The organism is Pseudarthrobacter sp. MDT1-40-2 (assembly GCF_059383595.1).
In genome coordinates this window covers 514,599-629,941 of sequence record NZ_JBWZCL010000001.1, presented here as the reverse complement: position 1 = coordinate 629,941, position 115,343 = coordinate 514,599, and the positions used below count along the sequence as shown (strand labels likewise).

The window sequence follows — 115,343 nt, the reverse complement described above, 5'->3', positions numbered from 1 at the left end:
GTAACCCTGGCCGGCACGCTCGATGTACAGGGCCTGGTCCAGGTCCGTCGAAGAAGCGGGATCGATCGTGATGAATTCAACGTGCGTCAGATCGAACTCCGGAAGCCTGTGGTTTTCCACGGACTCGAGGGCATCCTTGAGCGCATCGTCAGGGAACGGTCCCGGCAGCTCCAGCTCGGTCCGCAGCACGCTCAGAGCTTCGGCAAGGGCGTTGTTCCGGTCATGGACGCTGGGTCCCAGGCGAGGATGCGACACGAAATTTAGCGTAACCCGGTTTTGCCGTGGCGTCTCGCCGCCGCTCAGCCAGCTAACAGCTCCCGTCTTGGGTGCAGGCCCGCTTGGTGCGCTCCTAAGGCATGAGAAGGTCCGGCGTCATGGGGTTTGTTGTTTGCTTGCAAGAATCCGAAAAACGACATTGCCTGGTCCGCCGCGCCTAACTTCAGTGATGGTGAATCCCGCGCTCTGCAGGTACGGCACAGGATCACGGGTTATGTGATCTGCGCTGATGCGGATGCACAGTGGTTCGATCGCGCGCATAACGGCACGTGCCAAAACACTCGTTGACCGCCCGTGTTCAGCCAGGACGAACAACCCGCCCGGGCGGAGTACACGGTATGCCTCACGGCTGGCGGCAAGCGGATCAGGGATGGTGCAGAACGTGAAGGTGGAGATGACGGTGTCGGCAGTCTCTGACGGCAAGGCCAAGGCCTGCGCATCACCATGATGCAACTCGACGCGACTGAGCCTGCTTTCTTCCGCGCGCTTGCGGGCGATGGCGAGCATTTCTTCGGAAAGTTCAATTCCTGTCACGTGCTGTACATCGGGACCATACAGCGGCAGGTTCAGGCCGGAGCCCACGCCTATCTCAATTACCGCTCCGCGGGCCATCGAAACAGCCCAGGCCCGGGCCCCCGCAGCGACATGGCGCTCAAAGAAAAACATCCATCGGTCATAGTGACGGGCGTTCTTGTTGAACGCTCTCCTGATGTCTTCGTTGCTGGTCTGGAACACAACAACCTCCCGGAGATACTCCGCTTCTTCGCTGCCGGCACCCACTTTGGAGAAGCAGTTCCCACGACCAAAATCATGGCCGTGTGCCTCAAATTCTAGGGCAGCGCAGGCACGTGGTACCTATGGGCGGGTGGCACATCTTCCAGCACGCAGAAGCGAACTCCCTAGACTGACCACCATGCTCACCGGATATGTATCCCGAACCGCCGTGGTCTTGATGATTGCAGTCTCGTTGGCCGGATGCTCGGGTGCGTCCATGACTTCCCGCAGCACCTTCGCACGGGAGTTCCTTGGCAACTTTGTGAGGTCTTTCGCTGGTGACCGCCATAACGACATCAACGGTTTCGCACGGTCCGCCGTCGATCTGATGAGTAACGATGCCGAGACCGCCGCCACGCTGAGCCTGGTGGGCATCGAGGAGCGGGAGGCGGACCGCGTAGAGGATCCGTTCGGAGCCCTGACGTTTCGGGTCCAGATGCCGGGCACGTCCACCGCGAAACCGTTTGATGCCTGCTACGAAGTTGAGTTCGATCGATATGGCGCAAACGACAGGCGGGTCTGGGAGGGTGACGATTACTTCCGCGAACAACCATGTCCGGCAAATGTGGCTCCTGTCATTCCGCCAATCGACACCAGCATCCGCTTTGTAGTAGCTGCCAACGCGGAAGAGGCAGCGGTACGAGTGCTTTCCGAAATGACCCCAGCAGCAGTGCCCGATGGCGATGGTGACTACATCGCCTCACGGATACTGGCGTTGTTGGAAGCACCCACGGGTGAATACGAGGAGCTCGCCCCGCCTGCTGTGGTCGTGGTCAGTGACAGCATAGGCGTTGCCATGGGAGCCGCACCCGGCGATTGCGTTCTCGTTGCCCGCGTGGACGGTGTGGTCTCGCGGGTGCGGCCTGCGCCCATCCGGCTTGAGCCCGGCGAGCTGGGCTGCACGCCGGAGACCGCCCTGATGGATCCCACTGAACTGGGCCCGCCACACTGATATACCGGCAGGATCAAAAAACCCCGCATCAAAACCCCGGTATCAGGCGCTGACGCGCCGTCCGGTATCAGGCGACGACGCGCCGTCCGGCGTCAAGCGCTGACAGGAGGTCTGCTGCCGCTTGTGCGGGATCCGGTGCGTGGGTAATGGCCCGGACCACGACGATACGGCTGGCACCGGCTTCCACGACCTCCCGCACATTGCCGTGATCGATGCCGCCAATGGCGAACCACGGGACATCGGTGCCGCCCGTTCCAGCGGATGCGGCAGCATGCCGCACCAGATCGAGCCCGACGGCGGCGCGTCCCGGCTTGGTGGGGGTGGCCCAGACCGGTCCGACGCAGAAGTAGTCCAGGTTTCCGGCGCGGGCATCGGCGATGGCGGCGTCCACCTGCTCCGGGGTATGTGAGGACAGGCCAACGATGGGTGCTGCGCCAAGCAGGCTCCGCACCTTCGCCGTGGGGAGGTCTTTTTGGCCGACATGGAAAACAGGGGTTCCGGAGAGCAGCGCAATGTCGGCACGGTCATTTACCGCCCACAGCCGTTCATGACGTTCGGCAGCCCTCCTGAGCACCTCAAGGAGTTCGAGCTCCTGGGCGGCCTCAATGGTCTTGTCCCTCAACTGGATAATGTCCACGCCGCCCGCGAAAGCGGCGTTTACGAAGGTTTCGAAATCGCCCCGTTCGGTGCGGGCATCGGTGCAGAGGTAAAGGCGGGCAGAGCTGAGGTCCGGGCGGGCTGTCATGGATCCAGCCTAATTCCTCTAAGCTGGGGAGGTACTGCGGGAGCCAATATGACCGTCATGGAGACGGCAAGGCTGAGAGGGCATCAGAGCCGACCGCTTGACCTGATCCGGCTAGTACCGGCGTAGGGAAGGAATCCAAGGATGGACGCTGCAGCCGCCACGGCACAAAGCTTCCGTGCCGACGTCGCCGTGATCGGCGGAGGAGTGATCGGCCACGCCGTGGCCTGGGAGTTCCAGCGCACCGGCCGTTCCGTGGCCCTGATCGATGATGCTCCGGGCTCCGGTGCCAGCTGGGCGGCCGCCGGAATGCTGGCCGCGGTCAGCGAATACCACTACCAGGAAGAGGACCTCCTGGAGCTGATGGTGGAATCTTCCGCGATGTGGCCGTCCTTCGCGGAGGCCCTCGCCTTGAGCTCTGGAACCGCCACCGGATATTTGACGACGCCGACCCTCACGGTGGGTGCCGGCGCGGCGGACCGCACGGCGCTCCTTGACCTGCGCCGGGTCCAGCTGGAGCGCGGACTCGCCGTGGAGCCCTTGACCATCAGGGAAGCCCGCAACCGCGAGCCGCTGTTGAGCCCCGGTATTTCCTGCGCCCTCCATACCCCCGATGACCACCAGGTGGATCCGCGGCTGCTGATCAAGGCTCTCCGAGACGCGCTGGGCGGGAAACAGGACGGCAGTGCAGGCGTCGAAAACGCCGTCGGCGGCTTTGCCATCCAGGCGGCGGCCGAAGAACTGATGTACGACGGCGGGAAGGTCACCGGGGTGCGCCTGCGTGGCGGGGGAGAGGTGCTTGCCGCTGAGACGATCGTGGCGAACGGACTGCATGCCGGGCAGTTGGCCGGCCTCCCCGATGGACTGCACTTGCCCCTGCGGCCGGTCCATGGGGACATCCTGCGGCTGCGTGTTCCTGAGCGTCTGCTGCCCCTGCTGACCGCCACCATCCGCGGCCTGGTGCATGGCGTTCCCGTATACATCGTGCCGCGCACCGACGGGACGGTGGTGATCGGGGCCACCCAGCGCGAAGACGCGTTGTCCGGCCACGCGTTCAACAACGGTTCCAATGCGGTTTCGGCAGGGGGCGTATACCAGTTGCTCCGCGATGCCCAGCAGCTGGTCCCCGCCGTCGCCGAGCTCGAACTGCTGGAAAGCACTGCCCGCGCCAGGCCTGCCACCCCCGACAATGCGCCGTTCCTGGGCAGGGTGGCATCGGCCGCCGGGCACGTTGAGGGACTGGTGATTGCCACCGGATTCTTCCGCCACGGAGTTTTGCTCGCCCCGGTGGCGGCCCGCATCTGCCGCGAACTGGCTGACGGGGAGCCGGATCCGCGCTGGAGGCCCTTCCTTCCGGACCGCTTCCCAGCAGCCGCGGCGCCGCCAGGACCAGGCCGCCATCCACTGCAGGATCTTCCGTTCGAACAACAGGAAACCCGATGAACATCACCCTCAATGGCGAAAACCATCCGCTGGACCCCGGTACCTCACTCAGTGCGCTGGTCACCCAAGTGACGGGCCGTCCGCTGGCAGCCAACGGGCAGGCCACGGACGGACGCAAACTCGGCGTGGCGGTAGCCCGCAACGCAGCCGTTGTGCCACGCAGCCAGTGGGCAGCAACGGCGCTCGCGGACGGCGACGACGTGGAAATTGTTACAGCAGTACAAGGAGGCTAGGAATGTCTGAACAGATAACCCGACCAGCGACCGAACTGTCGACGGCGGCACGCACCCCCGCTGAGGTGGCCGCCGCACCGCTCCTGATTAACGGCGTCGAACTTGGCTCCCGGCTGATCATGGGGACCGGCGGCGCGCCGAGCCTGGATGGGCTGGGTGCGGCGCTCGTGGCCTCCGGGACTGGACTCACCACCGTTGCCATGCGCAGGTACTCACCGGCGGAGACGGGGTCCCTGTTCCAGCTGCTGGAGGACCAGGGCATCCGGGTCCTGCCCAATACCGCCGGCTGCTTCACTGCCAGGGATGCCGTCCTTACCGCGGAACTGGCCCGGGAAGCCCTGGAGACCGATTGGGTGAAGCTGGAGGTGATAGCGGACGAGCACACCTTGCTGCCGGACGCCGTCGAACTTGTAGAGGCCACGGAACAGCTGGTTAACCGCGGTTTCAAGGTCTTCGCCTACACCAATGATGATCCTGTACTGGCGCTGCGGCTGGAAAACCTGGGGGCGGTGGCAGTGATGCCGCTGGGCTCGCCGATCGGGACCGGGCTGGGCATCCTGAATCCCCACAACATCGAACTGATCGTCTCGCGGGCGTCGGTACCGGTGGTGCTCGACGCCGGCATCGGTACGGCGTCAGACGCGGCACTGGCGATGGAGCTGGGCTGTGACGCCGTACTGCTGGCAACAGCCGTAACCCGGGCTCAGGATCCGGTGCTGATGGCCGCAGCCTTCAGGCACGCAGTGCAGGCCGGCAGGCTGGCAAGGGTGGCAGGGCGGATTCCACGCCGGGAGCACGCACTGGCGTCTTCAGCTATGGAGGGCCGGGCGGAGTTCCTGTAGGTCGGGCTGCCCGCCGGGCGTGGCCGGCATTGCACTGCAGAGGGCTTTGTTCTGTAGCGAGTGCTTACTGGCGACGCAGGATCTCGGTGAGTCGATGGATGTCCCGGACGTGGCGGGTGCGTCCCAGGTAGACTGCTGCGCCTGCCGCTGCAGCGGAGCCCACCACCATGGGCATGACCCAGGGGAGCCAGGTCAGGCCGGGCCGGTAGGAGAATCCTGCCACCATGCAGATGATCCAGGTCAATGCGCCGACGGCTACGGCAACTCCGGCAGGTAGCGCCATCCCGTACTTCGTATGGCGCTTGTCGTTCGCCCACACAATGAAGCCGGCGGCCACCAGGACCAGGACCACAATCACCAGCGAAAGCATGAATTCTCCTTGGGTAATGCTGCGAGACCGGACCGCCCCGACTTAGTCGGAGCTTAGTCGGAGCGGTCCATCTACGGGACGGAAACCAGCCTGCAGAGGCTAGAACTGGCCGAAGCCCACGCGGCGCTGCTCTTCGGCACCAATTTCCACATAGCCCAGCACTGCTGCAGGAACAATGACCACCCGGCCCTTGTCGTCCGTGAGGCGCAACTCACTGCCTTGCCCGATGGCGTCCGCCACTAGCTTGGCTACGGCATCAGCGTCCTGCGTGGACTCCAGCACAATTTCCCGGCCGACGTTCTGAATGCCGATCTTTACTTCCACAGGAGGCCTCCCAGCCGATCAAAGTTACAGTGTTCCGTGTTTGGACAAATCCGTGATTTCGCGGATCTCATCACTTGCAGCGATTAGCTGCAGACTCCATTTGTAGTCTAGGTCTCCTTGGGGAATCGAGAGATTCCGCGCCAAGCTAAACGGTAAATCAAGTCGCTGGCCACTTCGAGGTCCAGGTCGCCGTCGGTTTCGAGCCAGTAGCGGGCGCTGACCTGGGCCATACCGGTCAGCCCGCGGCCCAGCAGTTGGGCTTCCAGCTCCGGCAGTTTGGTGTCCTCGGCAATAACCCCGGCCACAGCGTCGGCGAAGGTCTTGTTGAAGACTTCCAGCCGGAAACTTACGTCCGGATCGTTGATCAGGTCTGATTCGAAAACCAGCCGGTGCGCCTGATCGTCTGCCGCAATGAACTGGAAGTAGGCGCGCATCACTGCCTGGACGCGTTCCTTGTTGTCATGGGTGGAGGCAAGGGCGTTCAGCATCAGCTCCGTCAGCGACGCCAGATGGCTCTCCAGGAGGGCGAGGTACAACTCCCGTTTGGAAGGGAAGTGCTGGTAGAGGACCGGCTTGCTGACCTGGGCGGTCTCCGCAATTTCGTCCATGGCAGCAGCGTGGTAGCCGTTCGCAACGAAGACTTCGAGTGCTGCCGTCAGCAGCTGGGCACGGCGCTCATCGCGGGGAAGCCGTGCCGAGCGCTGGCCGGCTGGACGCCCCTGGCCGGTGACCGGCGTACCGGGAGCGGCGGCGGAGCCATTTTGGCTTCGTGCCCGTTCAACGGGTCCTGGAGTGCCCACTGTGCCCTGCTTTCACTTGCTGTTATGACCACTTTACTTCCCGGTAATATGACCTGCCGGTATCCGGGGGCATACATTGAAGTATGGCTTCAACAATCCCGTCAACTGCCACCACTGCACAGCTGAATCCGCTGGTTGAACCAGCCGCCGCGCTGACCACGGACGAGGTGGAGCGATACTCCCGCCACCTCATCATTCCGGAAATCGGAAGCATCGGTCAGCGGCGCTTGAAGAACGCCCGCGTGCTGGTCATCGGTGCCGGCGGGCTGGGCTCGCCGGCGCTGCTCTACCTGGCGGCGGCCGGAGTGGGAACGATCGGCATCGTTGACGACGACACCGTTGATCCCAGCAACCTCCAGCGTCAGGTGATCCACGGGGTAGAGGACGTGGGCCGGCCCAAGACGGAATCAGCCCGGGACGCCATAGCCTCACTGAACCCGCTGGTGACGGTGCGCCTGCACAACATGAGACTGGACGCCGGCAACGCGCTGGAGCTTTTCTCCGGATACGATCTCATCCTCGACGGTGCGGACAACTTCGCCACCCGCTACCTGGTCAATGATGCCGCAGCCATCCTCGGTAAGCCCTATATCTGGGGCTCAATCTTCCGCTTTGACGGCCAGGTCAGTGTGTTCTGGGAACAGCACGGCCCCACGTACCGGGACCTGTACCCGGAGGCTCCGCCCGCCGGATCGGTGCCGTCCTGCGGCGAAGGTGGCGTGTTTGGCATGCTCTGCGCTGCCGTGGGCTCCCTGATGGTGACTGAGGCGGTCAAGCTGATTACCGGCGTCGGCCGTTCCCTGCTTGGCCGGGTGGCCCTGTTCGATGCGCTGGGCGGCAGCTGGCGTGAAATCCGGGTGGAACGTGATCCTGAAGCGGAGCGCGTTACGGAACTGACTGACTACGAGGCGTTCTGCGGTATTGAACCAGCAACGCCAACGGACAGCAGCCACACGGTTACCGCTACGCAGCTGGCCACGATGCTGGCGGCGCGCAAGGCCGGGCTCAAGGATTTCGATCTGGTGGACGTCAGGGAGACGGGTGAACACGACATCGTGAGCATCGACGGATCGGTCCTGATCCCGCAGGGGCGGATACTGGCCGGGGAAGCCTGGGCCGAACTGCCGCAGGATCGCGACATCGTGTTCCACTGCAAGGCCGGGACGCGGTCAGCGAATGTCCTGGCGGCGGCCCGCAATGCCGGATATGAGCGGGTGAGCCACCTGGAGGGCGGCATCCTGGCGTGGGTCAGTGATGTGGAGCCGGACAAGCCGGTGTACTGAAAGAACGTGCGCATCCCGTCCCCGGACGGGAGGAAAGACCCCTATTGACCTCTATCGATTCCCATGAAAAGATAACGATCAGATTTTGATACCGGTATCAATCAGTATCAGAATCAACCCCCTGTCAACGAAAGGACTGCCCGTGCTTGGCTTCAAAGAAGAAGAATTCCTCACCCAGACCCGGAGTGCCCTCGCGCTGCAACCGCAGATCGAGCAGCTGGTCGATTCCCTTCAGGAGCGTGGGTTTGAGAACCTCTTCCTGATCGGTGCCGGAGGCACCTACGCGGCGATGTTGCCTTACGAGCACTTCATCCGCTCGCGCTCGACACTGCCCGTCCGAACCGTCATCGGCAAGGAACTGATGCTCACCGCCGATCCCGGGTTCGGCCCCGGCTCCGTTGCAGTTTTCGCCTCGGTGTCCGGGACCACGGAGGACATTATCGAGTCGATCGAATTCGCCAAGGCCCAGGGCGCCTACACCGTGGGCTTCACCGGGTTTGGCGACAGTCCGTTTGCCCGGGCACTGGACCTCGCAATGATTACCGAGCCCAAGACCTGGCCCTTCGATATTCCCCTTCTGCTCCTGTGCACGCGGCTGCTGGCAGCGCGCGGGGACTTTGAAGGCTACGGGGAACTGGTCACGGAACTGCAGGGCATTCCGGAACTCCTCGTGGAGGTGGCCCGTCAGGCCGAGCCCGCGGCGGAGGCCTTCGCCGAACGCAACAAGGATGCGGACTTCCACTTCCTGGTCGGAGCCGGAAACCTCTGGGGCCTGACTTACCTCTACTCCATGTGCATCCTCGAAGAGATGCAGTGGCTCAAAACGACGCGGGTGCACGGCGCGGAATTCTTCCACGGCTCGCTGGAGCTGATCGAAGAGAGCACAAGCCTCATGCTCCTCCTGGGCGAGGACGAGAGTCGACCCCTGATGGAGCGTGTGGTGAAGTTTGCCGATAACTACAACAAGAACACCACCCTCTTCGACACCAAGGATTATGAGCTGCCCGGCATCAGCGCCCGCTTCCGCTCCCTGCTGGGGCCGCTGGTCCTTGACACCGTGCTGGACAGGGTGAGCAAGCACCTGGAACGGGTGCGCAACCACTCACTGGACCTGCGCCGCTATTACCGGGTCGTTGAGTACTGAGCGGTACGGCGCGGCACGTCATCGCCGGCACCGGCGCCGGATATCCGGCGCCGCGGGGAAGACTGCCGGGGCCGACGTCAAGACAGGAACAGCATGAAAGTCATCGGGTTTGGTGACAATATTGTGGACCGCTTCCTCGACCGTCAGGTCATGTATCCGGGCGGAAACTGCGTCAATGTTGCAGTGCTGGCCCGCCGGAACGGCGCCCAGGCAGGCTATCTTGGGGTTTTCGGCTCCGATTCCCTGGGTGACTTTGTCCGCTCCGCCGTCGAAGCGGAGGGCGTGGAGGCCAGCCGTTGTGTTGTCCGGGACGGCCCCAACGGGGTCACCGAAATCAGAGTGGTCGACGGCGACCGGGAGTTCGTTGGGTGGAATGACGGTGGCGTCACCTTCAGCCAGCCGTTCGTCCTGGGGCCAGAAGACCTTGATTACCTGGGCACTGCGGACCTGGTGCATTCAAGCGTCTATTCCGCGTCTGAAACGCAGTTGCCGGCCCTGCGGACAGCGGGGACTCTGGTCAGCTTCGACTACTCCTCCGAGGCAGAAAGCCGATCGGAGCGATACCTGCGACAGACGGCCCCTTACGTAGACCTGGCTCTCTTTTCCTTTGGAAACCAGCCATCGTCACTGGCGGAGGGGCAACTCCGGCGCGCGGTAGCGGCGGGGGCTTCGCTGGCTGTAGGGACCAGAGGCGCGGCTGGTGCGCTCCTGTTCGACGGCAAGCGATTCTTTGCGCAAGCCGCGGTGCCGATCAACCCTCACCGGTTCACGGACACCATGGGCTGCGGGGACGCGTTCCTCACCGGTCTCGCTTTGGCACTGCTCGACGACGGCTGGACGCGCAGTTCACCGCCATCCCCGGCAGCCGTGGAAAAGGCACTGGCCGCCGCGGCGGGCCTTGCGGCGGAGCAGTGCTACGTCGAAGGGGCCTTCGGTTATGGGCTGCCCGTTGATGCACAAGCAGCCCCGTCCGCAGCAACTAGGATCTGATGCAGGGAGCCAGATGGGGTTCATCACGGGCGTGGGCCGGGACCACAGCGCCGGGTTTCATGAAAGAGGGGGACTGAATGCAGGAAGACCAGCATCACGCCGGTGCTCCGACTATCACCGAGGTCGCTGCTGCGGCCGGGGTGGGCAGGGCAACGGTCGCGCGCACTCTGGGGAACTACGGTTCGGTCAGTGACGCCACCCGCGCAAAGGTGATGCGTGCGGCCGAACGGTTGGGTTACACGCCCAATACCCTGGCACGGAGCATGACCACCGGAATCACCAAGACGCTGGGCATCGTGCTGGCAGACGTGGCCAACCCGTTCTTCTCCGGAGTGTTGAAAGGCATTTCGGAAACGGCCAAGCTGTCCGGCTACGACACCATCATCCTGAGCACGGACGAAAAGCTGGACCTCGAGCGGGACGCCATCAGGCTGCTGCTGTCCAAGCAGGTGGACGGGTTGGTGGTGGCATCTGCCGCTGGCAGGGGGGACGATGTCTCGCACCTGTCCGACGCAATGGAACGGGGCATACCGGTGGTCCTGATCGATCGGCTCGTCGATGGCCTGGACACCGATTCCGTGGTGATCGACAACCGTGAGGCGGCGCGCTCCGCCGTGACGTTGCTGATCAGGCAGGGCCATCGCAGGATTGCCTTCGCCTGGGGTCCTGTCACCCTCAGCCCCGCCACCGGACTCGAGGAGATGCACAGGATCCTCGATGGGGCGCTGTGGAGCGACGGCGAGCGCCTACGAGGTTACCTTGACGCGCTTGAAGAGGCGGACATCCCGTTCGACACATCGCTGGTGACCCATGTCCTGAAGAACGAGGCGCAGGCCGCCAGGGCCATCAGCGGCATGCTGGCCCTGGTGGATCCGCCCACTGCCATCTTTACTACCGAGGCCGAGGCCACGGTAGGTGCCCTGCATGCGATCCGCGGACACAACCTCAAGGTTCTGGAGGATGTATCCCTCATCGGCTTTGACGACAGCTCCTGGGCGGCCGTCATGGAGCCGCCGCTGAGCATGATCCAGCAGCCCATGCGGCAGTTGGGGGCTGTGGCCGCACAGCGACTGCTCGCCCGGATCAACGGCGCGGACCCGGCGCCGGTGAAGCAGGTGCTGCCGTCCGTGCTGGTGGCCCGGTCCTCGGTGGGTCCGGTGCCCGCCACCCGGCGCAGCTAATACAAATTCCGTGAGAACCCTTCCCCCGTACCAAAAATCATGGTTCACTGTGGTACCGGTATCACAAATTCCAATATTTCGGCTGCGAGTGCAGTGCCCACGCCAAAGACGGCGGGTCACGGAGCCACCCGCCAAGCCACGGCCATGCGGCCACCGACCGAAAGTAGAGCAATGCGCAAACGCACTCCCCTGATGGCGGCCCTGGCCGCCAGCACCCTGGCCCTGGCAGCCTGCGGGAACAGCGGAAGCCCTTCTGCTGCGCCGCTGGACCTTACCAAAGAGCCTGAGTATTCCGGCACGTTGAGCATCCTGACGAAGTTTGGCGGGGACCCCCTGGACAGGTACTTCCTGGACCTGGCAGAGGACTACAAAAAGCTTCATCCCGACCTCTCTGTCGAACTCATCCAGGAGACCGACCAGAGCATCAAGGACAAGACCAAGACTCTCATCGCCTCCCAGGCCCTGCCGGACATCTACTTCACGTGGGCCGGCAACTGGGCCAACAACTTCATTGACAATGGGTTGGCGGCAGATATCTCCTCCATCATTGCGCCGGGCACGCCATGGGGCGACACGTTCGGCGAGTCAGCCCTCAGAGCTTTTGAGCGGGACGGCAGGTACTTCGCGGTCCCGCTCTACAACAACGGAAAATTCATGGGATACAACCAGGCCGTTTTCCAAAAGCTGGGCCTCACGCCGCCGGCGACCTTCGAGCAGCTGCTCGACACCTGCTCCACGCTGAAGGGCGCCGGTTATGAAGCAATTTCGTTTGGCAACAAGGATGGCTGGCCCGGACTGCACTACCTCCAGCAACTGTTCGCCTATGAAGTACCCTCACATGTCCTGAAGGCAGACTTCGAGCCGGAGACCGCCAAGCTCGAGGACGCCGGCTACATCAAGGCCATGGGGCAGTTCTCCACCCTGGTCAACGAATGCACCGGCAGCAGCAAGGATTCCAACGGCGTGCTCTACACCACCGCGCAGCAGGCTTTCGCCGAGGGCAATGCGGGTATGTACTATCAGGAGGTTCTGGAGTTCGACAGCGTGGGGTCCCCGGACACCCGTGCCGGCCAGGACGGCGTGGGGATCTTCAAGCTCCCCGCCTCCTCGGATGCCAAGGGCGATACCCGCGCCATCGAAGGCTCCCCTGAGGGGTACATCATCAACGCCAAGTCCAAGAACGCGGCTCTGGCCGCGGATTTCATGAAGTTCGCCACCAGTGAGCAGAACGCGTCCAAGCTCTCGGGTACGCCCTTCGGACAGCCAAGCACCGTCAAGGGAGCTGTCTCGGAGGCAAACTCCACGCCCACCGTCATCGAAGGTATCAGGCAGGTCAACGAAGCCTCCGATGCCATCATCTGGCTGGACTCGGTGACCGTCCCGGACGTCGCTGATGCCTGGCTGGCAGGCGGCGAAGCCCTCGTCTCCGGGACGCAGACTCCCGAGCAGGTCCTTGCCGCCGTCCGTGCCGCGTCCCACGCGGCCAAATAGCGGTTGACGCCATGACAGTATCCAACACGGCCAGGAGACCGGTAGTGCCGGCGTCCCGGCCTGGAACAGTGGCGCCCCACCCGGAACGCCGGTTGGGCACGGCCAGCGCCAGGCGCTGGCACAACCTGGTGTGGGTGTTTCCTGCAGTTGCGCTGCTTTCCGTGTTTGCCTACCTGCCCCTCGCCCAGAATCTCGGGTTCAGCTTCCTCAAGTGGGACATCTACAGCGGGCAGCAGACCTTTGTGGGTGCCGACAACTTCGTCAGGATGTTCAACGACCCCATCTTCTGGAAGTCGTTGCTCAACAACTCCCTCTACGCGGGGATATCGATCTGTTTCCAGGTGTTCGGCGCGCTGGTCCTGGCGGCCATGATCGAGGGCCTGCGCAGCGAGCGCTGGCGCGGAATCCTCCGGGCAGTCTACTTTGTTCCGTCCGCCATCTCCCTCACTGTCGCCGGCCTTCTGTTCTATTTCATCTATGAGCCGCGCATGGGCATCCTGAACGCAGGGCTCGACGTCGTAGGCCTTGGGCAGTTCGCACAGGCGTGGCTTGGCCAGGAGAACACGGCCATTTTCGCGATCATTGCCATGAGCCAGTGGCAGGGGTTCGGCTATTGCACGCTGCTGTTCGCGGTGGCGTTGCAGCGGATCCCAGGCGAGCTGTACGAAGCCGCGGCGATCGACGGGGTAGGGCCCCTGCGGCGCTTCTTCTTCATCTCCTTGCCGCTGGTCCGGGAGATGAGCGGACTGATGATGATCGTCACGGTTTCCGGTGCCTTCCAGGTGTTCAACGAGGTGATGGTCATGACCAGCGGCGGCCCAAACAATTCCAGCCAGGTCCTGGGGACCTGGCTCTACCGGAGCGGCTTCGTCCGTAACGATTTCGGCTACGCCGCGGCCATTGCCACGGCGGTTTTCATCATCACACTGGTGCTTGCGGTGCTTCAGCTCCGTCTGTCCAACCGCAGGAGGGTCGAATGGTAACCCGCACGTCTGTGCTCATGGTCCTCGGCAAGGTGTTCGTCCAGGCCTTCCTGGTGGCGCTCGCCGTCGTCGTCATTTATCCCTTGATATGGATGTTCTTCAATGGCGTGAAGTCCAACCCGGAGCTGTTCGCCAATCCGTTCGCCATGCCGGAGGCCTGGCGCTGGGAGAACTACGCCACGGCCTGGAACCGCGGCGTGAGCGATTACCTCACCACGAGCGTGCTGGTCACGGTGGTGTCCACCGTTTCCACGGTCCTCATCAGCGCCTGGGCGGCCTACGGGTTGACGAGGGTGAACATTCCGTTCAGCCGCACCATCCTCATCATGATCCTGGCGGGCCTGATGCTGGCGCCGACAGTGGCCCTCATTCCGCTGGTGAAGATGTTCCAGGCGATAGGCCTGAACAACAGCTTCTGGGCCCTGGTAATCCTGTATACGGCCTTCCGCATCCCCTTCACCACCTTCCTGATCCGGGCGTACATGATGGACCTTCCCGCAGAGGTGGATGAAGCGGCTGCGGTGGACGGGGCCTCCAAGACGATGGCCTTCTGGCAGGTCATCCTGCCGATGTGCAAGCCGATCATCGTTTCCACTGTCTTGCTGAACATCCTCTTCACATGGAACGAGTACCTGTTTGCAATGGTGTTCACCAGCGGTGGCGCCCTGCAGACCCTGCCCGTGGGGCTGGCGAACCTGATGTCCAAACACGGAACGGACTATCCTGTTGTGTTCGCCGGGATGACGATCGCCGCCGTTCCGGTAATCGTGCTGTTCTTCGCAGGCCAGCGCTACTTCATCCGGGGCCTGGCCGACGGGATGGGGAAGTAGGGGCGGGTCAGGCGCTTTGTTCGCCCTGCCGGGTATGGTCCACGGGGCAGGCAGCAGCCGGTTCGGCGGCGGCCGGCTGCTCCACGGTGATCCCGTAGAGCGTCTCGAGGGCAGTGACGTATTCGTCCTGCTGGCCCTTGGCCGCGAGCTCCCGCGCACGGACGGTGGGCACATGGAGCAACTGCTTGACCATACGGCGCAGCGCAAACTCCACTTCCTCCGCCGCAGCAGTGCAACCGTGACGGGCCCGGACTTTTTCCATCTCAGTGTCCAGGACGTTCATGGTGTGCCGGCGGAGCGCCACGATCGCGGAATCGGCGGCCCGGGCGTCCCGTTCCTGCTCAAAGGTCTGTGCAGCCTCGGAAACGATGCTGCTGGCCCGGGACAGCGATTCGGCCTGTTCCTCGGGAGCCGCCAGCCGGACAGATTCAAGCGTGAGGAGTTCAACGCCGTCGAGCTCGCCAACAGCGGGATCAAAATCGTGCGTGAGCGCGAGGTCGATGGCGATCAGCGGCTGGGGGGAGTCGGCCCGCACCTGGGCCAGCTCGGCTGCCTCAACCCGGGTATCTGAACCGCTGCAGCCGATCATCACGTCGGCCTGGGCGACGGCGGGCCGCAGGGACGCGCTGTCAAGGGCGGTACCGCCGCGGCTGGCGACAAAGCCTGGGGCCCGGCCCGACGAGGAGAACACCGAGATATCCGTGCAGCCGCGTTCGCGCAGCAGTGCCATGGTTGCTCCTGCATAGGCACCGGTACCAAAAAGGACTACCTTCTTGTTAGTCCAGTCAGGGTTCTCGGAAAGGTCAGTGGCAAGGTCGAGCGCCACGGACACGATGGAGAGGCCGCGGGAGCCGAGGGCTGTCTGGGCGCCGACGTCCTTGGCGGTTTTGGATGCTGCCTGGAAAAGCCGGACGAGCCCCGGGCTTGCGGTGCCTTCATGCTGCGCGGTGATCAACGCGCGGCGGACCTGGCCCGCAATCTCGCGTTCGCCGACGACGGCGGAATCGAGGCCGGAGCTAACGGCAAAGAGGTGCTTGCTGACGTCACTGCCCACGCGGGTGTCAAAGGAACGCGAGACAAGGTGCTCGCCGAGACCGCTGACCTCGCTGACCTGGGCTACGAGTGCAGCCCGCGCGGCCTCGACGTCATCCGGGTGGGAAGCCTCGCCGTAAATTTCGTAGCGGTTGCAGGTAGCCAGCACAACGGCACCCGTCACTGCCGGCGATCCGGAGAGGGCGGATGTGGCGATACCAGAGGCACCGTTGCTCAGCTGAGCAACGGTCTCGAGATCGATGTCGGCGTGAGTCGCCACCAATGAAAAAAGAACCACAGCAGACCAATCATAGCTTTTTCGGTGGCGTGTAGAACAACTGGCGGGGCATGCCACAATCGAAGCATGACTTTCAGCCCAGCCGTGACCCCTGCCGGCACCCTCGCCGCCGCCCACCCGCTGATGGATGGCCGTACGGCAAACTCACCCTTGATCACTGCTTACCGTGGCGGACGTCCGTCCCGCCGGCCGGTGTGGTTCATGCGGCAGGCTGGCCGTTCACTGCCGGAGTACCTCAAGGTCCGGGAAGGCATTGGCATGCTTGATTCCTGCCTTCGTCCGGAGCTTGCGGCCGAGATCACGCTGCAGCCCGTGCGCCGCCACGACGTGGACGCCGGCATCTTCTTCTCCGACATCGTCATTCCGCTCAAGCTAGCGGGCGTCGGCGTGGACATCGTTCCCGGCGTCGGGCCAGTCCTGGACCACCCGGTCCGGACAGCGGCAGACGTAGCAGCCCTGCCGCAACTGACCTGGGAGGCGCTTGAGCCCATCCGCGAGGCCGTCCGGCTGACCGTTGCCGAGCTGGGCAGCACCCCGTTGATCGGTTTTGCCGGCGCACCGTTTACCCTCGCGGCCTACATGGTTGAGGGCAAGCCGTCCCGGGACCACCTGGGTCCCCGCACCATGATGCACGCCGATCCCGAAACCTGGCAGGCCCTGGCCACCTGGGCCGCTGACGCTTCAGGCCTGTTCCTCCGCGCTCAGCTGGAAGCCGGAGCCTCCGCCGCGCAGCTGTTTGATTCCTGGGCGGGCTCCCTTGGCCTTGCCGACTATTCGAAATACGTGGCGCCGTCCTCCGCCCGCGCGCTGGACCACGTCCGCGGCTTCGGCGCTCCACTGGTGCACTTCGGCACCGGTACGTCGGAGCTGCTGGTGGCCATGCACGACGTCGGCGTGGACGTTATGGGTGTGGATTACCGGTTGCCGCTTGACGAAGCCAACCGCCGCCTGGGCGGAAAGGTTCCGCTGCAGGGAAACATCGACCCCGCGCTGCTGCCCGCCCCATGGGAGGTGCTGGAGGCGCACGTCCGTGAGGTGATCGCGGCAGGTGCCGCTGCTCCGGGCCACGTCCTCAATCTTGGCCACGGCGTGCCGCCGGAAACGGATCCCACGGTACTGACCAGGGTCGTGGAGCTCATCCACTCCATTTCTCCGGATTCTCCGGAGTAAGCCATGCGGGCGCTGGTGATCGGTGGCGGAATCTCCGGACTGGTAGCGGCACGGGAGCTGGCACTGGCCGGCCATGAAACCACCGTCCTGGAAGCCACGCGTCGCTGGGGCGGCTGCGTTGGCAGCCACACGGTAGCCGGCCTGACGCTGGACAGTGGGGCGGAATCCTTCGCCACCCGGAGCAGTGCCGCAGCGGATCTTGCCGCCGAACTGGGCTTGGCCGGCAAGATCACTGCGCCGCTGCCCGGAGGTGCCTGGGTGTTGTTGCCAAGCGGGCCGCGGGAGTTGCCCCGGACCGGAGTATTGGGCATCCCTGCCAATCCCTGGGACCCTGAGGTCCGCCGGACCCTCGGGTTCATAGGTGCCTTGAGAGCCTCTGCGGACCGCTTTCTGCCCCGTTCTGTGGGAAACGGCGGCGACGTCACCAGTGTTGCAAACCTGGTCCGGCGTCGGATGGGGAAACGCGTGCTGCAACGCCTTGTGGATCCCGTGGTGGGCGGAGTGCACTCGGCCGATCCGGCGTTGCTGGACGTGGACATGGTGGCGCCCGGGCTACGCGCCGGGCTCCGTGAGCACGGATCGCTGGCAGCTTCCGTCGCCAACCTGCGCAGACCCAGCATTGGCAGCTTGAGCAACAGCGATATCGGCGGTGGTTCCAAGACCGCGAAAGCAGGTTCCGCCGTCGCCGGCCTGACAGGGGGAATGCATACCCTGGTGAGCGCGTTGGTCGCCGAACTGGAACACCTGGGCGTCGCCCTGCTGCCGGGCCGCAGGGTCACATCCGTCCGCCGCAACGGCGAAGGCCACTGGACTGCGGCGGCGTCGGACTCCCTCTATGAAGGGGATCAGCTGGTGATGGCACTGGACGGTCCCGCCGCCGTCGGACTTCTCGCGGAGGCCGTCCCGGCGCTCGCGGAATTGCGCCCTGCTGCCGGTCCGGATGTGCGGCTGGTGACACTCGTGGTGGAGAAGCCTGCGCTGGATTCGCGGCCGCGCGGCACCGGCATCCTGGTTGCCCCGGGGGCCGGTGGAGTGCAGGCCAAGGCGCTGACCCATGCCACCGGCAAGTGGCAGTGGCTCCAGGACCAGGCCGGGCCGGGGAAGCACGTGGTGCGGCTGTCCTATGGGCGCAGGGATGGTGTTCGGGAGAGCGGAAGCGCAGTTAACGGAAACGCAGTCAACGCAACTGCAGCGACCAGTCCGGTGGCCGAGGCCAGGCCCGGCACCCAGGCCGATCACGCACTCTATGAGACGGCACTGCTTGATGCTTCCACGCTTTTGGGCGTTCCGCTCGGCAAGGCAGATGTTCGGGGCTGGGACGTGGTGCGGTGGCAGGGGGCGCTGCCGTTCGCCGCAGTCGGGCACCGCCAGAGAGTAGCCCAGGTGCGGAGGATTTGTTCCGAAGTGGGTGGCTTGACGGTAGTGGGCGGTTGGGTCGCTGGCAATGGATTGGCGGCCGTGGTGGCTGATACCAGGCGCCAGGCCGGGCCCGTGAGCCCGGCGAGGTAGCTTCCCTGGCGCAGGATCCGGACGCCGAGTTGTGATATGTGCCACTTCTACGGCCTGTAGAACTATTTTGTTTCGACTTACCCCCGGCAAAAGGGGCAAACTTGTAACCATGAGCCACACTTCTGCCGAATCTGTCACTAAAACCGGGAATTCAGTCGAGCAGTTCTTCACCCTTTGGACCGTTTTCAAGCGCGACACTGACGTCCTGCGCAGCGGCGAAGCTGCAGAGGACTTCGAAGCCCTGCTGATGCGGTTGGCCGCGGCAGGAGTGGTGCACCGCGGCAGCTACGACGTTTCCGCCATGCGTGCCGACGCCGATGTCATGGTCTGGTTGCACGGTCCGCGCCCCGAAGCACTCCAGCAGGCCATCCGCGACATCCGCCGCAGCAAGCTGTTTTCCGGCACAAGTATCGTCTGGTCCGCTATGGGCGTGCACCGCGAAGCCGAATTCGCCAAGAACCACACGCCGGCCTTCTCCCGTGGCGTGGAGCCGGCGGAATGGCTCTGTGTCTACCCCTTCGTACGCTCCTATGAGTGGTACCTGCTGCCGGACGCCGAGCGCGGCAAGATGCTGCGCGACCACGGCCTGCTGGGCCGGGACTTCCCGCAGGTCATCTCCAACACGGTGTCTTCCTTCGCGCTGGGCGATTGGGAATGGATCCTTGGCCTGGAAGCACCTGAGCTGGTGGACCTGGTTGACCTGATGCGCCACCTGCGGTCAACTGAGGCACGGAACCATGTACGCGAGGAAATCCCGTTCTACACCGGGCGCCGGATCTCGGCTGCGGAAGTTGCGGAGGTGTTTGCATGAGTCCTTCACATCCGACGGAATCCGCCGACGGGGCCGCCCCTGCCGGACAGCTGTACCCCGTCAACACAGTCACTGAACGGGGCAGAATGGCTCCGAAGGCCTACGATGCCATTCTCCTTGCCTCCTTCGGAGGTCCCGAGGGCCAGGAAGACGTGATTCCCTTCCTGCGTAATGTGACCCGCGGACGCGGCATCCCGGACGAGCGGCTGGAAGAGGTCTCGCACCACTATCGGGCCAACGGCGGCATCAGCCCCATCAACCAACAGAACTGGAACCTGAAAGCAGCGCTCGAGGCCAGGCTCGCGGAGCGTGGCATCAGCCTGCCGGTGCTATGGGGAAACAGGAACTGGGCTCCGTACATCGGTGACACCCTGCAGGAAGCATACGACGCCGGCCATCGCCGGCTCCTGATGGTCACCACCAGCGCCTATTCGTCATACTCCAGCTGCCGACAGTACCGCGAGGACATTGGCATCGCACTGACGGAGACGGGCCTGGATGGCCGCCTGGAAGTGGACAAGGTCCGGCAGTATTTTGACCACCCCGGCTTCGTGGAGCCATTCATCGAGGGCACCAAGGCAGGGCTGGCCGAGGTTTTGGACAGGCTGGCTGCCCAGGGTGCCGGGGACGCCCCGGTGCAGGTCCTTTTTGCCACGCACTCCATTCCCACCCGTGACGCCGAGGCGTCCGGCCGGTCCGAGGACGAGCCGCGCCAGTTCGAGGAGAATTCCGCTTACGCTGCCCAGCACCTCGCTGCTGCCGCGGAAATCATGCGGCGGATTGAGGCTGAGTCCGGCCTTTCCGCCCCATGGTCCCTGGTGTACCAGTCGCGCTCCGGAGCCCCGCATGTGCCGTGGCTGGAGCCGGACATTAACGATGCCATCGAGGAACTGGCAGGCCAGGGGATCAAGGGCGTCGTCATTGTCCCGCTTGGCTTTGTCAGTGACCACATGGAAGTTGTCTGGGACCTCGACACCGAAGCCCTGGAAACCTGCAGCCGGCTGGGCCTGACGGCCACCCGCGTTCCTACCCCCGGTACGCACGAGAAGTTCGTCAATGGCCTGGTGGACCTCGTCTGCGAGCGGACCGCAGAACACACCATCACAAACCGCCCGGCAGTGACAGCCCTCGGCCCGTGGTACGACGTTTGCCGCCCGGGCTGCTGCGCCAACTTCCGCGGCGAAAAGCCAACCATTGCCGGTGCGGATACTACAGTCGGCACCGGTCACGACTCCTACCCCGTGGCGCCGGGGGCATCGGCCGGAACCGCCGGAACCACGGGCACCGCCGGAACTGCGGGAAAGCAGGATTCGCAATGACCGTCAGGATCGGCACCCGGGCCAGCAAGCTTGCCCTCACCCAGACGCAGCAGACGGCAGACCAACTGGCCGCCGTCGGAGGCTTTCCGGTGGAACTGGTCCATATCCGGACCGACGGCGACGTCCTGACCGGATCGCTCTCCCAAATGGGCGGGACCGGCGTGTTTGTGGCCGCACTCCGGGACGCGCTGCTTCGAGGCGACTGCGATGTAGCCGTGCACTCCCTGAAGGACCTGCCCACCGGTGCCGCTGCCGGCCTGAGCCTGGCCGCGACGCCGAAGCGCGTGGACGTCCGCGATGTCCTCTGCGCACGGAACGGCTTCAAGCTGGCTGACCTGCCGGAAGGCGCTTCTGTCGGTACGGGATCACCACGCCGGGCCGCGCAGCTGCGGGCTGCCAGGCCCGACCTTCAGGTCATCGATATCCGTGGCAACGTGGATACCCGGCTGGGCAGGGTGGCTGGCCTTGCCGGTAACGCGCCTGCCGACGTCGTGCCTGGCAAGACCGGCGACCTCGACGCTGTGGTCCTCGCAGCGGCCGGCCTGGAACGGATCGGCCGGCTCGATACCGTCAGCGAATACCTCGAGACCGACGTGATGCTCCCGGCCGCCGGCCAGGGAGCGCTGGCGATCGAATGCCGGGCCTCCGAATCCCCGCAGGCTTCAGGGGAGACGCCTGCCGTCCTGGCGCAGGCATTGGCCGCCCTGAACGACCCGGACACACGCCTGGCCGTGACGGCGGAACGGGCCCTGCTGGCCCGGCTTGAAGCAGGCTGCGCAGCTCCTGTGGGCGCCTACGCGTACCGCAAGGGCAGCATGCTGTACCTGGAGGCCGCAGTCTGTGCCGTCGACGGAACCGCCTCTGTACGGGACAAGCGGGCCACCGATGGCCTGACCGAGGTGGGCGCTACGTTACTGGGCATTGAACTGGCTGAGGTCCTCCTGGCGGCCGGTGCCGCCGACATCGCGGACCTGACGGCGTCTTCCTAAACCGCAGAACATGGAGCGCCAGGCGTCTGGAGGGGCTGGAATGGTGGCGGCAGCGCAGCCATCCCTGGCTGGCGTCCGCGTGCTGTTGACCAGGCGTCCGGATCGCTCAACGGCATTGTCGCGGGCTCTTCAAGGCGCCGGCGCGGACATCGCGTTCCTGCCGCTTATTGACTTTGAAGCGGCAGCAGATGCAGCGGCCTTGTCACAGGATGTCAGCGAGTTGGCCCGGGGCCGTTACGACTGGCTGGTCATCACCAGTGCTACCACTGTCGACGCCCTGGCCGGGGCTGCAGCCCGCTCCGGCACAACGCTGGCTGCGGCGGTCCCGGAACGGACCCGGGTTGCAGTTGTTGGAGCAAGCACAGCAGCCGCGCTGAAACGGGCCGGAATTATCGCCGCCCTGATGCCCGCGCAGCAATCGGCGGCAGGGCTGCTGGTGGAGTGGCCGGACGGGCCCGCCCCAGGTGGGAGTGGAGAAGTACTGCTGCCGCAGGCGGACATCGCGGCGGTAACCCTGCGCGACGGTTTGCAGGCCAAAGGCCTCGATGTCCACTGCGTAGTGGCCTACTGCACGGTTCCATACCCTGCCGATCCGGTGCGGGCCCTTTATCCGGCCGTTCTTCCCGCGGAGGGATTGCTGACGCCCGAGGCGGTACGCCACGAGCTGGCAGAGGGACGGATCGACGCCATGGTTGCTGCTTCCCCCAGCCAGGTACGCCGGCTGGCAGAGTTGCAAATGCCCTTGGACAGTTGCTCTTTAGTGGTGATTGGACCCGCCACTGATGCGGAAGCCCGGGAACGGGGATTGCGTGTTCGCACTGTGGCGGCAAACCCTCGCCCGCAAAGTGTGGCAGCCGCCGTCGAACGGGCAGTGCACGGTTCCCGCGGGGACAATGAGTTGAACTTTGACAGGTCAGGAACCCCGAATGAAGGATAAGGCATGAGTTTCTTGCAGCAGCGGCCCCGCCGGCTCCGTACCACCCCCGCCATGCGCAGGTTGACGGCGGAAACGCGGCTGGCGCCCGCGGAACTGATCCTGCCGGCCTTCATCCGGGAGGGGTTGACCGAGCCGCATCCCATCAGCTCTATGCCTGGCGTTGTCCAGCACACCACAGACACCCTGAAGCGGGCAGCCGCTGAGGCTGTTGAGCTCGGCCTGGGCGGACTGATGCTGTTCGGTATTCCCGAGGTCCGCGACGCAGAAGGTACCGCGTCGCTGGATCCGGAGGGGGTACTGAACAAGGCCATTCGTGAAGTCCGGGCCGAGGTTGGCGACGAAATGGTGATCATGAGCGACGTCTGCCTCGACGAATTCACGGACCACGGGCACTGCGGAGTGCTCGACGACGACGGTTATGTGGACAACGACCGCACCGTGGAAATTTACGCCCGCATGGCAGTGGCACAGGCCGACGCCGGTGCCCACATGCTTGGGCCCTCCGGAATGATGGACGGTCAAATCGCCGCCATCCGTGCCGCTCTGGATGCCGCCGGGCACGTCAACACGTCCGTCATCGCCTACGCCGCCAAATACGCCTCTGCGTTCTATGGACCGTTCCGTGAAGCCGTCGATTCCCAGCTGAAAGGCGACCGCCGCACCTACCAGATGGATGGCGGAAACCGGCGGGAAGCGATGCGCGAGGTGGAACTGGACCTGGCTGAAGGTGCTGACATCGTCATGGTTAAACCCGCCATGAGCTACCTGGATATCGTGGCCGACGTTGCGTCGATGAGCCCGGTACCCGTCGCTGCCTACCAGATCTCGGGTGAATACGCGATGATCGAGGCAGCCGCCGCCAACGGCTGGATCGACCGCCGCGCCGCCATTACCGAGTCCGTACTCGGGATCCGTCGGGCAGGGGCGGACATGGTCCTCACGTACTGGGCCGCCGAGCTCGCAACCTGGCTGGAGGAATCATGAACGCCGTCACCGTTCCACCCACTCCCACCTCCCCCGTAGGGCCTGACCAGATTCTGCTTGGCCTGAACACGTTCGGCGACGTCGGCCTCAGCGATGATGGCACCCCGCAACCGCATGCCCAGGTGCTGCGCCAGTTGCTGGAGCAGGCGCAACTGGCTGACGCCGTCGGGCTGCATGCCTTCGGGGTGGGGGAGCACCATCGCAAGGATTACGCTGTCTCGGCTCCGGAGGTGTTCCTCGCAGCGGCAGCGGCAAGCACCACACGCATCAAGCTGGGGTCTGCGGTCACTGTGCTCAGCTCCGACGACCCCATCCGGGTGTTCCAGCGCTTCTCCACCGTGGATGCGCTGTCCAACGGCCGTGCCGAGGTGATGCTGGGGCGCGGCTCCTTCGTGGAGTCTTTCCCGCTGTTCGGCCTGGACCTGGCGGACTACGAAACATTGTTTGAAGAGAAACTGGAACTTTTCGACAAGGTAAGAGCCCAAAGGCCCGTGCACTGGGAAGGTACCACCCGTTCAGCTATCAACGGCTTGATGGTCTACCCTCCGCTGGAGCACCACCTTCTGCCTACCTGGATCGGCGTGGGCGGAACCCCCGAATCGGTGCTGCGTTGCGCCCAATACGGTTATCCGATTATTTTCGCGATCATTGGTGGCCAGCCCCGCGGCTTTGCTCCGCTGGCAGAGCTGTACCGGGAAGCCATGACCAAGTACGGGCACCCCATGCAGCAGGTGGCCACGCATTCGCCTGGCCATGTTGCCGAAACGGATGAGCAGGCCCGCGAGGAGCTCTTCCCGCACTGGTTGGCGCTGCGGAACAGGATAGGGGCAGAGCGTGGCTGGGGTCCTGCAGGGCGTGGCGAGTTCGACGCGCTTTGCTCCATGGAAGGCGCACTGTACGTTGGCTCGCCGGACACCGTGGCCCGCAAGATCGCCCTTTTGAAGCGCAACCTCAACGTGGACCGCTTTGACCTCAAGTACAGCAACGGGCCGCTGCCGCATTCAGCCATGATGCGCTCCATCGAGCTGATGGGCACGACGGTGGCGCCCAAGGTGGCTGAGTTGCTGGCCGGGGAACTGGCCGCTAACTGAAAGAATAGGAACCATGACTTCCAGCAATCCTCACAACGAGGCACTCTTCGACCGCGCCCGCCAGCTGATGCCGGGAGGCGTAAACTCACCGGTCCGCGCCTTCGGCTCCGTAGGCGGCACACCGCGGTTTATGGTTTCTGCCAAAGGCCCATACCTGACAGATGCCGACGGTCACGAATACGTTGACCTGGTCTGCTCGTGGGGGCCGGCGCTGCTGGGGCACGCACACCCTGCCGTCCTTGATGCCGTGCATGCAGCGGTGGACCGAGGCCTGTCCTTCGGTGCGTCCACCCCGGATGAAGCTAACCTCGCGGCCATCGTGCAGGAACGGGTGAGCGTGGTCGAACGGCTCAGGATGGTGTCTACAGGCACCGAGGCGACCATGACCGCCGTCCGCCTGGCACGCGGCTTTACCGGCCGCAACCTCATCATCAAGTTCGCAGGCTGCTACCACGGCCACCTGGACGGGCTCCTGGCCGCCGCCGGCTCCGGGCTGGCCACGCTTGCGCTGCCTGGCTCCGCCGGTGTGACAGAAGCAACGGCCGCCGAAACCCTGGTGCTGCCTTATAACGACCTCGCCGCCGTGGAAGCCGCCTTCGCAGTCCACGGCCAAAACATTGCCGCCGTCATCACGGAGGCAGCACCGGCCAACATGGGTGTTGTGACCCCGGCACCCGGCTTCAACCAGGGCCTGTCCCGGATCACCCGCCAATACGGCGCCCTCCTGATCCTCGACGAGGTCCTGACCGGTTTCCGTACCGGTTACTCGGGCTACTGGGGGCTGACCGGCGGCGCCCTTGATACCTCTGATCCGTGGAGCCCGGACCTGCTGACCTTCGGCAAAGTTATTGGCGGCGGAATGCCGACGGCGGCACTTGGCGGCCGTGCCGACGTCATGGACTACCTGGCGCCGGTGGGTCCTGTTTACCAGGCGGGTACGCTCTCCGGTAACCCGGTGGCCATGGCTGCCGGAGTGGCAACCTTGACCAACGCGACGCGCGGGGTCTATGCCTACATCGACCAGCGCGCGCTGGAACTGTCTGCTGCGCTTTCGGCTGCCTTGGATGCCGCCGGAGTGGATTGCTCCATCCAGCATGCGGGCAACCTGTTCTCGGTGGCCTTTGGTACCTCCGCCAGCGGAGTACACAACTACGACGACGCGCAGAAGCAGGAGTCGTTCCGTTATGCACCGTTCTTCCACTCCATGCTCGAGTCCGGCGTGTACCTGCCGCCGTCGGTCTTCGAGGCCTGGTTCCTGTCCGCGGCGCACGACGACACCGCCATGAACCGGATCTTCGACGCGCTGCCCGCCGCCGCCCGGGCGGCCGCGGCAGCTAGCGCTTAGCCCGGCACCGTAATCGGCTGAACGGAAAAACCCCGGCCTCCGGAGTTGTCCACCTCGCGTACGGGGTGGACAACTCCGGAAGCCGGGGTTTCGCGTTGAGGCTAAAGGACGTCCGAGAGGAAGCTCTTCAACCGCTCTGTGCTGGGCGCAGTGAAGATCTGCTCCGGATGACCGGATTCCACCACCACGCCGCTGTCCATGAAGGTCACGGAATCCGAGACGTTCCGAGAGAAACCCATCTCGTGGGTGACAACAACCATGGTCATGCCACCCTTGGCGAGGTCCGCCATCAGGGCCAGGACGCCCTTGACCAACTCGGGGTCCAGGGCTGACGTGGCCTCGTCGAAGAACATCACCTCGGGCTTCATTGCGAGGGCCCGGGCGATGGCAACGCGCTGCTGCTGGCCACCGGAAAGGTTGGCCGGCCGCACGTCCGCCTTGTGCTTGAGGCCCACCAGCTCGAGCTGCTCCATGGCCTGGGCATGTGCTTCGTCCTTGCCCAGTTTCTTGAGCTTGCGGAGGGCCAGCGACACGTTCTCCACCACGGTCTTGTGGGGGAACAGGTTGAACTGCTGGAAGACCATGCCGATCCGCTGGCGCAGTTCGTCAGGGTTATCTTTCAGGACCGAACGGCCGTCGAGCAGGATGTCGCCTTCGTCCGGTTCAATCAGCCGGTTCATCACCCGCAGCAACGTGGACTTGCCGGAGCCGGAGGGGCCGATCACGGAGGCCGTGGTGCCCTTCTCGACGTGCAGGTCGATGCCCCGGAGCACGTGGTTGCTGCCGAAGGAAAGGTGGATGTTCCTGCCGGTCAGGGTGCCGGAAGTAAATTCCGTCATGTCAGGCCTTCTTTCCGATCGGTGCCGCCAGCTCATCGGGTTCCTTCTTCTCCGGCTTGCCGGTACGGAGCCGGTTGTCGATGAAGTTCACGAAGTGCGTCAGCGGGACGGTCATAATCAGATAGACCACGCCGGCGGCAACCAGCGGGGAGAGGTTTCCCGTGTTGGCCATGGCGTCATTGCCGATCCGGAAGATCTCCCGGTCCGAGGCCGCAAGCCCCAGCATGAACACCAGTGACGAGTCCTTGAGCAAGGAGATGAACTGGTTGACAAGCGCCGGCAGGACACGGCGAATGCCCTGCGGGACTACCACCAGGCGCATGGAACTGCCGTAGCTGAAACCCAGGGCCCGGCTGGCCTCCAACTGGCCCTTCTCCACGCTCTGGATGCCTGAGCGGAAGATCTCGCCGATGTAGGCGGCGGCAATCAGCGTCAGCGCCAGGATGCCCAGCGGATAGGGGTTGCGCGAGCCGGTGATCTCACGGGCAATGGGACTGAGCCCGATGCCGATGACCAGGATGACGAGGATGGCCGGTAACCCACGGAACAGGTCGGTGTAGATCCTCGCTGCCCAACGGGCCACGGCATTCCGGGAGAGCGCCATCAGCGCCAGCACCAGGCCCAGGATCGACCCAAGTACGCCCGAGGCCACCGCCAGGATCAGGGTGTTGGGCAGGCCGACCATAAGGAGGGCGGGAATGACTTTGGCCATTTCCTCCCAGTTGAAGAAGGTTTCAGCAAGCTGGTCCAGGAGTTCCATCAGTGGTTGGGTCCGGTTCAGCTCTGGGGAGCAGGAACAGCCTTGCTGCCCGGCTTCCAGTCAGCGGGAGTCTCGCGGTCCGGGTACCATTCCTTGGTCAACTTGGCCCAGGTGCCGTCTGCGATCACGGCATCAAGGCCGGAGTTGAGCGCGTCAATCAGCGGCTGGTTGCCCTTGGCCACGGCGTATGCGGTGAAGTTTTGCGTGTTGACCACGGACTCAGCGATGACGGTGCCGTCGCCGTCCTTGACCTGGCCGGAGGCCTGCTGTGACGGCGCCACCCAGGCGTCAACCTGGCCGTTGCGGACGTTGGCGTACACAGTGGCGTAGTCAGGGAACCGGACAGGCTCAAGCTTCAGAGTGTTGGTGACGTAGTCGTCCTGTACGGTTCCCTGGACGACGCCGATACGTACCGAATCATCCAGGTCTGCGAAGCCCTTGACATCGGCGTCGGTCTTGGCAACAACCGCCATAAAGCCAAAGTCGTAGCCGTTGGTGAATCCAACGTTTTCGCGGCGTGCGTCCGTGGTGGAGATCGAGGAGGATCCGACGTCGAACTGCTTGGTCTGTACCTGCGAAAGCAGTGCAGAGAAATCGGTGGCGATGAATTCGACCTCGAGGCCCAGTTTGCCCGCAATGGCACGCAGCAGCTCGTTGTCGTAGCCGGTGAACTTGCCGGACTCGTCGATGAAGATGTTCGGCGGGGCGTCGGACAGGGTGCCTACCTCAAGCTTGCCCTCGGTGTTCAAGCCCAGTTTTGAGACGTCGATCTGGTCCAGGGGAGTGACGTCAGCGGTGGTATAGCGGTCCAGCGTCTGCTGGTCGCTTCCGGCCAGCGCGTCAGTGGGCGAGCCGCCGTCGGTTGGGCTGGCGGTGCCGCAGGCTGCCAGAGAGACCGCAACTGCGATCGCCACAGGCACGCTGGTGAACCACTTCATAGCCGTTTTCTTCATCAAATCATCGCTTTCATGTCAGTCACAGGGTCACTGTTGGTTGGCGGAAGAGGTGCGCATTCTGCCGGCCGAAACCAGGGCGGCGGCCAGAGGGCAGGGCGGCATCGCCAAAACTTAATCATCTCACTTTGCAGTATCACACCGGTGAGTCGAAGAATTGATGCTCTAAAGCCGCTAGCACCGAATTTTCGACTAGGGCAGTGGTGTTTGTTCGGGCACGTGGTACTGCAGGGGGTAATGCGACCGAATTCACGCGTCCGACTGATGGGTGGGGGCCCTACGCTATTCGATGTGATGTCCATCGCATCCCCTGCCGCCCGCGTGCTGCACGCGAGGCAGTGCTTGATCAGCTGTACTAGAAAGCCCCGCGGCTGGCGTCTTCCGGCGGCAGCACGGGCCACGCTCCCTCGATCACGGCTGCCGGCTTGCTTTTGCGCAGGTAGTCCTGGAAATCAGCCGCCTGGGACTGGGCCCAGTCCACCTGCAGGCTGTGCAGCTTGGCAGCGGGCATCTGCAGAGTGGGGAACTTGCCGGCCATGGCGTCCAGCACCCGGAGCGTAGCCAGGGCGTCCGCCGCTGACGTATGGGCATTGTTCAGGCCTACGCCATATTCTTCGCAGAGTGCTGTCAAGGTGCGTTTGCCCTTGCGGAAGCGGTCCACTTGCTTGTTCATGATGAAAGGGTCCAGAACCGGAAAGCGGGTGAGCTGCGGAACGCCGTGCCGTGCCGATTCTGCCGCCAGTACAGTGAAGTCGTAACTGGCGTTGAAGGCAATAACGGGAGTTCCGGCGTCGAAAAGCGCCTGCAGGGTTCCCGCAACCTCCCGGGTGACCTCCGCCGCCGGGCGTCCGTCCCGCCGGGCCATTTCAGTGGTGACGCCATGGATATCGCTGGCTTCGGTGGGGATTTCCACGCCCGGATCCGCCAGCCATTCGTGTTCGTTCACCACGTCGCCGTCACCGTCAACCACCGTGATGGACGCTGTGACGATCCGCGCCGAGCGCGAGTTGCGGCCGGTGGTCTCGAGATCGAAGGCTGCTCGGGGGAGGTTGTTCCAGGTGTTCATGCGCCCACGCTACTGGCGGACACTGACAGTTTTTTGGATTTCGACGGCGGGTTGCCCGACTGTGAATAACCCGCGTTCGAAACACCTGAAGTGTCAGTCGTGGCGGGGCCCCGCGATTACTCTGGAGGGATGCGGATGGAGTTTGTGGAGGCGGTCCTGGAGTTGGTGGGAATGGTTCCTCCGGGTTCTGCCGTCAGCTACGGTGATATCGCAGAACTCCTCGGTTCCGGTGGTCCGCGGCAGGTAGGCGCGGTGATGAGCCATCATGGCAGCAGTGTGGGCTGGTGGCGGGTCCTCCGCGCCAGCGGGGCAGCGCCGCAAGGTCATGAGGCCGCGGCCCTGCAGTACTACATGAGCGAGGGCACACCGCTCCGGGGGAATCCCGAGCAGTTCCTGCGGACAGGCGACGCCGCCTGGCGAGTGGACCTGCGTGCTGCCCGCTGGCAGCCTTCTGAAGCGCAATTCGACAGGATCGAGGCGCTCGCCGGGCAACTCGGGCAGAGCATCCGGAAAATGTCAGAGGCCGATGATGGAATGACTGAGTGACCACAACAGCCACCACCAACCCGCTCGCAAGCGTTCGCACTGACTCCGCCCCTTCGGGCCTGCAGCTGCTGCCGCCTCGTGCAGTCGGCCTGCAGGTTCCGGTTCTCACCCCGGACCAGGCAGCGGCCGTCACGGTTCCGCACGGTTCCGGACCCGTGCTCGTGCCGGGTGGTCCGGGAACCGGAAAATCAACGGTGCTGGTTGAAGCAGCCGTGCGCCGGGTGGAACAGGACGGCATCGACCCGGACCGGGTGCTGATCCTCGCGCCGGACCGGAGATCCGCTGACAGCTTGCGGGACAGCTTTACCGGTCGGCTGAACCGGAGTCTAAGCACCACGCCGGCACGCACCTGGGCGTCCTATGCTTTTGATGTTATCCGGAGGGCCAAGGCGGAAGGGGTCATCCAGCTGCCGCGGGCGCCCCGCCTGTTATCCGGGCCGGAACAGGACCTGATTATCAAGGAACTGCTCGAAGGCCACGCCCGGCCCGGCCTGGAGTTGTTATGGCCGGAGGATCTTGGAGCGGCACTAGGCACCCGCGGCTTCCGGCAGGAGGTGAGGCAACTCTTCGACCGGGTGATTGAGTCAGGGCTCACAGCGGGGGACCTTGCCGCCCTGGGACGGCGCTGTGGGCGGCCCGACTGGGCAGCGGCTGCTGCCCTCTACGCCGAGTACAGGGACGTCCTGGACCTCCGCATGCCAGAGGCCTTTGACCCCGCCGGAATCATCACGGAGGCCAGGCGGATCTTTCAGGATGCCCCGGAGTTCCTTGCGGCTGAGCGCGAGCAGCTGCAGCTGATCATGGTTGACGACGTCCAGGAGGCCAATCCTGCGGTATTTGAACTACTCGCGGATATCGCTGCCGGTAAGGACTGCTTCGTCACCAGCTCCCCTGACACGGTGGTGCAGGGCTTCCGTGGCGCCCGGCCGGATCTCGTGGCTGAGCTTCCGTCGTTGCTGGCCGGCGCCACGTCCGTAGTGCAGCGGCCGCTGGTTTTTACGCACCGTCATCGGCCCGCGATCGCCAGGGCCTGGCTTGGAGTGGCCGCCCGGATCTCCCAGCGTGCCGGTAGCCGGCAGGCGCGCCGCCTGGAGTCTCCGGAGGGAGAGCCAGGAGGGAACATGGTCCAGGATCAGGACGGGAGAGTGGAAGGCCACCTCGTGGCCTCCCCGGTCCACGAACTGCGGTATGTTGCACAGCGGATCCTGGAAGAGCACATCCACCACCGGCGTGGACTGGGCGAGATCGCCGTTGTGGTCCGCACAGGCGGCCAGCTCGGCCAGCTCCAACGCTACCTTTCCGGCCAAGGCATCCCCGTCCGCGTTCCGGTAGCTGAATCGGCGGTACGCGACGAAGTTGCGGTGCGGCCCTTGCTGGAGGCCTATGGAATTGCCCTCAACCCTGAATCCCTGACGCCGGAAACCGCGGTGGCGCTCCTGACCTCGAGGATCGGCGGTGCAACCCCACTGGAGCTGCGCAGGCTGCGGCAGGCATTGAGGCGCGAGGAGTTACTTGGCGGCGGCGGCCGGTCCAGCGACACCCTCCTGGTGGAGGCATTGCTGGAACCGGGTGCCCTGCTCACGCTGGGACTTGATGCCAGGGCCGCACGGAGAACCGCCCGGATGATCCAGGCCGGACGGAAGGCCGTAGAACAGCCCGGCGCCAATGCGGAAACAGTCCTGTGGGCACTCTGGCATGCCACCGGCCTGGCCGCTTCGTGGACCGAGGCAGCCATGGCCGGGGGGACCAACGGCGCCCGGGCGGACCGCGATCTTGATGCCATGATGGCGCTGTTCCACACCGCCGAGCGCTACGTGGACCAGCTCCCGGGTTCGGGTCCCCAGCAGTTCCTGGACTACCTGCTGAACCAGGAACTGCCCATGGATACCCTTGCCGCCCGGGCACAGCTCGATGATGCCGTGGAGCTCCTGACACCGGCCAGCGCCGCGGGCAGGCAGTGGCCGGTCGTCATAGTGGCGGGCCTCCAGGAAGGTGTCTGGCCAAATACCCGCCTCCGTGGCGAACTGCTGGGCAGCACTCTCTATGCAGACGCCGTCGAACATGGTGTTGACTACGCCCTGCAGCGTGACCCGCTCAGCCGTGCACGCGACATCCGGTATGACGAACTGCGGAGTTTTTCCACGGCTATCTCCCGGGCACAGGAACTGCTGATCTGCACGGCGGTTTCCTCCGAAGATGAACAGCCGTCGTCCTTTCTTGACTACGTAGTGCCCCTGGAACCCGGGCAACACAGCCGCCCGCTGACCCACGTCCAACGCCCGCTTACCCTTCGCTCACTGGTAGCTGAGCTGCGCCAGTACGCCCAGGTGGGTGCAGCGGCTCCGGCCGAATCCGCTGAAGCCGTACGGGTCCTTGCACATCTGGCGTCGCAGCAGCCGCCGGTCCCCGGAGCGCACCCGGACAGCTGGTGGGGATTGCTGCCGCTGAGCTCTACGGAATCGGTGGTTGCTCGGGGCGGCACGGTCCATGTATCGCCATCCAAGGTCGAATCGGTGCAGAAATCGCCCTTGGGCTGGTTTGTCCAGGCAGCCGGCGGAGAGGCGGCAACGGACTTTGCGCGAAGCCTGGGCACGTTGGTACACGCCATTGCCCAGGACCTGCCGGACGCCACGGGAACCCGCTATGTGGAGGAACTGGTGCGGCGCTGGCCGTCACTGGGAATGAAGGATAACTGGGAAGGCAGGCTCGACTTCAAGCGCGCGGAAACCATGGTGCGCAAACTGGCCGAGTACGTCATAACCGCACGGAGCGAGGGACGCACCCTGCTCGGTGTGGAACAGGACTTTTCAGTGGAACTGCCTGATGTGCCGGTGAAGACAAGCTCTGCCACGAACCCGCCTGCAGACACTGCAGAAACGGATGGCGGATTCCGCCATGCGGTCCTCCGCGGTCAGGTGGACCGTCTGGAGATTGATGCCGAAGGACGCCTGGTGGTGGTGGACCTGAAGACCGGGAAGAGCCAGCCCGGCAAAGCGGAGCTGGCCCGGCATCCGCAGCTGGGCGCCTACCAGGCGGCCGTACTTGCCGGCGGATTCGAGTCTCCAACGACGGACCCCCGCTCCGGGGGCGCGGTACTGGCCCAACTCGGCACCACGGCCAAAGGGCTTTCAACCCAGCACCAGGAGCCCGTCCCGGCCGACGACAACTGGGCGCTGGACATGGTAAACGAGGCCGCCGTGGTGATGGCAGGCAATGAGTTCGAAGCCCGGCACGATCCTGCCAAGGGCAGTTATGGAGGCCATGGCTGCCGGCTTCCCGAAGTGTGTCCGCTGTGCGCCCGTGGACGGCAGGTGACGGAATGACGACGCCGGAAATTACGTCAGTGCCGGAAATGCCTAAAGCCCCGGAACATGGGGAAGCCCCGGAAGCTGGGGGCAATGAGTCTGTGGCCGAAGGTATCCAGGCCCTGCCGGCTCCCCGCTTCACGCCGGAGCAGCTGTCCGTCCTGCTGGGCGAAAAGAACATCCCTACTGCCGAGCAGTCGGAAATCATCTCGTCGCCCTTGGAGCCGCGCCTGGTGATTGCGGGGGCGGGTTCGGGCAAGACAGCCACCATGGCAGACCGCGTCGTCTGGCTTGTGGCCAACGGCTGGGTCCGGCCGGAAGAAGTTCTGGGCGTGACCTTCACCCGGAAGGCCGCCGGGGAATTGGCCAGCCGTATCCGCGCCAAGCTGGCCGCTCTGCAGCGGCTCGCGGCCGAGGACACCGGGAATGTGCTCTTTCCTGCGGGCCTTCTGGATCCCGATTGCTTGGAGCCGAAGGTTTCCACGTACCACTCCTATGCGAGCAGCATCGTTTCGGACCATGGTCTTCGCCTTGGCGTGGAACGTGACGTGGTGCTGCTTGGGGCCGCGCAGGCCTGGCAGCTGGCCAGCGAGGTGGTGGAAGCCTATGACGGTGAGTACGAGCACTTTACGTCGGCCAAATCCACCCTGATCAGTGCCGTGATTCAGCTGGCGGGCGAGTGTTCCGAGCACCTGCAGGAGCCGCAGCAGGTGGAGGACTGGATCCAGCAGCGGGTGGCTGAATTCGAGGGGCTTCCCTTCAGCCACAAAGCCAGCAAGAATCCCACCCAGGCAGCCCTGAACATCAGCCGGCGGCTGCGTACCCGTGCCAGCGTCGCAGACATGGTTGGCAGGTTCAATCAGGCTAAGTGCAACAGGGGCGCCCTGGACTTCGGCGACCTCGTGGCCTTGGCGGCCCGCGTGGCGCGCGAAGTGCCGCAGGCAGGTGACTTTGAAAGGAAGCGTTACAAGGTGGTGCTCCTGGACGAATTCCAGGACACGTCGCATGCCCAGCTGGTCCTTTTTTCGCGGTTGTTCGGGGGCGGCCACGCCGTGACCGCAGTCGGAGATCCCAACCAGTCCATTTATGGTTTCCGGGGCGCCTCCGCAGGCCAGCTCTTTCACTTTGTGCAGGAATTTCCCCTGCGGCAACCCGAAGGGGGTTTTGCGCCGGCGCCCACGTCCTACCTGACCACCGCCTGGCGGAACGGCCGCAACATCCTGGCAGCAGCAAACATCATCGCGGCTCCGCTCAGTGGCGGTTCCAACGCCGGGGGAACGGCCGGTCTACGCGGGGCAGCATCCGGCCCCACCGTGCCCCCGCTGCAGCCCAGCCCTGCCGCTGTCCAGGGCCAAGTGGTCCTGGGGCGGTTCGGTTCGGATGAAGATGAAGCCGCAGCGCTGGCGGAGGACGTCCTCAGGTACAAGGCCACCGACTTCGTTGCGTCCGCTGAGCCTGTCCCGCCCGCGATCGCCGTGCTCTGCAGACGCCGGGCACAAATGGAATGCGTCCGGAAGGCCTTTGAAGCGCGCGGAATCGCCTACGAGATCGTTGGATTAGGCGGTCTGCTGGATACACCGGAGATCGTGGACCTTGTCTCCACACTGCGGGTCCTGGCAGATCCCGGCCGTTCTGATTCCCTGATGCGGTTGCTGGCCGGGGCACGATGGCGCATCGGGCCCGCGGACCTCATGGCGTTCCGCGACTGGTCATCCTTCCTGGCGCATCGCCGCGAGCAGCAGAGGCGTGGCCCGGAGGGCAGCCATCTGGAGGATGACAATTTCGGCGGAGTTGCCCCCGTGGAAAGCGACATCTCGGACGGCTCCAGCCTTGTGGAGGCCCTGGACTGGCTTCCCCAGGAGGGCTGGGTGTCCAGCCAGGGGCGGTCGCTGACGGTCGCGGCCCGGGAACGCCTGGGAAGACTATCCGCGGAGCTTCGGCAGCTTCGTCGCCACCTCGGCGATGACCTGACCACCTTGCTCGGAGAAGTAGAACGCTCCATGTTGCTTGACATCGAGGTGGCTGCGAAGCCTGGCATCACGATTCACCAGGCACGACGCAACCTCGATGCCTTCCAGGACGCGGCGGCCGGATTCCTCCAGACCGCACAGCGTGTGGACATCCTGGCGTTCCTGTCCTGGCTGGAGGCGGCGGCTGCTGAGGAAAACGGCCTTGACGGAGCGCCGTCGGAAGTCAACCACGAGGCCGTGCAGCTGTTGACTGTCCACGCATCCAAGGGCCTGGAATGGGATGTGGTGTTTGTTCCCGGTCTCAACGCCGGGGCCTTCCCGAGTGATCGCGATTCACGCTGGAGCAGCGGCTCGGCGGCACTGCCGTGGCCCCTGCGGGGCGACCGCGCGGATCTTCCCCAGTGGGACATAGACCAGCCTGACCAAAAGGGCTGGCTCGACTCTGAAACCCGGTTCAGGGCCGACGTCCAGGCCCATGGCGAGGCCGAGGAACGCCGGCTTGCCTACGTTGCCTACACCAGGGCCAAGCATGTCCTGTGGGTTTCCAGTGCAGCGTGGGTAGGTTCCCGCTCCGGAAGGGCTGAGATGTCCAAGTTCCTGGCAGAGCTGGGGCCCCTCGCTGCCGGCAACGCGGCCACAGTGCACAGGTCTTCGGTTGATGAGGCTTCGTTGCCGGAGGAAAGCCCCCTGACCCGGGAGATCGAATCCGCCCAGTGGCCCTACGACCCGCTGGAAGGACCCGTCAACCCCCGGACGGGAGCCAGGCTCCGGCTGTTCCGGGGACGCCGTGAAGCCATGGAAGCGGCGGCGGACGCGGTCCGTCGCGGCGCGGCTGCTGGAGAATTCATTACCGAAGCCCCTTTCACCGGAGACCCTGCTGCCGGCGGGAACCCGTACAGAGGGCACCCGGACGGGCTCCGTGGCAATGCTGGCCGCTGGGCCGAGGAAGCTGCCCTGCTGTTGGAAAGGCGTTCGGCCGACGACCGCAGCCGTGCCGTCCACCTTCCGGCGCACATCTCGGCGTCCACACTGGTGGAACTGGGGGAGGACGCCGACGCCGTGCTGGCGCGGCTGAGGCGGCCGGTGCCCCGGGAGCCAGGAATGTCGGCGCGAAAGGGCACTTCATTCCATTCCTGGGTTGAGGAGCACTTCGGGTCAGCGGGAATGCTGGATCTCGGGGAGCTGCCCTGGGCCGACGGTGACGTCGATGCCGGGCTGGGTCTCGAAGAATTGCAGGCCGCGTTCCTGAGGTCCGAGTGGGCTGGCCGGATTCCCACACATGTAGAGGTCCCGCTGGAAACCCGGGTGGGTCCTGTCGTCGTCCGGGGCCGTGTGGACGCCGTGTTCCAGGATGCCTCGGGCCGCTGGGAGCTGGTGGACTGGAAGACCGGCCGCAGGCCGTCTCCCGCCCGGTTGAAACACAAGGCCGTCCAGCTGGCCGTTTACAGGCTTGCCTGGTCCAGGCTCCGCTCAGTGCCTCTGGAAGAGGTAAGCGCAGCATTCTTCTACGTTGCCGACGACGCCGTGGTCAGGCCTCATGACCTTGGGACGGCGGAAGAACTGGAGGCAATCCTGGCGGCTGCATTCAGCTGACCGCCGGGCCCCGGATAGGAAACTAGGGCGTTTTTCCCTGCCCGCCGGGGACGATGCTGATGGCGGCGGTTGATGTGTCTTCGTCGGCACGTTTCGCTGGTTCTGCGGCCTCGTCGTCCGGGATGGGCATGATCTGGACAGCCGGAACCCCGGTGAGTGGAATAGGTGTGACGAGCACCGGCGGAACCGGTGCTGCGGCCTGCCCCATGGAGAGGGCCCTCGCTGCAGACTCAGTGGCTGCGTCCCCAGTGGCTGCGTCGACCGTTCCATTGTCAGGTGAGGCACCGGAGGCCGCGGACCCAGCGGAGCTTTCCGGGGCCTCGGTGGAGGCGGAAGCCGCCGGCACGGCAGGGGCGCGCAGCCGTTCGACGCCGATCGGCTGGCCGCCGTGCCGGGTGATGTCTTCCGCGAGGGTCTTTAGCATGTCTTCGGCTTCAGCGATCATCGCGGTATCGGCCGCAGCGACGGCCTTGACCAGGTATTGGGCCAACGCGAATTCCGCGGACAGTGCCGCGCGGCGAAGTAGATGGGGATCAGGCACATCACGCCGGGTTTCCGTGTAGCTCCTCAACACCGTGTCAATGAAGTCCTGCTCGTTGGACGCTACCAGCCAGGCAAAGTCGTCGGCGGGGTCGCCGATGCGCAGATCCGTCCAGCCGGTGACAGCCGTGACGCGGTTGTTGTCGACGAGCAGGTTGTCCTCGTGAAGGTCGCCATGGACCACGGAGGGGTTGAAGCGCCACAGGGAAACATCCTCAAGTGCGTGCTCCCAGCGCAGCAGGAGCAGGCCGGGAATCTTGCCCGTGGTCGCGGCCTGGTCCAGTTCGTTGAGCCGGCGCTGGCGGAATTCGTTTGGGGTGTAGCTGGGAAGGTCTGCGCTGTTCACCAGCGGCTGAGGCAGGTCATGGATGGCTGCCAGGGTGGCTCCGATTTCCCGTGCCAGCGAGCCGTTTCCGGACGTGAGGTCTTCTACCGTCCGGGTAGTGCCGTTGAGGTGGGAGTAGACGAAAGTGCTCAGGGAACCGAGCCGGACCTTTCCGGCTACCGTCGGCATGAGGAACGGGAGCTCGGCGCGGATGGCGGGGGAGAAGGCCCGGAGCACCAGGAACTCGGTTTCCAGCCGTGCGCTGGCTTCGGGGTGCCGGGGCGAGCGGACCTTCCAGCGTTTTCCTTCGGAGTCCAGCAGCAGTGCCGAATCAAAGTCGGCGGCGTCGTCCGGCGCGGAACTTACCGCCGTCGGGGTCAGTCCGGGGACTGCCGCGGTGGCTACAGCCGCAAGTTCCATAGGTTTTCTTCTCACCATTCCACGGTAGGTTGACTGGCGGCCAAGTCACTGAGGTGCGACGGCGAGTCTCAAGATCCGCGCCAAATCTCTCCCTTCGAAAGCCGGTGGGCCGGCCGATGAGGAATGTGAATTGTCCATGGGAGTCAGTACGGTGGAAGCATGAGTCGATCAGAGCCTGCAGCACCCGGAACCGTGCCAGGGCAGCCGGTTTCGCAACTGTCAGCGCCGCAGCCGGTAAGCGCCAATCATCTGGTGAACACCGTGTTGCCTGTTCGCCCGGCCTTGATCGACCGTGCTTCGGCAGCCCGGATGAAGCCGGGCATGGTGGCCGGGACCGCTGCGAGGCCGGGAACCCTTGCCATGGTGCTGGCTGGGCGCGAGGCCCTGGTAGCGGAATCCGGCCTCGTGCTGATGGACGCGCCCGGCCTCCTGTCCCGCCTTGAGGAAGCCGGAACCCCGGTCCAAGAGCTGATTTACCTTGGCTCGGCGTTGGCTGGCAGCGATCTGCCGGTGGCCACGGAAATCGTCCTTGTGGTGTTATCCGAGCCTGTGTCGGCAGAGGTCAGCGGTGCACCGGAACGCGCTCAGTGGCTTGGTTTCCGTGCTGTTGCCGGCAGATTGAACGCCACGCACACAGCACTTTTTGTCGAGGCCAGCGCCATTGCCAACTGGCATGCCGGCCACACCCACTGCCCCCGCTGCGGTAAGCGCACCACCGTTGAAGCAGGGGGCTGGGTACGCCGTTGCCCCGGAGACGGCTCCGAGCATTACCCGCGAACCGATCCTGCGATCATCGTGACAGTGGTAGGGCCGGACGGACGGCTGTTGCTTGGCGGCGGCGGTCCCATGGACACTAAAATGCACTCTACGCTGGCGGGATTTGTAGAACCGGGCGAGTCCCTGGAGCAGGCGGTCATTCGGGAAATCCAAGAGGAAGTGGGCGTCCGGGTCACCGCCTGCCAATACCTTGGCTCGCAGCCTTGGCCATTTCCGGCATCATTGATGTTGGGCTTTACCGCAACCACGGCAGACACCGAAGCAAGGCCCGACGGCGTCGAGGTCACCCGGGCACGCTGGTTCACCCGCCCGGAACTCCAGGCTGCCGTCCTTGCGGGAGAGATTGTGATCCCTTCCAGGATTTCCATTGCCAGGGCCCTGATAGAGCACTGGTACGGCGGCCCGATCGCCGAACCGGAGCCGGTAGCCTGACCAGGTCCCCGTCGCAGCAGCGCACCATCCGACCGTCCACGCCCAACCGACAGAGCAGCAGAGTGACCACAGAGAGCATTGACAGCACCACCTCGCTTGAGGACCGCATCCTTGGGGGACTCGACGCTGAACAGCGGGAGGTGGCAACAACGCTGAGGGGCCCGCTCTGTGTCCTGGCCGGGGCGGGAACCGGCAAGACCCGGGCCATCACCCACCGCATCGCCTATGGTGTCCACTCCGGTGTCCTGGCTCCCCAGCGGTTGCTGGCCGTGACGTTCACAGCACGGGCGGCGGCTGAGATGAGGAGCCGGCTGCGGGACCTTGGCGTCGGCAACGTCCAGGCCCGCACCTTCCATGCGGCGGCCCTTCGGCAGCTCCAGTTCTTCTGGCCCCAGGCGGTGGGTGGCCAGCTGCCCAATCTGCTGGACCACAAGGCTCCTGTCATCGCCGAAGCCGCCCGCCGGCTCAGGCTTACCACTGACCGCGCTTCGATCCGCGACCTTGCGTCAGAGATCGAGTGGGCAAAAGTTTCCATGCTCACTCCCGCCAACTACCTCGAAAAAGCGCAGGACCGCGGGACGCCCGGCGGCTTTGACCTTACCGCAGTGGCCCGGGTGTTCCAGGCCTACGAGGACCTGAAAACTGACCGCAACATCATTGACTTCGAGGACGTTCTGCTGATCACCGTCGGCATCCTGCAGGAAGATGCCAAGGTGGCGGCCACAGTGCGGGAACAGTACCGCCACTTCGTAGTGGACGAGTACCAGGACGTCTCGCCACTCCAGCAGCGGCTGCTGGATCTCTGGCTTGGGGGTCGCGATGAGCTCTGCGTAGTGGGCGACGCCAGCCAGACCATCTACTCCTTCACGGGTGCTTCACCTCAGCACTTGCTGGGCTTCAAGGTCAAGTACCCTGATGCAGCCGTCGTCAAGCTCATCCGTGACTACCGTTCCACCCCGCAGGTGGTGAAACTGGCCAACAACCTGCTGGCCGGCCGTCGCAGCGGGGGTTCCGTTGCTGACGCAGCCTGGGCCACTCCGCTGCAGCTGGTGGCACAGCGTCCTGCCGGTCCGGAACCCAAGTTCATGGAATGCACGGACGATGAAGCGGAAGCCGCCGCTGTCGCCCAGCAAATCCAGGCACTGCTCGACGCCGGTACGCTCGCCAGCGAGACCGCCGTCCTGTTCCGCACCAACGGCCAGTCCGCCGCGTATGAACAGGCCCTGGCTTCCGCCGGAATCGGCTATCAGTTGCGCGGCGGTGAGCGGTTTTTTGCCCGCAAGGAAGTCCGGGACGCTATCCTGCAGCTTCGGGCCGCCACGCGTGCGGTGGCCGAGTCAGGTGCTCCTGAACCCTTGGGCCAGATCGTCCGGGACATTGTGGCCTCGCTCGGCTACACCGACGCCGCACCGCACAGCGGCGGCGCATCCCGGGAGCGGTGGGAGTCACTGGCTGCACTGGTAGCGCTGGCAGATGAACTCTCGCAGTCCCGCGGGCCGGGGTTTGGCCTTGCAGACTTCGTCAATGAATTGCAGGAACGCTCGCTGGCCCAGCATGCTCCCACGGTCCAGGGGGTCACCCTGGCGTCGCTGCACGCGGCCAAGGGCCTCGAATGGGACGCAGTCTTCCTGGTGGGGCTGAGCGAGGGTCTGATGCCGATTTCCTTTGCCGACACGCCGGAAAGCGTGGACGAGGAACGCAGGCTTCTTTATGTGGGAATCACCAGGGCACGCGAGTTCCTGTCCCTGTCCTGGTCTACGGCACGAACGCCAGGTGGCCGTGCCAACCGCAAACCCTCACGGTTCCTGGACGGGCTCCGGCCGGATTCCGTTGCGGGAAGCTCGGCCAGGTCGCTGCCACGGGTTCCGAGGCGGAACGCCGCCGCACCTGCCATGTGCCGGGTGTGCGGAAGCATGCTCGGCAGCGGGGCCGAACGTAAGGTTGGCCGCTGCAACCAATGCCCGCCCAGCTACGAGGAACAGACCTTTGAAGACCTCCGGCAGTGGCGCAAAGCCACGGCTCTGGCTTCAGACGTGCCAGCGTTCGTGGTCTTTACTGACGCCACGCTGACAGCCATTGCAGAGGCCAAGCCCACCACCGTTGAGCAGCTGGCCCAACTGCCGGGTGTCGGCCCGTCCAAGCTGGAGAAGTACGGCGAGGCTGTGCTGGAGATCCTGGCTGAAAGCACCAGCGAGTGAGCCCGCGCAAGGTAGCCGGGCCGGCAGGGGATACGCTGCGCAGGCTGCAGGACGGTGCTTCGGTAGTGGTGCGGCGCTCCGCGCGCCGGACCCGTACGGTTGCCGCTTTTTGGGAAGACGGGCAGGCAGTCGTGGCCATTCCCGCGCACTTCAACCTGGCCCAGGAAACCGAGTGGGTCTCCCGGATGGTGGACAAGCTCCACCGGCAGGGCCGGAGGGCACCAGCAGGCAAGGGATCACGCCGCGCTTCCAGTGACGCCGCCCTCGCCGAACATGCTGCCGAATTGTCGCGGAACTACCTGGGCGGCCGGGCGGTGCCATCGTCCGTGCGTTGGGTGCGGAACCAGAACTCGCGCTGGGGATCAGCCACACCCTCCGAGGGAACCATCCGGCTTTCCCACAAGCTCCAGCCTATGCCGCAGTGGGTGATCGACTACGTGTTGCTCCACGAGTTGGCACACCTGTTGGTGGCAGGCCACAACGCCGCGTTCTGGAGGCTCCTGGAGGCCTACCCCCACACGGAAAGGGCTAAGGCCTTCCTGGAAGGCGTGTCCTTCGCAACCGGCCGCGGTCTGGACCGCGATGCCGATGCTGGAGGGCCCCACGAGGGCGCCCCAGAGGACGGTCCGGAAGGCGACGCGGACTGCGCAGCCGGCTAGGGCTTGTTGCCGGCCTGGCCTTCATCGGTTGAGCCATCGTCGGAGTTGCCGTTCGAATCGCCGTCTTCGTTCCCGGACGTGGTGTCCCCGGCGGCATCAGACTGCGAATCGAAGCCCCCGCTGAGCAGCTTCTGCAACGCATCGTCAACTTCGGTCGCGCTGGCTTCCGCCAAGGCGCGCCGCGAGCTGAAGCCCTTCGGATCGTCCAGGTCCTGGGCGGTGGGAAGCAGGTCCGGGTGCTGCCAGATAGCGTCCCGGCCTTCTATCCCGCGTTCTTCCTTGAGTGTTGCCCATAGTGTTGCGGCCTCGCGCAGCCGGCGGGGCCGCAATTCCAGGCCAACCAGGGAGGCAAAGGCATGTTCTGCAGGGCCGCCGGTTGCCCGGCGGCGCCGCACGGTTTCGCGAAGGGCAGCGGAGGAGGGGAGCACGTTCTCAGTGGCCGCTGCCGTGAGTTCGTCCACCCAGCCTTCCACCAGGGCCAGCGCTGTTTCCAGCTTTTCGAGGGCCTGCTCCTGGGCAGGGGTGCGCTGCGGCATGAAAACACCCTGGGACAAGGCCTCCTGGATCCCCTCGGGGTTGCCGGGATCGAGGTCGCGCGCCAACTCTTCAATGCGGGACATATCGATGTGGATTCCCCGGGCGTACGCCTCGATGGCACCCAGCAGATGGCCGCGCAGCCACGGAACCTGGACGAACAACCGGGCGTGTGCCGCCTCGCGGACGGCGAGGAACAGCCGGATATCGTTTTCAGGCACGCTCAATCCCGATCCGAACTTGGCCACATTGGACGGAAGCAGTGCCATCTCCAGGTCAGCCAGCGGAACACCGATGTCCGTGGAGCTGACAACCTCGGCAGACAGCGCGCCGATGGCCTGGCCAAGCTGCATGCCGAAGATGGCTCCGCCCATGTTCTGGAGCATGGACGAGGCGCCGCCCATCATGGACTTCATCTCCTCGGGCATCTGCTGCGTCATGGCGGAGGACAGGGCGTTGGCGATGCTGTTGGCGACTGGTTCCGTCAGGCGCTTCCAGGTACCAAGGGTGGCCTCGACCCACTCGGCGCGCGACCATGCACGCCCGATGAGTCCGGTGGCCGGCAGTCCGGTCACCTGGTCCAGCCACAACTCGGCCAGTCTCAGGGCCTCGTCCACGTCGCGGGACTGCTGCGTGGTGACGGAAGGGTCGGAGCCCGTGGCGGCAACGCGGCGCGCGTTGTCGTGGGCAAGCTGCCAGTTCACGGGTCCCTCGGAGGGCGCGCTCATCATGGCCTGGACCTGGGAGAACATCTGGGCCAGGAGATTGGGATCGTCCGGCAGGCCTGCTGCACGGGCGATTTCCGCGGCGTCAATGTTTTCCATGCCTTTACCGCCCATCAGGTTCTGCAACATTTCTGCCAGCGGATCCTTCGGGTTGTCATCACCGTCAGATGGATTGAGGGGGTTGGAGGTCATGGTCCTGCCGATCCTAGAGGTGCCTGTTGATCACCTTCACGGTACCCCGGTGCCGGTGTCGCTGTCTGTGGAAAACGGGCACGTTCGCTTATGGCAAAGAATGCACCGCAAAGAATGCACACGATCGGCACGTAGGCTTGATCCGGAAGCAAACCGCTGCCGGGCAGCCCGCCCGGAGCGCTGCCGCCGTCGGCCGGTCCGGCGGCGAGGAGAGGCACTGGAATGACTATCACACGCGGACATCATGCCGCCGGGGACCCATCGGACGGGCCCCACGATGGCGGCGCCCTCAGGGGACGGCGGCGGGCCCTTCCTCCTGGTGCCAGCGGTTCCGGCAGAAGCACTGCAGGACAGGACGCGCGTTTCAGCGCCATGGTGCTGTCCGGTGTAGCAGCCTTGGTTCTCGCCATAGCCGTCGGGACGCTGCCGGTGCCCTACGTCGTTGAATCACCCGGGCCAACCTTCAATACCCTGGCCACCGACGGCGGCCGCCCCGTCATCAGCGTGAGCGGCAAGGAAGTCTATCCGGCCGAAGGCAGGCTGGATCTGACCACTGTCTATGTCGACGGCGGTCCGAACGGGCCGGTAACCATCCTCGGTGCATTCTCCGCGTGGCTGGATCCGCGCAAGGGCGTCTATCCCGAGGAGCTCATTTATCCCACTGAGGTAACCAGGGAAGAATCAGCAGAACAAAGTGCCGCGGCCATGGCGTCCTCGCAGGAAAATGCGGTAGCCGCCGCCCTCGACGAACTCCGTATCCCTTTTGAACAGGAACTCCAGGCCGCCGGGTTCTCCGACGGTTCACCGTCGGAAGGCAAACTCCAGGCCGATGACGTCTTCCTGAGCATCAACGGCAAACCCGTCACCGCGCTCTCTGACATCCAGGACGAACTCGCTGCGGGCGGAGGGCAGGACGTGGCTCTCGTCGTCGAACGGTCCGGCAGCCCGGTCCCGGTCACGGTAACGCCCATGAAGAACGACGCCGGCAATCACGTTCTGGGTGTAATGCTCAAGTACCGCTTCACTTTCCCCGTTGATGTCACCATTTCGCTGGAGCAGGTGGGCGGGCCGAGCGCTGGACTGATGTTCGCACTGGGCATCGTGGACACCCTGACTCCGGGCAGTCTCACCGGGGGCGAGCATATTGCGGGAACAGGCACCATCTCCCCGGACGGGCAGGTGGGCGCGATCGGCGGGATTGCGCAGAAGATGATTGGTGCCCGCTCAAACGGGGCGACGATGTTCCTTGCACCGGCAGGCAACTGCGATGAAGTCGTGGGGCAGGTACCGGACGGACTCCAGGTGGTCAGGGTGGAGACTCTGGAGGATGCGCGGCGGGCACTGGAATCGGCAGCGTCCGGTACTGGAACGGCAAACCTCCCCGCCTGCGCCAGCAACTAGACTGAATCCGGAACTATGCTGCGCCGCCGCTCGTACCAATGATGACGGCTATTGCCTTCCCTTTTGGACCGGCACCAGTAGTTGTTCCACCGCACTCTCAACTGTAAATAGACAACCAGCTATGAGGTATCGAGTTTGTCCCGTCCTGCTGCAACACCCCCGCCCGGAAGATCCTCTGCCAGACGCGGCGCGCTGACGCCCACGCTGATCGTTGTAGCCGCCATCGTGATCGGCTTCATTTTCTTCGCCAACGTCTGGACAGACGTTTTGTGGTACCGCCAGTTGGGGTTCGTGGAAGTCTTCCTGACCCAGAACCTGGCCCGGATTGGCATTTTCGTTGCCGGCTTCGCCCTGATGTTCACGGCAGTCTTCTTTGCCGTCCGGATCGCCTACCGTGCCCGTCCCATTTATGCCCCCGATTCAGAGGTGCGGGACAGCCTCAACCGCTACCAGGCGCAGCTGGAGCCGGTCCGTCGGGTGGTGATGATCGGTGTGCCCATCGTCTTCGGGCTGTTCGCCGGCAGTGCTGCGGCCAGTCAGTGGCAGCGGGTGCTGTTGTTCTTCAACCAGGAACCCTTCGGTAAGGCCGATCCTGAATTCAACATGGACATCAGCTTCTACCTCATGACGCTCCCGTTCCTTGGTTTCATCACGGGATTCCTGATCAGCGTGGTAGTCGTAGCGGGCATCGCCGGATTGCTCACGCATTACCTCTACGGAAGTATCCGCCTGATGGAGCGTGGCATTTTCACCAGCCGTGCTGCGCAGATCCACATCGCCGTCGCAGGCGCTGCCTTCCTCCTGCTGCTGGGCGCCAACTTCTGGCTGGACCGCTTCGCCACCGTGCAGGGCGATAACGGCAAGTGGGCCGGTGCGCTGTATACCGACGTCCACGCCGTGATCCCCACCAAATCGATCCTGGCCGTGGCGGCCATCCTGGTGGCGGTGCTGTTCATTGCCGCAGCTGTCATCGGCAAGTGGCGCCTCCCCATCATCGGCACAGCCATGCTGATCATCACGTCCATCCTGGCCGGCGGGGTCTACCCGTGGGTCATCCAGCAGTTCCAGGTGACACCGTCGGAGCAGACCCTGGAAGAGGAATACATCGGGCGGAACATTGAACTGACCCGCGCCGCGTACGGCCTGGACCAAATAGAAATGCAGCGTTATGACGCCACCACCCAGGCGGAATCGGGCGCCCTGGCTCAAGATGCACAGACTACCGCCAACATCCGGCTTCTGGACCCGAATCTGATTTCCGATGCGTTCAGCCAGTTGGAGCAGTACCGGCCGTACTACCAGTTCCCGGAGGCATTGAACGTTGACCGCTATGAGGTTGACGGTAAGGTGCAGGACACTGTTATCGCCGTGCGGGAACTCAATACAGACGGTCTGGGCACTACTTCATGGCTGAACGAGCATGCCGTATACACGCACGGTTACGGCGTAGTTGCCGCGAAGGGGAATAAGTTCACCGCGGACGGAAAGCCTGACTTCCTGCAGTCCGGGATCCCCACCAGTGGCGTCCTGGGCGATGAAGGCAGTTACCAACCGCGCGTCTACTTTGGCGAAAACACCGTGGACTACTCCGTGGTTGGTGCTCCGGAGGGAGCGCCCAAACGTGAGCAGGACCGGCCGTCAGGTGAAGAGGGCCAGCAGGACACCCAGTACACCTTCGAAGGTGACGGCGGGCCCGAGGTGGGCAGCTTCTTCAACAAGGTGCTCTACGCCATCAAGTTCCAGTCCACGGACCTCCTGTTATCGGATGCGGTTAACTCTGAATCCCAGATTCTTTACGACCGCACGCCGCGCGAACGCGTCCAAAAGGTTGCCCCCTACCTGACGGTGGACGGCAACGCCTACCCGGCAATCGTCGACGACCGCATCAAGTGGATTGTTGACGGTTACACCACCAGCCAGTACTTCCCGTACTCAGAGCAGGCCCAGCTGTCCGCTGCCACCGCCGACTCCCAGACAACTTCCGGCCGCAGTGCGGCGCTGCCGAACAGCACGGTGAACTACATCCGGAACTCTGTGAAGGCTACCGTTGATGCGTACGACGGCAGTGTGGAGCTCTTCGCCTGGGATGATCAGGATCCTATTCTCAAGGCCTGGCAGAAGGTTTTCCCCGCCAGCATCAAGCCTTACTCGGAGATGACTGCCGACGTCATGAGCCATGTCCGGTACCCGGAAGATCTGTTCAAGGTTCAGCGCGAGTTGCTCGGCAGGTACCACGTGACAGATCCGGTCAGCCTGTTCAAGGGCGACGACGTCTGGAGCGTTCCTGCCGACCCCACCGTGGAGAGCACTCCACAAAACCCGATCAAGCAGCCGCCGTTTTATATGTCGCTGCAGATGCCGGATCAGGAAGCTCCCGCCTTCCAGCTCACGTCCGGGTTCATCCCGCAGAACGCAGGGGAGGGGAATGCACGTAACATCCTGTACGGCTTCCTCGCTGCTGACTCCGACGCCGGTAACCAGGCTGGCGTCAAGGCCGAGGGTTATGGCAAGCTGCGGTTGCTGCAGATCCCGCCGGAAACGCAGGTGCCCGGCCCGGGCCAGGCGCAGAACAAGTTCAACTCGGACCCCACGGTTTCCCAGGCGTTGAACCTGTTGCGCCAAGGCGCTTCGGAGGTGCTGAACGGCAACCTGCTGACCCTGCCGGCTGGCGGCGGCTTCCTCTACGTGCAGCCCGTGTATCTCCAGTCCACTGGTGAAACGTCCTACCCCACGTTGCAGCGGGTGCTTGTTGCTTTCGGCGACAAGATCGGCTTCGCGCCCACCCTGGATGAGGCCCTGGACCAGCTGTTCGGAGGCGATTCAGGTGCAGCCGCCGGCGATTCGGACAACACTGGCCATACCCCCTCGGATCCGGCAGCACCCGGCGCGGCTACGGATGACGCCCGCGCTGATCTGAAGGCGGCGTTGGAAGAAGCGAATGCCGCCATCCAGGCCGGGCAGACGGCTCTGGGAGGCGGTGACTTCGCGGGCTACGGCGAGCAGCAGAAGCGGCTGTCAGAGGCTCTGCAGAGGGCACTGGAAGCCGAGGCCAGGCTGGAAGCGGCTGCAGCTGATCCTGCGGTTGCAGCCCCACCCACTGCTACGCCGACGCCCACGGAGAGCGCCGCTGCCGGCAGCTGACCCAAGGTAACCAGTCAAAGGCGCTACTGCGGCCCCGCGGTCCTTCAGGACCAGCGGGGCCGCAGTTGTTCTGCCCGAGGGTGCGGGCCTGGAGACACAGATCACGGCGCCTCGATTTGGCTCAATGTTTACCTGTTGGTAGAGTTATAAGTGCGACGCGGGGTGGAGCAGTTCGGTAGCTCGCTGGGCTCATAACCCAGAGGTCACAGGTTCAAATCCTGTCCCCGCAACTGAAAACGGAGGCCCGGAAGTTGGAAACAACTTCCGGGCCTCCCGCTTTTAAGCGTGTGTTCATGGTGATCCGCTGAGCTTCCGGTGCCGCCCGGTGACGGCATCAGCAAGTGGTCGGGTGTGTCCCGAAATTAGGGTAGTGTTGTTCGAGCGACGCGGGGTGGAGCAGTTCGGTAGCTCGCTGGGCTCATAACCCAGAGGTCGCAGGTTCAAATCCTGCCCCCGCAACAAGAATGAATGGTCCTGTCAGGCATTACGCCGGCGGGGCCATTCTTTTAGAGCTTCCCCTGGTTCCTAGTATTCTCGTTGGCAGAGACCCGCCGGATTGGTAGCTTCGGCGGGCCGTTCTCGAGAGGAATGCTTTAATGTCCACACCCGCGAAGAAGCCGGGCGCCCTGAGCAGCAGATCCACCCAGAGCCGCAGGTCCAGGTTGTATTGGGGCGTGCCGGGGGTGCTGGTGGCGCTGGTCCTGCTGGTGCTGCTGGCCAGGTGGCTGGTAACCCTGGACCCGGTAGCGGCGTTCCTGCAGGAGTATTCCGGCCACAGCAGCCTCCCTGAGGGCGCACCCGTAGGATTTCCGGCTTGGCTGGGGTGGCAGCACTTCCTGAACGGGTTCTTCCTGCTGCTGATTATCCGCTCGGGCTGGCAGGTCCGGACCACCACGCGGCCGAGTGGCCGCTGGACCCGGAACAATAAGGGTCTCCTGCGCACCAAAAGGCCGCCAACCACCATTACGCTCGAATTGTGGTTCCACCTGCTCTTGGATGTGTTGTGGATCATCAATGGCGTCGTATTTGCCATTTTGCTCTTTGCCACAGGTCAGTGGATGCGAATCGTTCCCACCAGTTGGGATGTGTTCCCCAATGCCCTTTCAGCGGCGCTGCAATACGCTTCGCTGAACTGGCCCACCGAGAATGGCTGGATCAACTACAACGCCCTGCAACTCCTGGCCTACTTCGCTACTGTGTTTATCGCGGCCCCGCTGGCGTTCATCACCGGCCTTCGGATGTCAGCAGCCTGGCCGGCCAAGGCCAAGGGCCTCAACCGCGCCTACCCGATTGAAGTGGCCAGGGCGGTGCATTTCCCGGTCATGATCTACTTCGTGGCGTTTATCGTTGTCCACGTCTTCCTGGTCCTTGCCACAGGTGCTTTGCGCAACCTCAACCACATGTACGCGGGTACCGACGGCGAGGGCTGGCTGGGTTTCTGGTTGTTCCTCGCCTCGGTAGCAGTCATGGCTGCCGCGTGGTTCCTGGCGAAGCCCATTTTCCTGCGGCCCATTGCTTCGCTGATGGGCAAGGTCAGCCGCTAGGCCCCGTTAGCCATTAATAGAAGAGGACCGGAATTCTCTACGAATTCCGGTCCTCTTGCTGTGAGGCGTCGTGCGGGTGTCTACAGCTTGTCGAAATCTGCTTCGTCAACGGTGCTGTCGCTGGTCTGGGCTGCCCCGGACGCGCCTGCTGCGCCAATGGCAGGTTTGGCGCCGCCGTTCTTCAGAGCGGCCAGGCGGGCCTCAATTTCGACCTGCTCGCCGAGGTCCTCCAGCTGGTTGAACTGGGCGTCAAGACTGGACGAGGCAAGCTCCTGCTGCCCCCGCACCTTGGCTTCTTCGCGGCGGATCTTCTCTTCGAAGCGGCCGACCTCGCTGGTGGGGTCCAGAATGTCGATGCTCTTGATGGCATCGTGGACCTGGGACTGCGCGGCGGCTGTCTTGGAACGCGCCACCAGCTCGTTGCGCTTGCTGGTGAGCTGGTTCAGCTTGCCCTTCATCTGGTCCAGGCCGGTCTTGAGCTTCTCCACCACCTCTTCCTGCGAAGCGATGCTGGGTTCTGCGCCTTTCGCTTCGTTCTCTGCGGCCATCTGACGCTGCAGGGCTACCTTTGCGAGATTGTCGAACTTCTGCGCGTCCGCTGCGTTACCGCTGGAACGGAGCTCATCTGCCTTACGTGAAGCGGCCAGCGCTTTGTTGCCCCAATCCTGTGCGTTCTTGACGTCCTCGCGGTAGTCGTCCTGCAGCATTCGAAGGTTGCCAATGGTCTGAGCGACGGCGGATTCAGCCTCGGCAATGTTGTTGGTGTAGTCGCGGACCATCTGGTCCAGCATTTTCTGGGGATCCTCGGCGTTGTCCAGCAGCGAATTAATGTTCGCTTTTGCCAGCTGTGAAATTCGGCCGAAGATGGACTGCTTAACCATAATGTTGCCTTTCGTCCCGCTCAGTGGTGGCCACTGAAATCAGTGATCAGTTGTTGTACCGCTTCTACACGTTGCGCAGCCCGGGCCACCCAACGCTGGTTCTGTTACGCCCGGGGCTAGAAATCACCGCCGCCGCCGGAGTCTCCGCCCCAGCCGCCGCCCGCATCGCCGCCCCAGTCGCCGCCGCCGCCGTCGCTGTGGCCGCCGCCCCAGCCGCCGCCACCGCCAAGTATGGAGTTAATGAGGATGCCACCAAGAATGGCTCCACCGAGCCCGCCGCCGCCACCGCCACCGAACATGCCGCCGCCGTAGCCCTGGTTGGCATAGCCCTGGTTGCCGTAGCCGAAATTGTCGACGTCCGCTTGGGCCAAATGGGCAGCCTGCACAGCAAGGGCATGCGCCTGCTGGGCGTAGGTGAGTGCCGTGACCGGATCGGTGCGGGAGATGGACAGCGCATAGTCGAGATTTCGCTGCGATTCTGCCAAGCGGGTCCTTGCCTCTGTACCTACGCCGCCGCGGCGTGCGGTGATGTAGTCCGAGGTGGCGCTGATCTGGGCCTGCGCTGCCATGATGGCCTGCTGCAGGGATGCCTGAGCGCGCCGTGCCTGCTCCTGGTTGTCACGGATGCCTGTCAGCGCCTGGTCCAGTGACTGATGGGCGGTTTCGACGCGCTGCAGGGTGGCGATCGGATCGATCTTGCCGCCGTCGATTTCGGATTTCACCTGGCCTAGAACGGCTTCTATTCCAGCCACGGGTCCTGCAAGCTCCGGATGAGCACCCGACTGGACCATGGCTCGTGCCTGTGCGAGGTCCCGGGACGTGTCCACTACGGCTGCTTCGAGTCCCCGGTGCGCCTCGTCCAGGCTGCCGGACACCTTGGTGATCGCGTCAAGCAGCACGTTGGTCTGGTGGAGTCCTTCCTCAGCTGCGCGGACGGCCACCGCAGCCAGCCCGGCCTCGCCGGCATCGAGCTTTTCCCGGCCTGAGCCAACTGCGGTCCGCACGAAATCGATGCGTTCCTTGGCCTGGCTGATGTTGTCCGATACCTGGACCAGGGCACTTTCGGCGTATTTGGTACGCAGGATTTCGAGCGATTGCTCAGCGCCGGAGATCTTGGACGCTGCCTTCTGCAGCCCATCCTCAACGCTGGCGAGTGCCCGGGGAGCATTCTTTTCGAGTTCGCGGAGGGAATCGAAGTCGGCCTTCTGCTCGTCGAGGGATGCCAGTGCGGCCTCTGAACGGCGGATAATTTCGCCCAGCCAGCTGCGCTGCTGTTCTTCGGTATCCGGAATGTGATCGTCCAGCTGTTGCTGCAGCTTGAAGGACTCGCTCATGTGCGCCTTGGCATCTTTCAACGCCTTGGTGAAGTTTCCGACGGCGGCATCGCCGTATTGCGCCTGCGCGAAGCCGAGCTCCTGCTCACTGGAGGTGATGGCGTTGTCTGCCTCGATCAGCAGGGAACCACTCTTCTTGCGAAGGTCCTCGATGCTGAGCCCGGCCAGCGGGTCAGCCTTCTGCCCCTGCGCGGCATGTCCGGTGCCGGCGTGCTGGCTCGCCTGGCCGGCCTTCTTCCGCCGGTTGCGCAGGTAAAGGTAGGTTCCTGCGCCGCCCGCGGCAACAACAGCGCCCACGCCTACAAGGACGCCGGCACTGGTGCCAGATTCATCCAAGGTGCCCTTGCCGCCTTCAGCGGCGTTGCCAACAGCGGTGGCGGCATCAATGGCGGCCTGCGGGTAGTTTCCCTGGCCGAGCTGCGGATTGATGACTTCCTGTTCGATGGTGCGGCGCTGCTCGGCAGTAATTTTGCTGTCGCCTGGAGCATTAAGGATGTACTGGCGGGCATCCGGGGCTGTGGCTACCGCCAGGAGCAGGGCATTTGATCCCAAGTCAGCAGCTTGGGCTACTTCGTCCGTCCATGCCTCGCGGTCCGCTGGATTTTCGAAGCGGTCGACAAAGACCACGTGCAACACCGTGGCATGCTCGGTGCCAAGCTTCTTGATAGCTTCTTCGACCTCATCAGCGCGGCCACCTAAAACGCCCGCGGAGTCCACGATCTTGGTTTCCTTATTGAGGGTGACTGGCTCCTCAGCCCAGGCCGCAGCGGCCGGAGCCATCAACAAACCGGCAAGGCCGAGGCCGGCGAGAATACCTTTGAACTTTGACCGCATGTGCAACCCTTCAGCACGCCAGACACCGATCCGGGACGAATCGGTCGTCGCAGAATCCAGCAGCGCCCCCACGCAGGTGTGTAGCCGCAGGTCGCTGTGGCATTCCATTTGATTCTATGGTGCACCGGATATCCCGTCCACAGCGCCGAATATGCCACTAGCGAAACCCATCTTTAGAAGCTTTAAAAGGGCCCCAAGGGCTTGAGAAGCTCTCAGGAAGCTTCCAGCAAATGCTCGCCCGGATCCCAGCAGGAGGGTCCATAGTTAAGGGCAGACGAGCACGAGAGGAATTCCAATGACTGAGAACCCGAGGCAAGACGAACGACCGGAAAATGACGGTCCGGTAAACGACGTCCCTGAACAGGCAGCACCGGCCCGCGACGGTCACAACCAGGCGGCAGCAGAACACCAGACAGCGCCGATTGACAGTTCCGCAGTACCCCACCCCACTTTCCCCATCGAGCGGCGCGATGAAACGACGGGCTCATGGTCCCAGCCCCAGCCCCAGTACCCGGCGCGGGAGCCTTGGGCAGCTCCGGAACACGCAGATCCCCGGGGCGCGACGCCTGGGCACTCAAGCCAGCAGTACTCAAACCAGCAGTACTCCCACCAGCAATATCCCGGGCAGCAGCATTCAGCTCCGGGAAGCAGCTTTGGCCCCGCGTACACCCAGCCCAAGCGCAAGGCAGGCTTCGGGGTCGGGACCCTGGTGGCCAGCATCCTGGCGGCTGGCCTGGTGGGTGGCGGCGTCGCGGCCGTGGGCCTCGGGAACGGCTTCGACAACAGCAGTGCACCCCTCAGCGGGGGCTCGCAGCAGGAAACCGTGATCGTCAACAACACGGACAGCGTCAACGAGATCACTGCGGCCGCCTTGAAGGCAACGCCGAGCGTGGTGACCATCAGCGCCAGCAGCGGAAACCAAGGAGGCACGGGCTCCGGCATCATCCTTGACGATCAAGGCCATATCCTGACCAACACCCACGTGGTCACGCTGGATGGCGCAACGGCGAACGCGAATCTTGAAATCCGCACCTCGGACGGCCGCGTTATCGCGGCCAGCCTGGTGGGAACAGACCCGTTGTCCGATCTGGCGGTGATTAAGGCCGAGGATCCTTCCGGCCTGACCCCTGCCACCCTGGGAGATTCAAGCGCCCTCAACGTCGGCGATACTGCCATTGCCATTGGTTCCCCGTTGGGCCTCACTGGCACCGTGACCGACGGCATCGTATCCACGCTGAACCGGACCATCAGTGTTGCTTCTGCCGCTGCCCCGGAAAACGGCGACGAGACCGAAGGTGAGGATGGCGAAGGCTTCCAGTTCGCCCCGCCCGGGGGAGGTACACCGAACGCGGCCAGCAGTTCGATCGCCATCAACGTCATCCAGACGGACGCGGCGATCAACCCCGGCAACTCAGGCGGCGCGCTCGTGAACAGCAAGGGTGAGGTCATCGGCGTCAATGTGGCGATCGCTTCGGCGGGCTCCGAGGCTTCCTCGAGCACGGGCAACATCGGGGTCGGCTTCAGCATCCCGATCAACCATGCCAAGCGCATTGCGCAGGAAATTGTGGACAATGGCGAGGCCAGTCACGGCCAGCTTGGCGTCAGCGTGAAGGGAAAGACCGCTTCCTCGACCCCCTCGGAGTTCTCGGTAGGCGCCGAAGTGGCCACTGTGGAGCGGGGATCAGCTGCGGACAAGGCCGGCATCAAAGTCGGCGACGTCATCACCCGGCTGAACGACCGGGCGGTCAGTGAGCCGAACCAGCTCACCGCGGCAGTCCGGGAACAGGCGGGCGGTGCGGAGGTCAAGGTGACGGTGTTGCGCAACGGCCAGGAACAGACCCTGGACGTCACTCTCGGAACTGCCGAAAACTGACCAATCAGGGGGGGCACAGGGCCGAACTGAAAGCACGGCCCGACGGCGGCGACTTCCTTCCAGAAGGGGGTCGCCGCCGTCGGGCGTTGCTTGGAGACCTGCCGGTGAGACATGGGCGTTAACGCGGGCGGGAACATGTCCGGGCTTTGTGGTTAGCTAGGAGCTACCCGTGACCCGGGCAGTCCATGGCTACGCCCCAACGGGGCTGGCTACCGCAAACATGGAAGGCTGCTGTAGAAACAGTGGGAGATACATTGAAGATCATCGTCCTGGTCAAGCATGTACCGGACGCCCAGTTCGACCGACACCTCACTGGCGAGGGCCACACGATGGACCGCGCGGAGAGCATTCTTTCCGAACTGGACGAGTACGCCCTGGAAACGGCCCTGCAGTTGATTGAGGCGCGGGGCGGCAGCAAGGCAGGCAACCAGGTCATCGCCCTCAGTATGGGGCCTTCCGGTGCAGTGAATGCCGTCAAGAAATCCTTGCAGATGGGTGCCACCGAGGGCGTCCACGTCATCGATGATGCGTTGGCGGGCTCCGATGCCGCAGCCACCTCGCTGGCACTGGCGGCAGCCATCCGGCACCTCGCAGCCAGCGGGCAGGTGGACCTGGTCATTACCGGGATGGCCTCCACCGATGGCGAGACTTCGCTGGTTCCGGCGCAGCTGGCAGAGCGGCTGGCGTTGCCCCAGGTCACTTTTGCCTCATCGGTTGATGTGCAGGGAAATACCCTGGTGGCGCGTCGTGACGGCGACTTCTCCACGGATTCCATCGAGGCCTCACTGCCTGCCGTGGTTTCCGTCACGGACCAGATCAATGAACCCAGGTACCCCAACTTCAAGGGGATCATTGCCGCCAAGCGCAAGACCATCACCACGCTGACGCTTGCGGACATCGGGTTGGATCCTGCCCAGGTGGGCCACTCCGGGTCCTGGACCACCGTGGAATCCGCCGCCTCACGGCCGCCCCGCACCGCGGGAACCATCATCACTGACGAGGGCGACGCCGGCATCAAGCTGGTGGACTACCTGGCCGCCCAGAAGCTGCTCTAAGGGGAACCCACAGACATGGCAAAGGTACTTGTATTCATTGACAACCCCGGCGACGCCCTGAAAAAGGGGAGCCTGGAGCTGCTGACCATCGCGCGCGGGCTGGGGGAAGCTGCTGTAGCTGTAAGTGGCGACCTGTCGCCCGGTGCCGCTTCAGAGCTGGGAAACTACGGCGCCTCGGCAATTTACCGGTCGGCAAATGCCACCTTGGATGACTATCTCATCGGCCCTAAGGCGGCTTTCGTGGCCACGGCTGCGGCTGCCGCCCAGGCTGACACGGTCATCCTGGAAAACTCCGCGGGAAGCAAAGAAATTGCCGCCCGCGTGGGCATCCGGCTCAGCGCGGGTGTTATTACCGATGTCGTTGCCGTCGACCCGGACCGGACGGCCCACAAAGCGGTGCTGGCAGGCTCCTACACCACAGCCTGCCGGGCCACTACATCTGTAGCCGTCCTGGCCATCAAGGCAAACAGTGTGACGCCGGAGCCGGCAGCCACGTCTGTGGAGCCCGTACAACTAACAGTCGAGACGCCAGCGGATGCGTTCGCTTCCTCGGCCCGGGTGACCTCCCGGACGCCGAAAACGGCCAGCGGCCGCCCCGACCTCGTTGATGCGCGGATCGTGGTTGCCGGCGGGCGCGGAGTCGACGGCGACTTCGGTCCCGTTGAGGAGCTTGCTGACGCGCTGGGTGCCGCCGTTGGGGCTTCCCGTGCTGCCACAGACGCAGGCTGGATCAGCCACGATGCCCAGGTTGGCCAAACCGGCAAGACCGTCTCGCCTGAGCTCTACATTTCGGCAGGTATTTCGGGTGCCATCCAGCAAAAGGCCGGCATGCAGACCGCAAGGGTGATCGTTGCTGTGAACAAGGATGCTGAATCCCCGGTGTTTGAGATTGCTGATTTCGGCATCATCGGCGACCTTCACAAGGTGCTTCCGCAGGCCGCCGAGGAAATCCGGAAACGACAGGGTTCCTAGTTGTCCCGAGGACTGAACGCTGCCCTTCCGGCAGAGAGTCCGTTCAACCCCGCAACAGAGCGGGTTGAGCGGGTGCTCTGTTTTGCCGCCCATCCTGATGACATCGACTTCGGTGCTGCCGGCACGGTCGCGGCCTGGACCGCTGCCGGGGTCAAGGTCAGCTACTGCATCATGACCGACGGCGACGCCGGCGGCTTCGACCCGGAAAACCGGGACGGTATCGCGGCCCTTCGGGCTGCGGAACAGCAGGAAGCGGCAGGCCTGGCCGGAGTTTCTGATATCTATTACCTGCACCAGCGCGACGGTTACCTTGAGCCTTCACATGAGGTGATCCGTGCAGTGGTCAAGCTGATCCGGGAACTGCGGCCCGACGTCGTGCTTTCCCTGCACCCGGAGCGGAACTGGAACCGCCTGCAGAAGAGCCACCCGGACCACCTGGCGGCGGGGGAGGCCGTAACCCGGGCCATCTACCCCGCGGTGGAGAATCCTTTTGCTTATCCTGAGCTTGCGGCTGCCGGCCTGGAAGCGTACAAAGTTCCGTGGCTCTGGCTGTTCGCCGGTCCTGAGGAACGCGAGAACCACTTTGTGGATGTGTCGGCTTTCATGGATACCAAGGTCAAGGCCGTCCATGTCCACGTCTCCCAGCATCCCGATGCGGAAGCAATGGAAGAAGTGGTCCGGGCCACGCTGCTGCGCAATGGCCGGCGGGCAGGGCTGCCAGAAGGGGCAGGCGCGGAGGCCTTCCACGTGGTGCAGGTCAACGGACCGGACACGATCGCCGGGTTCTGATACTTTGCCGGGAAGTTACATCCTCGCCCCGGCAAATCCGTGCTGGCGCCAGGCTTCATACACCGCAATCGACGCTGCGTTGGCGAGGTTCAGCGAGCGCAGCGCCGGAAGCATGGGCAGCCGGAGCGTTTTGGTGACGTGTGGATCCCGCTTGATGTCTTCCGGAAGGCCGGTCGATTCCTGTCCGAACATCAGGACGTCTCCGGGAAGGTAACTGATGTCGGTGTAGGGGGCTTCGCCGTCGGCCGTGAAAGCGTAGACGCGTTCGGGTTGCAGGTGCGCCCAGGCGTCCTCGATGTTCTTGTGGACGGTCACCACGGCGAGGTCGTGATAGTCCAGGCCGGCGCGACGCAGCTTGGCATCGGAGAAATCGAAACCGAGCGGCTCCACCAGGTGCAGCTCGGCACCCGTGATGGCAGCGAGGCGGATGGCATTTCCGGTGTTGCCGGGAATTTCGGGGGTGTGGAAGAGGATGCGGAACACCGTCCAATCCTAAACTGCCTAGTGCATGCCCCTCAGCAGCCGTGCCAGAACCGGCACGTTGACCGTGTTGGGCATCGGGCCGGAAGAAAGGAACTCCTTCAGCCCGCGGCCCAGCCCGGCCGCGTTGACAACCCTGATGGGGGACGCGGCTAAGGTGCTCCGCCGGTGTTGGTCGATGATGGGCTCGTGCGGGTTCCCGCCAGGGCTCAGCACCACAGTCCAGCCGGTCACGTTCAATTCCGGGAAGACTTCCTGCATTGCGCGGACCGTTTGGGTCAGCTGCGGCGGGGCCACCGAGCGTCCACCATGCCTGAGGGTCTGGCCGTCCCACGCGTAGGCGCCTTTGGGAAGCAGCATGGAGCCCACCAGTGCCAGGCGGTAGCCGGACAGCACGGCATGGTCGATGTGGCTGTTGTCGGCCGGGGATTGGAGGCCGTTAACCAGCCGGGCTGCGGGAATCGCGGACAGCACCTGCCGGTCAATGAGCTGGACGGTCTGCAACTCCCGCTGGATGCGTGCTTCGGCTCCGAAGATTCCGCGCTTACGCGGCATGCCGTGGACCTGCCGGCTGGCCTCGGCCAACGGAATCAGCGGCACCTCGGCCACGGCCGAACCCGGCTCAGGGTAGGGCGGCCAGTAGACGGGCGGATCGCCGGCCGTGTTGCGTGACGCTGTGGGCCGGTGAATGGTTGCCGAGGCGTGGCTGCCTGCGGCCGGAGCATCAAAATGGGCTTCCTGGGATTCCTGCTCGGCGGCAGGGCCGGTGCCGCGGGCATAGGAGCGGTCGTACGCACGCCTGCGCGCGGGGTCGATCAGGGTTTCGTAAGCCTGCGTTATCCGCCGGAATGCCGCGGCATCGCCGCCTTGGTCCGGGTGGGCCAGCCTGGCGGCCTTACGGTATGCCACCTTGACCTCCTTGTCCGTTGCGGTAACGGCAATACGGAGGACCTGGTAGTGCGAGATGGTGCTCTCAGTCAAGCAAGTATCCTTCGGTTCCGGTAGCCCTGCCCCGTCGCCCGGGAGGGCACGCCCATAGTAACGGGCCTGCTGGTTCAACGATTGCACGGATGCCCGGGGTTCCCGGTATGCACTGATCCGCTACGCCCGCGGCATAATCCGCAGCTGTGGTCTGAGGTTGGCTTTGCCGAATGCAGCCGCGGCCCCGTCTAGAATCTTTCAGGGACGGCAGACCGGACCCGCCATGACTTAGTGGGGTAGATGTGGACGAGACGAACAAGAGGCCAGGGCAGCGGAACCGGCTGCGGCGCCGCCGGGTGCTCAGGCCCTTCCTGTTTGGTGTTGTTGTCCTGGCCGCCTCCGGCTGCTCCGTTGACATTCCGGACCCCACCGCGCCTGCGCCCGTGGCTGCCACCCCCGGGCTTGCCACGCCGACCATCACTCCAGGACACGACGCCGCGGCAGTTGCGGCCGCAGACATGCCCTTTGCTGCCGGAGGGACGCTGGCCAGGGGAGTACCGGTAGGTATCTCTGATGGGCTGAAGGAGGCGCCGGGCTGGACACTGGTCAAGGAGAACGTGGCAGGGGAATCCCAGTATCAACGGGTCGATGGCTGCCTGGTGGCAGCTAAAGTACGCACCAACCAGTGGCCGCTCGTGTCCACGGATGACCACGCCTCAACCGTTGCGCTCTTCAAATACCTGGACGCCACCATCCTGCCGGAGTACCTCACCACCCGGACCTTGCGCTGGGGCGGCGACCTGGACAAGCCGGGACCCGCCGTCGAAGTTCTCCAGCTTGAGCGGCCTGCTGCCGGTGGGGCCAAACCCACGGCAGTACTGGCGCGGCTCTTCGGCACCGCTGGCTCCAGTATCTACATCTCGATTACCTGTAACGACGCCGCAGCTGTCGCCAGCGCCCGCACAGACGTCCAGGAACGCCTCCTGGTGGTTCCACCCTCGAACTGATGGGGCAGGTGCAGCTTCCCCACGGCCGATCCAGCGCCCGGGGTGCCAGCCCCCGACGCCAGGAACGCGGCTAGAATTGGGGGGTGCCTGTTTACCTTGACCACGCCGCCACCACGCCTCTGTCTGCTGAGGCGCTGGCCGCTCTGACGAGGGAGCTCACCCGCACCGGCAACCCCTCTTCCCTGCACGGGGCAGGCCGACGCGCCCGCCGTTCGGTGGAAGACGCCCGCGAAACCATTGCCGCGGCAGCCGGAGCCCATCCCTCGGAGGTGATCTTCACCTCCGGAGGCACCGAATCTGACAACCTCGCAGTGAAGGGGCTGTTCTGGTCGCGGTCTGCTGAAAACCCGTCCCGCCGGCGCATCCTCTGCTCCGCCGTCGAACATCATGCGGTGCTGGACACCGTGGAGTGGCTGGAACGTCATGAGCACGCGCAGGTCACCTGGCTGCCGGTGGACAGCGAAGGGGTGGTGGACCTGGACGTCCTTGAGTCTGAACTCGCTAACGACCCCCAAAGCATCGCCCTCGTTTCGGTGATGTGGGCCAACAACGAGGTGGGAACCATCCAGCCCATCAGCCACATCGTGGAACTGGCGCACGCGGCAGGAGTTCCGGTCCATTCCGACGCCGTGCAGGCCTTCGGCTCCGTGCCGGTTGACTTCAGGGCCTCCGGGCTGGACGCCATGTCCATATCCGGCCACAAGATCGGCGGCCCGGTGGGCGTTGGCGCGCTGCTGCTGGGGCGTGCCGTGAAGCTCACACCCGTCCAGCACGGCGGCGGGCAGGAACGGGACGTGCGGTCAGGGACCTTGGACACCGCGTCCATTGCCGCCTTTGCGGCCGCGGCCCAGGGCGCCACAGCTGCCCTTTCCGCGGAGTCTGCCCGGATCGCGGCCCTGCGGGATGAACTGATCGACGGCGTCCTGGCGGCAGTACCGGACGCTGTGTTGCGCGGAGCCCCGGGAGCCGGCCGGCTGCCCGGAAACGCCCATTTCACGTTTCCCGGCTGCGAAGGCGATTCGCTCCTGTTCCTGCTGGACCTGGTTGGTGTGGAGTCCTCCACCGGATCCGCCTGCACGGCGGGAGTGCCGCGGCCCTCCCATGTGTTGCTGGCCATGGGACTTGACGAGGAAACCGCCCGCGGAGCCCAGCGGTTCACGCTGGGCCACAGCTCGACAAAGGCTGACGTCCAGGCCCTGCTCGCCGCGCTGCCCAACGCCTACGCCCGGGCCCGGCAGGCCGGAATGGCGGGGCACGAATCGTCCATCCAGACGGCCGGCACCGTGGGGCGCAGCGGGCTCTGACGGTTTCTTTCCGGCTGCCCGGATGCCGGCTACGCCGTCCGGTAATCGCGGCTTGTGCGTTGAGGCCCTAGAATGTTAAGGCAGGTTGAGGCCTGCGATGACCTCCCAGCCTTCCCCACCAGAAAGCCAGCATGCGAGTTTTAGCAGCCATGAGCGGCGGAGTTGACTCCGCTGTAGCCGCAGCACGAGCCGTGGAGGCGGGTCACGACGTCGTCGGGGTCCATCTGGCGCTGTCCCGCATGCCCGGGACGTTGCGCACCGGCAGCCGCGGCTGCTGCACCATCGAAGATTCCCGCGATGCCTGGCGGGCCTGCGATGTGCTGGGTATCCCGTACTACGTATGGGACTTCTCGGAGCGCTTCAAGGAAGACGTGGTCCAGGACTTCATTGATGAGTACGCCGCCGGCCGGACCCCCAATCCCTGCATGCGCTGCAACGAGCGCATCAAATTCGCTGCCCTGCTGGAAAAGGCCATCGCCCTCGGTTTTGACGCCGTCTGCACCGGGCACTATGCCAAGGTCATCAAGGATGCTGACGGAAACCCGGAACTCCACCGCGCCGCAGACTGGGCCAAGGACCAAAGTTACGTGCTGGGTGTGCTGACCCACGAGCAGTTACAGCACTCCATGTTCCCGCTCGCGGACACCCCGTCCAAGGCAGAGGTACGTGCAGAAGCCGAGCGCCGGGGCCTTTCTGTCGCCAACAAGCCCGACAGCCACGACATCTGCTTCATTCCCGACGGCGACACCGCCGGCTGGCTCGCGGAAAAGATCGACATGACCACCGGTGACATCGTGGATGAGACCGGGGCCAAGGTGGGTGAGCACCCGGGAGCCAACGCCTTCACCGTGGGTCAGCGGCGTGGCCTGAAGCTGGGTACTCCAGCTGCCGATGGCAAGCCACGCTTTGTCCTGGAGATCCGCCCCAAAGAGAACAAGGTAGTGGTTGGCCCCGAGGCACTCCTCGCCATTGATGAGATCCGGGGCATCAAGGTGTCCTGGGCAGGGCTTCCCATTGCCGAGATCGGTACCGGTGCGGAATTCGACTGCTTCGCCCAGGTGCGTGCGCACGGCGATCCTGTTCCAGCCACCGCCTGGATGGAACGCCCTGGCGGTCATGACTCCGAAGCGTCGGCCAAACTGGTCGTCCGGTTGACCAATCCACTGCGCGGCGTGGCACCCGGGCAGACGGTTGTCCTTTACCAGGGCAGCCGGGTGCTGGGCCAGGCGACCATCGACACCGCACGGTCCTTGCAGCGCGCCGAGCTCGGCTGATGTGCCCCACCATCGGATACGGGAAATAACCCAAGGATCCGGTACTGAGAGCCGACTCGTGTAAATTTTGTGTCTCGAGTCACAGGAATCGCGCAAATTTACCGTTTCATCTGAAAACTTTCTGGTTGAATCAGGGAATCAGATCCGCTTGCCGCCCCCGGGTCCACAGATTCCCGGGCGGACGGCTGGCGTCTATTCATCGAACAGAAAGTTCAAGGATGACTAAGCTCAACAAATCCCTGCACAGTGCCATCGCGCTGGCAGGCGTTTCCGCGCTCGCGCTGACGGCCTGCACGGGCCCCACCGGCGGTGGCGGAGACGCCACCGACGCTGCCGGGGGTGCCATCACCTTCGGTACCACCGACAAGGTGGTCACCCTCGATCCCGCCGGTTCCTACGACGGCGGCTCCTTCATGGTGATGAACCAGATTTATCCTTTCCTGCTGAACTATGCCCCCGGAACGGCCGACGCCACCCCGGACATCGCCGAGTCAGCGTCCTTCACCAGCCCCACCGAGTACACGGTCAAGCTCAAACCGGACCTCAAGTTCGCCAATGGCAACACCCTTGATTCCTCCGATGTCGTGTTCTCCTTCGAGCGCGTTGTGGCTATCAACGATCCCAACGGCCCGGCATCGCTGTTGGCCAACATGGAAAAGGTGGAAGCCCAGGATCCCACCACGGTGGTATTCACCCTCAAAGCCGCAGATGACCAGGTTTTCCCCGGCGTCCTTGCCTCCAACCCGGGACCAATCGTCGATGAAGATGTCTTCCCGGCTGACAAGATCATGGACGATGACGCGATCATCGAAGCGAAGCCATTCGCCGGCCAGTACACAATCGACAGCTACCAGAAGAACGAACTGGTCAGCTTCAAGCCCAACGCCGAGTACAAGGGCCTGCTCGGTGCTGCAGTCAACAGCGGCGCCACGCTGAAGCACTACGCGGATCCGAACAACCTCAAGCTGGATGTCCAGCAGGGGAACATCGACGTCGCCGGCCGGATCCTTACTGCCACGGACGTCGCCGATCTCGAGAAGGATTCCAAGGTCAAGGTGCACAAGGGACCGGGTGGCGAGCTTCGCTACATGGTCTTCAACTTCGACACCATGCCGTTCGGTGCAAAGACGCCCGAGGCTGACCCCGCCAAGGCCTTGGCCGTGCGCCAGGCCGTGGCACACCTCGTGGACCGCGACGTCATAGCATCGCAGGTGTTCAAAGACACTTACACTCCCGTCTACTCCTACGTGCCGCAGGGCTTTGAAGGAGCAACCGAGCCGCTCAAGAGCCTGTACGGGGACGGCAACGGCAAGCCCAGCCTCGACAAGGCAAAGCAGGTGCTGGCAGATGCCGGCGTGACGTCGGCGGTGGACCTCAAGCTGCAGTACACGGACCGTTATGGAACTTCTGCGGCTGACGAGTACGCCCTGGTCAAGGAGCAGCTGGAAAAGTCGGGCCTCTTCACCGTCGACTTGAAGTCCACTGAATGGACCACCTACACCAAGGAACGCCGCGCAGACGCCTATCCCGTGTACCAGCTCGGCTGGTTCCCGGACTACTCGGATGCGGACAACTACCTCACCCCGTTCTTCATCCCGGGCAATTTCCTTGGCAATCACTATGAGAATCCGGAAGTCACCGAGGTCATCAACAAGCAACTGGTCACTACCGACAAGGCAGAGCGCGCCACGCTGATCGGCGAAGCCCAGGAGGCCATCGCAGAGGACCTTTCCACGCTGCCGCTGCTGCAGGGTGCCCAGGTCATGGTGGCAGGTACAGATGTGAAGGGTGTCGAAAAGACGCTTGACGCATCGTTCAAGACCCGTCTTGGCGTGATGTCCAAGTAAGGGTTCCAACCATCCTGTTCTGACCGCACGCGGGGCGGGACGCCCGTAGGCGTCCCGCCCTTCGTGTGGCCGAGTCGCCCGCCCCCTACAGGGAGAAGCGGGCGCCTGCCGTGACAATCCGAGGTAAGAATGACAACACTGATAGAGGCGCCGCCAAACGACGCGGACGGACTACTTCCAGCCTCCAAGAAATCATCAGGCGGGGGACTGGGGCAGTACATCCTGGTCCGGTTCCTGCTGATCTTCCCCACCATCTTCATCCTGGTCACCATGGTGTTTTTCCTGATGCGCATCACCGGAGACCCCATCACCGCAGCCATGGGCGGGCGGCTGCCCCAGGAGCAGCTCGAGCAGCGCATCCACGACGCCGGCTATGACAGGCCCGTGCTCATCCAGTACTTCGAGTACCTGGGCCAGCTCGCTACCGGTAATTTCGGCCGCACCATCACTGACAACCGTGCCGTCTCGGAAATGCTGACCACGTACGGCGCGGCAACCCTGGAACTGACCATCAACGCCCTGCTGGTAGCCCTGCTTGTGGGTATTCCGCTGGGCATGGTTGCGGCCCATCGGCGCGACAAGGCCCCTGACGCTGTGCTCCGGGTATTCGCCATCCTCTGCTACGCCACTCCGGTGTTCTTCGCCGGCATGCTGCTGAAACTGACGTTCTCAGTCTGGCTGGGCTGGCTGCCCGTGGCCGGCCGGGCCAGAACCTCCAGTGAACTGGCCCTGACCTCACTCGCATCCCCCACGGGAATTTACTGGCTGGATGCCCTGCGCAGCGGCAACATGGCGGCCTTCGGTGACGTTGTCTCGCACGCCATACTGCCGGCCGTTGCTCTGGGACTGCTGACTGCGGGAATCTTCCTGCGGCTGGTGCGCACCAACGTGATCGGCACGCTGGGCAAGGACTACATCGAAGCCGGCCGTTCACGCGGCGTGAGCGAGTTCCGGCTGGTGACGAAGCATGCGTACAAGCCGGCCCTGATCCCCATCATCACCGTGATGGGCCTTCAGATAGCAGTGATGCTGGGCGGTGCCGTCCTGACCGAAAAGACCTTTGAATGGAAGGGCCTGGGCTTCCAGCTGGCCAACTATTTGACGGCCCGGGATTTCGTGGCCGTCCAGGGAATCGTGGTGCTGCTCGCCATCATTGTGGCCCTGACCAACTTCATCGTGGACATCATCGCCGCGCTGATCGACCCCCGGGTGAGGTACTGATGACAACGACACCAAGCCTCGAACCGGTAGTGAATCCGCGGTCTCCCCTCTACCGCCGGTTACCCGTGGTCTCGCACTTCAATAAGAGCGTTGGCCTGCAGCGCGGCATGCTCGTGGCCGGCCTGATCATTACGGCAGGATTTCTCCTGACGGCCATCTTCGCACCACTGCTGGCACCCTTCGGCTTTGCCCAGCTCTCCGACGCCGACGGCAATTTCCCCACGCAGCAGTCACCGGGCGGCAAACACCTCCTCGGCACCACGGTAGGCGGCTACGACGTCCTGTCCCGGGTTGTGTGGGGTTCACAGACGGCCGTGTTCGTGATTGTTGTTGCCGTCACGATGTCGATCATCATCGGAGTGGTGCTGGGCCTCGTCAGCGGCTACCTTGGCGGTTGGCTGGACCGGATCCTGGTGGTTATTGCTGACGCCGTTTATGCTTTCCCCTCCTTGCTGGTGGCTATCGTGATGGCCATCGTGATAAGCGGCGGGCAGTCCAGCCTGATTGGCGGCATCTTCGCCGCCGGAACAGCTATCACCCTCGTGTTTATCCCGCAGTACTTCCGCGTGATCCGTGCGGAAACCATCAGGCTCAAAGCTGAACCCTTCGTGGAATCGGCCAAGGTGGTGGGGGCATCAAACATCCGCATCATGGCCAGGCACATTTACCGCAATGCCACCCGGACGCTGCCCCTGATTTTCACGCTTAACGCATCTGAGGCAATCCTCACCCTCGCGGGCCTGGGATTCCTGGGCTTCGGCATCGAACCCAGTTCCGCCGCCGAGTGGGGCTTCGACCTGAACAAGGCGCTCGCAGACACCACGTCCGGTATCTGGTGGACGGGCTTGTTTCCTGGTCTTGCCATCGTACTGACGGTGGTGGGGCTGACCCTGGTGGGCGAAAGCATCAATGACCTCAACGATCCACGGCTCCGTGGGCGCAAGCGGGCGGCAGCGGGTGGCGCACAGCCAACAACACAAGCCGCTCAGCCGACAACACAACCTGAAGGCGGACAGTCATGAGCGTCAATATCGACCAGCCTGTCCAGGACCCTGCGGGCAAGGTACTGAGCCTGAGCCACCTCAAGGTCACGTTCGCTACCGACGGCGGTGACGTCCACGCAGTCAAGGACGTCAGCCTGGACGTAGGGGCCGGTGAAGTCGTGGCCATTGTGGGGGAGTCCGGTTCCGGTAAGACCGTGACGGCCAAGACCATTCTGGGCCTGCTGCCCGAGACCGCAATCAGCAGCGGCGCCGTCCTCATCAACGGAAACAACGTGATCAGCGTCAGCGCAGCAAAGTTGCGGCAGATCCGCGGCCGCGACGTTGCCATGGTATTCCAGGAGCCCTCCACCGCACTGAATCCGGTATTCACAGTCGGCTGGCAGATCGCCGAGGGCATCCGTGCCCACGCAAGCGGCACGGGAAAGCGCGTCTCGGCCAAGGACGCCAAGGCCAGGGCGGTCGAGGCCTTGCGGAAGGTAGGCATTCCGGATCCGGAGCAACGGGTCAACTACTACCCGCACCAGTTCTCCGGCGGTCAGAAGCAGCGCGTCGTCATCGCCGCCGCCCTGGCCCTGAATCCGGGACTGATCGTGGCGGATGAGCCAACCACCGCATTGGATGTCACCGTCCAGGCGGAAATTCTGGAACTGCTGCGTGATCTCCGGGACCAATACGGCACCTCCATTGTGCTGATCACGCACAACATGGGAGTCGTGGCCGACCTCGCGGACCGGGTAGTGGTGATGTACCAGGGCGACGTCGTGGAGGAGGCTCCTTCGCGGGCGCTCTTCGCGGAGCCGCAGCAGGAGTACACCAAACGGTTGCTGGCGGCTGTGCCTCACCTGGGACGCAACTCCGCCTCCGAAGGGCTGACCGAACGTGCGCACCAGGGTTCAAAAGTGCTGGTGGAGGCCAGGGACCTCACCATCGAGTATCCGGGCCGCCTGGGAACTCCCGCGTTCAAGGCAGTGGACAGGGTCAGCTTCACATTGTCCGAGGGAGAAGTATTCGGGTTGGTGGGCGAATCCGGATCAGGAAAAACCACCATCGGCCGTGCCATTGCCGGGCTGAACAGGACCACCGGCGGAAGCCTCAAGGTGCTGGGCTACGAGATGCTGAACCTCAGGGAGCGTACATTCAAACCGCTCCGGAAGGATATCGGCTTCGTCTTCCAGGATCCGGCGGCGTCCTTCAACCCGCAGCTGACCATCGGCGATTGTGTAGCGGAACCAATGATCATCCATACCAACCCGAGCCCGGCGCAGGCGCGCAAACGCGTGGGTGAGCTGCTTGAGTCAGTCCAGTTGCCGGCGTCGTACGCTGACCGGTACCCGCATGAGTTGTCCGGCGGGCAGCGCCAGCGTGCGTCACTGGCGCGGGCACTGATCCTGAACCCGAAGCTGCTGATCGCGGATGAGCCGACATCTGCCCTGGACGTATCGGTGCAGGCCAAGGTGCTCGAGCTCTTCAGAGAGATACAGCAGGAGTTCGGCTTCGCCGCGTTGTTCATCAGCCACGATCTCGCGGTGGTGGACATCCTTTCGCAATGGGTGGGTGTGCTCTACAAGGGCCGGCTGGTGGAGCAGGGAATCGGCAACCAGGTCATGGGTGATCCGCAGCACGAGTACACGAAGCGGCTGATCGCATCGCTGCCGGTTCCGGACCCGGATGAGCAGGCCAGGCGGCGCGAACAGCACCGCGCGCTGCTGGGCATATAGGCCGTGGGGGGGGGGGGGGGGGGGGGTGTTTCCCCTCCCCCCCCCCCCTAGACTTGGAGCATGACGCAGCAGAATCCCAATGTTCCGGACACCGAACCCTACGACGCCACAGCCAGTTCCCTGGCCGGTAAAGTAGACGATTCGATAATGGCAGAGCTGCTCTCCATCCGCTCCAGCATCGACAACATTGATGCCACGCTGGTCTACCTCTTGGCAGAGCGCTTCAAAGCCACCCAAAAAGTGGGATTCCTCAAGGCCAAGCATCGGCTTCCTGCCGGCGATCCGGGGCGCGAAGCAGCACAGATCGCACGACTGCGGCGACTCGCCGAAGATGCCCACCTGGATCCGGCCTTCGCCGAGAAGTTCTTGAATTTCATCATCGGTGAGGTCATCCGCCACCATGACGCCATTGCGGAAAACCACGAGTCCAGCCTGCGATGACCTCGGCCCTTAACGGTAAAGCAGCAGACAGTCCGGTCGTAGAGCCCCGCCAGGTCACTGCCACAGCCCTGGGTCCATGGCCGGGGGAGGATCCGGTGGAGGCCATCAGGATTGTCCGCGGCGAACTGGGTAATCCCCACCTGCCGTTCCTGCCGGAACTGCCTGACCGTGGAGTCGGTTCGGATGCGCTGGGCCGCACGGCCTCGCTCCTGGTGGAGCTGGCCGTGGACGTGCAGCCGCACGGCTGGCGGATTGTTGACCGGCCCGGCCAGGACATGCGCCGCGCCCTCTCCGCACTATCCACCGACATCAACGTGCTGGCCGACGTCGCAGGCGCGGAAGATCTCCAGGCGCCGGAGTTCAAAATTCAGCTGATGGGGCCATTAAGCCTCGCGACGGGCCTGCACCTGCACAACGGGGAGCGCGCCCTCCTGGACTACGGCGCACGGCGGGACATCGCCTCGTCGCTGGCCGCCGGCGTCGAAAGTTACCTGCGCAAGGTAGCCGCGGCGGTACCTTCGGCCCGACTGGTGGTGCAGGTGGATGAACCGGACATCGCCGCCGTCCTCGCCGGCACCATTCCCACCGCGAGCGGCTACCAGACGCTGCGTTCTTTGGGCAGGCAGGAAGTCACCGAGTCGCTCCGGCTGGTGGTTAAGGCACTGCACGACGCCGGAGCCTCCGAAGTGGTCGTGGCAGTGCCCGAGGTGGAGGCACCGATCGACATCGTTTTGGCCGCGGGCGCGGACGGTGTGGCCGTCTCCCTCAGGGCGCTTACCATCCGGCAGTGGGAGCAGTTGGCCGGTGCCGTGGAATCGGGAAAGCGGCTGTGGGCCGGTGCCGCTGACGTCAGCGGCACCGGACTCCCCGCCCCGGCAGACATCCTGGACAACGTCTGGCGTCCCTGGCGGCAGGTTGGCCTGACGCCGGAGTCCGTTACCGCTGTCCGGCTTACCCCCTCTGCAGGTTTGGCAGAACTGTCGCCCCGGGCGGCAACGGCGGTACTGACCAGCCTGACCCAGGCTGCCGACGAACTCAACCAACTGGCCCTGGGCTGATCAGCTCCGGCCTTCCCAACGGTCAGGCCGGGCATAGCCCGGAAGGTATCGCGGGTCTGTGGCTGCGGCCGAGCGGCCGCGGTAAGGCCGTAGCGAGTAGTCAAAACTGCCGGCATAAACCAGCACCAGCCCCACCTGTGGCTGGATGACTTTCACCTGGATCCGGTGCCTGCCCGAGTCGCCCAGCGAAGGATCCCACCACTGCTCCGCGAAGGCCTTCGCATCCAGGGCAGCCGGCAACGGGATACGCAGCGGACCAAGGAAGAGCCGGGATGCCGCCGACACGCCGCGCAAGCGGCCTGCCGCCGATACACCCAGCGCAAGGTCGGTGACCAGCCTGCGGTTCCTGCCCAGGTAGTCCACCAGCCGCGGCGGGACCCCCGGGTTGCCGGGGTTTCCTTCCACAAGGCTGGTGGTGTCCTGGAAGAGCCGGGTGCGTTGTGGAAACCTGATCTCCCGCCGTGCCGTCAGACTGGAACGCCCGAAAGGATCAAGGTGGGCGTGGTTCTCGATCCGGAAGGCGATGTTCTCACCGTATTCGGGAAACAGCGCTTCCTCCCGGCCAGCCAGCCTGAGCATGGGCCGCAGCCATGCCTGCCGGCAGCCCACCACCTCGAACGTTCCTTCACCCACTCCGTACTGTCCCTGGCCGGGCGCCAGCCTGAAGTATTCCTGTACTTCAGGCTGGAGCCGCTGGAATTCGCTGCCCAGCACAGCAGGGTAAATGGCCGGGCGGCCCCCTGGTTCCACGCTCGCGCTCATTGCTGCACCCGTCATTGTCCTGACCTCACAATCGTCCCGCGGCCTTCAACCGGATGTACATATCAGAGAGCTGCGGCGGCAGTCCGTCCGGACCGGCGTCCACTACTTCAACTCCGGCATGCCGCAACTGGACGGCCACGGCGTCCCGCTCCAACAGGGCCCGTTCTGCAGCGGCAGCGCGGAAGACGTCAGCAGCGGTTGCCCGCTGGCTGCGAAGCTCCTCGAACAGCGGATCACGCACCGAGGCAACCACGACGGTGTGGTCGCGGGCGAGCCGTACCACCGTCGGAATCAGTCCTTCTTCCGGAACTCCGCCGTCAAGCGCGGTCAGCAACACCACCAGCGCCCGGTGAGCGGACAGTGCCCGGACCTGTCCGGGTACGGACGGCCAGTCGAGCTCGATCAGTTCCGGCTGCAGCGGCGCCATGGACTGCACCAGCGCGGCCAGGAGGTTACCCCTGCCGGCTGATCCTGCCTGGGCGCGTGTCCGGCGGTCAAAGGCGAAGAACTCCACCCGGTCTCCGCCGCGTTCCGCCAGCACCGCCAGCAGCAGCGCCGCTTCCAACCCGGTGTCCAACCGTGGCTCGTCGCCGATCCGCACGGCGGAGGTGCGTGAAGTGTCCAGCATGATGATCACCCGGCGGTCCCGCTCCGGCCGCCAGGTACGGACGACGACGGCGGACCGGCGGGCGGTGGCGCGCCAGTCTATGGAACGCACGTCATCACCGCGCACGTAGTCCCGCAGCGAATCGAATTCTGTCCCGGCGCCACGGATTTGCACGGCCGCCTTGCCATCCAGTTCGCGAAGCCGGCGCAGCTTGGACGGTAGGTGCCGGCGTGAGCGGAACGGCGGCAGTACCCGCAAGGTCCCGGGGCACGGGTAACTGCGCTGCCGGGCTGCCAGCTTCAGGGGACCGTAGGCGCGGATGGTGACATGGGGTGCGTGGAGGTCGCCGCGCCGGGTGGGCCTCAACCCGACGGTTATCCTGCGGGTGGCCTGCTTCGGTACGTCAAGGTCCTGCACCGGATTCAGGGCGCCGGCGGAGGGCTGCCAGGCATCCTTGATGGTGCCGTGTAAACGTCGCTTGCCATTGTTTTGGATGCGCAGCACGCTTTCCGCAGTACCGTCCAGCACAACGTTCCCGGGGTCCAGCCGTTCCAGGTGCACGGCTTTAAGCTGCGCAGCGAGCAGGAGATCTGCGGCCAGCAGGGCAACGAGGAGCAATACCAGCCACATCGCCGTCAGCCACGACGGAAACATCACCAGCACCACAGTTGCCAGCGCCGCCAACAGGACGGCACGCCCCGAGATCGCCACGGCTCAGCGCGGAACGGGTACGGCGGCCAGGATGCTGCCCAGGACATCGTCGATCTGGACACCGTCCATTTCGGCTTCCGCGCGCAGGGCTACCCGGTGCCTCAGGCAGGGCAGCGCCAGGGCCTTGACGTCGTCCGGTGTCACGAAAACCCGCCCGGACAGCCACGCCCACGCCCGGGAGGTGTTCAACAGCGCCGTAGCTCCGCGTGGCGAGACACCCAGCTGGAACGACGGCGCCGCCCGGGTGGCACGCGCGAGGTCCACGATGTAGCCCAGCACTTCCGGGGCAACCTCGACGGCGGCAACCGCCTCCCGTGCCCGCGTCAGCTCCGCGGGACCGGCCACTGGCCGGACACCTGCGGCGGCCAGATCGCGTGGATCGAAGCCCGACGCGTGCCGCCGGATAACCTCAATTTCATCATTGCGGCCAGGCAGCGGCATGGTCAGCTTGAGCAGGAAACGGTCCAGCTGGGCCTCCGGGAGCGGATAGGTGCCCTCGTACTCCACCGGGTTCTGGGTTGCAGCCACCATGAACGGGGCAGGCAGCGTCCGTGATTCACCGTCTACGGAAACCTGCAGCTCTTCCATCGCTTCCAGCAGGGAAGCCTGGGTTTTGGGCGGCGTGCGGTTGATTTCGTCAGCCAGCAGGATATTGGTGAACACCGGGCCTTCGCGGAAGCTGAACTCAGCGGTGTGGGAGTCATAGACCAGCGATCCCGTCACATCGCCCGGCATCAGGTCCGGAGTGAACTGAATTCGCTTGGTGTCCAGGTCCAGCGCCGCGGACAGGGTGCGGACCAGCAGGGTCTTGGCGACGCCCGGCACGCCCTCGAGCAGGACGTGGCCGCGACACAGGAGGGCGATCAGCATCCCCGTGACAGTGGCATCCTGGCCCACCACAGCCTTGGCAACCTCCTTGCGGACATCGTGGAACGCCTGCATGACGGGGTCATGTCCCTGGTTCGGCGCAGGGGTAGGGACGCCGTGCGCCCGGATCAGCTCTTCGGTCAATGTTCTGCCACCTCTTGCTCGAGTTTGTTCAATTCCTGTGCCCATTGAACCAGCCGCGCTTCGTCGGCCGGCATTTCGTCCAGTAACTCCAGAACAGCGGTTTCGGGCCGGTCCAGGAAGGCGGCCGTCCGTCGCGCCACATCATGTGCCGAAGCGTCGGGGCCCAACCTGAAGTGCCTGCCCAGGCGCACCAGTGCTCCAGCCCTCAGGTTGTCCCGGGCCAGGTCCACGGCACGGGCATCGTGATAAAGGCGGGCACGGCCGTAGGCGGTTTCGCCAGCTTTGACGGTCACCGGAAGCGGCTCGAAGACCAGCGGCCCCAACCGCCGACCGCGCCACACCATGGCCAGGGCGGCGACCAGGATCAACCAAGGGCCGAGGAAGCCGGTCCAGGCAGGGGCCAGCTCATTGAGGGACTGCGGTGAATCGGGGGAGTCGAAATCGCTGATTCCCGGCAGGTACCAGACCACGGTGTCTGTTGTGCCCAGGATCCGGATGGCCAGCGCGGCATTGCCTCCCTGGGCCAGTTCCCTGTTGCTCATCAGCTGTTCGCTGCCGAGGACGGTGACGCTTCCGGTACTGCTGTGGGCCACCACGCCTGGCGCGCCGCCTGTGTTGGTGCCGGTACCGCCGTTGCCGGCGGCATAGCAGGCGGCCCCGCCACTGTAGAAATAGGCGGAGGGCGCCAGGATCGGGCCGGCGGCCATCGCATCACGATCGTTGCAGCCGGGCTCCAGGACGCTGGTTCCGTCCGGAACCACTCCTGCCTGGTGCAGTCCGGAGTCCAGGCCCTGGAGGGTTGTAAACGCCGGCGTCACGGCAACTGTCCGGCCGGCCAGGTCGCTGAGCTGTTGCAACTGGTCCCGGTCCAGGTAGGAGCCATGGTCGTACAACAGCAAGGTGGCATCCGGATTGGCGCCAAGGGCGCCGACGGCGGAAGGAAAGTCGTCCACGGGACGCACGGTGACGCCGTGGTTCCCAAGGATCCGGGCCACCGCCTGGGCTCCGGCGGGCCCTGGATTGTCGGCGGACAGCGCCCGGCCATCCTTCGGGGCCGCCAGGGTGTTGGCCACCGTAATTCCCGCGGCCAGCAGCAGGACGACGATCGCCACTGCCAATGCACGGTGCTTTCGTGCCCAGGCCGTGAGGCGGGTGATACGTCGTGGTTGCCCATCCTGGCCGGGAACGGGTCCATCGGCAGTGTCAGCAGTAGTGTCTGCATGGCCGGTTGCAGGATCAGCGCCGGCCACAGCGGAGTGACTCATCGCGGCACCTGTATCTCCTGCAGCACGGAAAACTCTGTGTTGCCAGGGTTCCGGGGTTCCGTCTGCAGGGCTTCGTCCAATGCGGTCATTGCAGCGTAATCATCCCGGTCTGCGGCGGAATGCCCATAAAGTACGGCGTCGAAAATCCCCGCCGCCATGCCCAGCCGGAGTGCATGGGCCGGATAAACCTGGCCTAACCGGGTTGCCGCTTCATCGGCGGTGCGCCCTGCGTGGGCGGCAATTATTTCATCCTCTTCGGCAGCCCTCACCAGTGCCCGGTAGCGGTCAACGACGGCGGCACGCAGGTCTCCCGCCGCGGCTGCGGCGTGCGCACGCGCCCGGTACGCCTCGGCGGTGACTGACGTGCCGGCGTCGTACATTTCCTTCTGTACCTTCCGCCGGGCATTCAGCCTGGGCCTCACCAGGACGATCGCAACAACAATACTCACGACGACGGCACCTGCAATCAGCGGACCGGCCACTGAAGTGGGGGGTCCTGACGGTCCGTCGAGCTGGCCCAGCCAGTCCAGGACCCACTGCCAGCTGTCCTCCAGCCAGGCAGGAGCGGGCCTCTGGTAGCCGGGCCTGGCGAGCTCCTCAGCCGCCCAGCGGCGGCCTTCCTCGCCGTCCGGCAGTACCGGAGGTTCAGAAGCCATACCTGGCCGTCCCGGGTCCACCGTGTTCCGGGCCCGATCCGGGGCCCTCGCCCGAAGACGCCGGGCGGCCGGGAACGCCGTCCGGGTCCGCTCCGGTTTCCAGTTGGCGGTGAAGGACAATGTCAAGTCCTTCCCGGCGCATCCGCAAATCCAGGTAGAGCAGGGCCATCACCGCGGTCTGGTAGGCATAGGCCACGGCGCCCACCGCTGCCGTGACGAGTGCCAGCAGCACAGCGGTGACGATCGCGCCGATTGTCAGCTGTGAGGGGTCACTGTGCGGCATGGCCACACCGGCAACGAGTCCGGACAGCATCCCCACGGGGAGGGTGACAATCTGGGTAATCACGGAAACCATAATGGCCACCACCAAAGTGATGCCCAAGAGCCGCCACCAGTGAGCGGTGGTCAGCGCCCACGAACGCCGGATGCCTGCGAACGCGCCAATCTGTTCCACCACGATCGCCGCCGGCGCAACCATGACTTTGACGCCAACCCACGCAGCCAGGATAAAAGCCCCCAGCCACAGCGGCAGGAGCAGGAGGAAGCCCGGGCGGTCCATGGCCTCGATCACGAGGTAGCTCAGGAGCAGCATCAGGCCTATCCCGATCACCACCGCGGCCAGGTACACGGCGGCGAGCCGCACCAAAGCCCAGGCGTGCGAGCGGGACAGGTTCCACATCTGCCCGAAAGTGGTGCGTCTATTGAGGACGGACCGGGCCACCGGAACCACCATGGCACCCTGAAGGACCGCGCCGATGAAGATGCTCAGCAGCACCATCACTACGCTGCCGCCGGCAAGCCCCAGCACCAGGCCGGCCACGGCCGATTCGTCAACCCGGCCCAACTGGTCTTCGATCGAGAACGCGGACGTGGCGAACAGCGCGGTAAACACCGCGACCACAATCGCCATCAGGGCCTGCGCCAGGAATGCCGCGCCGAGCATTGCTTTCGGATTGCGCCTGATGGTCTGGAAAGAGCCGTCGATTACCTCGCCGAAGAGCAGAGGCCGCAGTGGCACGGTGCCGGGCTTGGGCGGAGCGACATAGAGATGCTGCCGGTAGCCGGGCGTCGGGCTGTAGCCGTAGGGCGAAGGACCCCAGTGTGGTTGACCGTTCGGCGGTTGGCCGTATTGTTGTTGGCCGTACTGTTGTTGGCCACCGGGAGGGCCCCATTGGGGTTGTCCATAAGGTGGCTGCTGCGGTCCCCACTGTGGTTGGCCTTGTGGACCCGGAGGGCCCTGTTGTCCTTGCGGGCCCTGCGGCCGCTGTTGGCCTGATTGGCCCTGGCCACTTCCGTCCTGCTCTGACACATTTCCTCCCCACAAGATATGCCTGCCGGCGGGCAGATGATGCCGCCGGGTCATGGGGCATCTGCCATGGCATTCCCGAGCTTGTCAAGGCAGTTGGTGCAGGCAGGGGGCCCGGCAGAGCCGCTCCCAGCCTATAGTCCCGGGAGCGGCGTTCCTAGCCCGGCGCCATGCCGCGCAAGGCGCTGATGGGACAAAGGCACCCCAATAAGGGAATATATAACTATGAAGGCACGCATCCTGGTAGTGGACGATGACGAGGCGCTGGCGGAAATGATCGGCATTGTCCTGCGCAATGACGGCTTTGAGCCGGTGTTTTGCGCTGACGGCGCCCAGGCGTTGGAAGTTTTCCGTGCCTCCAAGCCCGATCTCGTGCTCCTGGACCTGATGCTGCCGGGAGCCGACGGCATCGAAGTATGCCGCCAGATCCGGTCGGAGTCCGACGTTCCCATCGTCATGCTGACGGCCAAGTCAGATACCTCCGACGTCGTACGGGGCCTTGAATCCGGCGCTGATGACTATGTGCCGAAGCCGTTCAAACCCGCCGAATTGGTGGCGCGCGTTCGTGCCCGCCTGCGCCCGGGGGACCAGAAGGCGCCGGAGACGCTGCGGATCGCTGACGTCACCATCGATGTCGCGGGCCACCTTGTCACGCGGGGCAATGAACGTATCTCGCTGACGCCCCTTGAATTCGACCTGCTCGTGGCGCTCGCCCGCAAGCCGTGGCAGGTATTCACCAGGGAACTGTTGCTGGAGCAGGTATGGGGCTACCGCCATGCGGCTGATACCCGGCTGGTCAATGTCCATGTCCAGCGGTTGCGCTCCAAGATCGAGCGCGATCCCGAAGCTCCCGAAGTCGTTTTGACGGTCCGTGGTGTCGGCTATAAAGCAGGTTCCTGAGCCCTCCCGCTCCGAGGAAAGCGTTCCGGAAACGCCCCCGGCACTTTCCCGCATTGATCGCGCCCGGCTTTGGCGCCGGCGTGCACTGATCGTGGTTGCCCGCGTACTGCGGTTGCTGCGGATCGCCGTCGCCCGTATTTTCCCGGGACTGCGGTTCCTGGCCCGTACTTTGCGGCGCAGGTGGCGCAGGTCCCTGCAGTTCCGCACGGTGCTCACCACGTTGCTTCTTTCGGTTGCGTCGTTCGCAGTTGTCGGGGCGTACCTTTCCAACCAGATAGCCCACAACCTCTTCCAGGAACGGCTAACGCAGGCCGAATCGGAGACGCGCTACAACGTCAAGCAGGTGCAGGACACCTTCAGCGGTGCCCAGGTCAGCGACCAATCCAGTGTTATCACCCTGGTCTACGACACCCTGAGCGCCGTCGAGGGCAGGGGCTCGGTAATCCAGCGCCGTTACGTCTTCGAGGCGATGCCGAATCAAACCAGACCACGCAACCGCTGGGTTGAATCCCGGGCCTCCGATCAGCTCACCATCAGCGTTATTCCGCCGGAGCTCCGCGAGGCAGTACAGCAGTCCGGCCCGGACCAGTACTGGGCGCCCACGGAAATACCGGTGGGCACCGAGGACAGGCCAGCCATTGCTGTAGGCAACAAGGTCACCTTCAACGGCACTGTCTACGAGCTTTACCTGATCTACGACGTCAATACCGCCCAGGAGACCCTGGACGAGATCCAGAGAGTTTTGTGGACTGGCTTTGCGGTGCTGGTGTTGATCATCGGCGGAATCGCCTGGTACGTAACCCGGAACGTTGTGAGTCCGGTCAGCCACGCCGCCCTCGTTTCCGAGAAACTGGCTGCCGGCCAGCTGCAGGAACGCATGGTTGTCAGGGGGGAAGACGAGGTCGCCAGGCTTGGCGCGTCCTTCAACCACATGGCCGCCAGCCTGCAGGAGCAGATCACCCAGCTGGCAACGCTCTCCCAGATGCAGCAGCGGTTCGTCTCCGATGTGTCGCACGAGTTGCGGACGCCGCTGACCACCGTGCGGATGGCCGCCGAAGTCCTCTATGACGCCCGCGATGATTTTGACCCCATCAACAAGCGCTCTGCGGAACTTCTGTACTACCAGGTGGAGCGGTTCCAGTCGCTGCTCGCCGATCTTCTGGAAATCTCCCGGTTCGATGCCGGCGTCGCCACGCTCGACGCTGAGCCGGTGGACATCCTGCAAGTGATAGGCAACGTGGTTGACGACGCAGCCCCCGTTGCACAGGAATATGGTTCCCCCATCGTCGTGCACTCGACAGCCGATGAGATTATCGCTGAGGCAGACGACAGGCGGATCGAACGGATCCTGCGCAACCTGGTGCTCAACGCGGTGGAGCACGGCGAAGGGCGGCCCGTCACGATCTCGGTGGCGGCCAATGAAACTGCCGTTGCCATAACTGTTCGGGACAAGGGGATCGGGATGGAGCCTGCCGAGGCGGCGCGCGTTTTTGACCGGTTCTGGCGGGCTGATCCCGCCCGGGCGCGGACTACCGGAGGCAGCGGTCTGGGCCTTTCCATCGCCATGGAGGACACCAAGCTGCACAACGGCTGGCTTCAGGCCTGGGGAAAGAAGGGCGCGGGCGCCAATTTCAGGCTCACCATCCCGCTGAAACGCGGCGGTGCCATCGAGCGTTCGCCGCTGCAGTTGGACGCCGACGACGCCGCCCTGCCGCCCGGAGATAGCCTTGGATCTATGGTGGATGTCTACGTGAGCCGTGATGGCGAAGGGGCCACCAGCCTGCAACGACGTCTGCAACCACGCCCGGAGCATGACGTACAAGCCGCCGGGGAGCCCGCGGCGGCACGGGAATCGGAGCCGGCGACGGCACCCGGCAGTGTGAAGGACCAGTCATGAGCAAGGCTTATCCGCGGAGTAACCCTGCAGTGGCAGCGCCGTTGAGGGCGGCGCTCCTGGTGTTCCTGATGGTGCTGATGGTGGCTGGCTGCGCTCGAATCCCAACGTCCGGCCCTGTCGGCAAGAGCACGGACGAAAGCGTTGGTAACGCCAACGCACCGGCATTCTTTCCTGATGCGCCACAGCCTGGCGCCGCCCCGGAATCCATTATTGAGGGCTTCTATACAGCAGGCAGCGGCTTCGTGGACGACTACGCCGTGGCCCGCGAATACCTGACCCAGGCGAAATCAGTGAATTGGAAGCCCGATTCCCGGGCGCTCGTGTATCGAGGTGCCCAGGTGGTGCGCACCGATGTCGAGAACGTATTCAACTATGTGTTGGACGTCGCCTACTCTGTGGACTCCTACGGAATCACCACTTTTGCGCCCGAAGGCACCAAGGAGAACATTCCGGTAACCGTCACGGAGGTGGATGGCCAATGGCGGATAGCCGACGTGCCGGATGGGACGGCCATATCCGAGTCAACGTTCAAGAGCATCTACGGCGCTTTCCCCATCTATTTCTATGACCCCACGTACACGTACGCCGTACCGGATGTCCGCTGGTTCATCAGAAATAAGACAGTCAAGGCAATGACCAGCGCGTTGTTGGCGGGGCCGGCACCGTATCTGCAAGGCGCCGCCGTCAGCGCGTTTCCGGCAGGAATGAAATTGGCCAGGGAATCCGTGCCCGTTGTTTCCGGGGCTGCGCAAGTGGATCTCAGTGCCAGGGAACTCACGGAATCCTCTACGCAGGACCGGCTCCGGATGCAGACTCAACTGGCGCTGACCTTCCGTGACCAGCCTGATGTGGTCAGCGTGGAGTTGCGCGCAGACCAGGATCTGGTGCGGGTGGAAGACGACGGTTCGGTGCTGCCGCCCGTCGTGGACAAGCAGGTCCCTATGCGGCAGATCGCTGTGGCCGGTAATGAACTGGTGCGCCTGGAAAGCAACCAGGTAACCCCGGTACCGGAGATGAGGTCCGTCGCCGAGTTCAAGCCCGCTTTCCCGGCAGAGTCTCCGGTTTCCCAATCCGTGGCGTTTTTGAATGAAAGCCGGAGCACTCTCTACACGGTGGTGCCCGGCCAGCCCGCCCGTGCCGTTACCACCCGCAGCACGTTGAGCCGGCCTTCCTTTGACACCAGTGACTGGGTCTGGGCAGCCGGACCCAATGCAACTGGCGCTGCGGAGATTGTGGCCTACAAACCTACCGGGACAGCCGAAGGGACCGAGCTCCCTTCTGTCTCCCTGACTCCTGACTGGTTGTCCGGCCGAACGGTCAAGGAAGTCCGGATCTCCCGCGAAGGCGTTAGGGCACTGGTGATTTCGGAACAGAATGGACAGACAAAAGTGGAGGTTGCGGGCATCATCAGGGCAGCCGACGGAACTCCCCGGGAGCTGACCATACCCGTCACTTTGGATGCCGCATCAGCCGCAGACCAGGGGGTCTGGGTTGATGACACCACCGTTGCCGTCATGAAGCCGGCGCCGTCGGCCAACGTCACCCCGGAACTGCTTTCACTCACTCTCGCCGAACAACAGCCGCTGGCGCCGTGGCCGGGGCTGCTCTCGCTCAGCGCAGGCAATGGTACTGACCAGATTTACGTCCAGTCTGCGGAAGGCATCTTCCAGCGGCTTGGAAACGGCTGGTCGCTCCAGCTGAGCGGGCCCATGCACCCGTCCTTCCCGGGCTAGGCATTCCCGGCAGGCCCCCACCGTGGCAGCGGGTTTGTCCACATGGGAACCACCGGTGTTGTGGGGCTGCCGTTTGCGGCGGAGGATGCATAGGTGGACATTCACTCCTATCCGGGCTCCAAGGCTGATCCCGACCTTTCACCCCGGCCCGCAAGTCGCGCTCAACACCGGGGCGAGGTTCGGGAACTGTCGTTCAGGATCCTTGACGCTGCAGCATCAGCATGGATTGAGCTGGCCGCGCTGGCACTGCCGGTGGAATGCGTAGTGTGCGGGGCGGAGGATGAAGCCTTGTGCAGCCGGTGCAGGCAGCGGATCAGAAAGTTGACCTGGCTGCCCTTCCGGGCGGAGGGAAATGCTGCGGCGCTCGTGGGGTTCGACGGCGCCGTCCTCCTTCCGGTCTCGGCGGCCGGGGTGTACCGCGATGAACTGGCCCGGTCAATCCTGGCGTTTAAGAGGCTGGGGCAACGCCAGCTTTGCGGAGAGCTCGGCAGCGCGTTGGGCCGTGCGATAGTGGCAGCCATCCCGCCAGGGATACCGGTCTGCCTGGTCCCGGTGCCCAGTAGCCCGGCGGCCTATCGCAGGCGCGGATTCAGTCCTGTCCATCTCTTGCTGTCCGGACTCCGAGGCCGTCTGGGGCCCCTCATCACCGTCCAGGACTTGCTGCGCGTGCGGAGAAAAGGCAGGGCCTTCATATCAAGCGGACAGAAAGGGCTGGGCAGGGGAGATCGGGCCAGCCGGGTGAGGGACTCAATGAGCGCCAGGCCGCTCCGTCGTTCTGCCATAGCCGGGCGGCATATCGTGCTGGTGGATGACGTGCTCACCACAGGGGCAACCCTTGGCGAAGCCGCACGGGCTTTAAACGCGGCCGGCGGACTTGTCCATGGTGCCGTGGTGTTGGCTTCTGCCCGGCCGCCGAAGAGTGGAGCCGAGGACCTTCAACGCTTGAACAGCGCCTAAATATCCGGAAGAACGGAAGGGGATGACTTAGAAAAAAATAAACCACGAAAGCGTGAATAACCGGTGCACATGAACTAACGTCGAATGTGGGTACAGGAGAAGATGTACCTGTCGATGGCGGCTCGAAAGGGGCTTGACTGTCACCAGACCGGCCCCTGGAAGTGCCGTTGTCGTGTCACCGAAGGCATTTGGAGGGCACCATGGAGTTTCTGATCAGCGGACGCAATCTCGCGGTCTCGGATCGCTTCCGCGAGTATGCTGGCGAGAAGATTTCGAAGATTGAATCGCTTGGGGACAAGGTCCAGCGCGTGGACGCAAAGGTTTCCAAGGAAACCAACGGGCGCCAGGCGGGGGACCAGCTCACGGTGGAAGTCACCGTACTGGGCAGGGGACCCGTGATTCGCGCCGAAGCAAGTGCACCGGACAAGTTTGCTGCGTTCGACCTTGCATACAACAAGCTCCTGGAGCGCCTGCGCAGGGCGAAAGACAGGAAGAAAGTTCATCACGGCCGGCACACGCCAAAGGCGGTGCGTGAGGCCACCGCCACACTCGAACCGGCCAGCTCCAGTGAGCCCATCTACGTCGAGGCCAGCCACCGCAACGGCCAACTGCCTGAGGCCCCTGCAGAAAAGACCCCCTACGATGTCGACAACGATATCCCGGCTGGCGACTCACCCGTCCTGATCCGCAGGAAGGTCTTCCCGGCGGCGCTAATGACTCTCGATGACGCCGTAGACAATATGGAACTTGTTGGGCACGACTTCTACCTGTTCGTGGACAAGGACACCAACACGCCCTCGGTGGTTTACCGTCGGAGGGGCTGGACGTATGGCGTGATCGCCCTTGACCATGAGTGCGAACCGGGGGAAACTGCCGTGGAGGAAAAGGTCCTTGCCTACCGTTCTGATGACGAAGCGGCAAACGCCTAGCACTTGACCTGCTGAACACCAGGAAGGAGCCACGTGGGAGCATCGCTGAGCCTGTTGCAGGCGCGGCGGATCGCACTGGCAGCACAAGGACTGGATAAGGAACGGCCCACCGGCCCGGTTAGTCCCCGGGCGGTGGGCCGCACCTTTGCCCGGCTCCAACTTGTCCAGATCGATTCTGTCAACGTTCTCGCCCGCAGTCATTACCTGCCCTTCTTCTCCAGGCTTGGCAATTACGACCGTGGGATCCTGGAGAGGATGGCAGGAAGACACCCTCGACGGATGATGGAGTATTGGGCTCACGAGGCATGTTTCATTCGCCCCGAGCACTTTCATGACCTCTTGCTTTGGCAGCGTCGGAAATGGGTAGGTGCTGCCGGGATGGACCCGGAGGTCCGCTCCGGCATCGAAGCCCGGATCGTGGCCCTGCTGGCGTCCGGGCCACCATTGACTGCTGCGCAGTTGACGTCAGCAATCGGGCACCTGGAGGAACGCAAACGGGACAATTGGGGCTGGAACTGGAACGCGGTGAAGCGGGTTCTTGAGCATCTGTTCGAAGAGGGCACCGTTTCCGCAGCATCCCGGACCGCGCAGTTCGAACGCCGGTACACCCTGACCTCCCGCGTCCTTCCCGGCACGGCCGGGAGCGCGGCCGAAAGGATGGATGGGAAGGATACTGCTGCGGCAATGGCCAGGCTCATCGACGCGGCAGCCCAGGCCCATGGAATAGGGACCATCCGATGCTTTGCCGACTACTTCCGGACACCTGCCAAGGCAGCGGACACCGCTGTCCGGCACCTGGTCGAGCAAGGCAGGCTTGAACCGGTCACAGTGGCTGGCTGGAACCGGAAACTTTTCCGGCACGTTGGGTCCCGGTTACCGCGGAAGGCTACCGGACGGGCTCTGCTGAGCCCTTTTGACTCATTGGTTTTCGAGCGCCGGCGCCTGGAGGAACTCTTCGGATTCCATTACCGGATCGAGATCTACACTCCCCAGGAAAAAAGGCAGTTCGGGTACTATGTCCTGCCGTTCCTGCTCCGGGACGCCATTGTTGCCAGGGTGGACCTGAAGGCAGATCGCACAGGGAGCCGGTTGTTGGTCCGCGCAGCCTATGCCGAGCCTGACGCGCCGGCGGATACCGCCGTCGAGCTTGCTGCCGAACTCCAACTGCTCGCCGGGTGGCTGGCACTCGACGCCGTGGTAGTCGAACCGGCCGGCGACTTGTCGCCGGCCCTTGCTGTCGCACTTGATGCCGGTTCTGTCCGTATGCTCTCAGGGAACAGCGTCGGCGCCTCGCAGTCTCTCCCGTAGACTAAAAACGCCAGAATTCGGCAGCAGCAGACTGGGAGCACTTCACGTGGCATCACTTATCGAAAAACTTCTCCGCACAGGCGATAAGAAGACCTTGCGCCAACTGCGGAATTATGCTGATTCCATCAATGCCCTTGAAGATTCGTTCAAGACCTTCACTGATGCCGAACTCAAGGAAGAAACAGGCCGCCTGAGGGCCCGCCACCAGGATGGCGAGACACTTGACGACCTTCTGCCCGAAGCATTTGCCGCCGTTCGGGAGGCATCATCGCGGACCCTCGGCTTGCGTCACTTCGACGTGCAGCTGATGGGTGGTGCAGCGCTGCACCTGGGCAACATCGCCGAAATGAAGACCGGTGAAGGTAAAACCCTTGTTGCCACGGCACCCGCTTACCTGAATGCTCTGTCCGGCAAAGGCGTCCACGTCATTACCGTCAACGACTACCTGGCGGAATACCAGTCGGACCTCATGGGCCGGGTGTACCGGTTCCTCGGCCTGACCAGCGGTTGCATTCTGTCCAACCAGGATCCCGCCCACCGCCGTGAGCAGTACAACGCAGACATCACATACGGCACGAATAACGAGTTCGGTTTCGATTATCTGCGCGACAACATGGCATGGGATAAGACAGAACTCGTCCAGCGCGGCCACAACTTCGCGATCGTGGATGAGGTTGACTCCATCCTCATCGACGAGGCCCGCACGCCGCTGATCATTTCCGGCCCCGCCCAGGGTGACACAAACCGCTGGTACAGCGAGTTTGCCAAGGTAGTCACCCGTCTCAAGGCCGATGAAGACTACGAGGTGGATGAGAAAAAGCGCACTGTCGGCGTCCTCGAGGCAGGCATTGAAAAGGTTGAGGACTACCTCGGCATTCAGAACCTTTACGAATCCGCCAACACACCGTTGATCGGCTTCCTCAACAACGCCATCAAGGCCAAGGAACTCTTTAAGCGGGACAAGGACTACGTCATCCTCGACGGCGAGGTGCTGATCGTGGATGAGCATACCGGCCGCATTCTGGCCGGTCGCCGTTACAACGAAGGCATGCACCAGGCCATCGAGGCCAAAGAAGGTGTCCAGATCAAGGCCGAGAACCAGACACTGGCCACGGTGACGCTGCAGAACTACTTCCGCATGTACGGCAAGCTCTCCGGCATGACCGGCACGGCGGAGACCGAAGCCGCGGAATTCATGAGCACGTACAAGCTGGGTGTCGTTGCCATCCCCACCAACCGGGATATGCAGCGGATTGACCAGGCTGACCTCGTATTCAAGAACGAGGCCGTCAAGTTTGAGGCAGTAGTCAAGGACATCGCTGAGCGCCATGAGAAGGGCCAGCCGGTGCTGGTGGGTACCACCAGCGTCGAGAAGAGCGAGTACCTTTCCAGGCTGCTGGCCAAGGAAGGCATCCGGCATGAGGTCCTGAATGCCAAAAACCACGCGCGTGAGGCCGCCATCGTGGCCCAGGCAGGGCGCAAGGGCGCCGTCACCGTCGCCACCAATATGGCCGGCCGTGGTACTGACATCATGCTCGGCGGCAACGCGGAGTTCACAGCCATTGCGGAATTGGCCCGGCAGGGGCTGGACCCCGAAGAGAACTCGGAAGAGTACGAGGCCGCCTGGCCCGCTGCTCTTACGGCAGCCCAGCAAGCGGTCAAGGACGAGCACGAGGAAGTGCTGGATGTGGGCGGCCTGTACGTGTTGGGTACCGAGCGTCACGAGTCACGCCGCATCGACAACCAGCTCCGCGGCCGGTCCGGGCGCCAGGGCGACCCCGGGGAATCACGTTTCTACCTGTCCCTGACTGATGACTTGATGCGCCTGTTCAACTCCGGTGCAGCCGAACGCCTGATGAACAGCTCTGTGCCGGACGATGTTCCGCTGGAATCCAAGCTTGTATCCAAGGCCATCGCCTCGGCCCAGGGCCAGGTGGAAGGACGGAACGCTGAGCAGCGCAAAAATGTTCTGAAGTACGACGACGTCCTTAACCGCCAGCGTGAAGCCATCTACGGCGACCGCCGCCGCATCCTTGAGGGTGACGACCTTCACGAGAAGGTCCAGTTCTTCCTTGAGGACACCGTCAACGCACTGATCGACGCCGCAACGGCTGAAGGCAATGGCGACGACTGGGATTTCGAGCAGCTCTGGACCAACCTGAAGACTCTCTACCCGGTCAGCGTCACCCCTGAAGAAATTATCGACGAAGCCGGCGGCAAGTCGAAGCTGACGGTGCAGTTCCTCCGGGAAGAGCTACTCTCCGATGCCAAGCTCGTGTACCAGGCCCGCGAGGAAGCTATTGGTGCGGCCGCAATGCGGGAGCTGGAGCGGCGCGTAGTGCTGTCCGTTATTGGCCGCAAGTGGCAGGAACATCTCTATGAAATGGATTACCTGAAGGAAGGCATCGGCCTCCGGGCCATGGCCCAGCGCGATCCCCTGGTGGAGTACCAGCGCGAAGGCTACGTGATGTTCCAGAGCATGATGGAAGCCATCCGTGAGGAGAGCGTTGGATTCCTGTTCAACCTCGAGGTGGAAGTCACGCCGGCACAGGATGTTGTTGTAGCAGATGCAGCAGGAAGCCACACGGAGCACGTGGAGCCCCAGATCAAGGCCGCCGGCCTGGCTGCACCGGAACGTCCCGCACAGCTTCAGTACACGGCTCCTGCCGAGGGCGGCGGTACGGAGGTCCGGGTCGAAAGCAAGGGGACAGGCCGGTCGGGGAACCCGGCCAAAGCTGCTGCGCAGGATGCCGCCAAGCGTCCGGCCAAAAAGAAGCGCAGGTAGCGCCTAGCCGATCACAAGTTCGGTAACCCGCCACACCTGGCGGCTGCGCTCCAGCCTTACAGCGACTGCCCTGACCCGCAGTTCGTCTACTACGACCGCGCTGCCTTCGTAGATGCCGTCAGCCACACCGCAGATCCGTACCGATCTGACGGCAGAATTGCGGTGCAGGCGGGTGATTCCCGGCGAAGCAGTCCGTGCGGCTTCACGCTTGATCAGCGCCACGCGGTGCTGGAGGGCTGCCAAGCACTTATGGTCCAGCCGCCGGGCAAGTTGGTGGAGGGGGCGGGTACCTGCCAGGACCTCAATCGCTGCCTGGACTGTGCCATGCACAATGGCCCGGACCACGGAGGGGTCGTCGACGGCCCGAAGCTGTGAAGCACTGTGGCCTTGGGTTGGTACGGCTGATGCTGGCCGGAATGGTGTGACGGTGTTCATCGGATTCCCCTGGTGTGATGGAGTTGGGTGAGTAGTGCCGGGTATTGGCATGTAGTGACGGGTAGATACCGCGATCAGGCGGCGGATGGAACCTGCAGGATTTGTCCTGGAAGCAGGACATCGGGGTTATCCCCAATGGCTGCCCTGTTGGCCTCATACCAGCGCGGCCAGTCCAGTGCGATGTCGAGATCTGATGCCTGGGGTCCGAGGGCCCGGGCTGCGATGGTCCAGAGGGTATCCCCGGCCAGAACCGTCACGTGGGTCGACGGCGCCGGCGGAACTCCCGCCGGTTCAGCCCGAAGCGGCGGCACAGAGAAAAGCCGCGGATCGACGGGCGGGGCGGTGGGCTTCCACTGCGGCTGAACGGGAATTTCCGTCTCAGCCGAGTCCTGCGACGCTGCCCACTGCGGAGAGTTGAACGCGTCGACGTCTGCGCTTTGCCGGGTGGAGGGTGCCCATTCAGCCGAGACGCCGGCCGTTTCAGAGACCAGCGGTGCAGCGTTAGCCATGACAGGTCCAGCCACGAGCTGGAGCCCTAACGTGGCCAGAGCCAGTCGACGCATGAATGCCGGGCTTGCCTTCCCCATAGCGGCGGCTGCCCTGCTATGTCCTGCCTTGTGAAGTCCGGCGCAGGTCACCGCAAGCAGCATGGCTGCCAACCACCACGCGACGATAAGGCCTCCGATTCCCGCTGACACTCCGCCCAGCACGTCCTCCAGCTGTAGTGATTGCATTCGTGCAGAAGACTGGCGCCAGCGTTCCAGCATGGCCAAGCCGATGAATACCAAAAAGGCCCCCAGGGCGAGGATGACTACGGCCATCGCCGCATCGGCTGCCCGGCCCGGCGATGCTTCGGTGTGGTGCTTCATCTTGCTGTCCCCTCGGGCGTAGTTATTGGTGTTCCATCGGTACACATCTTTTGATGCTGTTTGATGCTGTTTGATGTATTTAAACACCATTCGGTACAGCTTGCGCTACTTTATAGCGGTTTGTCTAGAGGTGTGCTGAGTTTGACCCCCCTCGGGCCACCCCCTACGCTGGCGCAATGCGATGGGAAGCCCTTTTCGGCGATCTGGAAGCACAACTGTGGGCGGACGACAGGCTGAGCCTGGAGGCTGAGATCTCGGAGCGTGCGCGGGTGGACGGCGCCGCCGTCGAACTTTCTGACCGTTTGAGGGGCTCCAAGGGTCAGCACATCACGGTGGGCCTGGTAACCGGCGCAGTGATCGAGGGCACCCTGGTGCATACCGGGGCGGAGGCGCTGGTGATTACCGAGGGGCGTCATCAGGTTCTGGTGCCGTACGCGGCTGCCTGCCGGTATGGAGGTCTGGGCAGGCTGGCGCAGGCCGAGCGTTCCGCTGTCCAGAGGACCCTGGGCATGGCGGGCTCATTACGGGCACTGGCCCGCGACCGGGCCGAATTGACTGTCAGCCTTCTGAGGCATGACGGCCAAGCGGTGGTCCACGGGGTCATGGACCGGGTTGGGAAGGACTATTTTGACCTGGCGATTGTGCCCAGGGGCGAGGTTCGCCGCCGTGACAGCGTGTCCGGGTTGTGGACAATCCCGTTCGCCTCATTGGCCTCGATCAGTTCACTGCGCGACCTCGGCTAGCTACACGGACTTCGACTTTGATTCTTCAATCATCCGGCTTGCTTCCGCGTACCGTTCTTCGATGTACTGCTCGAGCATTTTTTCCTCGACACGCCACTGTCCACGGCCGCCGACCTGGATGGCCTTGAGCTCACCGCTGCGGACCAGGGCATAAGCAGCGGGCGAATTGATCTGCAGCTGTTCTGCAACGTCAGCAAGTGTGAGGAATCGGGGCATGTCACCATTTTGCCACCTAAGTCGCCCCCATGAAGCGGTTATCCACAGTTTGCGCCTCCCGCGGCATATGACTTTTCAGTTCAGGGGCGCATGCCGTAACAATGGGGGAGTCCGGAACGCGGTCCAACCGCTGAGGTAAACCAGGGGGAATCACGATGAGTCTTGCCACATCACCAGGCGCTGCACGGCTGAAGAAGCCGTCTTGGAAGGACCCCCGGTTGCTGGTGGGCTTCCTGCTGGTGTTGGCGTCAGTTGGCGGAGTGGTGGCTTTGGTAGGCAGTGCCGACCGCACCACGGAGGTATACGCAGCAAAGGATCCGATCGACGTCGGCGAGGCGCTGACGGAGGACAGCCTCAACAGAGTCAAGGTCCGGTTGGGTGATGTCGAGGGGTTCTACATCACGGTGGAGTCCGGGCTGCCGGAGAACCTCGTGGCGCTGCAGCGGGTGGGCAGGGACCAGTTGGTGCCCCGGGAAAGCCTTGGCCACGCCGATGCACTGGACCGGAAACCTGTCTCCCTCACCATTGAGGAAGCGCTCCCGGAGCAGGCTGTTGCCGGCACCCGGGTGGATGTGTGGGTGTCGCTTCCGGATGCGGGGAACGGCTTCAGTGAACCAGACCTCCTCCTGTCCGGCGCTGAAATTGCCCAGGTGACTCCCGGATCCACCGCCCTTGGTGCGGCCAGATCCACCGAGTTGATGGTGCTGGTTGCCGACGCGCAGATGCCAGCCTTGCTGGGTGCGCAGGCCAACGATGCCAAGATCGCCGTTGTCTGGAATCCGGGTGGTGGATCGTGAATATCCCTGTGGTCACCGTTGGCCAGTCCCGCGATGATTTGGTGGGCGGGCTGGAAAGGCTTCACGGTCCGGTGACGGTGGTCCGGCGCTGTGCTGAGTTGGCTGAACTCATGGCAGCCTGCCAGAGCGGCCTGGCCCGGGCGGCAGTGGTGGCCGAAGGCAGCGAGGAGCTGACTGCCTCCCTGGTGGATCGGCTTTGCGCTGTAGGCGTCGCCATCATTGCCCTGACGGACAATCCCGAGGAAGCGTCGAGGCTCCGTGGGCTGGGGGTGGCGTCAGCGCTGTCAGGGGTGGAGGCGTCAGTCTTGGCGGGAAAAATTTCCGACGCCGTGGCACGCCACACGCAGCCTGTCAGCAGCGGCTTCTACGGTTCCAGCGGATTTGCGGACCCGGGCGCAGCGGTTGTGGTAGCGCCGGGCCTGGTGGACCAGGACCCCGCTCCGGCCGGTGCCGGACGCATCATCGCTGTTTGGGGGCCCGCCGGTGCGCCCGGCCGGACCTTCGTGGCCGCCAACATGGCAGGTGAGCTGGCAGCAGATGGCCATAAGGTGCTGCTTGTTGACGCCGACAGCTATGGCGCCAGCATCGCAGCTGTCCTGGGACTGCTTGATGAATCAGCGGGATTTGCCCAGGCCTGCCGCCTGGCCGATCAAGGAATCCTGGATGCAGAGGCCATGGACAGGCTCGCCGTCGCCGTGGCCACCAAGTCGGGAACTTTCCGTGTCCTCACCGGCATCACCCGGGCGGACCGCTGGACCGAATTGCGGGCCGCAGCACTCAGTATCGTCCTTCAGCGGGCCCGCGAATTTGCCGACGTCGTTGTAGTGGACGCCGGGTTCTGCCTGGAAAGCGACGAAGAGCTGAGCTTTGACACGATGGCGCCGCGCAGGAATGGTGCCACGCTGCGGTGCCTTGAACTGGCCGACACGATTTATGCGGTGGGTTCCGCCGATCCGGTGGGAGTGCCCCGGCTTGTCCGGGGGCTGGCCGAGCTGGCACGGGCAGTTCCGGGCGCGGCTCCGCGGGTGGTCTTCAACAAGGTAAGGTCCAGCGCTGTGGGGCGCGACCCGGAGCGGCAATTGCGTGAAGCGTGGGAACGGTACGGGCCGTCGTCGGGGATTGAGGGATATCTCCCGTGGGATCAATCGGCTGCAGACGCCGCGCTGCTTGGAGGCTCGCTTCTCCTTGAGGTCAGCCCGGAAGCTCCACTCCGGCACGCGATTGCAAAACTTGTTTGTGCACCCAAACAGCAAACCAGGCGATCCTCTGTTCCCTTATCTACAGCAGGCAGGCGAGTAAAGGAATAGGCTCGGCTCAAGAGCTGCAAAGAGGCAGCACCAAAAGAGCTTTTGGAGGCGTTTGTCGATGTCGTCTGGATCCAATGTTGCGGATCACCCGGTCCTGGACAGTTCCGAGGGAGGCTTCCTGACGGACTACTACCAGCACCTGCCCGCCGAGGATGCCAGCGCCTATCCGCCCGGCCTCCTCGAGGAACGCGCTTACGTCCACCGTCGCCTCGCTGAGGTACGGAATGCAGGCCAGGCCATTGTTTCGATCGTCGACGAAGCCGAGCACAGCGTCGTCTATGTTGCCACCGACGACATGCCGTTCCTCGTTGACTCCGTGAACGCGGAGCTGGTCCGCCAGGGGCTGGCAATTCATCTGGTGATCCACCCGTTGTTTGTGGTCCGGCGCAACCGTGAGACCGGAAAGCTCGTGGGCACGGACCGGGTCCCCAAGCATATGGGGATCTCCAGCGGAGATACTGCCACGATGCCTAATCTCTCCCGCCTCATAGCAGTGGGGGACAACGTCTCGCACATGGAGTCCTGGATCGCTGTTGAGATCGGCCGGCCGCCTGTAGAGGGCCGGGACGAGCTCGTTGAAGGCCTGGAGAAGGTCCTCGCGGACGTTCGTGCCGCCGTTGAGGACTGGCCCTTGATGCGCGCCAAGGCCCGTGAAATCGCCGAGAGCCTTGGGAACGTCGCCCACCCTGAGCGCATCACGGAAATCCGCCAGGCAGAAGACCTGCTGCGCTGGCTTGACGACGGGAATTTCACGTTCCTCGGCTACCGTGAGTACGATCTCGTGACAGTCGACGGCGAGGATGTCCTTGAACTCCGCGAAGACAGCGGGTTGGGATTGTTGCGGTCCCGCCTGGACACCCCGCATGTACAGCACCTGACCGAAACGGGACGACGCAAAGCCCGAGAAAAACGGGCCCTGGTGATTACCAAGGCAAATTCCCGGTCCACCGTCCACCGCTCGGCGTATCTGGACTACATCGGCGTCAAGAGCTTCGATGCCGCGGGCAATGTCATCGGTGAACGTCGTTTTATTGGGCTCTTTGCCACCAGTGCCTACGCAGGGTCGGTCCGCGATATCCCCATTGTCCGGGAGAAGGTCAAAGCGATCCTGGATAGTTCCGGCTTCCCGCCGGATTCGCATTCCGGTAAGGATCTCCTGGGGATCATGGAGACATACCCTCGGGACGAACTGTTCCAGATGGACGTTCCGGAGCTGGCCGAAACAGCGGCAGGCATCCAGCGGTTGCAGGAGCGGCGCCGTACCCGCCTGTTCCTGCGGCCCGACATTTACGGCCGGTTCATCTCAGCCCTGGTTTACCTTCCGCGTGATCGTTACACCACCAATGTGCGCCTGCGCATCGAGGAGGAGCTCCGGGATACCTTCAACGCCGAGTCGATCGATTACGAGGCCCGTATGACGGAGTCGGCGCTTGCCCGTCTGTTCTTCCGGATCCGCCTGCCAAAAAACGCCGACGTAAAAGACGTCAATACCGAGGAACTGGAGAAGCGGCTTGTCCGGGCCGCGCGTTCGTGGAGTGAGGGTATAGCGGAAGTCCTCCGGGACCGGCGCGGCGATGACCACGGCAAGGAACTGGCGGCGCTGTGGGCAGAAGCCTTCCCTGCCGGCTACCGCGTCGACTACGAGGTTGAAGATGCCCTCGAGGACATCGAACGCTTCGAGCAGTACGGTGCCCGTGCTGAAGCCGAAGGCGGGCTGGTACCGGAGAAGCCCGGCGTGCACGTCTACCTGCCGGCCGGGGCGGGTGAGTCGCTGGAGGAGGATGCCCGGGTCAAGCTCTACATGCTTGAGCCGCGCAGCCTCAGCCGGATCCTGCCGTTTTTCCACCATCTGGGCCTGGAAGTTCTCGATGAACGCCCCTTCGAAATCGAAACAGCTGATCACCGTGACTTCTTCCTCTACGACCTCGGGCTGAAGTACCCGGCGGGTGTGGATCCAATGGAAACCGACCGGCTCCTGGCTGACTTCTTTGGTGCGGCAGTGACAGGGGAGCTGGAATCCGACAGTTTCGACAGGCTGGTGTTGCGGGAGGGGATGTCCTGGCGCGGAATTACCGTTCTGCGGGCCTATGCGAAGTACATGCGCCAGATGGGAAACACCAACTCCTTTGAGTTCATGGCGGACACTCTCCTGGCAAACCCGTTGGTCACTCAGGGGCTGAGTGACCTGTTTGCGGCCCGCTTCGCACCCGGGCTGGATGATTCGGAGCGGGCGCAGAGGCAGGAAGCAGTGCGGAGTGAGCTCATTGCAGCAATTGATGAGGTGGCCACCCTCGACGCTGACAGGGTGCTGCGCACCTTCCTCAATCTCATCGAATCGACGTTGCGCACCAACTTCTACCAGGACAAGGGCTACCTGAGCTTCAAGCTTGATCCGGCAAATATCGAGGGCCTGCCCTTCCCCCGTCCGATGTTCGAGATCTGGGTGTACTCGCCACGGGTGGAAGGCGTTCACCTTCGGTTCGGCAAAGTCGCGCGTGGCGGATTGCGCTGGTCCGACCGTCGTGAAGACTTCCGTACTGAGGTCCTCGGCCTGGTTAAGGCGCAGACTGTCAAGAATGCAGTGATCGTGCCTACAGGCGCCAAGGGCGGTTTCTTTGCCAAACGGCTGCCGGATCCCGGAGTGGACCGGGCCGCATGGATGGCCGAAGGCGTGGAGAGTTACAAGACATTCATCAGAGGCCTCCTGGACGTGACCGACAACCTCGTTACCGGGGCCGACGGCGAGAAGTTGGTGCCGCCGTCGTCGGTTGTCCGCCACGACGGTGACGACTCCTACCTGGTGGTCGCGGCGGATAAGGGAACCGCCACCTTCTCGGACATTGCCAACGGGCTAGCAGCGGAGTACGGCTTCTGGCTGGGCGATGCGTTCGCCTCCGGCGGCTCTGTCGGCTACGACCACAAGGCGATGGGTATCACGGCCCGGGGAGCCTGGGAATCAGTCAAGCGGCACTTCAGCGAGCTGGACGTGGATACCCAGTCGGAGCCGTTCACGGTAGTTGGCGTGGGCGACATGTCCGGCGACGTCTTCGGCAACGGCATGCTGCTCTCGGAACACATCAGGCTTATTGCCGCTTTCGATCACCGGCACATTTTCCTGGACCCGAATCCTGACGAGTCGGTTTCTTTCGCCGAACGGCGCAGGCTGTTCGAACTGCCGAGGTCTTCCTGGGAAGACTACGACAAGTCCCTGATCAGTGAGGGCGGCGGTGTTTACCCGCGGCAGGCCAAATCGATCCCCATCAGCCAGCCGGTCCGGGCCGCCCTGGGCCTCCCCGAAGGAACCGTGCGGCTGAGCCCGCCAGAGTTGCTGAGGGCTATCCTGCTGGCCCCGGCCGACCTGCTGTATAACGGCGGCATCGGCACTTACGTCAAGGCCAGCACGGAATCCAATGCTTCCGTGGGTGACAAAACCAACGACGGCATCCGCGTTGATGGCCGGGACCTGCGTGTCAAGGTTGTCGGTGAGGGCGGAAACCTCGGCATGACCCAGCACGGGCGTATCGAGGCCGCCCTGCAGGGAGTCATCCTGAACACCGACGCCATCGATAACTCGGCGGGTGTGGACTGCTCCGACCATGAGGTGAACATCAAGATTTTTGTGGACCGCATGGTTGCCGCCGGGAAGTTGTCCAGCGAGGAACGAGCCGGGTTCCTTGCATCCATGACGGATGACGTGGGACGCCTGGTGCTGCAGGACAACGTTGACCAGAACATCCTGCTGCTCAACGACCGCATGCGCGTGGCCGAATGGAGTCCCAGCTATGAGCGCCTGATGGATTGGCTGGAGACCAAAGCCGACCTGAAACGTGATCTGGAGGCATTGCCCACCACCGCCACCTTGCGTGCCCGCCTGGAACAGGGCCAAGGCCTGACCTCGCCGGAGCTGTCCGTGCTGGCTTCCTATGCCAAAATCGAACTGACGACCGCCCTGCGCGAAAGCAATCTGGCCGATGACCCGTGGTTCCGGAGCACCCTCCGGTCCTATTTCCCGCGCCAACTGCAGGAACGGTTCGACGCCGAACTGGACTCCCACCCTTTGCGGAGGGAAATCATCGCCACAGTCGTAGCCAATGACATGATCAACATGGGTGGAATCACGTTTGTTTTCCGGGCCATGGAGGAAACGTCAGCCAGCGAGGTGGCTGTTGCCAAGGCGTTTATCGCCTTGCGGGAAATTTTCGAACTCGATGCGATGACTGAGCAGCTGAACAGCCTGCCGGCGTCGTTCCCCACTGAGCACTGGAGCACCGTCCACCTGGACATCCGGCGCCTTCTGGACAGGGCAGTGCGCTGGCTCATTTCCGAGGGCGGCACGTCGGGGCCTGTCAGCGGCATCGTCGAAGAATTCAAGGCCGTCACCGATCCGCTGCGCTCCAGACTGCTGGACTACCTGCAAGGCGATGACCGCGACAGGGTGCTGTCCTGGTTGGAAACCGGAAGGAACTGGAACCTCCCGGAGGAACTCAACCAGCGCTGGGCTGAACTCTTCGAGAGCTTTGTCCTGCTGGACATCGCCAAGATCGCGCACAGTCGCAGCGAGCCGCTGGGTGAAATCACCTCGGTGTACTTCACTGTGTTCAACCGTTTCCATGCCGATGCCCTGCTCGAACGCATCAGTTCCCTGCCGCGCCGTGACCGGTGGGAGGCGCTTGCACGTGCGGCCCTCCGGGACGACCTCTACTCAACAGTCACGGATATGACGACGGCGGTGCTGGACTCAACGGAATCCGGAACCGAGGCAGCCTCCCGGCTGCAGGCCTGGGAACTCTTGAACGCCGAGCAGTTGGGGCGGGCGAAGATCATGTTTGACGAGGTCAATGCGCTCGAATCAGATGATATGGCGTCCCTGTCGGTAGCATTGAGGCTCTTGAGGTCAATCGTCCGGCGGTAGCAGCAGCAACCGCCGTTTATGGAGGTGCAGTGGCAATCTTTACGGACCCCATCAGGGAGCACGCCGATTTCGGTCCCGGGGACGCAGAATGGCTGCACCTCCTCGTGGGTGACTGGCAGATGGTGGCGGACCTTGCGTTCGCAGACCTGGCGCTGTGGTTTCCGCATCCGGAGCTGGGTTACATTGCCTTGGCCCATGTCCGCCCCTCCACCACGCACACCGCTTTCCACGGCGACTTTGTGGGGGAGGGGATCCGTTCGGACCTGAAGCCCCTGGTGGACAAGGCATGGGTAAGCCAGTCCATTGAGCGTTCCAGCGAGACCAACTGGAGCAGCGAAATGGCGCTCCGAGTTGAGGCGGTACCCATGGTTCGCAACGGCAGGACGCTTGCGGTGGTTACCACGCACATGGATCTGTCCAGCTCGCGGATGCCCTCGCGGCTTGAACTCACATACCGCCAGTGCGCGCATGACCTTTTGCGGATGGGCACGCTGGGTCTGTGGCCCGACTTCGCTTCGCCTACCGGTTCACGGCGCGGCGCGCCCCGCGTGGGTGACGGGTTGATCCGCCTCGATGCTGACGGGATTGTGCAGTATGCCAGCCCCAACGGGGTGTCCGCCTTCCGGCGGCTGGGTGACGGGGAGTCCCTGGAAGGACGTTCGCTGGCCGAGGTCACCGCCGGCCTGCTGAAAGACCGGCGAATGGTCGATGAGACCCTGCCCCTCGTGGTAACCGGAAGGATGCCGTGGCGCAGCGAGATTGAGTCAAAGGGCGTGAGCCTGTCCCTGCGCGCCATTCCCCTTCGCGACGAACAGCAGCGGTTCGGCGCGCTGGTGCTGTGCCGCGACGTTTCGGAACTGCGTCGCCGCGAACTGGAGCTGGTTACCAAGGACGCCACCATCCGCGAGATTCACCACCGGGTCAAGAACAACCTGCAGACGGTGGCTGCCCTGCTGCGTATGCAGTCCCGCCGGATGGTCAGTGACGAAGCAAAGCAGGGGCTGGAGCAGGCAATGCGTCGCGTGGCCACCATTGCCCTGGTGCACGAGACCCTGTCCCAGGGCCTGACCCAAAGTGTTGATTTCGATGAGTTGATCGGCCGCCAGTTCCGGCTCTCTGCCGAAGTCGCATCGCCATCCCAGCAAATCAAAACCGAACGTTCCGGGATGTTCGGCGAGCTTCCAAGTGACTTTGCCACGCCGCTGGCTTTGGTGATCAATGAACTGGTGACCAACGCCGTCGAACATGGATTGGAAGGGCGGGCCGGAACCGTATGGCTCCTCGCAGACCGGTTTGAGGACGAGGACGGTGACGAAATGCTTTCCGTCACGGTTGCCGATGATGGTGTCGGGCTGCCGGCAACTCCGCATACCGAAGGACTCGGACTGCAGATCGTCCGGACGCTGGTGACCAGTGAGTTGGGCGGTTCCATAGAATGGCGTCCTCGTGAAGGTGGCGGCACGGCTGTGGAAATCACGCTGAGCCTGGCACCCAGGTAGTACTGGCGGCTTTTAAAGTCGCAGCCAGACAACGGAAGGGCCCGCCGCGATCTGCATCGCGACGGGCCCTTTGCCGTTGGAAACTAAACTTTGTCTCTGTTAAGACGCGCGGCGGGCACGGGCGGCGCGGCGCTTAAGGGCCCGGCGCTCGTCTTCACTCATGCCGCCCCACACGCCCGCATCCTGACCGGACTCGAGAGCCCACTGCAGGCACGTGTCTACAACGGGGCAGCGGCGGCAGACGCTCTTGGCTTCTTCGATTTGCAGGAGTGCAGGCCCGGTGTTTCCTACAGGGAAGAAAAGTTCGGGATCCTTGTCGAGGCACGCTGCGCGGTTACGCCAATCCATCTGATCAGTTGCTCCATTTCTGGGAAGTGCTGTTTGTGAAATTATTCACTAACAGCAACAAAGGATAAGGGGCCCGGCGGGGCCCCTTGGGTCATCTGAATTAAGCGTTTCATGTTAACGCTGTGTAAACAAGGGGTAATCCTGCCAGAAAGCCAAATCCGTTATGAGCGATGCGTCACATGTGACGCGCGCTGCATCGCCGCAATCTGACTATGTCCGGTATGGTGCCAATGTGTCAAGACCCCCCAATAGGCCCGATTTACCCTCCGATTTCCCGCCGGAAACGCCCGGCCGCGACGACCGTGGAGTGCCCGGCTCTGTCGCAGGCGGCGCCACGGTAGCCCGCCCACCGGCCGCCATCGTCATTGCCTTGATCGTTGCGGCGGAAGCAGTTACCCTCCTTCTTGCCGCGGGCTGGTACGGCCTGCAACTGGTCAGCGGGGCGCCGGTGCTTTCCTTCTGGGGAGCTGTATTTACCCTGGGGTTGCTGCTGGCCTTCTCGGCATGGCTCTTCGCGGTGGGGCACTTCCTCTTCCACGGCTATCGATGGACGCGGGCCGCTGCACTGGTGGCCCAGCTGTTCGTCCTGACGATCGGGGTTCCAACTATCATGGCCGGGCTGGTCGTTGCCGGGCTGGCGATGGTGTTGCCTGCCGGGCTGGGAATCGTGCTCCTGTTTACCCCGCAGGTGATCGCCTTTGCGTCCCGTGTTGGTGGTACGCAACCCACCCTCTAGGGGCAACCCGCTCTTGCCGCAGTAGTGCCGCCCAATTCGCTGCCGGTGGTCCGGCTGCACTCCTGCTACGCGGCTGACCACGTAGACGAGCTGTTCCCGCCGGCCTCCGGCAGAAAAGGCAACTGGAGAGCCGAAGCCTGGCCATCAGCGATCAGGACCGCGCGGCCCGCCGGCGGAGCTGCTTCGACGTCGAACCTGGTGCCGAAAACGTCCCCGTCCGATAGTGCCCGTGGGGCGAGCAGCAGCCCGGCACCGCCGCTCCGGGCTGCCATTCCAACGGGGACGCGTTGCAAAAACGCCGGGCTGTATGCGGCGGTCACCACCACCGAAAGGCCCTTGGCATTCAGGTCCAGGAGGAGCTGGTTTGTCGAAGCGGGCAGCCGGTCGGCGTCGTCAGCGAGGCAGACTCCTGCCGGACTGATGCTGCCGCCGGTGACTGATGCGTGAACGGAGGCCCAGAACGTTGTGGGATCGTCATGCGGGTCAGGGGCGATCCAATCGAGCTCCGGATTGGTGAGAGGGAGGGCGCGCGCCACGCTGCTGCGGCCCGAACCCGGCCTGCCGAGCACCGCGAGTACGCTGCCTGGCGGGAAGCGCATACTGGCTGGCTCCAATTCGTCACCGCCAACACCGAGGATCAGCTTGCGTTGGTGCCTACCCGGGCCCGGCCGCACGCGCACGGCAGTGAGTGCGCTTGTCGGCAGGCTTGGGGCATTCCGTCCTGGAGTTTTCTCAGCCTTGGCTCCTTCGGCAGTGACGTTCAGCGTCACCAGCCGGGACAGGAATTCCGCGCCCAGGGATACCGGTAGCGGCTCAACCCGGAACGGCTGCGTACATGGCTGCGGGTCATCGGATGTGCCTGAGCCGGCTCCGGGCCCCGACGTGTAGAGCTGGCATACGCTGGGACCGCCCAGCGACACTGGTCCAAAGGCAACGGCGCGGCCAGGGATCCGGGCAGTGCGCGGCATCGCCGGCCACGCCAGACGGCTTTCCTCAGTGGAGCCGACAGGACAATAGATCCTGTTCTGTATGGCAGGGAAGAACCTCGAGGTGACCAGCTCGCGTTCGCCGGAGACGACAACTGTGATGTTGGCATTTGAGCCATCCCGCACGATGTCCTGCACCAGGTCCTCTGCCCACATGAGCGGACCGGAGCGAAGCGCAGAGACCCAGGCGCCCCAGCCAGCGATCACCAGGACCAGTTGCGTCCCACGTTCGCTGGCAGGGCGAGAGAGCCTGCTGGTCATCTCCTCGTGGATTCTCTCCATCACACGGACTCCCCGACGAAGTTCGTGGACACTGGCCTTGGCTCCAATACGTCCGCCGGCCGTGATGCGGTCAAAGGAGCCCTGGCCGTCCAGGAGGTAGAGATGGGACTCGGTCTGCTGCTGTAGCAACTGTTCAATGGCAAGGATCAACAGGGTGCTTTGTCCGCCCAGGGCCGGATTACCTACCAATGCGAGATGTCCCTGCGTTTGTGGCGACCATTGCAGGGGTGCCAGCCGCTGCTCATCGGGTTTGTCGAGGATCCCCAGGGCGATGGATAGGGTATCCGCATCGGAAACCGCATCTGCTTCCGACAGGTGTGGCGGGTTTGCATCCAGGCTTTCCTCCCGCCGCTGTCCTGAGAAGGCTAACTCCGCCGGCAGGCCCGTCGCGACCGGTCGACGGGGCAGTCTGCCGTTATGTTCGGACCAAAGGAGTGAAACGGCTTTGACCAGCGGAGCCGCAGCCATGGACGGCGTGATCCCGCTGCCAAAGGCCAGGGAATCCGCCAGCCCGCCCCGCTGCGCAATGGCCTCCTGCGCCAGCCGGACTGAAGCACCGGATTTCTCGTTGGTGTGTGCTTGTGCGATGGACGCAGCCTGGAATTGCTCGGGTGCTTCTGCCCCACGGGACAGAAAGGCCCGGCCAGGTGTTGAAAGATCAATGCCCGCCGCCAGCTTGCTGTTGATGACATCGAAGGATTCCATCTCTGACTGGACCCGGAGGGCAATGCTCGTGGTCACATTGGCGCGGATGTCTGCGGTGATGGCGCCCTGGGGCCGCTGCGTGGCCATGATGAGATGAAAGCCCAGGGAACGGCCGATGGTTGCAATCCTCATGAGCTCGCCCAGGGCCGCAGGGGCGTCCTCAACCAGCATTCGGAACTCGTCAATGACCACTATGAGCTGCGGAACAGGGTTGTCGACCGCCTGCGGTGACTGCCGGTAGCTCTCCAGGTCCGGTGCCGCTGCGGCCGCCAACAGTCGTTCCCGCCTGCGGATTTCTGACCTGAGCGATGCCAGGAACCTGTCGAGCTCGTCGGGAGACAGATCGGTGAGGAGCCCTACGCAGTGTGGCAGTCCGGTTAATGGAGCCAGGCCGGAACCGCCCTTGAAGTCCACGAAGAGGAAATTGACCCGGTCCGGGGGATAGCAAAGAGCCAAGGCTGCGGTCAGGCTGCGGAGGAGTTCGGACTTTCCGGATCCTGTGGTGCCGGCGACCAGCACGTGGGGCCCATCAGCCTCCAGGTCCAGGAAGCGGATGCCGTCCATCGCGATTCCCACGGGTACCCGCAGGCCAGGAGCGGACCTTCCGTTGGCCCAGCGCTCGCTGATGGCTGCTGGGGCAGTTGAAAGAACCTGGCCCAGAGAGCAGGATGCAGGGATGCCTGCGGCTTCACGGGAGGGTGTTAAAGCCGTCATTCGTGCGCGGGCTGCGCGGTCAAATACCGGCGCAGCAACGAGATCGGGAATTATGTGGCAACTCTGAACCGCGTCCGTGACCAACGAACCATGTTCACTGAGCTCGATATCGCTCGCTGCCCCTTCGGCACCGGCTGGCAAGAAGTGCAGCACCTGCCATCCGAGCGCCATAGCGTAGCCAACCAGCCCTGTCTGTGCTTGGGCGTCTTCAGTCATGAGCAGGACGCCGTGGCACATGCCGGCGGCCGTCCCGGCGTCGAGAAGGGTACGGGTCCGCTCCGCGTCAGAGGATAGCTGGACATTCCCCAGGAACCGGGCCGCCAGCGGGAGTTGCGCGGCATTTCCGTGGACGACAACGCTGGTACAGGAAGCCCTGGGCACATAAGCGAGTTGAAGAAGCAAGGAGCGGATGAGGCCGCCGCGGAGCGGGGCCGGGCCCCGTACTGTGGTTAAGGGCACGCCGGGGTCGAGGGTCATGGGAAGCAGCCCGGCAGACGGTGGGGCCTGGCTTCCGCCTGATGGCTCAAACCTTATGTTTGCAGCCTGTTCACCCTGCCCAATCCGCAACCATGTGCCGTTGCAGCCTGCGGGATGCCATGGCCGCTCCGGTTGCTCGGCGGCGTCCGCGAAAAGAAGTTCGACCACGGAAGGCGCCGCCAGGCGACGCCTGGTCTGGTCCTGCTGCACCACCTTGTTGAGCGACTCCCGGAAGTCCCTTCGTTGCCGGCGGCCGGAGAATGCCGGTACCAAAACCGCGATCCCGGACATTGCGGAAAATGCCAGGAACATCCACATGCCTGTCAGCACGGCCAGTCCAACGCCGATGGCAAGTGGCACAACAGCCGTGATGAGGAGAGTCGTCCGGTTGCTTTGCTGCTGGCTGGCCGCTAGCGGGAGTTCTTCAGCCACTGATGCCCCCGCTTCCCCCAGGTGCTGACGCGACATGGCAGGTATTCCAGAGGAAATTGTCATGAAGGAATCGCCGCAGCGGATTGTGGAGTGGGTTGAGATCACGGCCTCCTTCCTGCGGCGGCCGTCAACCACTGTTCCGTTCGCGCTGCCCAGGTCGAAGATGGCGACTGACGTGTCAGAGACCTCAAGCCGGGCGTGTTCGCGGGACATCTCCGGATCGGCGATGACAATGTCGGCCCCACTCCGGCCGATCCGATAGGTTCCGCGCTTGAGCGGAAAAACATTGCCGGCGGCGGCTCCGGTATGCACCACGAGGGAGAGGATCGGGTGGTCGGGTTCCTGACGTCGTCGTACTGCACTGTGCCGGCGGGTTGCCGCGGAGGAATCAACCAGGACAATGCCTTGGGCCAGGGCGTCCGCGACCGCGCCGATAGTCGCCAGAGGAACGCCGGCCACCGACAGGCCGGTTGTACCGAAGCGGCGGGAGACCGCTGCCTCGACATCTGACCCGGTGGCGTCCTCGGGAATGTCGAGGGAGAGCTCAACGGGGAGGCCGTCTCCGCCGGGGCGCGGGCCTCTGACAAGTGTGCAGTGAAACAGCATATTGATCCACTCTTAGGGGATTCTGGGTGAGGCCTACGCTAGCTCCGTTTGCCGCACAAGCTCTGGGCCGCCGTCGACTATGTGGATAACTTCCCGTATGTGTGCGCCGCCACTCGATCACGGAGCCCGAGGCTACTCGGGTACGCTAGAGCAGCAGACCTTGCGCAACATTGCGCTGCCCGCATTCGAATCAGGAGATTTTGTGACCGCTGACCTCGTCATCGTTGGGTCCGGCTTTTTTGGCCTGACAATTGCAGAACAGGCCGCCACGGAGCTGGGCTTGAAAGTGGTCGTCCTCGACCGTCGCCATCACATTGGTGGCAATGCCTACAGCGAAAAAGAAGAACAGACGGGAATTGAGGTCCATCGGTATGGTGCGCACCTCTTCCATACCTCCAATGAGCGCGTATGGGAGTACGTCAACCGCTTCACGACCTTCACGAATTATGTTCACAAGGTGTATGGCGTCCACAAAGGCGAGGTTTACTCCCTGCCCATCAACTTGGCCACCATCAACCAGTTCTTCCGGGCAAACATGACGCCGGGCCAGGCAAAAGACCTCATCCAGGAGCAGGCCGGCGAGCTTGCGGGGACCGACCCTCAGAACCTGAACGACAAAGGCATCCAGTTGATTGGCCGCCCCCTGTACGAGGCGTTCATCAAGCACTACACCGGCAAGCAGTGGCAGACAGACCCGAAGGACCTGCCCGCAGGAATCATTTCCCGCCTGCCCGTGCGTTACAACTATGACAACCGGTACTTCAACGACAAATACGAGGGCCTGCCGACCAACGGTTACACAGCGTGGATCGAGAAGATGGCGGAGCACCCGAACATCGAGGTCCGGCTCAACACGGACTTCTTCGACGAGTCCCATGAGTACAGCAAGAACAAGGTCGTCGGTAACATCCCTGTCATTTACACCGGACCCGTGGACCGCTACTTCGACTTTGCCGAGGGTGACCTTTCCTGGCGCACCATCGACTTCGAAGAAGAGGTCCTCGATGTAGGCGACTTCCAGGGAACGTCGGTGGTCAACTACAACGATGCCGACGTGGCCTACACCCGTATCATCGAACCGCGCCACTTCCACCCGGAACGTGAATATCAGACAGAGAAGACCGTCATCATGCGCGAGTTCTCACGCGCCGCAGAAAAGGGTGACGAGCCCTACTACCCGATCAACACCTCGGCGGACCGCGAGCGGCTCCTGAAGTACCGCGACCTGGCGGCTGCAGAGAAGGACGTTCTCTTCGGCGGGCGCCTGGGCACCTACAAGTACCTCGACATGCACATGGCCATTGGTTCGGCTCTGACCATGTTCGACAACAAAATCAAGCCGCACTTTAACGGCGGAGCGAAGCTTGAAAGCGGAGGCGTGGACGCGTGAGCGGAAGCGAAGCATCTGAACTTCAGAGGGTAATATTCCCTCCGCCCACAGAGCTGGATGCTATTGAGCTGTACGTTGACGCCGCCAGCGCGGTCGGGCTCCATCTGGTTGAGGACGACTCCCTCTACCGGTCCACCAAGCTCCCGGAAGACAAACTCCGGGTAATCGGGTCCAACCCCGTCGAAGCCCACCACGAGGATTTCCTCTCACGCACCTCCATGAAGATCCGCGCGGGACAGCACGTGTCCTTCGGCACGTACTTCAACGCTTTTCCTGCCAGCTACTGGCGCCGGTGGACCACTGTCCGGTCCGTTCGTCTGAGCGTCGCCACCGAGGGCCGCGGAAGTGTCCTGGTTTTTCGGTCCAACGCAAGGGGTGTTCCGCAGCGTCTGCAGTCCATCGCCGTCTCGGGTTCGGACCAGGTAGCACTGGAATTGCCCCTGGATACTTTCGGCGACGGCGGTTGGTACTGGTTTGAAATGGTGGCCGGTTCTTCTGAGCTGAAGTTGCTCGAAGCGTCGTGGAGCACCATGGACGCGCCGACTATGCCGGCCGGCGAAGTGGCAACCGTTCAGATCACCACCATGAACAAGCCCGGCTTTTGCATCGACAACGCCAGGATTCTCGGATCGAGCTCCCACGCGTTGAAGAGCGTCAAGGAAGTCCTGATCGTGGATCAGGGCACGGACAAGGTGGCAGCAGCCGAAGGATTCGACGACGTCGCCGGGCTTTTGGCGGGGAAGCTGCGGCTGGTGGAGCAGGCCAATCTCGGTGGGTCCGGCGGGTTCTCCAGGGGCATGGCAGAGTCCGTGAACAACGGCAGCGACTATGTCCTCCTTTTGGATGACGACGTCGTCGTCGAGCCTGACAGCATCGAGCGACTCATCACTTTCGGCCGGTTCTGCAGGAAGCCCACCATTGTTGGCGGGCACATGTTCGACCTTTACAGCCGGACGACGCTGCATACTTTCGGGGAAGTCGTCGATCCGTACCGGCTCAGCTGGGTCAGCCCCGACAACGACATCGAATACCGGCACGATTTCCGGCAACGGAACCTGCGGCAGACGCCGTGGATGCACCGTCGTGTGGACGTGGACTTCAACGGCTGGTGGATGTGCCTCATCCCCACCGCCGTCATCCGCGAGGTCGGGTTGTCCCTTCCGGTCTTCATCAAATGGGACGACGCCGAATATTGCCTCCGCGCCAAGGAAGCGGGATTCGCGACTGTTTCCCTTCCCGGCGCCGCTCTCTGGCACGTTTCCTGGATCGACAAGGACGACTCCCTGGGCTGGCAGTCGTACTTCCACGAACGCAACAGGCTGATCGCGGCTCTCATTCACAGCCCGTTCCCGCATGGCGGACGGATCCTGCGCGAATCGTTCCAGAACAACGTCAAGCACCTGGTGTCGATGCAGTACTTCGCCCAGGAAGCGCGCATCATGGCATTACGGGATGTCCTTGATGGGCCGGAGAAGCTGCACGCTGACCTAGGTACCAAGCTGGCTGAAGTCAACGAGTTGCGGTCCCGGCACCCTGAGGCCCAAATCCGGTCAGACATCGATGAGTTTCCGACACCGGGGCTCAGCCGGGGCGGCAGGGGAGCGGCGGCCGAAGGAATGCCCGCAAAGAAGGACCTGATTAAGTGGGCGGCCAAGACAGTGATCCGCCAGGTGGTAAACAAACCTGACCCGCGGGTTTTGGAGCGGCCACAGACGCATCTGGCCCACCGGGAAAACAAGTGGTGGACCCTCGCCAGCTATGACAGCGTGCTGGTATCCAACGCCGAAGGTACCGGTATCTCCTGGTACCGGCGGAATCCGGAGCTGTTGAAAAGCAAAATGCTGGAGGCATCCCGCCTGCAGGCCCAGCTGTACCGGCAATGGCCGGAACTTTCCGCGCAGTATCGCAAGGCGCTGCCGGAAATTACCTCCATGGAATCGTGGGAAGCCACGTTCTTGGCTGCCTCATCCGTAAAGGAACGCCAATAAATGGTTCCGTCACAGGACCTCATTAAACCGGGCCATGGCCGTGGGTTGCTGGATGTCTATGCCAACCGGTTCCTCCTGAAGCTGCTGGTTCGTAAAGAAATCAAGATCCGTTACCGCGGATCGGCGCTGGGCCTGCTGTGGTCCTATGTGAAGCCGCTGATGCAGTTCCTCATCTACTTTGTGGCCCTGGGAATCTTTCTTGACTTGCAGCGCGGAACCCCCAACTACGCCATCTACCTGTTTTCCGGGATTGTATTCATCAACTTTTTCACTGAAGCCCTGGGGAACGCCACCCGTTCCATCGTGGACAACCGGGACCTGATCCGGAAGATCTACCTGCCACGGGAGCTTTTCCCGGTGGCAACAGTATGGGTATCGGCAGCGCACTTCCTGCCGCAAGCAGCAGTGTTGATCGGTGCATGTCTGCTAACCGGCTGGGCGCCTTCGGTGCTGCAACTGGCAATGGTCCTGCTCGCATTCATCATGGTGTCCATCCTGGCCACAGGTCTGGGACTGCTGTTCGGCGCGGCCAATGTGTACTTCCGGGACTCTGAAAACCTGGTGGACATGATCTTGATGATCGTCACCTGGGCCTCTCCGGTGTTATATCTGTGGACCATGGTGGAAAGTGTCATGGGTCCTTGGTATTGGATTTACCAGCTCAACCCGATAACGGTAGGAGTCGAGATCTTCCACTGGGCCTTTTGGTACCCAACATTGGAACCGGAGCAAATCCAGCTGGCGTCGCTGCCCCCGGACCTGATCACTGTATGGCTGCCCATTGCCTTCGCCATCTCCATACTGGTTCTCTTCATAGGCCAGGCAGTGTTTCGCAAGCTCGCCATTCACTTCGCCCAGGAGCTGTAGATGACTGCTGTCGATAATCTGGCCATCAACTGCACTGGTCTGCGCAAGCAGTTTGTACTGCGCCACACCCGGTCGATGAAGGAGGCCCTGGTATGGCTCATGCGAGGCCGCAAAGGAGACCTTTCCAAAAAGTTCGATGCCCTTAAAGACATCTCGTTGGAGGTTCAACACGGTGAAACGGTTGCCCTCCTGGGGTTGAACGGCTCAGGAAAGTCAACGCTCCTCAAACTCATATCAGGGGTACTGCAGCCGGACAGCGGTACGGTTCTCACCAGAGGCCGGGTGGCCGGACTGATTGAAGTGGGAGCTGGCTTCCATCATGATCTAAGCGGGCGGGACAACGTCTACCTCAACGGCGCCATCCTCGGCATGACCGAGGCTGAGATCGATGAAAAGTTCGCCTCGATAGTGGAATTCTCCGAGATCGGAGAGTTTATCGACACAGAGGTCAAGTTCTACTCATCAGGGATGTACCTGAGGCTGGCTTTTTCCATTGCGGTGCATACGGATCCGGAGGTTTTCCTCATCGACGAGATTCTGGCCGTAGGGGATGAGCCCTTCCAGCGCAAATGTATTGCCAAGATCAAAGAACTGGCAGCAAGGGGGAAGACCCTCTTTGTAGTGAGCCACGACCTTGACCTGGTCGCTACCATTTGTGAGCGCGGAGTGCTCCTTGAACATGGTGAAGTGGTGATGGACGGTGCAGTACACGATGTCGTGGCCGAGTTGCGGCAGCGTTCTGCTGATTTCACATGATTTCGCCGTAGCAAGCGCCGGGGCTTTTCGCACTCGTCTCTTGAATCCGAAGCCCGTCCCCGGACCGGCGGTGTCAAAAAGGGATCCGCGTGCTGGGTAAACTGGGTAAGCCCACTTTCAACGGTTGATACGTCAAACCGCGCTGTCGAGCCCGGGTGCTCGACAGCTGCGGCCAGCACAGCAGATTGGACTTTTACGATGGCCGATACCGAACACGAACGCCGTTCGCTGATACCACGGCGTATGTTCCTGTATGGCCTGTCCACCCTTCCACTGGGCCTCGCCGGCTGCCAGTTCGCGAACTCGGCGTCCACGCCCGCCACAACGGCCGAGGCTGCTGCGTATCCAGTGACGGTTCGACACATGTATGGCGAGACCGTTATAGAGTCGGAGCCCCTGCGCATCGCGACCGTGGGTCCGGCCAGCAACGACGTCTGCCTCGCTCTTGGTGTTGTCCCCCTGGCAATGCCACTGTCGGATGCCCAGCCTAACGGTGCAACACCCTGGTTTGATGCACTTTGGCGTAAATTCGGCGTCGACATGCCACTGCTTTTGGACGAGTCGAACGGTCGCATCCTTGACGATCTTAGAGGCATGGGACCGGACCTGATCCTGGCGGCTGGTGGTGAATTGACGCGTGCCCAATACGATGAGCTCTCCGAGATCGCGCCGGTGATTGCCCCGGCCGAGAACCTGACTACCCTGGGCTGGCGGTCTTCTCTGACTCTTATCGGCCAAGCCCTCGGGCGTCAGGAGGAAGCTGCGCAGGTTCTGTCAAGAACCGAGGCCAGTATCAAAGGAGAACTGAGTAATTACCCGGATCTGAAGGGGACATCGTTTGTGGTGGCTGGTGCGTTCTCGCCGGCTGGTGCCCACTACAACGTGATGGACTCTGGCTCCAATCCGGTGCGCATGCTTGAGGACTGGGGTTTGAGCCTGGCCCCCTCCGTCAGCGTCCTAAGCGGGGAAATTTCCGCTGAAGAATCCTCAGCCTTCGGGCTTGGGAGTTTCCCCCTTCCCCCGGACCGCGCGAACGAACTCGACAGTGACATCGCCCTGGTTATGGTTCTGCATCGTGAGGTCGGTGATCTGCAGCCCGCCGTTCTCAACGGTATTCCAGCCTACGGGCGCGGTGCAGGGTTGTTGGCAGATTCCAGGGACGCCGCTGCTGCACTCGGAACAGGTTCGTGTTTGTCCGCCCAGTGGCTGTCTCGCACACTGCTGCCGCAGGTCGCAAAGCTCGCCTATCGGGCAAATCGGAATACCTGAAAGCGCTCAGCAGACCCTGACACCAGTAGGGGCTACAGTACGTTCTCCTTCGGCAACCAGAGCCGCCCTGAAACTGGCGGCCGCCGCCAAAGGAACGCGTAAGGATATCCAGGCCCTGCGCGCGATCGCGGTAATGTTGGTGGTTGTCAACCACCTATGGCCATCTGCTCTTCAGGGTGGATATGTTGGCGTGGATGTTTGTTTGTCATCTCTGGCTACCTGATCTCGAAACACCTGCTCGGTGAGCTGGAGCGCTCGTGGCGCCTCGGGCTTGCGCAGTTTTACGCGCGGCGGATAAAGCGTCTTCTGCCGGCAGCAACGGTCGTGACCGTTGTCTCCTTGGTGGCATCGTATTTTTTGCTTACCTTTTCACGAGGGATGAGCATAGCCCAGGAAACCATGGCCTCCGTCCTGTACGTGGAGAATTGGGTGATCGCGGCGAAATCAGTTGATTACTCTGCCCACAATGACGCCGCCTCTACGGTCCTGCACTATTGGTCGCGCTCGGTTGAGGAGCAGTTTTATCTGGTATGGCCGCTTTTGCTTCTTGGTCTGTTCGGTCTCGCCGCAAAACGCCAGATCAGCAGCCGCGCGGCTGTGGGCTGGGGCGTAGCAGTCCTGAGCCTCTCGTCATTTCTCTTCAGCATCTGGCTCTCGCAGACCAGCCGCAGCGAGGCCTACTTCGTCACGCCTGTCCGGGTCTGGGAGTTCATAGTCGACGCCATGATAGCTGTCCTCGCTGTAGGAGGACTCGGGATGCTGCCGCGGTCTGTTGCTGCTGCGAAGCGACTGTACTTGAACGGTGTCAGTCAGTGGACCGGGTACGCCTGATAGTTGCCTTCTACGATGAGCAAACACTCCTTCCGGGATACGCCGCCGCACTGCCGGTGATCGGTACGCTGCTGGTGATCGGGGCAGGACCGGAAAGCCCTTCATGGTCGCCCAACATGCTGCTGGAAGTGCGGCCGGCCCAGTTGACGGGGTACGTTTCCTAGCCCCTGTACCTTTGGCATTGGCCCTTGATAATCCTTGCGCCCGCTGCCTAAGGCGGAAGCATCAATGACGCAGACAATTGTGGCATCCTGGTCCTTGCTCTCGGGTGGCATACCTGTCCAAGAAGCTCAGCGAAGACCCTGGCAGGGCCCGGCTGCTCAAGGGTGCGAAACCGCACCGGGTGTTTGCTGCAATGGCGGTCTCTGTTGTGGTCTGTGTATTGTCTGCCGGTCTTTTGGTCGGCCTGCAGCAGGCTCAGCACGCCGAGATAGAAAAACTGAATGCGCTGACGGGTCAGCCGTGTTACGGAGCAAGAAGCCTCGATCCGAGAAGCGATTGTGCGGATCCATATGGCGCGGCGAAGGTGACCAATGTCGGAGTTGATGAAGCCCCGTGGTTCGATGCGCCCGAGTGCACACCGGCAAATGACCCGATCATCGTACAGAACCGTAAACTTCTGCATAATTGTGACTTCTCTGGCGGTGCACCGAATTCGCCTGAGGTATGGCTGGTGGGGGACTCGCACGCGGAGCAATGGAAGGCAGGCGTCTATGAGCTTGCAAAACTAAACAGGTGGAAGCTCAAGGAGCCCCTACTCGGGGGCTGCCCCTTCGTGGATGTTAAACGCAGCGCCTTCATGGGGGAGCCCACTACCGATCGCGGCCTCCAGGAGCGCTGTCTTGACTGGTCTGGTCAGCTGAACCAACGGATAGTCGACAGAGAACCGGACATTGTCTTCGTGTCATCTTTCGAGGCAGGCGAAGATATTGACGACGGCTCGAAGCGAACCCAGTCCGAGCAGTATCGTGACGCCGTCACAGCCCGGTTCTCAGCGTGGACGGCCTCCGGCACCACGGTGTACGTACTGCGCGACACCCCGTTGACTCTGGATCGAAGCGGACCGGAATGTGTTGCACTACATGCTTCTGATCCGCTCAGTTGTGCCAACAAGCGCGGGGAAGCTTTGGTGGCAGACCCCGTGGCGGAGGCAGCCCGGTCGATGAACTCAGCAAGGGTACGGTGGCGTCAAACGGTCATCACGGTTGGACGTGATCCTCGTAGTAGTTGGCTGTGGGTGGTGTCCACCACGCTAACAGGTATCCACCTACTTCACGACGTAGCCGGCGTCTTAGCCAAGTGCTCTTAGCCGCAGGCGTCAACCCGGTACAACTTGACCTTGCCGATTGATTTTTCAAGGGTCATCATGGGTGCGCTGTCGTCAGAAAGATCGCGAAGGCCAATAAAGGGCTCGTCACCGGGGACGACCTCAAAGTCGCCGAAGTCCAGTGCCCAATAGGCATTGAGATCCTTGATAATAGGGCAAACTTTGGTGTTGTAGGCCGCCTCGGCCCAATGGTCCAGAAGATATTGTTCATCCGGAGTCCTGTCCCCGAATATGTGGGGAGCTAGGGTTTGGCGATCCGATACCGCATAGGCCAAGGAGCCTCCGGTCCGGGGATTGGCGACTACCAAGCCGTCTTCCGGGACAATGTCCGCTAGAACATTGAGCATTTCAGTCTCATCCGTGGTCAACAGAAACGAATCCGGCCGCGTCTCAAAAATGGTGTTCAGGCGCTGCTGCACGTTCGATAACGTTCCACCCTGAGCCGCCGCGCCCAGTACCAGAACGGCGGCGACCGCAGCCGCGACGCCGGTGAACGACGGAAGCCGGCTGGCCACCGGCTTGAATACCTGCGGCAGCTTCCCGGAATCGGACTGCCCCTCCTGTACGAAGAAATCGCACGCTGCCCGGATTCTCCAGATCAACCACTGCGCTCCGATGACGGCCACGGGCAACGTGACGGCAGGCAGCAGGGCCGCCAGGCGAAAACTATCGTTGTACCAGACGCCAGTCCAGAAGGTCCGGAAGTTGCCCAACGTCCACGATGAAACGATCAGGTAGAGAACTCCGCCGATCGCATACATGCCCAGCACCCACCAGAACTGATCAAGCCGGCGGGCAACGACATAGATTCCAATGATGGTCAGAACCATCATTGCCCAGGCAGCAGTGGTGCCCATGGGTGCGCTTGCGATGATTTCACCGATGGCACGCGCGTTGGACTGAAAAGGCGTCCACGGTGCGGCCGCAAGGCTGGGCCGAATCTTTACCCAGAGGAAGACTGCCATCGCCAGGTATGCAACGACGAAGCCCGTCCACAGGAGGGCCGGCCGGGCAGATGTACCGTTGCGCCAGAATGTGGTCCAGGAGCGGATGCCCGCAGCAATAACAGGGGCGGCCCCGAATCCGACAAGGGCAACGACGGCGCTTGGATGGGCAAAGGCAAGGCCTGGCCCAACTGCAGCCAGAGCAAGGAGCGGGGGCCAGGCCGACGACGGCTTACTGCGGGATAAACCCAATGCTTCGATGCCAAGGCCCAAAGCTACCGGAAGTATGGCAATGGCTGCATGGTTGGGGTAGAGGACACCGAATGCAACCATGAGGTACGGAAAAGCGCTGAAACCCGCAGAAAGCACTCCGGCGCAAAGAATGGGCACCGCCCGGTTGCCGACAATACGGGTGACCAAAAAAATGCATGAAAGGGGCCAGATAACGGCGCCGATGATGATCGTGCCAACATTGACGACTTCCATCACGGATGCACCACCCAGCATCAAAACGAGTGCCATCAGATCATGCATGGCGGCAGGATAAAATCCGGCTGAGGCGTCTGTGAGGTTGCCCAGTGTCAGGGACGAGCCATTCTGCGTCTCAGCGATGTAGCGAACTGCGTTCAGGTGGTACACATTGTCAAAAGTCTGGGACAGGTTATCTGGATGGCCGAAGCCGCGCGCATAACGGTAGGTAATGATCAGAGCCGGAATACTCACAGCGAAGAGAACCAGGAGGGACCAATAGGGTTGCAGTCCCGCCCTGAGTGGAACGCGTTCGTTGCCTGCCAGGACACCGTGTGTTCCCTTTGCCGACGAAGGTGAGGGCCGACGGCGTTCCCAGAGGATCCGCACTGCGAAGACGCCGGCAGTAGCCAATCCTGAGGCTGCGAGGTAGCTGAACGGGTTATAGGGGACCTTTAGAAAAGCTAGGAGGGCAGCCAACACTGAGGCCACGGAGAAAGACACTGGCGCTGCCAGGGCCAAAAGGTTGATGCGGCGGACTCCGGCCGCACTCAGGATGGCCAACCCTGGGGCAAAAAAGATGAGAATCGTTCCCAGAAAAGTAGGGACGGTTTGCCACCAAATCATTGCCAAGTCTCCTCATAAGCCATTCGAACGGTTCAAGTATGCCTTGTTTTCTTGGGCCGGAGAGACGCGGGTGCAGCCGGACCGTGCAGTTAAGCAGCCCTTCGCTGTTGATATAGTTTGGCATCATGGTCACTTCGAATACTTCCGGCGTCCTCATCATCATGCCAGCTTGGAACGAGGCAGAGGTCATCGGAGATACCGTCCGGGAAGTCCTGAGGACGGTCAAGCACGATGTTCTGGTTGTTGACGATGGTTCCAAGGACGAGACAGCGCGCGTGGCGCACGAAGCAGGGGCCACGGTGCTCAAGCTTCCCTTCAACCTGGGCGTTGGCGGTGCCATGCGCACCGGCTTCAAGTACGCCATACGGCATGGATACAAGGCAGCAATTCAGGTCGACTCCGATGGTCAGCATGATCCGCTCGATATCGACCGCGTGATAGCTGGCCTGCAAAGAGCCGACATATCGATTGGCGCACGGTTTGCGGGGCGGGGAAGTTATGACGTTAAGGGTCCGCGGCGATGGGCCATGTCGGTCCTCGCCAAGGTCATTTCCAGGGTTGCGGGGACTGAGCTGACTGATGTGACGTCAGGCTTCCGGGCGGCCAACGAACGGGCGCTACATCAGTATATTGACCATTTTCCCGCGGAGTACCTTGGTGATACGATCGATTCTCTTGTGGTGGCCATCAAATCAGGGTGCACAGTGACTCAGGTGCCGGTCGAGATGAAAGTTCGCCAGGCGGGAACGCCTAGCACGGGTCCCGTGAAGTCCGCCATCTACCTGGCCCGTTCCGGGCTTGTTCTTTGCTTCGCGTTGGCGCGGCGGAAGACGCCCCATCCCCATACCATTGTCAGCCCCGAGCAGGGCTCCATAGCAGGCGAAGGCAGTATTCAATCATGAGCGTTGCGTCGGCATTGGTAATAGCCGTTGTCATGGTCGTCGCAGTCTTGCAGATGCTGCGACAGGGGAGACTTCGGGAGAAGTACACGGTCCTCTGGCTCGTGGTTGGTGGACTGACCATCGTGCTGGGACTCTTTCCCGGTCTCCTCGACTGGGCAGCGTCTGTAGTTGGCATCCGGGTGCCTGCCAACCTGCTTTTCGCCCTCGCTATTGTACTGCTGGTCGGCGTTGGACTTCACGTATCACGTGAGCTGACCATCCTCGAAGATGAGACCCGAATCCTTGCCGAAGAAGTTTCCATACTCCGCGGAGCGGTGGAGGCCCTTGAGCGTGCCGCTGCTGGAGCCAACACCACACATGTAGACGATCAGGCCGTAGAGAGCCGGTCCACACCGAAAGAAGACAATGACCATTGATGTGATGCTGCCCTATTACGGCGATGTGGCAATGATGAAAATCGCTGTCGATTCTGTTCTGCGGCAGTCCGACCGGGACTTCCGTTTGACCATCGTTGATGACGGCTACCCCGACGAGAATCTGCCGGCTTATTTCGCTGAACTGGTGGCCGGTGACGATCGTGTTCGATACCTCCGGAACGAAGTCAACCTCGGGGCAAACGGCAACTACCGAAAGTGCCTCGGCCTGGTCGAGCACGAGTTCACGGTCATCATGGGCGCCGATGATGTGATGTTGCCCAATTACATTGAGACTATTCGCCGGGGTTTCCGCGTCGAGGACGTGGACATCGTGCAGCCGGGCGTCGAGGTCATCGACGAAACCGGCGTTGTCTATTCTCCTCTCGGGGACAAGGTCAAGGACTTCCTGCGGCGGCGCATTGTAGGACAGAGTTCTGACGCAGTTCTTTCCGGGGAACCTGTGGCGCGCAGCCTTATTACTGGCGACTGGCTGTACTTCCCGTCCGTGGCCTGGCGTTCTGACGCCATCAAGAAGCACAGTTTTCGCGAGCAGTACAACGTGGTGCAAGATCTCGCACTGGCGATGGACAT

The 115,343-nt window shown here is 63.4% G+C and carries 95 protein-coding genes, 2 tRNA genes and 1 riboswitch (2 of these 98 cut by a window edge); of the genes, 68 read left to right on the top strand and 29 right to left on the bottom strand.

Going from position 1 to position 115,343, the window contains the following annotated elements:
• Positions 1-255: the beginning of an RNB domain-containing ribonuclease gene (locus AC50X5_RS02915; protein ID WP_494974643.1), read on the bottom strand. 1,242 nt of this gene lie to the left of the window's left edge; only the first 255 of its 1,497 coding nucleotides appear in the window; its start codon is at positions 253-255; its stop codon lies beyond the left edge, outside the window.
• Positions 256-372: 117 nt separating this feature from the next.
• Complete coding sequence (locus tag AC50X5_RS02910) at positions 373-1,056, bottom strand: class I SAM-dependent methyltransferase (protein WP_494974642.1); 684 nt, start codon at positions 1,054-1,056, stop codon at positions 373-375.
• A gap of 133 nt (positions 1,057-1,189) precedes the next feature.
• On the opposite strand from AC50X5_RS02910, the gene AC50X5_RS02905 reads away from it, so the two are divergent.
• A complete protein-coding gene (locus AC50X5_RS02905; protein ID WP_494974641.1) occupies positions 1,190-2,002 on the top strand; it encodes a hypothetical protein in 813 nt (270 codons plus the stop codon).
• Positions 2,003-2,069: 67 nt separating this feature from the next.
• Here AC50X5_RS02905 and thiE read toward each other — a convergent pair whose 3' ends face one another.
• The gene (gene thiE / locus AC50X5_RS02900; protein WP_494974640.1) at positions 2,070-2,747 is read right to left on the bottom strand and encodes a thiamine phosphate synthase; all 678 of its coding nucleotides are present in this window, start codon (positions 2,745-2,747) and stop codon (positions 2,070-2,072) included.
• A gap of 26 nt (positions 2,748-2,773) precedes the next feature.
• Positions 2,774-2,893: riboswitch (TPP riboswitch) on the top strand.
• On the opposite strand from thiE, the gene thiO reads away from it, so the two are divergent.
• The 3 genes from thiO to AC50X5_RS02885 all read left to right on the top strand — a co-directional run bounded on the left by thiO (position 2,889) and on the right by AC50X5_RS02885 (position 5,262).
• Complete coding sequence (gene thiO / locus AC50X5_RS02895) at positions 2,889-4,187, top strand: glycine oxidase ThiO (protein WP_494974639.1); 1,299 nt, start codon at positions 2,889-2,891, stop codon at positions 4,185-4,187. (Overlaps the previous riboswitch by 5 nt.)
• Positions 4,184-4,420: a sulfur carrier protein ThiS gene (gene thiS, locus AC50X5_RS02890; protein ID WP_494974638.1), complete on the top strand. Its 237-nt coding sequence runs from the start codon at positions 4,184-4,186 to the stop codon at positions 4,418-4,420. The genes thiO and thiS overlap by 4 nt, the downstream gene beginning before the upstream one ends.
• A 2-nt stretch (positions 4,421-4,422) precedes the next feature.
• Complete coding sequence (locus AC50X5_RS02885) at positions 4,423-5,262, top strand: thiazole synthase (protein WP_494974637.1); 840 nt, start codon at positions 4,423-4,425, stop codon at positions 5,260-5,262.
• A 64-nt stretch (positions 5,263-5,326) separates the two neighbouring features.
• Here the strand turns inward: AC50X5_RS02885 and AC50X5_RS02880 are convergent, their stop codons facing one another.
• The 3 genes from AC50X5_RS02880 to AC50X5_RS02870 all read right to left on the bottom strand — a co-directional run bounded on the left by AC50X5_RS02880 (position 5,327) and on the right by AC50X5_RS02870 (position 6,756).
• The gene (locus tag AC50X5_RS02880) at positions 5,327-5,632 is read right to left on the bottom strand and encodes a hypothetical protein (protein ID WP_494974636.1); all 306 of its coding nucleotides are present in this window, start codon (positions 5,630-5,632) and stop codon (positions 5,327-5,329) included.
• Positions 5,633-5,731: 99 nt separating this feature from the next.
• Positions 5,732-5,956 (bottom strand): DUF3107 domain-containing protein, encoded by a 225-nt coding sequence (locus AC50X5_RS02875; protein ID WP_463934523.1) that lies wholly within the window; start codon positions 5,954-5,956, stop codon positions 5,732-5,734.
• A gap of 107 nt (positions 5,957-6,063) precedes the next feature.
• Complete coding sequence (locus AC50X5_RS02870; RefSeq protein ID WP_494974635.1) at positions 6,064-6,756, bottom strand: TetR/AcrR family transcriptional regulator; 693 nt, start codon at positions 6,754-6,756, stop codon at positions 6,064-6,066.
• 83 nt (positions 6,757-6,839) lie between these two features.
• On the opposite strand from AC50X5_RS02870, the gene moeB reads away from it, so the two are divergent.
• The 7 genes from moeB to AC50X5_RS02835 all read left to right on the top strand — a co-directional run bounded on the left by moeB (position 6,840) and on the right by AC50X5_RS02835 (position 14,658).
• The gene (moeB, locus tag AC50X5_RS02865; RefSeq protein WP_494974634.1) at positions 6,840-8,039 is read left to right on the top strand and encodes a molybdopterin-synthase adenylyltransferase MoeB; all 1,200 of its coding nucleotides are present in this window, start codon (positions 6,840-6,842) and stop codon (positions 8,037-8,039) included.
• Positions 8,040-8,181: 142 nt separating this feature from the next.
• Positions 8,182-9,183 carry an SIS domain-containing protein gene (locus tag AC50X5_RS02860; protein WP_494974633.1) on the top strand — a complete coding sequence of 334 codons (1,002 nt, stop codon included), beginning with the start codon at positions 8,182-8,184 and terminating at the stop codon, positions 9,181-9,183.
• A 93-nt stretch (positions 9,184-9,276) separates the two neighbouring features.
• A complete protein-coding gene (locus AC50X5_RS02855) occupies positions 9,277-10,173 on the top strand; it encodes a PfkB family carbohydrate kinase (protein ID WP_494974632.1) in 897 nt (298 codons plus the stop codon).
• Positions 10,174-10,250: 77 nt separating this feature from the next.
• Positions 10,251-11,354: a LacI family DNA-binding transcriptional regulator gene (locus AC50X5_RS02850; protein WP_494974631.1), complete on the top strand. Its 1,104-nt coding sequence runs from the start codon at positions 10,251-10,253 to the stop codon at positions 11,352-11,354.
• A gap of 171 nt (positions 11,355-11,525) precedes the next feature.
• Positions 11,526-12,845, top strand: coding sequence for an ABC transporter substrate-binding protein (locus AC50X5_RS02845; RefSeq protein ID WP_494974630.1), 1,320 nt, complete (start codon positions 11,526-11,528; stop codon positions 12,843-12,845).
• A gap of 11 nt (positions 12,846-12,856) precedes the next feature.
• Positions 12,857-13,828: a carbohydrate ABC transporter permease gene (locus tag AC50X5_RS02840; RefSeq protein WP_494974629.1), complete on the top strand. Its 972-nt coding sequence runs from the start codon at positions 12,857-12,859 to the stop codon at positions 13,826-13,828.
• Positions 13,822-14,658 carry a carbohydrate ABC transporter permease gene (locus tag AC50X5_RS02835; protein ID WP_494974628.1) on the top strand — a complete coding sequence of 279 codons (837 nt, stop codon included), beginning with the start codon at positions 13,822-13,824 and terminating at the stop codon, positions 14,656-14,658. The genes AC50X5_RS02840 and AC50X5_RS02835 overlap by 7 nt, the downstream gene beginning before the upstream one ends.
• A gap of 7 nt (positions 14,659-14,665) precedes the next feature.
• On the opposite strand, the gene AC50X5_RS02830 is transcribed toward AC50X5_RS02835, so the two are convergent.
• Complete coding sequence (locus AC50X5_RS02830) at positions 14,666-15,988, bottom strand: glutamyl-tRNA reductase (RefSeq protein ID WP_494974627.1); 1,323 nt, start codon at positions 15,986-15,988, stop codon at positions 14,666-14,668.
• A gap of 66 nt (positions 15,989-16,054) precedes the next feature.
• Between AC50X5_RS02830 and hemE the strand changes: the two genes are divergently transcribed.
• The 9 genes from hemE (at position 16,055) to hemL (ending at position 26,143) form a co-directional block, all read left to right on the top strand.
• Positions 16,055-17,158 (top strand): uroporphyrinogen decarboxylase, encoded by a 1,104-nt coding sequence (gene hemE, locus AC50X5_RS02825; RefSeq protein WP_494974626.1) that lies wholly within the window; start codon positions 16,055-16,057, stop codon positions 17,156-17,158.
• A 3-nt stretch (positions 17,159-17,161) separates the two neighbouring features.
• Positions 17,162-18,667 carry a protoporphyrinogen oxidase gene (gene hemG, locus AC50X5_RS02820; RefSeq protein WP_494974625.1) on the top strand — a complete coding sequence of 502 codons (1,506 nt, stop codon included), beginning with the start codon at positions 17,162-17,164 and terminating at the stop codon, positions 18,665-18,667.
• 109 nt (positions 18,668-18,776) lie between these two features.
• Complete coding sequence (gene hemQ, locus AC50X5_RS02815; protein ID WP_463934503.1) at positions 18,777-19,478, top strand: hydrogen peroxide-dependent heme synthase; 702 nt, start codon at positions 18,777-18,779, stop codon at positions 19,476-19,478.
• A gap of 86 nt (positions 19,479-19,564) precedes the next feature.
• Positions 19,565-20,797, top strand: a complete 1,233-nt coding sequence (locus AC50X5_RS02810; protein ID WP_494975215.1) for a ferrochelatase — start codon at positions 19,565-19,567, stop codon at positions 20,795-20,797.
• Positions 20,794-21,786, top strand: coding sequence for a hydroxymethylbilane synthase (gene hemC / locus AC50X5_RS02805; RefSeq protein ID WP_494974624.1), 993 nt, complete (start codon positions 20,794-20,796; stop codon positions 21,784-21,786). Before AC50X5_RS02810 ends, hemC begins: the two co-directional genes overlap by 4 nt.
• A gap of 40 nt (positions 21,787-21,826) precedes the next feature.
• On the top strand, positions 21,827-22,723 hold the full coding sequence (locus AC50X5_RS02800) for a uroporphyrinogen-III synthase (RefSeq protein ID WP_494974623.1): 897 nt from the start codon (positions 21,827-21,829) through the stop codon (positions 22,721-22,723).
• A 3-nt stretch (positions 22,724-22,726) separates the two neighbouring features.
• A complete protein-coding gene (gene hemB, locus AC50X5_RS02795; RefSeq protein ID WP_494974622.1) occupies positions 22,727-23,707 on the top strand; it encodes a porphobilinogen synthase in 981 nt (326 codons plus the stop codon).
• Positions 23,704-24,798, top strand: a complete 1,095-nt coding sequence (locus AC50X5_RS02790) for an LLM class flavin-dependent oxidoreductase (protein ID WP_494974621.1) — start codon at positions 23,704-23,706, stop codon at positions 24,796-24,798. The genes hemB and AC50X5_RS02790 overlap by 4 nt, the downstream gene beginning before the upstream one ends.
• A gap of 13 nt (positions 24,799-24,811) precedes the next feature.
• Positions 24,812-26,143 carry a glutamate-1-semialdehyde 2,1-aminomutase gene (gene hemL, locus AC50X5_RS02785; protein ID WP_494974620.1) on the top strand — a complete coding sequence of 444 codons (1,332 nt, stop codon included), beginning with the start codon at positions 24,812-24,814 and terminating at the stop codon, positions 26,141-26,143.
• Between the two features lie 101 nt (positions 26,144-26,244).
• Here hemL and AC50X5_RS02780 read toward each other — a convergent pair whose 3' ends face one another.
• From AC50X5_RS02780 to AC50X5_RS02765, 4 genes are all read right to left on the bottom strand, one after another.
• A complete protein-coding gene (locus AC50X5_RS02780; protein WP_494974619.1) occupies positions 26,245-26,982 on the bottom strand; it encodes an amino acid ABC transporter ATP-binding protein in 738 nt (245 codons plus the stop codon).
• Between the two features lies 1 nt (position 26,983).
• Positions 26,984-27,742: an amino acid ABC transporter permease gene (locus AC50X5_RS02775; protein WP_494974618.1), complete on the bottom strand. Its 759-nt coding sequence runs from the start codon at positions 27,740-27,742 to the stop codon at positions 26,984-26,986.
• A 17-nt stretch (positions 27,743-27,759) separates the two neighbouring features.
• Positions 27,760-28,695 carry an ABC transporter substrate-binding protein gene (locus tag AC50X5_RS02770; RefSeq protein WP_494974617.1) on the bottom strand — a complete coding sequence of 312 codons (936 nt, stop codon included), beginning with the start codon at positions 28,693-28,695 and terminating at the stop codon, positions 27,760-27,762.
• A gap of 355 nt (positions 28,696-29,050) precedes the next feature.
• Complete coding sequence (locus AC50X5_RS02765; RefSeq protein ID WP_494974616.1) at positions 29,051-29,761, bottom strand: 3'-5' exonuclease; 711 nt, start codon at positions 29,759-29,761, stop codon at positions 29,051-29,053.
• A gap of 129 nt (positions 29,762-29,890) precedes the next feature.
• Here AC50X5_RS02765 and AC50X5_RS02760 point away from each other — a divergent pair, with 129 nt between their 5' ends.
• Genes AC50X5_RS02760 through AC50X5_RS02750 form a run of 3 tightly spaced genes read left to right on the top strand, consistent with a single transcriptional unit; the run spans position 29,891 to position 37,175 of the window.
• Positions 29,891-30,307 (top strand): MGMT family protein, encoded by a 417-nt coding sequence (locus AC50X5_RS02760; protein WP_494974615.1) that lies wholly within the window; start codon positions 29,891-29,893, stop codon positions 30,305-30,307.
• Entirely contained in the window at positions 30,304-33,630 is a 3,327-nt protein-coding gene (locus AC50X5_RS02755) for an ATP-dependent helicase (protein WP_494974614.1), read from the top strand. The genes AC50X5_RS02760 and AC50X5_RS02755 overlap by 4 nt, the downstream gene beginning before the upstream one ends.
• A 29-nt stretch (positions 33,631-33,659) precedes the next feature.
• Complete coding sequence (locus AC50X5_RS02750; RefSeq protein ID WP_494975214.1) at positions 33,660-37,175, top strand: ATP-dependent helicase; 3,516 nt, start codon at positions 33,660-33,662, stop codon at positions 37,173-37,175.
• A gap of 22 nt (positions 37,176-37,197) precedes the next feature.
• Here the strand turns inward: AC50X5_RS02750 and AC50X5_RS02745 are convergent, their stop codons facing one another.
• Complete coding sequence (locus tag AC50X5_RS02745; protein ID WP_494974613.1) at positions 37,198-38,475, bottom strand: macrolide 2'-phosphotransferase; 1,278 nt, start codon at positions 38,473-38,475, stop codon at positions 37,198-37,200.
• A gap of 144 nt (positions 38,476-38,619) precedes the next feature.
• On the opposite strand from AC50X5_RS02745, the gene nudC reads away from it, so the two are divergent.
• From nudC to AC50X5_RS02730, 3 genes are all read left to right on the top strand, one after another.
• On the top strand, positions 38,620-39,669 hold the full coding sequence (nudC, locus tag AC50X5_RS02740; RefSeq protein WP_494974612.1) for an NAD(+) diphosphatase: 1,050 nt from the start codon (positions 38,620-38,622) through the stop codon (positions 39,667-39,669).
• A gap of 62 nt (positions 39,670-39,731) precedes the next feature.
• Complete coding sequence (locus AC50X5_RS02735; protein WP_494974611.1) at positions 39,732-41,867, top strand: ATP-dependent DNA helicase UvrD2; 2,136 nt, start codon at positions 39,732-39,734, stop codon at positions 41,865-41,867.
• Positions 41,864-42,526, top strand: a complete 663-nt coding sequence (locus AC50X5_RS02730; protein WP_494974610.1) for a M48 metallopeptidase family protein — start codon at positions 41,864-41,866, stop codon at positions 42,524-42,526. The genes AC50X5_RS02735 and AC50X5_RS02730 overlap by 4 nt, the downstream gene beginning before the upstream one ends.
• Here AC50X5_RS02730 and AC50X5_RS02725 read toward each other — a convergent pair.
• The gene (locus AC50X5_RS02725; protein ID WP_494974609.1) at positions 42,523-43,977 is read right to left on the bottom strand and encodes a zinc-dependent metalloprotease; all 1,455 of its coding nucleotides are present in this window, start codon (positions 43,975-43,977) and stop codon (positions 42,523-42,525) included. The two genes, AC50X5_RS02730 and AC50X5_RS02725, sit on opposite strands and share 4 nt — an antisense overlap.
• A gap of 222 nt (positions 43,978-44,199) precedes the next feature.
• Here AC50X5_RS02725 and AC50X5_RS02720 point away from each other — a divergent pair, with 222 nt between their 5' ends.
• The 5 genes from AC50X5_RS02720 (at position 44,200) to AC50X5_RS02700 (ending at position 50,063) form a co-directional block, all read left to right on the top strand.
• Entirely contained in the window at positions 44,200-45,378 is a 1,179-nt protein-coding gene (locus AC50X5_RS02720) for a YlbL family protein (protein ID WP_494974608.1), read from the top strand.
• A 135-nt stretch (positions 45,379-45,513) separates the two neighbouring features.
• Positions 45,514-48,519, top strand: coding sequence for a UPF0182 family membrane protein (locus AC50X5_RS02715; RefSeq protein WP_494974607.1), 3,006 nt, complete (start codon positions 45,514-45,516; stop codon positions 48,517-48,519).
• 156 nt (positions 48,520-48,675) lie between these two features.
• Positions 48,676-48,749: transfer RNA gene (locus AC50X5_RS02710), tRNA-Met, on the top strand.
• 155 nt (positions 48,750-48,904) lie between these two features.
• A tRNA-Met gene (locus AC50X5_RS02705) sits at positions 48,905-48,978 on the top strand.
• Between the two features lie 137 nt (positions 48,979-49,115).
• The gene (locus AC50X5_RS02700; protein ID WP_494974606.1) at positions 49,116-50,063 is read left to right on the top strand and encodes a cytochrome b/b6 domain-containing protein; all 948 of its coding nucleotides are present in this window, start codon (positions 49,116-49,118) and stop codon (positions 50,061-50,063) included.
• Positions 50,064-50,143: 80 nt separating this feature from the next.
• Here the strand turns inward: AC50X5_RS02700 and AC50X5_RS02695 are convergent, their stop codons facing one another.
• Both AC50X5_RS02695 and AC50X5_RS02690 read right to left on the bottom strand, forming a co-directional pair.
• Complete coding sequence (locus tag AC50X5_RS02695; RefSeq protein ID WP_494974605.1) at positions 50,144-50,944, bottom strand: PspA/IM30 family protein; 801 nt, start codon at positions 50,942-50,944, stop codon at positions 50,144-50,146.
• A 116-nt stretch (positions 50,945-51,060) separates the two neighbouring features.
• Positions 51,061-53,112 (bottom strand): TPM domain-containing protein, encoded by a 2,052-nt coding sequence (locus AC50X5_RS02690; protein WP_494974604.1) that lies wholly within the window; start codon positions 53,110-53,112, stop codon positions 51,061-51,063.
• Positions 53,113-53,407: 295 nt separating this feature from the next.
• On the opposite strand from AC50X5_RS02690, the gene AC50X5_RS02685 reads away from it, so the two are divergent.
• The 4 genes from AC50X5_RS02685 (at position 53,408) to AC50X5_RS02670 (ending at position 57,801) form a co-directional block, all read left to right on the top strand.
• The gene (locus AC50X5_RS02685; RefSeq protein WP_494974603.1) at positions 53,408-54,985 is read left to right on the top strand and encodes a S1C family serine protease; all 1,578 of its coding nucleotides are present in this window, start codon (positions 53,408-53,410) and stop codon (positions 54,983-54,985) included.
• Between the two features lie 254 nt (positions 54,986-55,239).
• A complete protein-coding gene (locus AC50X5_RS02680; RefSeq protein WP_494975213.1) occupies positions 55,240-56,040 on the top strand; it encodes an electron transfer flavoprotein subunit beta/FixA family protein in 801 nt (266 codons plus the stop codon).
• Between the two features lie 15 nt (positions 56,041-56,055).
• On the top strand, positions 56,056-57,012 hold the full coding sequence (locus AC50X5_RS02675; RefSeq protein WP_494974602.1) for an electron transfer flavoprotein subunit alpha/FixB family protein: 957 nt from the start codon (positions 56,056-56,058) through the stop codon (positions 57,010-57,012).
• The gene (locus AC50X5_RS02670) at positions 57,013-57,801 is read left to right on the top strand and encodes a PIG-L deacetylase family protein (RefSeq protein ID WP_494974601.1); all 789 of its coding nucleotides are present in this window, start codon (positions 57,013-57,015) and stop codon (positions 57,799-57,801) included.
• A gap of 15 nt (positions 57,802-57,816) precedes the next feature.
• On the opposite strand, the gene AC50X5_RS02665 is transcribed toward AC50X5_RS02670, so the two are convergent.
• Together AC50X5_RS02665 and AC50X5_RS02660 are read right to left on the bottom strand one after the other, a co-directional pair.
• Positions 57,817-58,284, bottom strand: coding sequence for a tRNA (cytidine(34)-2'-O)-methyltransferase (locus AC50X5_RS02665; protein WP_494974600.1), 468 nt, complete (start codon positions 58,282-58,284; stop codon positions 57,817-57,819).
• Between the two features lie 18 nt (positions 58,285-58,302).
• Complete coding sequence (locus AC50X5_RS02660) at positions 58,303-59,262, bottom strand: J domain-containing protein (protein WP_494974599.1); 960 nt, start codon at positions 59,260-59,262, stop codon at positions 58,303-58,305.
• A gap of 242 nt (positions 59,263-59,504) precedes the next feature.
• Between AC50X5_RS02660 and AC50X5_RS02655 the strand changes: the two genes are divergently transcribed.
• From AC50X5_RS02655 to AC50X5_RS02615, 9 genes are all read left to right on the top strand, one after another.
• Positions 59,505-60,209, top strand: coding sequence for a hypothetical protein (locus tag AC50X5_RS02655; RefSeq protein WP_494974598.1), 705 nt, complete (start codon positions 59,505-59,507; stop codon positions 60,207-60,209).
• A gap of 83 nt (positions 60,210-60,292) precedes the next feature.
• Entirely contained in the window at positions 60,293-61,513 is a 1,221-nt protein-coding gene (locus AC50X5_RS02650) for a cysteine desulfurase family protein (RefSeq protein ID WP_494974597.1), read from the top strand.
• 131 nt (positions 61,514-61,644) lie between these two features.
• Entirely contained in the window at positions 61,645-62,787 is a 1,143-nt protein-coding gene (gene mnmA / locus AC50X5_RS02645) for a tRNA 2-thiouridine(34) synthase MnmA (RefSeq protein WP_494974596.1), read from the top strand.
• Between the two features lie 218 nt (positions 62,788-63,005).
• Positions 63,006-64,634 carry an ABC transporter substrate-binding protein gene (locus AC50X5_RS02640; RefSeq protein ID WP_494974595.1) on the top strand — a complete coding sequence of 543 codons (1,629 nt, stop codon included), beginning with the start codon at positions 63,006-63,008 and terminating at the stop codon, positions 64,632-64,634.
• Positions 64,635-64,763: 129 nt separating this feature from the next.
• A complete protein-coding gene (locus AC50X5_RS02635) occupies positions 64,764-65,855 on the top strand; it encodes an ABC transporter permease (RefSeq protein WP_494974594.1) in 1,092 nt (363 codons plus the stop codon).
• Positions 65,855-66,877, top strand: coding sequence for an ABC transporter permease (locus AC50X5_RS02630; RefSeq protein WP_494974593.1), 1,023 nt, complete (start codon positions 65,855-65,857; stop codon positions 66,875-66,877). Before AC50X5_RS02635 ends, AC50X5_RS02630 begins: the two co-directional genes overlap by 1 nt.
• The gene (locus tag AC50X5_RS02625) at positions 66,874-68,577 is read left to right on the top strand and encodes an ABC transporter ATP-binding protein (RefSeq protein WP_494974592.1); all 1,704 of its coding nucleotides are present in this window, start codon (positions 66,874-66,876) and stop codon (positions 68,575-68,577) included. Before AC50X5_RS02630 ends, AC50X5_RS02625 begins: the two co-directional genes overlap by 4 nt.
• Before the next feature lie 60 nt (positions 68,578-68,637).
• Entirely contained in the window at positions 68,638-69,018 is a 381-nt protein-coding gene (locus AC50X5_RS02620) for a chorismate mutase (protein ID WP_494974591.1), read from the top strand.
• A complete protein-coding gene (locus tag AC50X5_RS02615; protein ID WP_494974590.1) occupies positions 69,015-70,076 on the top strand; it encodes a uroporphyrinogen decarboxylase/cobalamine-independent methonine synthase family protein in 1,062 nt (353 codons plus the stop codon). The genes AC50X5_RS02620 and AC50X5_RS02615 overlap by 4 nt, the downstream gene beginning before the upstream one ends.
• On the opposite strand, the gene AC50X5_RS02610 is transcribed toward AC50X5_RS02615, so the two are convergent.
• The 6 genes from AC50X5_RS02610 to AC50X5_RS02585 all read right to left on the bottom strand — a co-directional run bounded on the left by AC50X5_RS02610 (position 70,077) and on the right by AC50X5_RS02585 (position 76,106).
• Complete coding sequence (locus tag AC50X5_RS02610; RefSeq protein ID WP_494974589.1) at positions 70,077-70,853, bottom strand: DUF4166 domain-containing protein; 777 nt, start codon at positions 70,851-70,853, stop codon at positions 70,077-70,079.
• A 10-nt stretch (positions 70,854-70,863) separates the two neighbouring features.
• Complete coding sequence (locus AC50X5_RS02605; protein ID WP_494974588.1) at positions 70,864-72,156, bottom strand: DUF58 domain-containing protein; 1,293 nt, start codon at positions 72,154-72,156, stop codon at positions 70,864-70,866.
• 3 nt (positions 72,157-72,159) lie between these two features.
• Complete coding sequence (locus tag AC50X5_RS02600) at positions 72,160-73,098, bottom strand: AAA family ATPase (protein WP_494975212.1); 939 nt, start codon at positions 73,096-73,098, stop codon at positions 72,160-72,162.
• A 65-nt stretch (positions 73,099-73,163) separates the two neighbouring features.
• Entirely contained in the window at positions 73,164-74,432 is a 1,269-nt protein-coding gene (locus AC50X5_RS02595) for a DUF4350 domain-containing protein (RefSeq protein WP_494974587.1), read from the bottom strand.
• The gene (locus AC50X5_RS02590; RefSeq protein WP_494974586.1) at positions 74,429-75,088 is read right to left on the bottom strand and encodes a DUF4129 domain-containing protein; all 660 of its coding nucleotides are present in this window, start codon (positions 75,086-75,088) and stop codon (positions 74,429-74,431) included. Before AC50X5_RS02590 ends, AC50X5_RS02595 begins: the two co-directional genes overlap by 4 nt.
• Positions 75,078-76,106, bottom strand: a complete 1,029-nt coding sequence (locus tag AC50X5_RS02585) for a DUF7847 domain-containing protein (RefSeq protein ID WP_494974585.1) — start codon at positions 76,104-76,106, stop codon at positions 75,078-75,080. Before AC50X5_RS02585 ends, AC50X5_RS02590 begins: the two co-directional genes overlap by 11 nt.
• Positions 76,107-76,619: 513 nt before the next feature.
• Here AC50X5_RS02585 and mtrA point away from each other — a divergent pair.
• The 7 genes from mtrA (at position 76,620) to secA (ending at position 86,903) form a co-directional block, all read left to right on the top strand.
• The gene (gene mtrA / locus AC50X5_RS02580; protein ID WP_463934425.1) at positions 76,620-77,294 is read left to right on the top strand and encodes an MtrAB system response regulator MtrA; all 675 of its coding nucleotides are present in this window, start codon (positions 76,620-76,622) and stop codon (positions 77,292-77,294) included.
• A gap of 52 nt (positions 77,295-77,346) precedes the next feature.
• Positions 77,347-79,191, top strand: a complete 1,845-nt coding sequence (gene mtrB / locus AC50X5_RS02575) for an MtrAB system histidine kinase MtrB (RefSeq protein ID WP_494975211.1) — start codon at positions 77,347-77,349, stop codon at positions 79,189-79,191.
• On the top strand, positions 79,188-80,924 hold the full coding sequence (locus tag AC50X5_RS02570) for an LpqB family beta-propeller domain-containing protein (protein WP_494974584.1): 1,737 nt from the start codon (positions 79,188-79,190) through the stop codon (positions 80,922-80,924). Before mtrB ends, AC50X5_RS02570 begins: the two co-directional genes overlap by 4 nt.
• A gap of 321 nt (positions 80,925-81,245) precedes the next feature.
• Positions 81,246-81,881: a ComF family protein gene (locus AC50X5_RS02565; protein ID WP_494974583.1), complete on the top strand. Its 636-nt coding sequence runs from the start codon at positions 81,246-81,248 to the stop codon at positions 81,879-81,881.
• 200 nt (positions 81,882-82,081) lie between these two features.
• Entirely contained in the window at positions 82,082-82,810 is a 729-nt protein-coding gene (hpf, locus tag AC50X5_RS02560) for a ribosome hibernation-promoting factor, HPF/YfiA family (protein WP_494974582.1), read from the top strand.
• 33 nt (positions 82,811-82,843) lie between these two features.
• On the top strand, positions 82,844-84,118 hold the full coding sequence (locus AC50X5_RS02555) for a winged helix-turn-helix domain-containing protein (RefSeq protein ID WP_494974581.1): 1,275 nt from the start codon (positions 82,844-82,846) through the stop codon (positions 84,116-84,118).
• A 46-nt stretch (positions 84,119-84,164) separates the two neighbouring features.
• Complete coding sequence (gene secA, locus AC50X5_RS02550; RefSeq protein WP_494974580.1) at positions 84,165-86,903, top strand: preprotein translocase subunit SecA; 2,739 nt, start codon at positions 84,165-84,167, stop codon at positions 86,901-86,903.
• Positions 86,904-86,906: 3 nt separating this feature from the next.
• Here secA and AC50X5_RS02545 read toward each other — a convergent pair whose 3' ends face one another.
• Positions 86,907-87,338, bottom strand: coding sequence for an Rv3235 family protein (locus tag AC50X5_RS02545; RefSeq protein ID WP_494974579.1), 432 nt, complete (start codon positions 87,336-87,338; stop codon positions 86,907-86,909).
• 74 nt (positions 87,339-87,412) lie between these two features.
• Complete coding sequence (locus AC50X5_RS02540; protein WP_494974578.1) at positions 87,413-88,207, bottom strand: LysM peptidoglycan-binding domain-containing protein; 795 nt, start codon at positions 88,205-88,207, stop codon at positions 87,413-87,415.
• Positions 88,208-88,383: 176 nt separating this feature from the next.
• On the opposite strand from AC50X5_RS02540, the gene AC50X5_RS02535 reads away from it, so the two are divergent.
• Positions 88,384-88,950, top strand: a complete 567-nt coding sequence (locus tag AC50X5_RS02535; protein ID WP_494974577.1) for a hypothetical protein — start codon at positions 88,384-88,386, stop codon at positions 88,948-88,950.
• Here AC50X5_RS02535 and AC50X5_RS02530 read toward each other — a convergent pair whose 3' ends face one another.
• Positions 88,951-89,166, bottom strand: coding sequence for a helix-turn-helix domain-containing protein (locus AC50X5_RS02530; protein WP_463934417.1), 216 nt, complete (start codon positions 89,164-89,166; stop codon positions 88,951-88,953).
• Positions 89,167-89,321: 155 nt separating this feature from the next.
• Here AC50X5_RS02530 and AC50X5_RS02525 point away from each other — a divergent pair, with 155 nt between their 5' ends.
• Genes AC50X5_RS02525 through AC50X5_RS02510 form a run of 4 tightly spaced genes read left to right on the top strand, consistent with a single transcriptional unit; the run spans position 89,322 to position 97,681 of the window.
• The gene (locus tag AC50X5_RS02525) at positions 89,322-89,963 is read left to right on the top strand and encodes a hypothetical protein (RefSeq protein ID WP_494974576.1); all 642 of its coding nucleotides are present in this window, start codon (positions 89,322-89,324) and stop codon (positions 89,961-89,963) included.
• On the top strand, positions 89,960-91,270 hold the full coding sequence (locus AC50X5_RS02520; RefSeq protein ID WP_494974575.1) for a CpaE/TadZ family protein: 1,311 nt from the start codon (positions 89,960-89,962) through the stop codon (positions 91,268-91,270). The genes AC50X5_RS02525 and AC50X5_RS02520 overlap by 4 nt, the downstream gene beginning before the upstream one ends.
• 58 nt (positions 91,271-91,328) lie before the next feature.
• A complete protein-coding gene (locus AC50X5_RS02515; protein WP_494974574.1) occupies positions 91,329-96,182 on the top strand; it encodes an NAD-glutamate dehydrogenase in 4,854 nt (1,617 codons plus the stop codon).
• A 29-nt stretch (positions 96,183-96,211) separates the two neighbouring features.
• On the top strand, positions 96,212-97,681 hold the full coding sequence (locus tag AC50X5_RS02510) for a sensor histidine kinase (protein WP_494974573.1): 1,470 nt from the start codon (positions 96,212-96,214) through the stop codon (positions 97,679-97,681).
• A 99-nt stretch (positions 97,682-97,780) separates the two neighbouring features.
• Here the strand turns inward: AC50X5_RS02510 and AC50X5_RS02505 are convergent, their stop codons facing one another.
• Positions 97,781-98,029, bottom strand: coding sequence for a WhiB family transcriptional regulator (locus AC50X5_RS02505; RefSeq protein ID WP_003804966.1), 249 nt, complete (start codon positions 98,027-98,029; stop codon positions 97,781-97,783).
• Between the two features lie 307 nt (positions 98,030-98,336).
• On the opposite strand from AC50X5_RS02505, the gene AC50X5_RS02500 reads away from it, so the two are divergent.
• Positions 98,337-98,765, top strand: a complete 429-nt coding sequence (locus tag AC50X5_RS02500; protein WP_494974572.1) for a hypothetical protein — start codon at positions 98,337-98,339, stop codon at positions 98,763-98,765.
• Between the two features lie 65 nt (positions 98,766-98,830).
• Here AC50X5_RS02500 and AC50X5_RS02495 read toward each other — a convergent pair whose 3' ends face one another.
• Positions 98,831-102,967 carry an FtsK/SpoIIIE domain-containing protein gene (locus AC50X5_RS02495; RefSeq protein ID WP_494974571.1) on the bottom strand — a complete coding sequence of 1,379 codons (4,137 nt, stop codon included), beginning with the start codon at positions 102,965-102,967 and terminating at the stop codon, positions 98,831-98,833.
• Positions 102,968-103,169: 202 nt separating this feature from the next.
• On the opposite strand from AC50X5_RS02495, the gene glf reads away from it, so the two are divergent.
• The 8 genes from glf to AC50X5_RS02455 all read left to right on the top strand — a co-directional run bounded on the left by glf (position 103,170) and on the right by AC50X5_RS02455 (position 111,377).
• Positions 103,170-104,357 (top strand): UDP-galactopyranose mutase, encoded by a 1,188-nt coding sequence (glf, locus tag AC50X5_RS02490; protein WP_494974570.1) that lies wholly within the window; start codon positions 103,170-103,172, stop codon positions 104,355-104,357.
• Positions 104,354-106,345 (top strand): glycosyltransferase, encoded by a 1,992-nt coding sequence (locus AC50X5_RS02485; protein WP_494974569.1) that lies wholly within the window; start codon positions 104,354-104,356, stop codon positions 106,343-106,345. Before glf ends, AC50X5_RS02485 begins: the two co-directional genes overlap by 4 nt.
• Positions 106,346-107,212, top strand: a complete 867-nt coding sequence (locus tag AC50X5_RS02480; protein WP_494974568.1) for an ABC transporter permease — start codon at positions 106,346-106,348, stop codon at positions 107,210-107,212.
• Positions 107,213-107,968: an ABC transporter ATP-binding protein gene (locus tag AC50X5_RS02475; RefSeq protein WP_463934403.1), complete on the top strand. Its 756-nt coding sequence runs from the start codon at positions 107,213-107,215 to the stop codon at positions 107,966-107,968.
• 198 nt (positions 107,969-108,166) lie between these two features.
• Positions 108,167-109,237: an ABC transporter substrate-binding protein gene (locus AC50X5_RS02470; RefSeq protein WP_494974567.1), complete on the top strand. Its 1,071-nt coding sequence runs from the start codon at positions 108,167-108,169 to the stop codon at positions 109,235-109,237.
• Between the two features lie 156 nt (positions 109,238-109,393).
• Positions 109,394-110,068, top strand: coding sequence for an acyltransferase family protein (locus AC50X5_RS02465; protein WP_494974566.1), 675 nt, complete (start codon positions 109,394-109,396; stop codon positions 110,066-110,068).
• Positions 110,050-110,232 carry a hypothetical protein gene (locus tag AC50X5_RS02460; protein WP_494974565.1) on the top strand — a complete coding sequence of 61 codons (183 nt, stop codon included), beginning with the start codon at positions 110,050-110,052 and terminating at the stop codon, positions 110,230-110,232. The genes AC50X5_RS02465 and AC50X5_RS02460 overlap by 19 nt, the downstream gene beginning before the upstream one ends.
• A gap of 104 nt (positions 110,233-110,336) precedes the next feature.
• Positions 110,337-111,377: an SGNH hydrolase domain-containing protein gene (locus tag AC50X5_RS02455; protein WP_494974564.1), complete on the top strand. Its 1,041-nt coding sequence runs from the start codon at positions 110,337-110,339 to the stop codon at positions 111,375-111,377.
• Here AC50X5_RS02455 and AC50X5_RS02450 read toward each other — a convergent pair.
• Complete coding sequence (locus AC50X5_RS02450) at positions 111,374-113,434, bottom strand: DUF6541 family protein (protein ID WP_494974563.1); 2,061 nt, start codon at positions 113,432-113,434, stop codon at positions 111,374-111,376. The genes AC50X5_RS02455 and AC50X5_RS02450 overlap by 4 nt on opposite strands.
• Positions 113,435-113,559: 125 nt before the next feature.
• Between AC50X5_RS02450 and AC50X5_RS02445 the strand changes: the two genes are divergently transcribed.
• The 3 genes in view from AC50X5_RS02445 to AC50X5_RS02435 are tightly spaced (each overlapping or abutting the next) and all read left to right on the top strand, a layout consistent with a single transcriptional unit that may run on beyond the window.
• On the top strand, positions 113,560-114,336 hold the full coding sequence (locus tag AC50X5_RS02445; protein WP_494974562.1) for a glycosyltransferase family 2 protein: 777 nt from the start codon (positions 113,560-113,562) through the stop codon (positions 114,334-114,336).
• The gene (locus tag AC50X5_RS02440) at positions 114,333-114,752 is read left to right on the top strand and encodes a DUF2304 domain-containing protein (RefSeq protein ID WP_494974561.1); all 420 of its coding nucleotides are present in this window, start codon (positions 114,333-114,335) and stop codon (positions 114,750-114,752) included. The genes AC50X5_RS02445 and AC50X5_RS02440 overlap by 4 nt, the downstream gene beginning before the upstream one ends.
• Positions 114,742-115,343: the 5' portion of a glycosyltransferase family 2 protein gene (locus AC50X5_RS02435; protein ID WP_494974560.1), read on the top strand. 295 nt of this gene lie beyond the right edge of the window; only the first 602 of its 897 coding nucleotides appear in the window; the start codon lies at positions 114,742-114,744; its stop codon lies off the right edge, out of view. The genes AC50X5_RS02440 and AC50X5_RS02435 overlap by 11 nt, the downstream gene beginning before the upstream one ends.

What these genes read in the sequence shown, in the direction of transcription:
- AC50X5_RS02600 (WP_494975212.1), bottom strand. Translation starts at nt 73,098, where the DNA reads ATGCAGGCGTTCCACGATGTCCGCAAGGAGGTTGCCAAGGCTGTGGTG.
- AC50X5_RS02855 (WP_494974632.1), top strand. Translation starts at nt 9,277, where the DNA reads ATGAAAGTCATCGGGTTTGGTGACAATATTGTGGACCGCTTCCTCGAC.
- AC50X5_RS02540 (WP_494974578.1), bottom strand. Translation starts at nt 88,207, where the DNA reads ATGAAGCACCACACCGAAGCATCGCCGGGCCGGGCAGCCGATGCGGCG.
- AC50X5_RS02835 (WP_494974628.1), top strand. Translation starts at nt 13,822, where the DNA reads ATGGTAACCCGCACGTCTGTGCTCATGGTCCTCGGCAAGGTGTTCGTC.
- AC50X5_RS02685 (WP_494974603.1), top strand. Translation starts at nt 53,408, where the DNA reads ATGACTGAGAACCCGAGGCAAGACGAACGACCGGAAAATGACGGTCCG.
- AC50X5_RS02695 (WP_494974605.1), bottom strand. Translation starts at nt 50,944, where the DNA reads ATGGTTAAGCAGTCCATCTTCGGCCGAATTTCACAGCTGGCAAAAGCG.
- hemB (WP_494974622.1), top strand. Translation starts at nt 22,727, where the DNA reads ATGAGTTTCTTGCAGCAGCGGCCCCGCCGGCTCCGTACCACCCCCGCC.
- hemG (WP_494974625.1), top strand. Translation starts at nt 17,162, where the DNA reads ATGCGGGCGCTGGTGATCGGTGGCGGAATCTCCGGACTGGTAGCGGCA.
- AC50X5_RS02800 (WP_494974623.1), top strand. Translation starts at nt 21,827, where the DNA reads ATGGTGGCGGCAGCGCAGCCATCCCTGGCTGGCGTCCGCGTGCTGTTG.
- AC50X5_RS02725 (WP_494974609.1), bottom strand. Translation starts at nt 43,977, where the DNA reads ATGACCTCCAACCCCCTCAATCCATCTGACGGTGATGACAACCCGAAG.
- AC50X5_RS02495 (WP_494974571.1), bottom strand. Translation starts at nt 102,967, where the DNA reads ATGCTGTTTCACTGCACACTTGTCAGAGGCCCGCGCCCCGGCGGAGAC.
- AC50X5_RS02470 (WP_494974567.1), top strand. Translation starts at nt 108,167, where the DNA reads ATGGCCGATACCGAACACGAACGCCGTTCGCTGATACCACGGCGTATG.
- AC50X5_RS02720 (WP_494974608.1), top strand. Translation starts at nt 44,200, where the DNA reads ATGACTATCACACGCGGACATCATGCCGCCGGGGACCCATCGGACGGG.
- AC50X5_RS02630 (WP_494974593.1), top strand. Translation starts at nt 65,855, where the DNA reads ATGACAACGACACCAAGCCTCGAACCGGTAGTGAATCCGCGGTCTCCC.
- AC50X5_RS02790 (WP_494974621.1), top strand. Translation starts at nt 23,704, where the DNA reads ATGAACGCCGTCACCGTTCCACCCACTCCCACCTCCCCCGTAGGGCCT.
- moeB (WP_494974634.1), top strand. Translation starts at nt 6,840, where the DNA reads ATGGCTTCAACAATCCCGTCAACTGCCACCACTGCACAGCTGAATCCG.
- AC50X5_RS02885 (WP_494974637.1), top strand. Translation starts at nt 4,423, where the DNA reads ATGTCTGAACAGATAACCCGACCAGCGACCGAACTGTCGACGGCGGCA.
- mnmA (WP_494974596.1), top strand. Translation starts at nt 61,645, where the DNA reads ATGCGAGTTTTAGCAGCCATGAGCGGCGGAGTTGACTCCGCTGTAGCC.
- AC50X5_RS02840 (WP_494974629.1), top strand. Translation starts at nt 12,857, where the DNA reads ATGACAGTATCCAACACGGCCAGGAGACCGGTAGTGCCGGCGTCCCGG.
- AC50X5_RS02440 (WP_494974561.1), top strand. Translation starts at nt 114,333, where the DNA reads ATGAGCGTTGCGTCGGCATTGGTAATAGCCGTTGTCATGGTCGTCGCA.
- AC50X5_RS02700 (WP_494974606.1), top strand. Translation starts at nt 49,116, where the DNA reads ATGTCCACACCCGCGAAGAAGCCGGGCGCCCTGAGCAGCAGATCCACC.
- AC50X5_RS02590 (WP_494974586.1), bottom strand. Translation starts at nt 75,088, where the DNA reads ATGGCTTCTGAACCTCCGGTACTGCCGGACGGCGAGGAAGGCCGCCGC.
- AC50X5_RS02775 (WP_494974618.1), bottom strand. Translation starts at nt 27,742, where the DNA reads ATGGAACTCCTGGACCAGCTTGCTGAAACCTTCTTCAACTGGGAGGAA.
- AC50X5_RS02770 (WP_494974617.1), bottom strand. Translation starts at nt 28,695, where the DNA reads ATGAAGAAAACGGCTATGAAGTGGTTCACCAGCGTGCCTGTGGCGATC.
- AC50X5_RS02780 (WP_494974619.1), bottom strand. Translation starts at nt 26,982, where the DNA reads ATGACGGAATTTACTTCCGGCACCCTGACCGGCAGGAACATCCACCTT.
- thiE (WP_494974640.1), bottom strand. Translation starts at nt 2,747, where the DNA reads ATGACAGCCCGCCCGGACCTCAGCTCTGCCCGCCTTTACCTCTGCACC.
- hemC (WP_494974624.1), top strand. Translation starts at nt 20,794, where the DNA reads ATGACCGTCAGGATCGGCACCCGGGCCAGCAAGCTTGCCCTCACCCAG.
- AC50X5_RS02475 (WP_463934403.1), top strand. Translation starts at nt 107,213, where the DNA reads ATGACTGCTGTCGATAATCTGGCCATCAACTGCACTGGTCTGCGCAAG.
- AC50X5_RS02760 (WP_494974615.1), top strand. Translation starts at nt 29,891, where the DNA reads ATGCGGATGGAGTTTGTGGAGGCGGTCCTGGAGTTGGTGGGAATGGTT.
- AC50X5_RS02905 (WP_494974641.1), top strand. Translation starts at nt 1,190, where the DNA reads ATGCTCACCGGATATGTATCCCGAACCGCCGTGGTCTTGATGATTGCA.
- AC50X5_RS02525 (WP_494974576.1), top strand. Translation starts at nt 89,322, where the DNA reads ATGAGTCTTGCCACATCACCAGGCGCTGCACGGCTGAAGAAGCCGTCT.
- AC50X5_RS02850 (WP_494974631.1), top strand. Translation starts at nt 10,251, where the DNA reads ATGCAGGAAGACCAGCATCACGCCGGTGCTCCGACTATCACCGAGGTC.
- AC50X5_RS02810 (WP_494975215.1), top strand. Translation starts at nt 19,565, where the DNA reads ATGGCTCCGAAGGCCTACGATGCCATTCTCCTTGCCTCCTTCGGAGGT.
- hemQ (WP_463934503.1), top strand. Translation starts at nt 18,777, where the DNA reads ATGAGCCACACTTCTGCCGAATCTGTCACTAAAACCGGGAATTCAGTC.
- AC50X5_RS02620 (WP_494974591.1), top strand. Translation starts at nt 68,638, where the DNA reads ATGACGCAGCAGAATCCCAATGTTCCGGACACCGAACCCTACGACGCC.
- AC50X5_RS02750 (WP_494975214.1), top strand. Translation starts at nt 33,660, where the DNA reads ATGCCTAAAGCCCCGGAACATGGGGAAGCCCCGGAAGCTGGGGGCAAT.
- AC50X5_RS02505 (WP_003804966.1), bottom strand. Translation starts at nt 98,029, where the DNA reads ATGGATTGGCGTAACCGCGCAGCGTGCCTCGACAAGGATCCCGAACTT.
- mtrA (WP_463934425.1), top strand. Translation starts at nt 76,620, where the DNA reads ATGAAGGCACGCATCCTGGTAGTGGACGATGACGAGGCGCTGGCGGAA.
- AC50X5_RS02515 (WP_494974574.1), top strand. Translation starts at nt 91,329, where the DNA reads ATGTCGTCTGGATCCAATGTTGCGGATCACCCGGTCCTGGACAGTTCC.
- AC50X5_RS02595 (WP_494974587.1), bottom strand. Translation starts at nt 74,432, where the DNA reads ATGAGTCACTCCGCTGTGGCCGGCGCTGATCCTGCAACCGGCCATGCA.
- AC50X5_RS02615 (WP_494974590.1), top strand. Translation starts at nt 69,015, where the DNA reads ATGACCTCGGCCCTTAACGGTAAAGCAGCAGACAGTCCGGTCGTAGAG.
- AC50X5_RS02640 (WP_494974595.1), top strand. Translation starts at nt 63,006, where the DNA reads ATGACTAAGCTCAACAAATCCCTGCACAGTGCCATCGCGCTGGCAGGC.
- thiS (WP_494974638.1), top strand. Translation starts at nt 4,184, where the DNA reads ATGAACATCACCCTCAATGGCGAAAACCATCCGCTGGACCCCGGTACC.
- hemE (WP_494974626.1), top strand. Translation starts at nt 16,055, where the DNA reads ATGACTTTCAGCCCAGCCGTGACCCCTGCCGGCACCCTCGCCGCCGCC.
- AC50X5_RS02635 (WP_494974594.1), top strand. Translation starts at nt 64,764, where the DNA reads ATGACAACACTGATAGAGGCGCCGCCAAACGACGCGGACGGACTACTT.
- AC50X5_RS02545 (WP_494974579.1), bottom strand. Translation starts at nt 87,338, where the DNA reads ATGAACACCGTCACACCATTCCGGCCAGCATCAGCCGTACCAACCCAA.
- AC50X5_RS02570 (WP_494974584.1), top strand. Translation starts at nt 79,188, where the DNA reads ATGAGCAAGGCTTATCCGCGGAGTAACCCTGCAGTGGCAGCGCCGTTG.
- AC50X5_RS02610 (WP_494974589.1), bottom strand. Translation starts at nt 70,853, where the DNA reads ATGACGGGTGCAGCAATGAGCGCGAGCGTGGAACCAGGGGGCCGCCCG.
- nudC (WP_494974612.1), top strand. Translation starts at nt 38,620, where the DNA reads ATGAGTCGATCAGAGCCTGCAGCACCCGGAACCGTGCCAGGGCAGCCG.
- hemL (WP_494974620.1), top strand. Translation starts at nt 24,812, where the DNA reads ATGACTTCCAGCAATCCTCACAACGAGGCACTCTTCGACCGCGCCCGC.
- AC50X5_RS02675 (WP_494974602.1), top strand. Translation starts at nt 56,056, where the DNA reads ATGGCAAAGGTACTTGTATTCATTGACAACCCCGGCGACGCCCTGAAA.
- AC50X5_RS02765 (WP_494974616.1), bottom strand. Translation starts at nt 29,761, where the DNA reads ATGAACACCTGGAACAACCTCCCCCGAGCAGCCTTCGATCTCGAGACC.
- AC50X5_RS02465 (WP_494974566.1), top strand. Translation starts at nt 109,394, where the DNA reads ATGGCCATCTGCTCTTCAGGGTGGATATGTTGGCGTGGATGTTTGTTT.
- AC50X5_RS02690 (WP_494974604.1), bottom strand. Translation starts at nt 53,112, where the DNA reads ATGCGGTCAAAGTTCAAAGGTATTCTCGCCGGCCTCGGCCTTGCCGGT.
- thiO (WP_494974639.1), top strand. Translation starts at nt 2,889, where the DNA reads ATGGACGCTGCAGCCGCCACGGCACAAAGCTTCCGTGCCGACGTCGCC.
- AC50X5_RS02625 (WP_494974592.1), top strand. Translation starts at nt 66,874, where the DNA reads ATGAGCGTCAATATCGACCAGCCTGTCCAGGACCCTGCGGGCAAGGTA.
- AC50X5_RS02450 (WP_494974563.1), bottom strand. Translation starts at nt 113,434, where the DNA reads ATGATTTGGTGGCAAACCGTCCCTACTTTTCTGGGAACGATTCTCATC.
- AC50X5_RS02445 (WP_494974562.1), top strand. Translation starts at nt 113,560, where the DNA reads ATGGTCACTTCGAATACTTCCGGCGTCCTCATCATCATGCCAGCTTGG.
- AC50X5_RS02535 (WP_494974577.1), top strand. Translation starts at nt 88,384, where the DNA reads ATGCGATGGGAAGCCCTTTTCGGCGATCTGGAAGCACAACTGTGGGCG.
- AC50X5_RS02530 (WP_463934417.1), bottom strand. Translation starts at nt 89,166, where the DNA reads ATGCCCCGATTCCTCACACTTGCTGACGTTGCAGAACAGCTGCAGATC.
- hpf (WP_494974582.1), top strand. Translation starts at nt 82,082, where the DNA reads ATGGAGTTTCTGATCAGCGGACGCAATCTCGCGGTCTCGGATCGCTTC.
- AC50X5_RS02845 (WP_494974630.1), top strand. Translation starts at nt 11,526, where the DNA reads ATGCGCAAACGCACTCCCCTGATGGCGGCCCTGGCCGCCAGCACCCTG.
- AC50X5_RS02480 (WP_494974568.1), top strand. Translation starts at nt 106,346, where the DNA reads ATGGTTCCGTCACAGGACCTCATTAAACCGGGCCATGGCCGTGGGTTG.
- AC50X5_RS02880 (WP_494974636.1), bottom strand. Translation starts at nt 5,632, where the DNA reads ATGCTTTCGCTGGTGATTGTGGTCCTGGTCCTGGTGGCCGCCGGCTTC.